The organism is Caballeronia grimmiae, assembly GCF_000698555.1.
Taxonomy (GTDB): domain Bacteria; phylum Pseudomonadota; class Gammaproteobacteria; order Burkholderiales; family Burkholderiaceae; genus Caballeronia; species Caballeronia grimmiae.
In genome coordinates, this window is record NZ_JFHE01000014.1 from 1 (window position 1) to 113320 (window position 113320).

Consider the following 113320-nt stretch of genomic DNA (forward strand, 5'->3'; position numbering starts at 1 on the left):
GGCATGGGCGTCGCGCTGGCGGTCGAGCGTCTGTAAGACGCGTCGGCGGCACGGAGATGAGCGAAGCGGGCGGCGCGGTCAGGCGTAGCCCGCATAACGAAAAGGGAGTCGGGAATGACGAAGCGCATAGCGTATGTAACGGGCGGCATGGGCGGCATCGGCACGAGCATTTGCCAGCGTCTGCATAAGGATGGCTTCACGGTCGTCGCGGGCTGCGGTCCGAATTCTCCGCGCCGCGTGAAATGGCTCGAAGATCAGAAGGCGCTCGGTTACGACTTCATCGCGTCGGAAGGCAATGTCGGCGATTGGGATTCGACCAAGGCCGCATTCGAAAAGGTCAAGGCCGAAGTCGGCGAGGTCGACGTGCTCGTGAACAACGCAGGCATTACGCGCGACGTCGTGTTTCGCAAGATGACGCACGAAGACTGGACGGCTGTCATCGACACGAACCTGACGAGTCTCTTCAACGTGACCAAGCAGGTGATCGACGGCATGGTGGAGCGCGGCTGGGGCCGCATCATCAATATCTCGTCGGTGAACGGGCAGAAAGGCCAGTTTGGCCAGACGAACTATTCGACTGCGAAGGCCGGCATTCACGGCTTCACGATGGCGCTGGCGCAGGAAGTGGCGACCAAGGGCGTGACGGTGAACACCGTGTCGCCGGGCTATATCGGCACGGACATGGTGAAGTCCATTCGTCCTGAAGTGCTGGAGAAGATCGTGGCGACCATTCCTGTTCGACGTCTGGGCACGCCGGACGAGATCGGCTCGATCGTGGCGTGGCTGGCTTCGGAGGAATCAGGCTTTTCCACCGGCGCGGACTTTTCGCTCAACGGTGGCTTGCACATGGGCTGACGGGCGGCGGCGGCCGGCCGGGCGCCCGGGGCGCCTGTCCGGCTGGCCGCGCTTGCCGGATATATCAACGACGCGGCGACCCAGCAGCAACGCTTTTTTGCGACAACGCAAGACATGCCTGCTGCCATCGCAGTAAAGTCTTGCGTTTAAAGGCGTTCAATGACCACCCCTACTACTACAAAGAAATCCGCCGAGCGGCTGATAAAAAAATATCCGAATCGCCGGCTGTACGACACGGAGACGAGCACCTACATCACCTTGTCGGATGTGAAGCAGCTCGTCCTCGATCAGGAAGACTTCAAGGTGCTCGATGCGAAGTCCAACGACGACCTGACGCGCAGCATCCTTCTGCAGATCATTCTCGAAGAGGAGAGCGGCGGGTTGCCGATGTTTTCATCGGTGATGCTCTCGCAGATCATCCGTTTTTACGGTCACGCGATGCAGGGCATGATGGGCACGTACCTGGAGAAGAATATTCAGGCGTTCATCGATATCCAGCAGAAGCTCTCCGAGCAGAGCAAGGGCATTTATGACGGCAATGCGCTGAATCCGGAAGTCTGGTCGCAGTTCATGAACATGCAGGCGCCGATGATGCAGGGGATGATGACCAACTACATCGAGCAGTCGAAGAATATGTTCGTGCAAATGCAGGAGCAGATGCAGAATCAGGCGAAGTCGATGTTCAATACGTTTCCGTTTCCTGGGCCGCAGGGGCCGGGGGAGAAGAAATAAGGTTTTTTTTCGCTCTCGCTTGGGTGTCTTCGTTTCGTGTCGGTTTATTAGTGCGCCCCTCCCGGGGCGGCGGTCACTTTCTTGGCTGTCGACCAGAGTTGGCGCTTCTGCGCCTTACTTCGGTCCCGTGCGAAGACAGTAACCGAAGCAGCTTTTTCTGGGCCCGAAGCACTGACTGGTATAGCCACTTCGTAGAGCGGCGGTGGCACTCAGCTGGTGAACAGCCTTGAATCACCTTCCGCGCCCGCTGAACACTTAAGTCCTCCGAGCCCCTTGGCTCGTTAACACCAGTGGTACATTCCAGTGTTGCGACGAGAGAAAACGGCGGCTCGCCGCGTCCCACCACGAGCGATGTTAGCTTTCCCGAGTCACCGTCCTCGCGCCCGTTAAGCCTGTTCGCGCACAGATGGTTTTGTCGAGCCAAAGGACGCCGAGCACATTACCGCCCGGCCGACGCGGATGGTGATCCGAGGCTGTACACAAGCTCAGTGCCAACGCTGCTCTACAGCGTGCCCGCTCGGATTCGTGCGTCGGGCCCGAAGCCGCTCTTTCCGCATGGACCCAAGTAAGACGCTGAAGCGCCAACTCAGTCGACAGCCACGTAATTCATCCTCGCCGGGCAGGCGGTTGCCGAACAAGACCGCCGACAGCCGTAAAAGCACCACGGAAGCACGACCAAGCCGCCGCGAAAGCCGCCAACCCATTGCGGTTAAAATAGCGAATTCGCCGCACCCCGAGCGGCATGCACGCCCGCAACCGTGCCTCTCCCCGAATATCCCGTGAATACACCAGTCAAGCCTACCGCCACCGCGCCAGCGCCCAAAATCGGCATGGTCAGCCTCGGCTGCCCCAAAGCCCTCGTCGATTCCGAGCAGATCATCACTCAACTCCGCGCCGAAGGTTACGAAATCTCCGGCACGTACGACGGCGCCGATCTCGTCGTCGTGAACACCTGCGGCTTCATCGACGAAGCCGTCCAGGAAAGCCTCGACGCCATTGGCGAAGCGCTCAGCGAGAACGGCAAGGTCATCGTCACCGGCTGCCTCGGCGCAAAGAAAAGCGCAAGCGGCACCGGGCTTATCGAGGAAGTGCATCCGAAAGTGCTCGCCGTCACCGGGCCCCACGCTACCAACGAAGTGATGAACGCAGTGCACACGCATCTGCCCAGGCCGCACGATCCGTTCGTCGATCTCGTGCCGCCCGCCGGCATCAAGCTCACGCCGCGTCACTACGCGTATCTGAAGATTTCCGAGGGCTGCAACCATCGCTGCTCGTTCTGCATCATCCCTTCGATGCGCGGCGATCTCGTCTCGCGGCCCATCGCCGAAGTCATGCTCGAAGCGGAAAATCTCTTCAAGTCCGGCGTCAAGGAGCTGCTCGTCATCTCGCAGGACACGAGCGCCTATGGCGTCGACGTCAAATACCGCACCGGCTTCTGGAACGGCAAGCCGCTCAAGACACGCATGACCGAACTGGTCGGCGCGCTCGGCGAACTGGCCGCGCAATACGGCGCATGGGTGCGGCTGCACTACGTCTATCCGTATCCGAGTGTCGACGAAGTCATCCCGATGATGGCCGAAGGCCCGTTCAAAGGTCACGTGCTGCCGTATCTCGACGTGCCGTTCCAGCACGCGCATCCCGAAGTGCTGAAGCGCATGAAGCGCCCGGCCAACGCCGAGAAGGTGCTCGAGCGCGTGAAGGCGTGGCGGGCCATCTGCCCCGATCTCACCATCCGCAGCACGTTCATCGCGGGCTTCCCCGGCGAGACCGAAGAGCAGTTCCAGACGCTGCTCGACTTCATCAAGGAAGCGGATCTGGACCGCGTCGGCTGCTTCGCGTATTCGCCGGTCGAAGGCGCAACCGCGAACGAACTCGACGGCGCGCTCCCCGACGAAGTGCGCGAACAACGCCGCGCGCGCTTCATGGAACTGGCCGAGGAGCTGTCGGCGAAGCGCATGAAAAAGAAGATCGGCAAGACGCTGAAGGTGCTCGTCGACGAAGTGAGCGGCGAAGGCGGCGTCGGCCGGACGGGAGCGGATGCGCCGGAAATCGACGGCGTCGTGTATATCGCGCCGCCGGCGAAGGCGTCCAAGCGCTACAAGGCCGGCGATTTCGTCTCCGTGAAAATCACCGGGGCCGACGGCCATGATCTCTGGGGCGAGGTCTAAACGATGACGCCGCAGATTCCGCAGCAACCAGCCATCCTCGCGCTCGGCGAGGCGATGATCGAGTTTAATCAGTCAAAGCGCAATGAGCCGAACTACCTGCAAGGCTTCGGCGGCGACGTCTCCAACTTCCTGATCGCGGCGGCGCGGCAAGGCGCGGCAACGGGCTTCGTCTCCGCCGTCGGCAACGATCACTTCGGGCAACTGCTGCTCGATCTGTGGCGCGCGGAAAACGTCGATACTTCCGCCGTGCGCATCGACCAGCACGCGCCCACCGGCGTTTATTTCGTATCGCATGGCGAGAGCGGGCATCGCTTCGACTATTTGCGCGCCGGATCGGCGGCGAGCCGCTATGCGCCGTCGGACTTGCCGCTCGACATGATCGCGGGCGCGAAGGTCGTGCATCTGTCGGGCATCAGTCTCGCGATCGGCGTTGCCGCGTGCGATGCCGCGTTCGCCGCCATCGATCACGCCCGCGCGAACGGCGTCGCGGTCAGCTTCGATACGAACCTGCGCCTGAAGCTGTGGCCGCTGGCACGCGCCCGCGCGGTGATGCTCGAAACGATCCGCGCGACCGATATCTGCCTGCCGAGCTATGACGACGTCACCGCGCTCACCGGCCTCGACGACAAGGACGCGATCGTCGACGCGCTGCTCGCGCTCGGTCCGAAAGTCGTCGCGTTGAAGCTCGGCAAGGAAGGCGCGTATATCGCGACGCCCGCGGAGCGGCGCGTGGTGCCGGGCCGCGTCGTCAATGCAGTCGATGCCACCGGCGCAGGCGATTGCTTCGGCGGCGCGTTCATCGCGCGCATCGTCGCGGGCGACGATCCTTTCACCGCCGCGCACTATGCGAACGTGGCGGCGGCATTGTCGACGCAAGGCTTCGGCGCAGTCGCGCCCATTCCCGGCCGGGCGGCTGTCGAACGCGCGCTCGCCGGATAATCCGAGAACACAGACCCAGGAGACGACAACATGAAGCGCGAAGTGGTGGTGGCAAGCGGCGTGCGTACGGCAATCGGCGACTTTGGCGGCGCGCTGAAGGACTTCACGCCGGGCGATCTCGGCGCGCGCGTCGTGCGGGAAGTGCTTTCGCGCGCGCGCGTATCGGGTGACGAAGGCGGCCATGTGGTGTTCGGCAACGTGATCCAGACGGAGCCGCGCGACATGTATCTGGCGCGCGTCGCCGCACTGCACGGCGGCGTCACGAAGGATGCGCCCGCGCTAACGGTGAACCGGCTGTGCGGCTCGGGCCTGCAGGCGATCATATCGGCGTCGCAGTCCATCCTGCTGGGCGATGCCGATATCGCCATCGGCGGCGGCGCGGAAAGCATGAGCCGCGCGCCGTATCTGATGCCGGCTGCGCGCTTCGGCCAGCGCATGGGCGATACGCGCATCGTCGACATGATGCTCGGCGCGCTCAACGATCCGTTCGACAAGATCCACATGGGCGTGACTGCGGAAAACGTCGCGAACAAGTACGGCATCACGCGCGAGGCGCAGGACGCGCTCGCGCTCGAATCGCACCGCCGCGCGGCGAAGGCCGTCGAGGCGGGCTATTTCAAGGAACAAATTCTGCCGATCACGCTGGCATCGAAGAAGGGCGATACCGTCTTCGACCAGGACGAACACGTTCGCATGAACGCCACGGCAGATGACTTCGCCAAGCTCCGGCCGGTCTTCGCCAAGGAGAACGGCACGGTGACGGCCGGCAACGCATCCGGCATCAACGACGCGGCGGCGGCCGTCGTGCTGATGGAGCGGGGCGTCGCGGAGAAGCGCGGTTTGCAGCCGCTCGCACGGCTCGTCGCGTATGCGCACGCGGGCGTCGATCCGAAGATCATGGGCATCGGACCCGTGCCGGCGACGCAGAAGGTGCTGGAACGCGCGGGCCTGAGCGTCGACGACCTCGACGTGATCGAAGCGAACGAAGCCTTTGCCGCACAAGCCTGCGCCGTCACGAAGGAACTGAAACTCGATCCCGCGAAGGTCAATCCGAACGGCTCGGGCATTTCGCTCGGCCATCCGATCGGCGCGACGGGCGCGCTCATCACCGTGAAGGCGCTGTACGAACTGCAACGCATCGGCGGCCGCTATGCGCTGGTGACCATGTGCATCGGCGGCGGGCAGGGCATCGCGGCGATCTTCGAGCGCATTTAACGTTGTATCGAAGGAAGCAAGCATGAAAGAAGCAACGAGGCGGCCGGGATTTCCGGTCCGGCCGATGACGATGGCCGCGGCATCGCTGACGTTTGCGCTCGCGCTCGCGGGCTGCAATTCGCCGATGCCGCCGGATACGTCGAGCGCCGCAAACGGCGTCGCGCCGAAGGGCGAGTCCCACGGCGCCGACGACGCCATCCGCACGCTCGCCTTGCCGCCACAGAAGCCGCTGTCGCCGAATCCGGAGTACGCGCGCTTTCCGCGTTATGTCGGCACGCTCGGCGGCAGGCAGATCGAGATGAAGCTCGGCGCGAAAACGGACGAGCCGTCCGGTGTGCACGGCGAATACCGTTTCGCGGGCAGCCCTTCGGTGATTCTCGTCGCCGGCGACCGTGACGGCGACACGCTCGAAATCGAAGAATCGAACGACGGCACGCACATCACCGGCAACTGGATCGGCAAGTTCGAGGCGGACGGCAGCGTGTCGGGCGAGCGCATGAATCCGGACGATTCCAACGCGCAGCCGTTCGACCTGCGGCCTGCCGTGGCCGGCGTGAAATTGCCGCCCGCGCCTGCTGGCGGCGGCGCGGCGCGTCAGGCCGCGCCTTCGCTGGAACCTGCGCCGCCGCTGCCGCCGGCTAACGCCGTCGGTGGCACGAGCAACGTGATCATCGGCGAATAGGTTTATTGCATGCAACCGGGCGCCGCCCGTCCTTTTTCATCTCATCGCTTTTTATTCATGACCGATTCAAGCAGCCAGAACCGCGACCTGCAAACCCGCATCGTGCAGCCGAACGATTGCATCACGCCCGGCTTCGAGTCGTTTGCGGTGCCGGTGGCGCGGGCGTCGACGGTCGTGTTTCCCGATCTCGCGACGATGCGCGCGCTCGTCTGGAGCGACGATTCCAAGTGGCGCTACGGCCTGCACGGCACGCCGACGACGATCGCGCTCGCCCAACGCCTCGCTGCGATCGAAGGCGGCGAGCACGCGCTCTTGCAGCCTTCTGGTCTGGCGGCGATATCGAACGTGTATTTCGCGCTGGTGAAGGCGGGCGATCACGTGCTGGTGCCGGACAACGCGTACTCGCCGAATCGCGAGCACGCGGACTGGCTCGCCGCCGACTTCGGGCTCGAAGTGACCTATTACGATCCGATGACCGGCGCGGGCATTGCCGATTCAATCAGGCCGAACACGAAGCTGATCTGGCTGGAAGCGCCGGGCTCGGTGACGATGGAAGTGCAGGACGTGCCCGCGATCGTTGTCGTGGCGCGGGCACACGGCATCGTGACGGCCATCGACAACACATATTCGGCCGGGCTCGCGTTCAAGCCGTTCGAGCATGGCGTCGATATTTCGGTGCAGGCGCTGACGAAATATCAGTCGGGCGGCAGCGACATCCTGATGGGCGCGACGATCACGCGCGACGTCGAGCTGCACAAGAAGCTGAAGCGCGCGCGCATGCGCATGGGTATCGGCGTTTCGGCGGACGATGCATCGCTGGTGCTGCGCAGCCTGCCGTCGATGAAACTGCGCTACGAAGCGCACGACCGCTCGGCGCTCGCGCTCGCACGCTGGCTGAAGACGCGTCCGGAAGTGGCGGCGGTGCTGCATCCGGCGCTGGAAGACTGCCCCGGCCACGCGTTCTACGAGCGCGATTTTGCAGGCGGCGCGGGCGGCCTGTTCTCGATCGTGTTCGACGGGCGCTATAGCGCGGCTCAGGTCGATGCTTTCGTCGAGGCGCTCGAATTGTTCGCGATTGGCTGGAGCTGGGGCGGCGCGCACAGTCTCGCGATGCCCTACAACGTCCGCTCGATGCGCACGGCGTCGCAGTGGCCGCACGAGGGCGTGCTGGTGCGGTTTTATATCGGTCTTGAAGACGAAGCCGACTTGCGCGCGGATCTCGAGGCGGCGCTCGTCAAGGCGCTGGGCTGATCGCTTCAGAACAGGCGCAGCAGGCCGTCTAGTCCGACGAAGTTGAAGGCGACGGTGGCGGCCTCGCGCACGACCGGCTTTGCGCGGAACGCCACCGACAATCCCGCTTCGGCCATCATCTTCAGGTCATTCGATCCGTCGCCCATTGCGATGGCGCGCTTCTGATCGATGCCGATCTTCTCGCACGTCTCGCGCAGCGTGCGCGCTTTGACATCGGCATTCACGATTTCGCCGATGACCTTGCCCGTCAGCTTGCCATCCACGATTTCGAGCGTGTTCGCCCGCGTGTAGTCGATGCCAAGCCGCGCTTGCAATCGCTCCGTGAAGAATGTGAATCCGCCTGAAACGAGCAGCGTCTTGAGACCGGCGGCGCGTGCGCCTTCGAGCATGCGTTCCGCGCCGGGCGAAAGGCGCAGGCGTTCTTCGTAGACACGCTCGAGTGCGCTTGCGTCCAGACCTTTGAGCAACGCCACGCGGCGCGTCAGGCTTTCGTTGAAGTCCTTGATCTCGCCGCGCATCGACGCTTCGGTGATCGCCGCGACTTCCGCTTTCAGACCGCAAAAGTCCGCAATTTCGTCGATGCATTCGATGGTGATGAGCGTCGAATCCATGTCCATCGCGACGAGTCCGAAATCGAAGAGTTGCGCTTGCGGCTCGATGTACGCGTAGTCGAGCGCATGTGTGCCGCAATAGGCGTCGATGTCGGGACGCTGGAGGGGATCGGCCTCGGACAAGCGCAGGAGTGTGTCGTCGATGCGCGCTGTTTCGGTCGAGCGGGCGAGAGCGGCGAGCGGCTTCAGGTGCGAATCGGATATTGGGGCAGGGCTCTGGATGACGAGGTTCATCGAAGACGGTGCGGAGGTTGCGCAGACGGCTATTGTACGGGGCGCGGCGGGGATTCTTGAAACGCTTGCCGGAGCGGCGGTTTGCGTTATGCGTGATGCATGCAATATGCAATTGCCGCTGCTCGACGTTGTGCCGGGGCAGTGACTTGTTGGTGGAGCGGCACCGCACGCGACGGTTTCTTCGCTGCTTCATTGACTGAGACGCGGACGCGCCGCGACTTGCATGCAGCACACAGCATTTGATTTGGAGGATCTTTTCTCGAAGCCGCTTCGTAGCGGCGTCTTAGGTGCGGCTTGCTGTTGCGGCGGCCGGGCAGCAATTGCATGCAGCACGCCAAACGCAACACACAGCACGCAGAATGCAAACGCACGATTTACAGCCCTACCTCTGCACCCGCCCCGGCTCCCTGTCCCAATAAGGCGGCTCCCCAAACCGTCCCGCCAGAAACTCGATGAACGCCAGCGTCTTCGGCGGCACGAACGCGCGGCTCGGATACACCGCCCAGATCGCGACGGTCTGCGCGAGCGGATAGTCATCGAGCACGGTCACGAGTTCGCCGCTCGCCAAAAGCGGCGCGACGCTCCATGTCGACTTCAGTCCGATGCCGATGCCCGCGGCGAGCGCATCGCGGATCACTTCGCCGTTGTCCGTCACGAGCCGGCCCGATACACGCACATCGATGACGCCAGTCGGCGTGACGAAGCTCCAGTCGCGCTGGTTCGCGAGGATCACGCATTCGTGCTGCGCGAGATCGGCTGGATGGCGCGGCGTGCCGTGTTGCGCCAGATAGGCCGGCGACGCGCACAGCACGCGCCGATTGCTCGCGAGCTTGCGCGCAACCAGCGTCGAATCCTTCAGCGCGCCGATACGCACCGCGAGATCGATGCCTTCATCGACCACATCGACGATCTGATCAGTCATGCGCAGATCGACGGTGACGGCGGGATACTGCCGCAAGAAATCGGGGATGAGCGGCGAAATATGCTGCCGGCCGAGCGACGAAGGCATCGTCACGCGCAGCCTTCCGTGCGGCTGCTCCAGCGCCCGGCCGACCGACGCCCGCGCCGCTTCGGCCGCATCGAGCAGGCTGCGCGCATGCGTCGCGAAGATTTCGCCTTCCTGCGTGACGCTCACGCGCCGCGTCGTCCGGTGCAGAAGCCGCGCGCCGAGCATTCGCTCCAGTCCCGCGATGCGCGCGCTCGCCACCGCAGGCGACAAGCCGAACTCCCGCGCCGCCGACGACAGGTTCGCGAGCGCCGCGGCTCGCACGAAGAGCGCAACGTCCAGCAGATCGAGCCGGTCGCGCGTGCCCTCGGACAGGAACTCGCCCATTTGATGGATTCCCCGAAAAATGTTTCAAGGATTATCGCGTTTTTTGCATGCCGCATGCAAGCTACCATGACTCCATCGTTCGAGTTCAACACAAGGAGCCATCATGAAAGCCATCGGCCTGACCCGTTATCTGCCGATTTCCAATCCGGAATCGCTCGTCGATATCGAGTTGGACAAACCCACACCTACAGGCCGCGACTTGCTCGTGAAGGTCGAAGCCATCGCAGTGAATCCGGTCGACACGAAAGTGCGCGCGCCGAAAGACAAGGTGGAGGAAACGCCGCGCGTGCTCGGTTGGGACGCGGCGGGCGTGGTCGAAGCGGTTGGCCCCGAAGTCACGCTCTTCAAGGCCGGCGACCCGGTCTACTACGCCGGCGACATCACGCGTCAGGGCGCGAATAGCGAGTTCCATCTGGTGGACGAGCGAATCGTCGGCGCGAAGCCGAAATCGCTGGATTTCACGCATGCCGCGGCGCTCCCGCTCACGACCATCACCGCGTGGGAAGCGCTGTTCGACCGGCTCAAGGTGTCCGCCGAAGGCAAGGACGCGGGCAAGACCGTGCTCATCATCGGCGGCGCTGGCGGGGTCGGGTCGATCGGCATTCAGCTCGCGAAGCAAGTCGCCAAGGTGCATGTGATCGCGACGGCGTCGCGGCCGGAATCCGCGAAATGGGCAAAGGAGCTGGGCGCGGATCGCATCATTAATCACTTCGAGGACATTCCGAAGCAACTGAAAGACGCGGGGATCGGCCAGGTCGATTACGTGCTGATCTTCAACGACACCGACAAGCATTTCCCGGCAGCCGCCGAAGTCGTGAAGCCGCAAGGCGGCATCTGCACGATCGTCGAAAACGCGGGACCGCTCGCCATCGATTTGCTGAAGGCGAAGAGCGCCGCGTTTCATTGGGAGTTCATGTTCACGCGTGCTATGTTCAAGACGCCTGACATGATCGAACAACACAAGCTGCTGTCCGAAGTGGCGCGGCTGATCGACGCAGGCACGATCCGCACGACGCTCGGCAAGAACATCGGCAAGATCGATGCGGCCAATTTGCGCGAAGCGCATCGTCTTCTGGAAGAAGGGCGGGCAATCGGCAAGCTGGTCTTGACGGGTTTCTGAAGCCGCGTTTGAAACGGTCCGGTGCTTCGTTTTGCCGCGCGGCTGCCTCGGGTTTTCCATGAGAAAGGCCGGACACGCGCGGCGCTAGACTGACTCCGCTATAAGCCGATTCGGCGTCGATCGCGCCGGATCATCATCAAGTGCTTGTCACGGAGGTGCCGGATGAATCGACGTTCGAACGAAGGCCGCCGCGCCATCGCAGCCATGCTCGCGATGACTGCGCTCGCGACGGCTCACGCGACGCCCGGCATCAAGGTCCTGTCCGAAGCGCCCAACGACGGCCCGATCAAGTACACGATCAAGATGGCGTCCAAGAACTTCGGCAACGAGCAGGAGACGCGCACGATCCGCTCCGGCCAGACGGACGACTTCACGTGGCAGGGCACCGCGCCAAACGGCGCACAACCGGTGCCGGATGCGTGTCTGCAGGTCTCATCGGTGCCGCGCAGCGCGGAAGGCCTGGCCGTGAAGCAGGTGCAGATCCGCTTTGCGCCGGTCATCGCGGATAACGGCGTCGCCAATGTGCAGCTCAGTTTCCGCGCTTACGCGCCGAAGGGGACGAGCAAGGTGACCGTGGGCGGCAAGACGCTGCAATGTCCCGGCGATAACCATCTCAGCCAGATCATCCGTTTTTCGATGCCCACGTCCACTGGCTCGAAGAAGACGGTCACGCTCGACGACGGTACACAGCTGACCGTCACCGCCAGCCGGAAGTGAGTCATCGGCATGCTAGGTGAATTTTGCATGCAGCCTTAACCTGCAACTAACGGTCTACCAGCGCCACCGCCCGATTCAACCGGCACAGCCACGCTTGGCACGCTTCCTGCGACTCATCACGATGCGCAATGCGCCGCATCTCCACGTTCGGCGCAATCATCGACCGTTCCGACAGCGAGGTGCCCGCGATGCCGCACATGATCTGGAAAGGCGCGATCAGCTTCGGGCTGGTCCACGTCCCCGTGCAACTTTATCCGGCCACACAGTCGGAGAAAGTTGGCTTCAATCTGCTCGACAAGCGCTCGATGGATCCCATCGGCTACAAGCAGATCAACAAGAACACCGGCAAGGACGTTACGCGCGACAACATCGTGCGCGGATTCGAATACGAGAAGGGCAAGTACGTCGTGATGACCGATGCGGAAATCCGCGCGGCCAATCCCGAGTCGACGCAGACGGTCGATATTCTCTCGTTCGTCGATGCCCCGGAAATCTCGTTCCTGTCGCTCGATACGCCGTACTACCTCGCGCCCGATCGCAAAGGCGAGAAGGTCTATGCGCTGCTGCGCGACGCATTGAAGGACACCGGCAAGGTCGGCATTGCAAGCGTCGTCCTGCATAACAAGCAGCATCTGGCAGCGCTGATCCCGGTCGGTCCCGCGCTCGCGCTCAACACCTTGCGCTGGGGCGACGAAGTTCGCGATTTCTCCCAGTTCACGTTTCCCGATGAGGACACGAAGAAAGCGGGCGTCACGCCGAAGGAACTGGATATGGCCAAGCGCCTCATCGACGACATGAGCGATTCCTGGGACCCGACGAAGTATCACGACACGTTCCGCGACGACATCATGAAACTCGTCGATCAGAAGGTGAAGGAAGGCAAGATCGCCGAAGTGATGAAGTTCGAGGAAGGTGGCGAAGAGAAGGCGAGCGCGGACATCCTCGATCTGTCGGAACTGCTCAAGCGCAGCCTCAAGAGCGGCGGCGCGGCGAAGGGCGGGAAAGCATCGCGAGCGAAAGACGATTCGGGCGATGACGCCAGCGAGGAACCGGCGCGGCCGGCTCGCAAGACGGTGCGTCGCAAGCGAGCCTGACAGCGATGATCCGCAATCCATGAAAGCACCGGTTAAGGAGCCTTCACGACGATGACGGCCAAGCTCGAAACCTATCAGCGCATGCGGCGCTTCAATGAGACGCCGGAGCCATCGGGACAGAAGACCGTCGCGCGCCGGGCATCGCGCACGAAAAAGCCCGTAAAAAAGGCACTTTCTTTCGTCATCCAGGAACACGACGCCCGTCGCCTGCACTACGACTTTCGGCTCGAACTCGACGGCACGCTGAAATCATGGGCGGTGCCGAAAGGACCGAGCCTCGATCCATCGGTGAAACGGCTAGCGGTGCATGTCGAAGATCATCCGATCGATTACGGCTCGTTCGAAGGCGATATTCCCGAGGGCAATTACGGCGCGGGCAGCGTCATCGTGTGGGATCGCGGGACGTGGGCGCCTCAGACGGGCGGCCCCGAGGACGCTGCGCGCGAGTACGAAAAGGGCAAGCTCAAGTTCATCCTCGACGGCGAGAAGCTGCAAGGCGGCTGGACGCTCGTGCGGAGTCACATGCGCGGCAGCGGCGACAAGGAGCAATGGTTTCTCATCAAGGAACGCGACGATGAAGCGCGTCCCGAAGCCGAATACGACGTACTCCTGAAGAAACCGGGAAGCGTGTTGTCCGATTCGCTCGGAGCGCGGCTGGAAAACGGCGAACTGCGCGATCGCACCGAGCGCAAGGCGCAGCCGGCATCGCGGCGAACGGTTCCGCGTGCAGCGAAGGCCGCGAGCGACAAGGCCGATGATCACGCGCATCCAGATATCGTCGCGACGCGCAATGCGGAATCGTTGCGCGCGCTCTCGCATGATCCGGCGATAGAAGGCGCGGCGAAAGCGAAGCTTCCCGCGCTGCTCAAGCCGCAACTCGCGACACTCGTCGATGCCGCGCCACCCAGCGACGAATGGACCTATGAAATCAAGTTCGATGGCTATCGCGTGCTTGCGCGCATCGAGCAATCGAACGGCAAGCGCGATATCCGCATCTACACGCGCAACGGCAACGACTGGACCGCCAAGTTTCCAAAGCAGGTGAAGGCGCTCGAAAAGCTGGATATCGAAAGCGGCTGGCTCGATGGCGAAGCCGTCGTGCTCGACGATCGCGGACTGCCGGATTTTCAGGCGCTGCAGAATGCGTTCGATGTCGGCCGTCCGCAAGGCATCGTCGTGTACTTCTTCGATCTGCCTTTCCTCAACGGCTATGACTTGCGCAACGTGCCGCTCGTGCAGCGCCGCGCCTTGTTGAAGGCGATCGTCGAACCCGTCGGCGATGCCGCGCTGCGCTATTCCGAGGACTTCGCCTTCAGCGCCGATGATCTGTTGAAGAGCGCCTGCGACATGTCGCTGGAAGGGATCATCGGCAAGCGCATCGACAGCACGTATGTATCGGGGCGCAGCAATTCGTGGATCAAGCTGAAGTGCCGGCGGCGGCAGGAGTTCGTCGTGTGCGGCTATTCGGAGCCTTCGGGAAGCCGCGGGCAGTTCGGTGCGCTGCTGCTCGGCGTGTATGACGGCAAAGGCAAGCTGCAATACGCGGGGCGCGTCGGCAGCGGCTTCGATCATGCGACGCTCGTCGCGGTGAAAAAGGAACTCGACAAGCGCGAGACCGATCGCATGCCTTTCGAGCGCGAGCCGCAGGAGCACAGCCGGACGCCCGTGCACTGGGTAAAGCCGGAACTCGTGGCTGAATGCAACTTCGCGGAATGGACCAAGGAGCACATCGTGCGACAAGCATCGTTCGTCAGTCTGCGTGACGACAAACCGGCGCGGCAGATCGTGAAGGAAGAGCCGGCATCGGCTAAAAAAGTCGAAGCGGAAGTCGAGGAAGACACGGCTAAAAAGCCTAAAGCTCGCAAGACGGCGGCGCGCACATCCGCCGCGAAGGAAGCGCCGGCAAAACCCGCGGCGAAGACGCGTTCCAAAGCGAATACGAGCGAAATCGAAGGCGTGAAGATCAGCCACCCGGATCGGGTGATCGACAAGTCCACTGGCCTCACGAAGCTCGATGTCGTCGAGTATTACGCGTCGATCGCCGAATGGATGTTGCCCCATCTTCACGACCGGGCCGTGTCGCTGGTGCGCGCGCCGGACGACATCAGCGGCGAGCTGTTCTTTCAGAAGCACAGCGCGAGGCTCGCGATTCCGCATATCACGCAGCATCCGGACGCCGACCCCGAGCATCCGCCACTGTTGACCGTCGAATCGGCGCAGGCGCTCGTCGGCACCGCGCAGATGGGCACCATCGAATTGCATACGTGGAACTCGCTGGTGTCGAACATCGAGAAGCCGGATCGCATGGTGTTCGATCTCGATCCGGGCGAGGGCGTCGGCTGGGACCGCATGCTCGAAGCCGCGAAACTCACGCGCGACTTGCTGCAAGAACTCGGGCTCACGTCGTTCTGCAAGACGAGCGGCGGCAAGGGGGTGCACGTGGTCGTGCCGCTCGCGAAACAGGCCGGCTGGGACGAAATGAAGGCGTTCTCACAGGCGGTCGCGCAGCATATGGCGAAGACGCTGCCGAAGCTGTTCTCGGCCAAGATGGGCATGCAGAACCGGCGCGACAAAATCTTTATCGACTATCTGCGCAACAATCGCGGCTCCAGCACGGTCTGCGCGTTTTCGTTGCGCGCCCGGCCAGGCATGGGCGTGTCGATGCCCATCAACTGGGACGAGCTGGACGAGACCACGAGCGGCGATCAATGGAACATCCGCAACGCGCGCGCACGCATGGACGCGCTCGCCGCCGATCCGTGGGAAGGCTATGCGAAGTCGCGTCAGCGGCTCACCGTGCAGATGAAGAAGCGGCTGGGTATCGGCGGGTGAGGCGTCGGTCAACCTGAACACATCAACGCAAACTCTGGACATCGACATGAAAACGACGAACGAATCGCCCAAGGACCAGCGCGACGAAGATGCCGCCAAGCCGCCGCTGCCGCATGAAACGGATCAAAACGCGCAGTCGCAGGAGGAAGCGGAGCCGCGCGATATCGGCAAGCAGGCGCATGAAGACATCGAGCGCGGACTCGTCGATACCGACCGGCGCGGCAATCTCGATGGCAGCGGCCAGCCGAAGCAATGAACCGGCTAGTGAATTTTTCGACACGAGGAGGGACCGGATGCGAGCGTTGGGCATGACATGGCGGCGGCCGGTTGCGTAGAATGATTCGCTATTCACGAAAAGCGCGCCACGCTGCACGCTTTTACCGATTCAAGCGACGCTCACACGCGTCAGACCGGTAAGCCCTTCCTATCAGTACGCCTTTCGCGGTATCGCCGGCGCCGCAGCCGACACGATCAAACAATGCAACATGACCTTCTGTCCCGCCTGAAGAATGAAACTGCCGCGTGCCACACACGGCTGGAGAACTCGCTCGATCTGATGCGCGACGATTTTCAGCGCGGCGAATACGTCGCTCTCTTGCAACGCTTCTATGGCTATGTCGCGCCGTGGGAGGATGCGATCGGCGCGCACATGCCTGCAGCGCTGCGCGCGTTCTTCGACGAGCGCCGCAAGACGCCGCTGCTCGCCGCCGATCTCGCCGCATTGACGGGCGAGCGCATCGCTCACGATGCGCTTCTTTTGGCCGATGCCAGCAACGATCTGCCGCGCATCGACGGTATCGGTGCAGCGTTCGGTTCGATGTACGTGATGGAAGGCTCGACGCTCGGCGGACGTTTCATCGCGCCGCACGTCGCGCGCTTGCTGCAACTGCAGCCGGGCATCGGCAACCGCTACTTCGACGGCTACGGCGCGCGCACCGGCAGCATGTGGAACGCTTTCCGCGAAACCGCCGTGTCCACGGTCCCCGAAGCGCAGTACGACGCGGCCGTGAGCGCGGCCATCGCCACGTTTGAAAGCCTGCAGTCCTGGCTGTGCGGAGAGCCGCTGGAAGCGCGGGCGTCATCCGGAGCCGCCGCATGAGCGATAACCCCGGCGCGCGACGCGCTCCGAACGAGGGCGAGGCGAAAAGCGCAGGCCCGCCCGACGCCGAAGCGCGCCGCCGCACGCTCGATTCGGGCATCGCCGGCGAGGATTGCGCCGCTGAACCGATCCATATTCCCGGCGGCATCCAGCCGCACGGCTATCTGCTCGTCATCGACGAACGCAGCGCCGATGCGGCCGGTCCGCGCATCGTGCAGGCGAGCGAAAACATCGCGGCGCTCACGGGCGACAGTGTCGATGCGCTGCTCGGCAAGCCGCTCGATGCGCTCGTCGATGCGCAGGGCGCACAGCGCGTCATGCAAGCGGCAGCGACGATGGAAGTGGAGGACTCGCCGCTTTACGTCGGCTCGATCCACATGCAGCGTAGCGACGCAACTCGTCTCGACGTCACGATCCATCGGCACGACGGCGCGCTGATCGTCGAGATGGAAGCGGCGACGCAGTCCGGCGATTCCGCCTTCCTACCGATGTATCCGCTGGTGCGAACCTTTGCGCGCGGCCTCCAGAATGCGCAGACGGTGCAGGAACTCGCCGAGCTTGCCGTGCGCGAAGTGCGGGCGATCAGTGGCTTCGGCCGCGTGATGCTCTACAGCTTCGACGCACAAGGGCGCAGTCACGTGCTCGCGGAAGACCGCGACGCGAATTACGCGTCGTTCCTGCATCAGTTTTTTCCGGCGTCCGACATTCCGCCGCAGGCTCGGGCCTTGTATCTGCGCAACCGCATCCGCCTCGTCTCGGACGTCGGCTACGTCCCCGCGCGCCTCGTGCCCGAGCGCAATCCCGTCACGGGCCGCGCCACCGATCTGACCTACGCGGCGCTGCGCAGCTTCTCGCCCGTGCATCTGGAATACATGCGCAACATGGGCACGCACGCGTCGATGTCGGTGTCGATCGTCGTGCGCGGCAAGTTGTGGGGGCTTATTTCCTGTCACCATCACGACCCGCGCGAGGTTCCCTTCAGCACGCGGCTCGCGATCGAGCATCTCGGCAACATGCTGTCGCTGCAGATCGAAGCGAAAGAAGAACGCGCCGAGGCCGAATATCTCGCCGAACTGCGTCGCACGATGGCGCGCATAATCGCCGCGATGGGCGAGCAGGAAAGTTTCGTCGCCGGGCTGCGCGGCGTGCCGAAAGACGTGCTGAGTTTCGCGCGTTCGGCGGGCGCGGCCATCGTCATGAACGATCAGATCACGCTGATGGGCGCGACGCCCGACGAAGACACCGTGCGCGCGCTCACCGACTGGCTCGCGGAAAACACGTCGGGCGTCTGGGCGACGGATTCGCTCGCGCGCGAATGGCCGCCGGCGAAGACGCATCAGGACAAGGCGTGCGGCGTCCTCGCGGTGCCCGTGTCGCAGATTTTCCGGAACTACTTGCTGTGGTTCCGGCCCGAACTGATGCAGACCATCAAGTGGGCCGGCGAGCCTGTCAAGCTGCGCGGTGCGGACGGCGCGAGCGCGCCGCGCACGGACTTCAGCCCGTGGCTCGAAACGGTACGCGGGCATTCCGCGTCGTGGCGTCAGGGCGAACTGGAAATCGCGAGCGAGTTGCGCGGCGCGCTCCTCAACATCGTGCTGAGGCGCGCGGAGGAACGCGCGGAACTGGCGACCGAACTAGCGCGCGCGAACAAGGAGCTGGAAGCGTTTTCGTATTCGGTGTCGCATGACTTGCGCGCGCCGCTGCGTCACATCGCCGGTTATGGAGACTTGCTGCGCGAGCAGGAAGGCGAGCGCATGTCCGAAAAGAGCCGGCGTTTCCTGAACAACATGCTGGAGTCGGCACGTTTCGCGGGCACGCTCGTCGACGACCTTCTGACCTTTTCGCAAATGGGCCGTGCGGCGCTGCGCCCCGCGCCGGTCGAACTCGGGCAACTCGTGCGTTCGATCGTGCAGGAATTCGAGGCGGACACGCCCGAGCGGCGCATCGAATGGATCATTCATGACCTGCCGCGCGTCATTGGCGACGCCGCGTTCCTGCAACTCGCGCTGCGCAACCTCATTTCGAACGCGGTGAAATATACGAGAACGCGAGAATCGGCGAAAATTGAGATATTCGCGGCCCGCAGCGGCGATGAGCACATCATCGGCGTGCGGGACAACGGCGTTGGCTTCGACATGAAATACGGGGCCAAGCTGTTCGGCGTGTTCCAGCGGCTGCATCGCGCGGAGGAATTCGAGGGAACGGGGATCGGACTCGCCAACGTGCGGCGCATCATCGAGCGGCACGAAGGGCGTACGTGGGCCGAGGGACGGCTGGGCGAGGGAGCGGTGTTCTACTTCTCCCTCCCGGTCGAGTTTCGCAGCCTGACTGGCCGCGAGGCCGCCCGTCCGTATTCCGCCGCGCCGCCGCAGCGTCAGTAACGAAGTCAACACCAGATCATGCTCAAACCCATACTGCTCGTTGAAGACAATCCGAATGACCTCGAGCTGACCCTCGTTGCGCTCGGCAAGAGCCAGCTCGCCAATGAAGTGATCGTCGCGCGCGACGGTCAGGAAGCCATCGACTACCTGACGAGCGCCGGCGACTGGAAGGACCGCACGCCCGGCAATCCGGCAGTGATTCTGCTCGACCTGAAGCTGCCGAAGATCGACGGTCTCGAAGTGCTCGACATGATTCGCACCAACGCGGCGTTGAAAAGCGTCCCGGTCGTGATGCTGACTTCGTCGCGTGAAGAACAGGACCTGATTCGCAGCTACGAACTCGGCGTGAATGCTTACGTGGTGAAACCCGTGGAATTCGGGGAATTCGTCGAGGCGATCAGCGATCTCGGCGTGTTCTGGGCCGTGCTCAACGAGCCGCCGCCGGGTTCCACACGCTTTCGCCGCCCGCTGGCAGGACAATGAACGCTGTGCTCATGCCCGCCATCCCGACGCCATCCGTGCCATTCGTGCCATCCGTGCGCCCGCTCAATCGCGAGGCCGCCTAGATCATGCAGCCCCTGCAACTGCTTCTCGTCGAAGACAACGCGCTCGATGCGGAGCTGACCATTGCCCAGCTCGAACGCGCCGATTACGTCGTCGAGGCGTCGATCGTCTACGACTCCGCGAGTTTCATCGCCGAACTCGAGGCCCGGCGCTTCGACGTAATCCTCGCCGATTTCGTGATGCCGACGTTCTCGGGCATCGAGGCGCTTTCCATTGCGAGCGAGCGCGCGCCGGATACGCCGTTCATCTTCGTGTCCGGTCTGCTCGGCGAAGAGCACGCGGTCGACATGCTGAAACGCGGCGCGACCGATTACGTGCTCAAGCAGCGCCTGCAGCGGCTGCCCGCCGTCGTGCGCCGCGCGATGCGCGAATCCGCGGAGCGTGCGCAGCGCATCGCGGTGGAACGGGCGCTACGCGAAACGGAAACGCATTTCCGTTTGCTGATCGACGCCCTCAAGGACTACGCCGTCATCACGCTCGACCCGGAAGGGCGTATCCGCACCTGGAACGCGGCGTCCGAGCGCATTCTCGGCTTTCCGCCGCAGGACGTGCTCGGACAATCAGCGAGCATTTTCTATAGTCACGACGACCGCGAAGCCGGCGTGTTCGACAACGAACTGGAAACGGCGCGGCGCGAAGGCAGCGCATCCGATGATCGCTGGCTGTGGCGCAAGGACGGCCATTCGTTCTTCGCGTCGGGCGTGACGACCGCGATCCGAACGGAGCAGAACGAACTCATCGGCTTCTCGAAGATCGTGCGCGACGCGACCGACGCCCACATGGCCGCCGACGCGCTGCGGCTCGCGAAGGATCAGGCCGAATCCGCGAATCGCGCGAAGGATCACTTCCTCGCGGTGTTGTCGCATGAATTGCGCACGCCGCTCACGCCGATTCTCGCCGCCGTGCGTCTGCTGGAGATGAAACACCCGCTGCCGCGCGAGGCGCATCCGACACTCGACCTGATCCGCCGCAACGTCGAACTGGAAGCGCGGCTGATCGACGATCTGCTCGATCTCACGAGCATCGCGCGGGGCAAGCTCAGTCTGAATTTCGCGAGCGTCGCCCTGGATACGCTGCTGACGAGCGCGCTCGACATGTCCGAAGCCGATCTGCGCGCAAAGAATCTCACGCTCGAAACGAAGTTCGATGCGACGCGCTTCGTCGTCTCGGGCGATGCCGCGCGGCTGCAGCAGATCGCGTGGAATCTGATGAAGAACGCGGTGAAGTTCACGCCTGCGGGCGGGCGCATCGAGGTGCGGGCGTGGAATCCGGACGATGCGACCATCGCGGTGTCGGTGACGGACAGCGGTATCGGCATCAGCGCAGAAGCGTTGCCGCGCATTTTTTCGGCATTCGAACAAGCCGACGATTCGATCACCCGCTCGTTCGGCGGCCTCGGCCTCGGACTCGCCATCGCGAGTACGCTCGCGCAGAAGCACGGCGGCACGTTGTCCGCCTACAGCGATGGCCGCGATCAGGGCGCGCGCTTCACGCTGACACTGCCGCTCGCCCGCGTGCAGCCGCCGCACGAGGCCGCGCCGCTGCCGCAGGCGGCGCAGCAGGAGCCGGGCAGCGCGCTCAGGGTGCTGCTCGTGGAGGACAACGAGCAGACGTCGTCGGCGATGGCCGAGGTGCTCGACATGCTGGGCCACGACGTCACCGTCGCGACGACCGTCGCCGATGCGCTGGCGTGCGCGAAACGCGGTACCTTCGATCTGCTCGTCAGCGATATCGGCTTGCCGGATGGCAGCGGCCTCGACATCGCGCGGGCGTGGACGACGCTCCAGCCGGGGCGGCCGTCGGTGGCGATCACCGGCTACGGCATGGACGAGGACATTCGTCGCTGCCGCGAAGCAGGTTTTCGCGATCATCTGACGAAGCCTGTGAACTTTGCGCGGCTCGAGGCACTGATTCAATCGCTCGCGGATGAACTCACGCGATAGACCTATGTGAAAAATTGCGCTCCGTGCACGGAACGATGTCGATTGGCGGCATGCTTGCTCGTCGTAGTTTGACCGTTTCTTCAACCCGTCACGGAGCCAATATGCCGCAATCCCCCGTCAAAGCCATTCCCGAAGACATGCACTCGCTGACCCCGCACATCGTGTGCGCGGGTGCGGCCGAGGCCATCGAGTTCTACAAGCGCGCGTTCGACGCGATCGAACTGGGACGCCTGCCCGGTCCCGACGGCAAGCTGATGCACGCGATGATCCGAATCGGCGATTCGGTGCTGATGCTCGTCGACGAAAATCCCGCCTTCGGCCTGCTCGGCGCGACGGCGCTCAAAGGCTCGCCGGTCATCATCCATCTGTATGTCGAGGACGCCGACGCCACCGTAAAACAGGCGGAAGCCGCCGGGGCGCGCGTCATCATGCCCGTCGCCGAAATGTTCTGGGGCGATCGTTACGGGCGTCTCGAAGATCCGTTCGGGCATCAATGGTCGGTCGCGACGCATGTCCGCGATGTCAGTCCCGCCGAGATGCAGAAGGCCACGTGCGGGCATCGTGAATGACGCGCGCAGCTTGTCGATGAACATCACGAAGGAGGAGCGCATGAACAAGATATCGCCCTGTCTCTGGTTCGACGGCACTGCGCAGGAGGCCGTGGACTTCTATGTCAGCGTGTTCAGGAACGCGCGCATCACGAACACCTTGCTGCACAACGAAGCGAGTCCGGGGCCGGTCGGCTCCCTGCTTGCCGTGGAGTTCGAACTCGACGGCGAGGCCTTCCTCGCGCTCAACGGCGGGCCGGAGTTCCAGTTCACGCCCGCCATTTCGATGTTCGTCCAGTGCGACGATCAGGCGGAGATCGACCACTACTGGGACAAACTGCTCGACGGCGGTCAGGCGATGGCGTGCGGCTGGCTGACGGACCGCTTCGGCGTGACGTGGCAGATCGCGCCTCGCCGGCTGATCGGCATGCTTCGGGATGCGGACCCGGCAAAGGCCAATCGCACGATGGCGAAGATGCGGGAGATGATCAAGCTCGATATCGCGGCGCTGGAGCGGGCGTATCGCGGAGAGTGATCAGTTGCGCCGGTTCTTGCGCTGCCGCTCGATCAGCTTGCTCGCCATGAACCGGTGATCCGGCGAAAACAGCCGCCGGTAAGTCAGCACGACGGCCGCGACCACGCCGAGTCCCGATGCCGCCGCGATCAGAAACATGATGACGATCTGATACCGCACCGCCTGCAACGGCGATTGCCCCGCGAGCACTTGGCCGGTCATCATCCCCGGCAGGCTCACGAGGCCGACGACGGCCATCTGGTTGAGCGTCGGAATCATGCCCGCGCGCACCGCCTGGCGCGCGGGCCCTTGCGCCGCTTCCCATCGCGTCGCGCCGAGCGCAAGCGACATCTCGACGGCTGCGCGTCCCGCCGTCAGTTCCTCTGTCATGCGTTCGATGCCGAGCGATACACCCGTCAGCGTATTGCCGAGGATCATGCCGAGTATCGGAATCGCATATTGCGGCTCGTACCACGGATGGATGCGAATCACCGCGAACAGCCCAAACGCGCCGATCAGCCATGAACTGCCCCATATCGAGACGAGGCTGTCCACGCGCTGGCCCGCATACGTGCGCCGCCCGCGATTCGACGCCGCGAGGCCCGCGATCACCGTCATGAGGGCCATCAGCGGCAGCACGACGGTCCAGCGGCTATACGCGAACACCCAGCCGAGCACGTAGCCGATCAGAAGCAACTGCACGACAGTGCGGATCGCTGCAATAAGAAGCCGCCGCTCCAGTCCGAGCTTGAGCGCCACGGAGAGCGCGCCGTTCACGACGATCAATGCCGCCGCGAGGCCGATATCGAAAAGACTCAGGTTCTGGTAGCCCGTCATTGCGCGCGCTCCGGGTCGGTCAGCACGCCCGCGGTCATCGTGAGATGACGCGTCGCCACGCGGCGGGCCTGCTCCATATCGTGCGATACCCAGACGCACGCCCGTGCGCCGCCATCGAACCAGTTGCGCACGAGCGCCTCGATTGCGCGCGCCGAAGCCGGATCGAGCGAGGCGGTCGGTTCATCGAGCAAGAGCACGTCGGGTGCGAGTTGCAGCACGCGCACGAACGCGGCGATCTGCGCCTCGCCGCCCGATAACTCGCTCGCGGGCTTGTCGAGAAAATCCGCGTCGCGCCCGGCTGCATGCGCGAGCCGCGCGGCGGCGTCGCGATCGAAGCGAACATCGCGGTAGGCCTTCAGCGTGAACGGGTAATGCAGGTTGTCCTCGACGCTGCCATCGAGCATCGCGGGCCGCTGCGCGATATACGCGACATGCCGCCGATACGCCGGAATGCCCGTCCGCGCGACGCGTTCGCCTCGCCATGTGATGAAGCCCTCGTCGCATGGATCGAGCAGCGCGAGCGAGCGCAGGAAGACGCTCTTGCCGGAACCCGATGGCCCCGTGACCGACACGCGCTGTCCCGCGTCGAGCGTGAAGTCGGTGGGATGCAACAGCGACGTGCCGCGCGCCGCGTCACGGCGCACGATCCCGTTCGCCGCGACGAGCGCCACAGAGGAATTCGGCATTCGTTCGATGGGGGAATTTTTAGTGTGGCGTCATCTTACGCGCGATGGCTGCGCATCAAGCGGGCATGGCTTGTGCTCGCGCAACGTCAATCAGCAAAAAAGGATGGAGCCGATATGGCGCAAGCCCCAACCGCCGGGAGAAATGGCAAGAAGGTCGGCAAGATCGTCGCATGGATCTTCGCCATCCTCGCGATTCTGATCGCGATCCTCGTAGTCATTTTTCTGACGTTCGACTGGAACCGTCTGCGTCCCTGGGTCGATGACAAGGTCACGCAGGCCATCGGCCGGCAGTTCCATATCACCGGCGATCTGAAGGTCGGCTGGCGGCGGCCGCCGAACGAAACGGGCTGGAAACGCTGGGTGCCGTGGCCGCGCTTCTCGGCCGAGAAGATCACCATCGCCAATCCCGATTGGGCGCGCCAGCAGCATTTCGCGACGCTCGATGAAATCGACTTCCAGGTGGCCGTGCTGCCCTTGCTCGCGCACGATATCGTCATTCCTGCGATCAACCTGGTGAACCCGTCCGTCGATATCGAGCGGCTCAAGGACAATCGCAACAACTGGACGTTCAAGTTCAAGCAGTCGACGGAGCCGTCGACGTGGAACCTGAAGCTCGGCGACATCTCGCTTTCCAAAGGCATGATCGCCGTGCGCGACGAGGTGACGAAGGCGGATATGAACATCGTCGTCGATACGCTCGGGCAAGCCGTGCCGATCGGCGAAGTGATGAAGCAACAGGAAGCGGCATCGGCGAAGTCGTCGGCGGAGATGGTCGGCAAGGGCGGGGCCGCGAAGCTCGAGAAGCAGGCCGATGCGGCGGCGGCGTCCGAAGCGTCGGCGGCATCGGCTGCGTCGGCGGCCGCGGCGGCGAATGCCTCGGCGCCTAATCCGGCGAGCACGTCGGCGCAGCAAAGCATCACGACGAAGAACGCGGAGAAGCCGCCGGTTCCGCCGTACGCGTTCGGCTGGACCGCGAAGGGCACGTACAACGGCGGCAAGGTGTCGGGCGAGGGCAAGCTCGGTGGCGTGCTCGCCGTGCAGGACGCGAAGCGCCCGTTCCCCGTGCAGGCCGACGTGCGTCTCGGCGATACGCATATTGCATTCGTCGGAACCGTCACCGATCCGGCGCATCTCGCCGCGCTCGATCTGCGCCTGTGGGTGCAGGCCGTCAGCATGGCGCATCTGTATCCGTTCACGGGCGTCCCGCTGCCCGAAACGCCGCCGTTCGCGACGGAGGGCCGCCTGACCGGGCAGTTCCGCGAAGAGGGCAATGTCTTCCATTACGAGAACTTCACCGGACGCGTGGGCGGTAGCGATATCAACGGCTCGCTCGTCTATGCCGCAAGGAAGCCGCGCCCGCTGCTGCAAGGCGAACTGGTTTCGCATCTGCTGCAGTTTTCCGATCTCGCACCGATCATCGGCGCGGATTCGAACGCGAGCAAGGCGAAGCGCGGCGAGACGGAGAAGCAGCCGTCCGCGAAAGCGTTGCCGACCGAGGAGTTCAAGACCGACCGCTGGAAGGCCATCGACGCCGATGTGAAGTTCACCGGCCAGCGCCTCATCAAGGACCCGAAGCTGCCGATCACCGATCTCTACACCCACGTCATCATGAAGAACGGCGTGCTCTCGCTGGAACCGCTGAAATTCGGCGTCGCGGGCGGGACGTTTGCATCCAACATTCATCTGGACGGCAGCACTGCGCCGCTGAAGGGCAAGTTCTCGGCCGAAGCGCGGCATCTGAAGCTGAAGCAGCTTTTCCCGACGAACAAGACGATGCAGTCCGCGCTCGGCGAGATCAACGGCGATGCGGCGCTTTCCGCGACCGGCAATTCGCCCGCGACGCTCGCGGCGACATCGAATGGCGAAGTGAAGGCGCTCGTCACGCAGGGCACGGTGAGCCGGCTGTACATGGAAGCGGCGGGCCTGAACGTGGCAAACGTCGTCTATGAGAAACTCTTCGGCAAGCGCGACGTGAACATCAATTGCGCGGCGGCGGACTTCGTCGTGACGGATGGCGTGCTGGATTCGCGCGTGTTCGCACTCGATACCGACGATGCGGTCATCAATGTCGATGGCCACATCAATCTGAAGAGCGAGGACATGGATTTGAACATCCATCCTCATACGAAGGGTTTCCGCGTGTTCTCGCTGCGCTCGCCGCTCTACGTCAAGGGCACGTTCAAGGATCCGAAGGTCGGCGTGAACGTCGGGGCGCTGGCGGTGCGGGGCGGTGCGGCGGTCGGGCTCGGTCTCATCAATCCGTTTGCCGCGCTGATTCCGCTTATCGCGCCGAGCAACAATAAGCCGCTGCCTTGCAACCAGATGCTGGCCGACATCCGCAAGGCGCCGACCGCGCCGCCGGCGGGCCAGAAGCAGAAGGCAAAGGCAGCGCCGGCGTATATGTCATCGGATGCGGCCGCGAGCGGCGCCGCCGCGCAGGGAGCGGGGAAGGCAACGAAGAAGCCCGCGGCGCCGGTGGGGGCGAGTGCGGGGCAGTATCGGGGGAGTTGAGGGCGTAAAGTGTTGAGAGGGGGCTTAGGCGGCCCCGCTTTCCCTACGGACTAGCTGTGCCAGAAATGTCCGGTACGTCTCCATGTATTCCTTGCGTCCCGTCTTGCGCGCGGCGACTTTGAGGGCATCGAGGATGATCACTGCGCACTTGTAATCGTCGCCGGCGCCGCGACGCAAGGACGGCAGCGAGATAGGGTTAATGCTCTCCACGCGCCACTGCGGCTGCGTCGAAAGAATCAGCGATGCGAGCCGTTCCATGACGAAGATCTTTTCATCAACGTAACCGCCGCGATAACGATGGCTTTGGTTCAGCGATTTACCTAGCGGCGTTTCCTTTTGCTCGGCTTCCACAAACAGTTTCTCAGCCATTTCGAGCCAGCATCGCCAGAACGCTGGTTTGGCGAGAAAGTAATTGCAGAAGATGGTGTTGGTCGAGTCCATGACGAGCTCGCCAAGTTGCACCTCGGGCATCAGGTGTTTCACGGCATCGACGAATACCGTCCAGCTCTCGGCATTGTCGAAAGTACCCTGGACGAATACGTTCAGAGCCAACGCGCCGACGTCGAAGAAAGGGGATAAAACAATGACGTCCGTCGAGTCCGGTACGCCTTGCACGAAGGCATGGACGCGGGTTGAGTCGAGACCCGACTTCGGGCCGAACTGCGGAGAGAGAAATCCGTAGAACTCATTCTCGTTCAGCGGGGTGTCCAGCAAGAAGCGTCTGATAGGCCAGTATTCGTACCAGTCCGACCTGCCATGCGTGTTATCGAGCGGGATAAAACCGGGATCGAGCGCGTTCTGGGTTTCGGAAGAATAAAAGATCTGGTAGATGCTGGCCTTGGGCATTGCGGGTCGTGCTAAGAGGACGGGAACTGTTGCGTGAGTCGACTAAACGCATCACGCGACTCGAATCGAGTATAGGGCAGGTCCCGCCGCTAGTTCCTCGTCCATCTCCTAAAACCGGTGCGACTAGAGTTAGCCGCTCACACCGAGATCCCGGGTCCGCCATTGCTGCCGAGCAACTGCTCGACTGCATCGGCGTCCTTATAGTCCTGTTCCGGCAGACCGTCGAATACGGTAATGACATCGTTGCTGACGCCTGCTTCGCGCGCCGCATCGACGAGCGCATCCTTGTTGGCGGGGTAAGTCACCCGGCGCAATACCTGCGCGATTTCGTTGTCGATCGGTTCATCGTTCAAACCGTGCTCCTGGGATGGCTGATCCGTCATCGTGGCGTCCTGTTGGTGTTATTAAAGTACGGAAGCTGCACGCGAGGCACTCAGGTCTGCACCTGGATCGTCTGGCTCGCCATACCGCGTGTCGGTGCGCGCGACTTCGGCAGAGGCACATGACGCCAGCGGGCGTGGTCGAGACTTTGCGCCGAGATGTCGGGCGCGGGCGGTGCGACCGGCGCGGCATTGAGGCGCAACGCGGCGCGCGTCGCCGATGCGACGGCCACCGCTCCGTCCGACGAACTCGTATGCAGCGGCGCGGCGTAGCACGACGCCGAAACGAGAGCCATCGACAACAACGTTGAGGTCTTCATCGGGCAACCCCTCCTCACGTAAGCAGCGAGTAGCACGAAGCAAAGCCTATGCCGATGCCACGCTCGCTTGCCGTTCGCGCGTGCAGGCTCAGCAAGCCGTGGCGCACGGGCGCGACGAGCGGGCGTCGCGCGACCATACTTCGAGTAACGTGTGAACTCGCGCACAACCACAATCGCGCGATGCGACCTGCCGTACGCACCGGTAACGAGGCACGAAATTGCACGGCTGCGCAGTTTCAGCGCGTCGTCGGGTTCAGACGGAAGTATGCGTCGAGAAGCGAAGTCTTGTACACGACGCCGAGCAAAAGCGGATCACTCTGCCGTTCGACGACCGGCAGCCGCTCGCCCTGAAACGCCAGGAAGTGCTGCAACGCCTCGCCAAGCGACATGTCAGGCGTCAGCACATCGAAATGAGGCTGGAGATAATCGGCGGCGGTTTTGTTCGCAGTATCGTGCTCGTCGAGCAGATCGGACGTGATGTCCTTCAGCGCGACGACGCCGCGAAAGTGCCCGGCTTCGTCGATCACGTACAGATACTTCACCGGATATTCGAGGAACACGCGCGTCATGTCCTTCACGTTCGCGGTGAGCGGCACGACGGTATCGGGCGGCTTGACGAGCTCGCGCATCTGGGTCGCCGCGAGGCGCAGGCGCTCTTTCTCATCGCGTGTGCGGCGCAGCGTGACTTCGTACATCGACGTCTGTTCAGACGTGCGCGCAATGAAATACGCGACCACGCAAGAGAGCATCAGCGGCAGCACGACCTGATACGAGAGCGTCATCTCGAAGATCATCAGGATCGCCATGAGCGGCGCGTGCGTTGCGGCGGCGAGAAACGCGCCCATGCCGACCATCGCATAGGCGAAGGGCGCGGAGGTCGCATGCGGCCAGATCGCATGAACCGCGATGCCGTACAGGCAGCCCAGCACCGCGCCGACGAAGAGCGTCGGCGTGAAGATGCCGCCGACCGCGCCCGAGCCCGTCGTCGCGGCCGTCGCGATGATCTTGAACACCAGCACGGTTAAGAGCGCCGTCCACGTCCACGGCTGATGCAACAGCGAGTTCACCACTTCATAGCCGTTGCCCCAGACTTCGGGCCACCAGATCGAGATGATGCCGACGATCAGACCGCCCAGCGCGAGACGCAGCGGTAAAGGCAGCGGCAGCAGCGAGAAGCGCTTCTTCGACGCCGCCAGCAGCCGCAAGAAGTGCGGCGCGAGCGTGCCGCACAACACGCCCAGCACGACGAACAGCAGCACTTCGACACCGGCGATCGTCGGAAACACCGGCATCTCGTAGGGCGGGCGATACCCGGCGAACTCGCGCATCGTGATATTCGCGACGACCGACGATACGACGACCGGCCCGAAGCTCTCCATCGCCATCGAACCGAGGACGATCTCCGTGACGAAGAACGCTCCCGCGATCGGCGCGTTATAGGCGGAGGTGATGCCCGCCGCCGCGCCGCACGCAACGAGCAGGCGCAACCGCGGCGGATCGAAATGAACCCATCGCCCGATCAGCGACGACGCCAGCGCGGCAAGCTGCACCATCGATCCTTCGCGGCCAATCGAGCCGCCGCTCGTGATCGTGAACAGGGACGAGAGACTGCGCCAGATGCTTTGCCTCACGGGCACCGCGCCATCGCCGATGGTGACCGCTTCCATGTAGTCGGTGTTGGCGTTCTTCTTTGCGTGACGTCGCGCGGCGATCAGACAGGAGCCCGCGACGAGCCCGCCCGCAGCGGGAAGCGCGACCCGCACGGGCCACGGCAGGATGTTCGCGAGCGCGACCAGTCCTTCCGAGTCATTGCCGAGCAGCCGTTGCGTGAGCGCGATGCCTTCGCGAAAGACGGTCGTCGCAAGCGCGCCGGCCACCCCGACCACGACGGCCCAGATGAGCATCGTGTGCGAATCGGACAGGCGAAAAAGCTGTTGGGCGCGCGTGCGCAGCTTGAGCAGGAACGAAAGCACGTTTGCTGTTTTCGTGAAAAGCTTAGAAGGAAATGGAATATGGAGCGCCCGCAAGGATAGCATTGCGGGGCAGGTGTTGAGCCTGGGCGCGCGCACAAAAAAGCCCGGCTCGTGATGCGAGCCGGGCTTCATCGCGCAGGCCGACGCCGCGCTCTCAGCGCGCTACCACTTCGGCGCGAACGGCGGATTGGCGTTGCGCTTCCCTTCGTCGAGCGCGTCGATTTTGGCGATGTCGTCCGCTTCGAGCTTGAGCTTTTGCGCGTCCCAGTTGATCTGCTGATGCTCCGCATTCGTCGAAGCCGACAGCACCACGATGTCCCGCGACAGCAGCCACGCAAACGTCACTTGCGCGGGCGTTGCGCCGTGTTTGGCGGCGATTGCTTTGATTGTCGGATCGTTATGCGCGCGGCCTTCGCCGAGCGGCATGTAGGCCGTGACCTTGACGCCGAGCCGCTGCGTGGCTTCGACGAGCGCGCGGTTCGCGAGGAACGGGCTTACTTCGATCTGATTCGTCACGATCTCGCCGCCGCCCGGCGCATTCAGCGCCTCTTCGAGCAGCGGCGCCGTAAAGTTCGACACGCCGTAGTGGCGAATCAGGCCGAGTTGCTGCGCTTCCTGCATCGCGGCGAGCGTCTCGGCAATCGGCACCGCGCTGTTCGGCGATGGCCAGTGTACGAGCGCAAGATCGATCGTCCCGATGTCGAGCAGCGCGTGACTCTCCTTCAGACTCGCGACCAGCTTGTCGCGCGCGAGTCGTTCCCACCAGACCTTGGTCGTTACCCAGACGTCTTCCCGAGGAATGCCTGAATCGCGGACGCCCTGACCGACGGCGGCTTCGTTGTTATAGAACTGGGCGGTATCGATGTGACGATAGCCAATCTGCAAGGCGCTCTTGACTGCGTTCACCGTTTTGTCGGCATCGACGCGAAACGTGCCGAGACCGAAGGATGGAATCGTTGCGACCATTCTGGCTCCTTGTGAAGAGTGAGTTGCATCGACCGGGCGCGTGAATCACTTCGCGTCCTGATCGAGTTCGGGATAGTGGCGGAAAATGCCGGATTCGTTGAACGGGATGCGTCGCTCCGAATCCACGTACGCACCGATGTTGGGCCGCGCGAGCACCGCGTCGTGCAGCGCAGCGACGCGCGGATAGTGCTTCGCGAATGTCTTCATTGCGCGCGGGAATGCGTAATGCAAACCTTCGACGAGCTGGAACATCGAAAGATCGACGTAAGTGATCGTGTCGCCGATCATCTGCGTATCGCCGTGCGGGTTCTGCTTGAGCACGCGTTCGAAGTATCCGAAGAACTTCGGCACGCGCTTGTCGAGGAAATTCTGCGCGCGAATCCTGGCTGCGTCTTTCTGGTCCTCAAAATACAAGTCTGTGGCTAGCGGATGATGGGTGTCATGCACTTCCGCGACGAAATCGGTGATCGTCAGTTGCAGTCCATGCGCGACGTAACGCGAGCCTTCATCCTTCGGCGCAAGATTCAGCTTCGGGCCGAGATACAACAGAATGTTCGCCACATGCGGCACGATGAGTTCACCGTCTTTCAGAAACGGCGGTGCGAAGGGAATGTGCGGCTCGGTCTTGCTGTTCATCAGCTTCATCATGGCGTCCGTGCCATAACCGTCCTTCTTCGCTTCGCGCGCCACGTCGATGTACTCGGCGCCCGCATCCTCCAGCGCGAGCCGCACGAATTCACCGCGGCCCTGCAGACCGTCCCAGTAGTAGAGTTCGTAAGCCATGCGTGAGCTCCTCGTCAGTCGTGCCGCAAGTCGCGGCGTTGTCTGTCATCGTCCATTGAAGCACGGCTGCGAGCAACGGCTATTCCTGTGCTGGTGAGCGGCCAGCGATCGAAAAGCCCCGGTGTAGAATGGTTTTTTGCATTCGGCATGCACGAAGTACCGGACTCATAGCGGCAACGAAAGACATCGACATCGAAGCGGAGAAGGGATGGACAAGCAAGGCTTCACCACGGGTATCGTTCACGGCGACAGAAACACGGGTGTCGAACACGGCGGCCTGCGCCAGCCGATTCACACATCGGTCCAGTATGGATTCGAGCGCGTGGAAGATCTGATCGGCGTATTCCAGGGCACGAAGAAAGGCGGGTTCAATTACGCGCGGCAAGGCACGCCGACTACCGCTGCTTTGGAACGCAAAATCACGAACCTCGAGGAAGGCGTCGGCTCGATCTGTTTCAGCACGGGCATGGCGGCGATCACGGCGGTGTTCCTCACGCTTTTGCGCGCGGGCGATCATCTCGTCGCGAGCCGCTACGTCTTCGGCAACACGAACAGCCTGTTCAATACGCTGCGCACGCTCGGCGTGGAAGTGACGACCGTCGATGCGGGCGTGCGCGACAACGTGGCCGATGCCATCAAGCCGAACACGCGCATGGTGTTCGTCGAAACGATCGCTAATCCGGGCACGCAGATTCCCGACCTTCTGGGCATCGGCGAACTGTGCGGGGAACGCGGGCTTGCGTATGTCGTCGACAACACGATCACGTCGCCTGCCCTATTTCGACCGAAGCACGTCGGCGCGAGCCTCGTCATCAATTCGCTGACGAAGACCATTGCGGGTCATGGCGCGGCGCTCGGCGGGGCCGTCACCGATACCGGTCTGTTCGACTGGAGTCGATATCCGAACATCGCGGAGGATTACCGCCGTTCCGCATCGAAGGAACAAGGCCTTCTGCAGATTCGCAAGAAAGGTCTGCGCGATATGGGCGCGGCTTTGTCATCGGAACAGGCGCATCAAATTGCGTTGGGCGCGGAGACGCTTGCGTTGCGCGTCGCGAAGTGCAGCGACAATGCGCTCGCGCTCGCGAATTATCTCGAGCGACACGACGCGATTGGCAACGTGTTTTATCCGGGGCTCGAAAGTCATCCGCAGCACGGCATCGCGAAGGCGCTGTTCAAGAGCGGCTCGTGGCTGCTGTCATTCGAGTTGCGTAATGCGGATCGAATGGTCGATGTCATCAACGCTTTGCAACTACCCGTCAAAGCAACCGGCCTCGGCGACACGCGCACGCTCATCATTCCCGTTGCGCCGACGATCTTCTTCGAGGCCGGCGAGCAAACACGCAAGGCGATGGGCATATCGGACGGGATGATCCGGCTGTCGGCGGGCATCGAAGAAATCGACGATCTGATCAGCGATTTCGAGCAAGCCTTGAAGCTCGCGTAAGTGGTTTTCTGAATGCAATCAAAATGGCCGCCTTCGCATGAAGGCGGCCATTGCATTTTGAATGCGGCCGATCAGCTGAACAGGCGCTCGACGCCGAGGGTGATCGCCAGTCCGCCGCCGATCAGCCATGCATACAGGATCGCGCCGGTGGCAAGCGCACGCGGGCCCGCTTGGCGGATCTGCGAGATGCGCGTTTCCATGCCGAGCGCGGTCATTGCCATGGTGAGCGCGAAAGTGTCGAGCGTGTTGAGCGTGCTTGTCGCGGCATCGGGCAGCACATGCAGCGAGTTCACGACGACGAGCGCCAGAAAACCGAGCGCGAACCAGGGCACCGCGAGCTTGCCTTTGCCCGCTTGCGGCGTACCGTCCGACGCGTGATTGGCGCTGCGTGAGCGGCTGACCCAGAAACCCACGACGAGCAGCACGGGCACGAGCAGCATCACGCGCGTCATTTTCACGATAGTTGCGATGTGCGTCGCTTCCGGGCTGACGTTGCTCGCTGCGCCCACGACCTGCGCCACTTCGTGGATCGTGCCGCCGAAGAACAGGCCCGCGCCGAGCGTATCGAGATGAAGCCAGCCGGCGTGCATCGCGAGCGGATAGAGGAACATCGAAAGCGTGCCGAACAAAACGACGCTGCCGACGGCCATCGCGCTCTTGTGCGGCTTTGACTGCAGCGTGGATTCGAACGCGAGGACGGCCGCTGCGCCGCAAATCGCGCTGCCGGCAGCGGTGAGGAGGGCGGTATCGCGATCGAGCTTCATCAGCTTCATGCCGGCCCATGTGCCGATGACGAGCGTGCTGACCACGACAAGCACCGACACGGTGATGCCAGCGAGCCCGACCTGTGCGATTTCTTGCAGACTCACGCGCAGCCCGAAGAACGCGACCGCGATCCGCAGGAGCTTGCGCGCCGAGAAGTTCACGCCGGCCGCCCAGCTTTGCGGCATGCCATCCTTGAGTGCGTTGCCGTAGATCGCCCCCGCGATGATGCCGACGATCAGCGGGCTGATTCCAAGCCCGGCAATGGCGGGCAGTGCCGCGAGCCGCGTGACCGCCGCCGCGAACAGTGCGACGAACAAGATACCGTTCAGTTGTCCGCGTGCGGTGAAATGCGAAGTACCGGGAGCGTGCGATTGGAGCGTGGACATGGAGTCCTTCCTGCGAGCGTTAGTGCGATGTCGTTATCCTATTCTTGATATATGCATATGAAAAATCGTGATTTAGAATGCGATATATCGGCTGAGATGATATTTTGACGAAATGACCCCAGAACAACTGATAACCTTTGCCACGGTGGCCGACCACGGCAACATCAGCCGGGCCGCCGTCGCGTTGCATTTGTCGCAGCCTGCCGTGTCGGGGCAGCTCCGGCTGTTGCAGGAAGAGTTTGGCGAACCGCTGTATCAGCGCGATGGACGCGGCGTTCGCCTCACGCCCGCGGGCGAACAATTGCTCGTGCATGCCGCACGGCTGCGCGAAACTTTCCGGGACGCACATGGCCTGCGCGACGCGATGCGCGGTTTCGAGCGCGGCACGCTGCGCGTCGGCGCGAGTACGACGCCCGCCAGCTACCTGTTGCCCTATCTGATCGCCGCTTTCCACAAGCGATATCCGGATGTCGCGGTGACGACCATCGACGGCAATACCACCGAGATTCTCGCGGCGCTCGGTTCGCTCGACATCGCCGTCATCGAAGGGCCAGCAGGGCTCGAACTGCCTGCCACCGCGAGCCTCACGCCGTGGCGCGAGGACGAGATCGTCGCGATCGTGCCAAGTGGCCATCCACTCGCCGACGGTCGCGATGCCGCCACGCTCGCGGACCTTGGTGAGCATCCGCTGGTGTTGCGCGAACGCGGCTCGGGCGTGCGGCAGATCGTCGAGCGTGCTTTTGCGGATTGCGGCGCCCCGATGCGCGTGGCGCTCGAGATTGCGGGCGTCGAAGGCGTCAAGGAAGCAGTGCGGGCGGGGATGGGCATCGGATTTGTATCGGCGATGTCGATCCGTCACGAGTCCACGCTGCTGCGTTGCATCCATGTATTGCCGACGCCGCTCACGCGCCGCTTTTCCATCGTGATGCCGCATGCAGCGGCGCCGTCGCGCGTCGCATTGCGGTTCCTTGAACTTTGCGAACGGGCTGATTGCTTCGGCTAGGGAATTCCACTATGGCGCGACTTGGCGCGCTCGGCGCACTATCTGTTCTCAGCAAGACGCCCAGGCGTCTTTTTTCAAGTCAGTGATTGGAACCGGTTCCAAGCGAGCGAGAGCGTGGTGGAAAACTCGAACAGCATTGAAGTCGTCATCGTCGCGAGCGCATTCGGCGCCGATGCAGTGCGTCGCGACGGACACGCCGCTTGCGCGGAGAAGGCGGCGCTCGCGGGAGCGGACGGTTTCGAAGTGCGGCGCGAGCTGATTGCCGACGATGCCGGCACGCAACTCGATGCGCTGGCTCGTCTCGGCGAGCGTATTCGAGGCGCGGGCTTGTGGTCCGTGCACTCGACGCCCGCGACGCTGTTTCGTGGCGATGGTTCGTTGGATGCCGATGCGCTGACTCTCGCTGTCGATGAAGCCCACGCGCTAGGCGCGCGCATCGTGAAGCTGCAGTTGGGTGGCAAAGAGGGCAGCGTCGCTATCGATGCCGCGACGATCGATTGCATTACGCATGCAATCGCTGGCTCGCGGGCGCGGGTTGTCGTCGAAAACGGGCAGTCGGTAGAAGGCGGCCTGCCTGGCGCGTTCGAGACGCTGTTCGCCGCGCTCCCCGCCGAGAGCGCTCTTGGAATGACGTTCGACACGGGCAACTGGCACTGGACGGGCGCCGATCCGCTCGATGCGGCGCAACGGCTCGCGCCGCATGTCGCGTACGTGCATTGCAAGACGACGGAGGGCGAGGGCGCACGTCGCTTCGCCGTGGCGCCGGCCCATGACGACGCCCGCTTCGCCGCGATTCTCGAACGCTTGCCGTCGACCGTGCCCCGTGCGATCGAATATCCGCTCCAGGGCGATGCCGACGCCGCCGTCCAGGTTGCACGCATCGCGGCATTTTGAATTCAGCGCGCTGCATGCCGCATTAAGCATGCAAACGCGTAGCACCCAGCACAGAACACAAGGACCCGACATGCAAGTACAACACGAAGCCATCGATGTGGTCACCTACGGCGAAGCGATGGCGATGTTCGTCGCGGCCGCCACGGGCGATCTCGCGACGGTCGGCCAGTTCACCAAGCGCGTGGCCGGTGCAGACCTGAACGTGGCGATCGGCCTGTCGCGGCTTGGTTTCAAGGTGGGCTGGATGAGCCGTGTCGGCAACGATTCGTTCGGCCGCTATGTACTCGACGTGCTCGCCGCCGAGGGTATCGACGCGCGCCGCGTGACGGTCGACGGGCGCTATCCGACCGGCTTCCAGCTCAAGGGCAAGTGTGACGACGGCAGCGATCCGGCCGTCGAATATTTCCGCAAGGGTTCTGCCGCGAGCCATCTGTCTCTCGACGACTATGCCGCCGACTACGTGCTCGGCGCGCGTCACTTGCATCTGACCGGCGTGGCTCCGGCGATATCGGCGACTTCGCGCGAACTCGCTTTCCACATGGCGCGCGAGATGCGTGCTGCAGGCAAGTCGATCTCCTTCGATCCGAACTTGCGCCCGACGCTATGGCCTTCGCGTGAAGCGATGGCCGATGCTTTGAACGCGCTGGCTGAAATGGCCGATTGGGTGCTCCCGGGCGTGAACGAGGGCTTGACGCTTACCGGCTACGCGAAGCCCGAAGACATCGCGGCGTTCTACCTGGATCGTGGCGCAAAGGGCGTAATCGTGAAACTGGGCGCGCACGGTGCGTATTTTCGCACTGCGGACGACGAGGGCATCGTGCCGGCGGCGCCGGTCGCGAATGTCGTCGATACGGTCGGCGCGGGTGATGGCTTCGCGGTCGGCGTCGTCAGCGCGCTGCTCGAAGGACGCGACATGCGTGATGCAATCGTTCGTGGCAACCGCATCGGTGCACTGGCGATTCAGGTTATCGGCGACAGCGAAGGCCTGCCGACGCGCGCCACGCTCGATGCACTTGAAACGCAGGATTCCAACGACAAGACGGCCCGAGCCGCAGTCATCGCCTGATCAGTGAACCGCGAGTAACGCGTCGGCAAGACCGACGCGGACTACCAGAGAGACTCAACCGACTTACGTTCGGAGACAACCATGCATTCCTCCTCGACACCCAAGCTAGCGGTCCACCGCTGGTGGGCGATCATGCCGATCGTCTTCATTACCTACAGCCTCGCTTATCTGGACCGCGCGAATTATGGTTTCGCGGCAGCCGCGGGCATCAATCAGGATCTCGGCATTAGCAAGGGCTTGTCGTCGCTGATCGGCGCACTGTTCTTTCTGGGCTACTTCTTCTTCCAGATTCCGGGCGCGATCTATGCCGAGCGGCGCAGTGTGAAGAAGCTCGTGTTCTGGAGCCTCGTGCTGTGGGGCGGTTGTGCGGCGGCGACGGGCATGGTCAGCAACATTCCATCGCTGATGGCGATTCGTTTCGTGCTGGGCGTGGTCGAGGCGGCGGTGATGCCCGCGATGCTCGTCTTCATCGCGAACTGGTTCACCAAGTCCGAGCGCTCGCGTGCCAACACCTTCCTGATCCTGGGCAACCCAGTGACGGTACTGTGGATGTCGGTGGTATCGGGCTATCTCGTGAACTCGTTCGGATGGCGTCACATGTTCATTGCGGAAGGCTTGCCGGCTGTCGCATGGGCGGTGATCTGGTGGTTCATCGTGAAGGACAAGCCTGCGCAGGTGAGCTGGCTGTCGGAGCAGGAAAAGCGTGACCTCGATGCGACGCTGCGCGCCGAGCAGGCTGCTATCAAGCCGGTGAAGAATTATGGTGAGGCGTTCAAGTCGCCGGCGGTCATCAAGCTGTGTGCGCAGTATTTCTGCTGGAGCATCGGTGTTTATGGCTTCGTGCTGTGGTTGCCGTCGATTTTGAAGAACGGTTCGACGCTTGGCATGGTCGAGACGGGCTGGCTGTCTGCAGTGCCGTATCTCGCTGCGACCATTGCGATGTTGCTGGCTTCGTGGGCTTCCGACAAGTTGCAGGCGCGCAAGGCTTTCGTATGGCCGTTTTTGCTCGTCGGTGCGATTGCGTTTGCGGGTTCGTATTTGCTCGGTTCGACTAACTTTTGGGGTTCGTACGCGTTGCTCGTGATTGCCGGGGCGGCGATGTATGCGCCTTATGGGCCGTTCTTTGCGATCGTGCCGGAGCTTCTGCCGAAGAACGTCGCGGGTGGGGCGATGGCGCTAATCAACAGCATGGGTGCGCTTGGGTCGTTCGTTGGGTCCTATGTGGTGGGGTATCTCAATGGGGCGACCGGGTCGCCGGCCGCTTCGTACGTCTTCATGAGCGCTGCGCTGCTCGGGGCTGTGTGGCTTACGTTGGCTGTCAAGCCTCAAGGTGGTGTTCGCGGGGCGGCTGTGGTTCGGTCTTGATGTGTTCCTTAGTGCGTCGTTTGGACTAGGTTGAACTTGAATTCTTGTCGGTTTATTTGCTCGCCCCAAAGAGGGGCAGCCAAATAGACCGACATGAAAACAAGCAACGCGAGAAACGAAAAAACAGGCATATCATCGACAGGCAACCAAAAGCCAGAAGCAAACAACCAACCAAAAACTCCTCGCCCGAATCAAGGGCACCCCAACCCCTATGAATCGCAAAAAAATCGTAGCCTACAAACCCTTACCGTCCGACGTAGAAGCCTACCTGCGAGACCACGTAGACGTGATCAACGTCGACCCGAAGGACAAAGCCGCGTTCATAGCGGCGTTAAACGACGCCGACGGCGCCATCGGCGCAAGCGTGAAGATATCGCCCGACATGATCGAAGGCGCCACGCGTCTGAAAGCGTTCTCGACCGTCTCGGTAGGCTACGATCAATTCGATGTCGACGACCTCACGCGCCGCGGCATCATCCTCACGCACACGCCCGATGTGCTCACCGAATCCACCGCCGATACCGTCTTCGCCCTCATCCTAGCAAGCGCACGACGCGTCGTCGAACTGGCCGAATGGGTCAAGGAAGGCAACTGGAAAGCAAGCATCGGTGAAGCATGCTTCGGCGTCGACGTGCAGGGAAAGACGCTCGGCATCGTCGGACTCGGCCGTATCGGCGGAGCAGTGGCAAGACGCGCGGCGCTCGGCTTTCGCATGAACGTGCTCTATACGAATCGCCACGCTAACGAGGAAGCAGAGAAGCAGTACGGCGCAAGACGCGTCCCGCTCGACGAACTGCTCGCCCAATCCGATTTCGTCTGCCTGCAAGTGCCGCTTACGCCCGAAACACGCGGCATCATCGGCGCTGAAGAGTTGAAGAAGATGAAGCCAAGCGCGATCCTCATCAATGCGTCGCGCGGGCCGACCGTCGATGAAGCCGCGCTCATCGAAGCGCTGAGGAACGGCGTGATCCGTGCCGCGGGACTCGATGTCTTCGAGCACGAACCGCTGCCCGCCGATTCGCCGCTGCTCGCCATGAAGAACGTCGTCGCGCTGCCGCATATTGGTTCGGCCACCTACGAAACGCGTCACGCAATGAATCGCAACGCTGCCGAAAACCTGCTCGGTGCGCTCGACGGAACGCTCACGCAAAACATCGTCAACCGCGAAGTCCGCATGCGCTGACAGCGATGGGATGGCCCTGGTGCATGCGCTAACATGCTTAGGGCGTGCGCACGCCATCCGCAGGGGATGGCTTCGCCGCCCCAACAGCAGGAGACAGGACGCAATGACGAACAAGTCCAACGACCCCGATCACCCAGGCACCGAGGCGCATCGTCCGCGATCCTTCGCCGGCCGGCCCGCCACGATCACCGATGTCGCCCGCGAAGCCGGCACCGGCAAAACAAGCATCTCGCGCTATCTCAACGGCGAAACCGGCGTGCTCTCACGCGATCTGCTTGGACGCATCGAAGCAGCCATCGCGAAGCTCGACTATCGTCCCAATCAAATGGCGCGCGGCCTCAAACGCGGCCGCAATCGCCTGATCGGCATGCTGCTCGCCGACCTGACCAATCCTTACTCCGTCGAAGTGCTGCAAGGCGTCGAGGCCGCATGCCATGCGCTCGGCTACATGCCGCTCATTTGCCATGCCGCGAATGAAGTCGACATGGAGCGGCGCTACCTGCAATTGCTGACGACGTATCGCGTCGAAGGGGTCATCGTCAATGCGCTCGGCGTGAAGGAAGAGCTGCTGCAAGGCTTCACGCATGGCGGCATCCCGGTCGTGCTCGTGGATCGCACGGTCGAAGGCATCGTGACCGACATGGTCGGCCTCGACAACCCCGCCGCCGTCGCACTCGCAACGCGTCATCTCGTCGACGAAGGCTTCGACGAACTGCTGTTCATCGTGCAGCCGGTGACGCACGTCAGCTCGCGGCGCTTGCGCGAAGCCGCGTTTCGTGAGACCGTCGCGTCGCTTCGCGCAAGCGGCTCCACGCTCGTCATCGATCTGGCCAGCGCGGCGTCTGCGCTCGCCGAACTCGATGAGCGTATCGACGCTGCGCGTGCGGCCGGCAAACGCGTTGCACTTTTTGCAGCGAACGGGCCGGTGGCGCTGCGCGTCGCCGTGCATCTGAAGGAGCGGTTCGGCACGAACTGGCAGGCGAGCGTCGCGCTGCTTGCCATCGACGATTCCGAATGGGCGCAACTCGCCGGGATGACGGCGGTGCGGCAGCCGACGTATGAAATCGGCCGGCGTGCAGTCGAATTCCTGCACGAGCGGCTCGGCGGAGCGGCGATGCCGGCGCGCGAGTGCCTGTTACCGGGCGAACTCATCGTGCGCGGATCGACGCACTGCGCGGTGCCTGAACAAGCGCAACTCCCGTCTCAAGGTTTATGAAGGACATCGAATGATCAGTCTCTCGACGCTCGCGAGTCTCGTGCTCGTGACGCTCGTCGTCGCCGCCATGCCGATCGTGTTGTATCGGCGGATGCGTGCGCATTTCGGCCTCGTGCCGCGCGAGGCGATACTCGGCATCGCCGTGTTCGCGCTGTTCGCGATGGTCATCGAGCGCGCGCTGCACGGCTTCATGCTCGGCAACGCGGTCACGTCGAAGTGGCTCGCCAATCCCGTCGCCTTTGTCATGTATGGCGCGCTGGCCGCCGGCGTCTGTGAGGAAGTAGGGCGTTTTCTCGGCATGAAATGGCTCATCCGGCGCGAGCCGGCGGCGTTGCAAAGGCGCGGGCCGGGGCTCGGCTATGGCATCGGGCATGGCGGGGCGGAAGCGTGGATTGTCGGCGTGCTCGTGCAGGCGCAATGGATCGTCTATGCGGTGCTCGCGAACAACGGCACGCTCGACTCGCACTTCGAGAGCGCGCCGCTCGATGCCATCGCCCGCATTCATGTGATTCTGATGAGCCTGTCGCCCGTATCGGCGGGGATCTTTCTGGTCGAGCGTGTGACCGCGTTCGTCTTTCAGCTCGGCTTTTCGGCGCTGATGTGGCAAATGCTGCGCGAGCGATCACGTCATGCACTTGCCGTGCTGATCGCGGCGCATGCGCTCGTCGGCTTGCCGGCTGCGCTGTTTCAGGCGCGCCTGATTCCGCTGATCGCCGCCGATGCGGTCTATCTCGTGCTGGGCGCGATCGTTGCAGCGGCTCTGGTGCGGTACTATCGCCGCGCCGCCGAGGACATTCCAATCGACGCGCGCCAACCCTGAACGACCGACATCATGGACGACTATCAATACGACTGTCCGAGCGCGGACATCGACATGCTCGCGCACGTCATCAGTGATCTATTCCCCGAGCAGACGCAGTTTGCCGAGCGTATCGACGATACGGGCCGCACTTCGCTGATGATTCATTATGTGGCGATGCGCTTTGGCTCGACGGCCCGCCGCATCACCATCGACGTGCGCTTCGATCCCGCCGCGCTCGCCCGTTATCGCGCGATGCCGCCACGCACGCACGCGCGCAGCTATGCGGTACTGCGCGCTTATGTGGAAGCGACGCTCGGCTCTTTGGAGGAGACGTACGCGAACGGCGAAACGGTGCCGCGCGAAGTGGAGATCGAGATGGGCGAGGATTTCGCGTGATCGAAGAAGCTGAAACGCCGAGACGTTGTAACCCTTACGCGTCGTGATAAACCTTCGCGAAGCGCGCCGCCTTGACGACGCCATAGTCGCCCGGCGCGTACTGCATGATCCAGTCGCCGGCATCGCCCGTGAGCATATCGCCGTGCGCTGAACGCGCAATGGTGAAGGGCGCGTCCATCTGTTTTGCGAGCACGATGCTCGGCCGGTTCCGGTACGTGCCCGGCTCACCATGCGCGATGCCGCCTTCGGGAAGATACTTCGCGTCAAACCGCTCGCGCGACACGACCCAGCGCTCGCCCGATGCGCCGGTCACGATCGCATCGCCGGGCGCGTAACGGTTCGGTCCTTCGAGACTCATCAGTTCGCCCGCGGCGGCCGCGAATTCGACGGACACTGCTTCGTCCTTGACGACACGGCGTGCTGCGGGATCGGATGCGAGGTCGGGTTGCGAGAGCTTGAGCATGAAAAGATGATAGGCGATTGAGGGAGCGCGATCCTAACGGCAATCGCTGCAAACTGCAAAAAACCCGCATCGCGGACGATGCGGGCCTGACTTCGCTTGACGTCGCTTGACGTCGATGGGCGCGCTTACGGCTTCGTCGCCGACGCCGCATCTGCGCCCGATGCGTGCGGCGTCCGTTGTGCGTGTTCGCGTCGCGCGCGATCGCGGCCTTCCTGACGGAAACTCGTGTCGGCCAGCTTCCTCTGCTCGGGCGAGAGGCTCGTGTACAGCGGCTCGAACGCATCGACGAGACGCTTCGTGCCGTCCGCGTTCGCTTGCGTGATCTGCTGGTACTGCTTCATGTTGTCGAGCGCGGACATGCTGTCGCGCTGCGCGATGCGCTGACGATACAGATCGGACATCGCGCGCGCGTTGTCGCGCATGGCGTCCGCGAAGGGCGCCCATTGGGCTTCCTGTGCCGACGTGATCTTGAGGTCCGCATGCAGTTTCGCAATGCGCTCTTCGACGCGCGCTTCACGCTTCGATCCGGCCGGCGCGGATGCGGCCTTTTGCACGGCAGGTGCCGACGCAGGCGCGGGTGCTGAAGGAGCGGACGCCTGAGCAAACGCTGCAGTAACGACGCATGACGTCACGATGGCGACGAGTGTTTTTTTCATTCGGGAAGTCCTTCGATCGATGGAAAGAGAGGCGAGCCACGTCGTGCTGATGAGTGCGCTGAAAGGCTGTCGACAGCGCGGACGGGCTGTGACGCCGTCGCCCGATATTAGTATCACGATTGGTTGACGAAACGCCTGCATTGCCACAACTGCTTACATTCGATACGTCTCTGGAAAAATCGAAGGTTGCGGCAGCGTTTTGCGTGCCGCATGCTGCATGCCGCACTCAAAATGCAAAAAAGCGATAATCGACGCACAACGACAACGCAATAACAAAGGGACGACATGAGACCGCCGCGCCTCGATCAACTGGACGACATCGACCGCAATCTCGTTGCGATGCTGCAGATGAACGCGCGTGAAAGCGTCGCGAATCTCGCGCGGCAACTCGGCATCGCGCGCACGACGGTGATCGCGCGCATTGCACGTCTCGAGAAAAACAACGTGATCGCGGGCTACGGGGTGCGGCTCGGGCAGGACGTGCTCGATGCCAGCATCCAGGCTTATGTAGGCATCAAGATCGCGCCGAAGTACGGCCGCGATGTGCAGAAGCGTTTCGCGCGTATGCCTGAAATTCAACTGCTATGCGCAGTGAGCGGCGAGTTCGATTACGTCGCATGGCTGCGCGCGGATTCGCCGGATCGCCTGAACGATTTGCTCGATGAGATCGGCGCGCTCGAGGGCGTCGAACGGACGACGACTTCGATCATCCTGGCGCGAAAAATCGACCGCGCCGGGTAGTTGGTCGACAAAATGCAAGATGCACTCGTCAAAACGACGAGGAACATCGTCGATCCGCATCGTTTTGCGCCTAGGATCAATATTCGCGTCCTCCTAGACTGGTGGCATCCGCATCCACGAGAGGAGACAAAAAAATGAGAGTGGCTCTCATAGGCGCCGGCCTGATTGGCCAGAGCATCGCCCGCTTGCTGCGTGAAACCGGCGACTTCGACATCGTTGCATTCGATCGCGATGAACACGCGCTCGCCCAACTCGACGCGCTCGGCGTCGCGACGCGGCGCGTCGATTCCGCCGATACGCCCGCGCTGCGTCACGCGCTCACCGGCTTCGACGCGCTCGTCAACGCGCTGCCGTATTACCTTGCGATCAGCGTCGCGTCGGCGGCGAAAGCGGCGGGCGTGCATTACTTCGATCTCACCGAAGACGTGCGCGCGACGCATGCCATCCGCGCCATCGCCGACGATGCGCATACCGCATTCATGCCGCAATGCGGGCTTGCGCCGGGTTTCATCGGCATCGTCGCGCACGATCTGGCCAAGCGGCTCGACAACCTGCGTGACGTGAAGATGCGCGTCGGCGCGTTGCCCGAATTTCCGACTAACGCGCTGAAATACAACCTGACGTGGAGCATCGACGGCCTCATCAACGAGTATTGCCAGCCCTGTGAAGCCGTACGCGAAGGCCGCACGCAATGGGTGCAACCGCTCGAAGGCGTCGAACATTTCTCGCTCGATGGCATCGAGTACGAGGCGTTCAACACTTCGGGCGGGCTCGGCACGTTATGCGAAACGCTCGCAGGCAAGGTTGAGACGCTCGATTACAAATCGGTGCGCTATCCGGGTCACCGCGACCTGATGAAATTTCTGCTCGACGATCTGCGCATGTCCACCGACCGCGACGGTTTGAAGGCCATATTGAAACGGGCGGTGCCATCGACCACACAGGACGTCGTGCTGATCTTCGTTACGGTGACCGGCATGCGAGGCGGTCCCGGCGGCCAACTCGTGCAGGACGTGTTCACGCGCAAAATTTTTGCGAAGGAAGTCTGCGGCGCGCCGATGAGTGCGATTCAGATCACGACGGCCGGCGCGGTGTGCGCCGAACTCGATCTGTTCCGCGAAGGCGTGCTGCCGCAGAGCGGCTTCGTGCGCCAGGAACAGGTGCCGCTCGAAGCCTTCCTGAACAATCGGTTCGGCAAGCTCTATGAAGGCGCGAACGCGCTGGCGACCGCGCGGCAACTCGCAGCCGCGTGATCAAGCCACGAGGCGCGCGAGCAGGCGCGCCTCGTCTTCCGCCGACGCCGACGTGCTGTCGAACATCAGCAGATCAGCGGCGAGGGCGTCGTCAGGGAAGAACAAACGCTGGCGATACGCCTGCCAGTTTGCGAGCTTGTACGCATCGTTGGGATCGCCGCGCGCCATGATGCGCTCGTGCGCCACGTCTTCGCTGACGTGAACCCAGACCACGCGAATCGTTACATCGTCACCAACGCCCAGCCACGCGCGATCGAACAGCCGCCGCTCGCGCACCTCGCGGGAAAGCGGCGCGATTACAACCGCGCTGACACCGAGCGCGAGGTTTTCGGCGGCCGTATGGACGAGGCCGCGATACTCCGGGTCACGCAAATGCTCGATGAAGAGCGGGCTGTCGCGGTCATGCGGATCGCCGGTCAGCGCGCCGATCGCTGCGGCGCTGTACTCGCCGTACAAGGTGTCTTTGTCGAGCAGGCAGAACGGCTTGCCGGTCGCGCGGATCAGCGGGGCGAACAGGCGCTTGGCGAGCGTGGTCTTGCCGGTTCCCGCGTGACCGCAAAAGAAAAGCAGATGTTTCATGGGTTGGGAGTCAGCCCTCTTTCTGTAGGCGCTGATAACGGTTCATCAGCGGCGTCGACGTCATGCCATGCACGATGACCGACGCCGTGATCGCCGCGATGATGAACGGCACGAGCGGCGCGGCAACGGCTTTCGGCGCCTGCTCGATCGCGTAAAGCAAATAGTAGAACGAGCCGACACCGCGTATGCCGAACCACCCCATCAGCAGGCGCTGCGGACGCGACGCACACGCGCCGATGAGCGACGCTTCCACCGCAAGCGGCCGAACTACGAGAAAGAGCCCGGCAATGAGGATCGCCGCATGCCAGGTGAACAACTCGCGCCACATCGCGCCGAGGACGGAGCCGACCATCAGCATGATCGTCACTTCCGCGATGCGTTCCAGTTCGATGGTGAAGCCGTGCACGCGCTCGGCCACGAATGCGTGCGCACGCTCGGGATCGGCGGCGGTGGCGCTGACATCGTCGGCGTCGATCGTACCGACCGCCTCGCGGGCAGACTTGTCGCCGCTTTTTTTCTGTTCGACGCGCCGCATCGCGAGGCCCGCCGCGAACACCGCCAGAAACGCATACGCATGCAGCAACTCGGCCACGCCATACGAAAGCGCGATAAGTCCCAGCGCATAGAAGCCTTCGGAGCCGAGCGCCTCGCCATGCTGCGTGCGCAAATATGCGACGAGCCGCACGGTCAGTCCGCCGAGCAGCCAGCCGCTCGCCAGCGCGGCGAAGGTGCCCCACGCAGCCTGGAGCACGAAGTTCCAGTGCAGCGCATCGTCCGGTGAGGCTTCGTAGCGGCATACGGCGATACCGAGCAGCGCGAAGGGCATCGCGATGCCGTCGTTGACGCCGCCTTCGGCCGTTAGAGAGAACCGCAGCAGATCGGTGTCGCCGGGCTTTTCGATCTGCACGTCATGGGCGAGTACAGGATCGGTAGGGGCGAGCATCGCCGCGAGGAGCAACGACGATCCCCAACTCATGCCGAATGCGTACACACACAGGAACGTCAGCGGAACGATGGTCAGTACCATCGCGACGAAGCCGAGCCGCACAGGCAGTAGCCAGCGGCGATCGGTGGGCGGCACGCGCAACCGCAGTCCGACGGCGAACAGCGATACCAGCATCCCCACTTCGGTGACGAGGCGCAACACGGTCGCGTCGCCGTCGAGCTGGATGTGCAGCAGATCGAAGCCAGCGGGGCCGAGCACGAAGCCGATCGCGAGGTAGCACATGGCGGTGCTGATCGGCAGGCGCTTGAATGTCGAGCCGGCGAGCCCCATGAAGATGAGCACGCCGCCGACGACGAGAAACCAGATCGTCTCTGTCATTGAACGCCTTGGAGGCAGCGGGGTGAATGAACGCTAAATGAACCGGGCAGCACGCACCGTGCCCGTTGGCGGCGTTCGGCGTAAGATGGCCGGGCGTTTCGCACCCCATCATGAACGCATCGTTCCGAAGAATCACGTCGATGCACGCCACCGGAGGCTTACGCATGTCACAGCATTTCGATGCAGTCGTCATCGGTACGGGACAGGGCGGTTCACCGCTGGCCGTGCAGCTCGCGCGAAGCGGCAAACGCACGGCGGTGATCGAGCGGCACTTATTCGGCGGGACCTGTGTGAACGTCGGTTGCACGCCGACCAAGACCTATGTGGCGAGCGCGCGGGCGGCGCATGTCGCGCGCACCGCGTCCCGATATGGCGTCGATATCGGCGGCGAGATCACGATCGACATGGCGCGCGTCAAGGCGCGCAAGGACGAGGTCACCGGTGCGTCGCGCGACGGCATCGAGAAATGGCTGCGCGGCACGCCGAACATGACCGTCTTCAAGGGGCATGGCCGGTTTACGGGGCCGCACGCGCTCGAGATCACAAGCGATGACGGCGCGACGCAGGACATCGACGCCGACATGATCTTCATCAATACGGGCACGCGAGCGACCGTTCCGCACATCGACGGCCTGGACAGTGTTCCGTATCTCACGAACTCGACGATTCTCGAACTGACGAAAGTGCCCGAGCATCTCGTGATCGTCGGGGCGAGTTACATCGCGCTCGAATTCGGGCAGATGTTCAGGCGCTTCGGCAGCCGCGTCACGCTGCTCGTGCGCGGCGATCGCATACTGACGCGCGAGGATGCCGACATCGCCCGGGCGATGCAGGACGTGCTCGTGCGCGAAGGCGTCGAGTTTCGCTTCGGCGCGCAAGCCGATCGAGTGGAGCGTTCGGGCGAAGGGCTGCGCATTTCGCTTGGCGATGAACCGATCGTTGCGTCGCATCTGCTTTTCGCGACCGGACGCACGCCGAATACCGATAACCTCGGTCTCGATAGAGCGGGCATCCCGGTGAACAGGCACGGACTGATCGACGTGGACGGCCAGTTGCGCACGAACGTCGAAGGCGTCTGGGCGATCGGCGACGTCAACGGGCGCGGCGCGTTCACGCATACATCGTGGAACGATTACGAGATCGTCGCGGCCAATGTGATCGACGGAGAATCGCGCAGCGTCGATACGCGCATCATGACCTACGCGGTGTTCGTCGATCCGCCGTTCGCCCGCGTCGGCATGAGCGAAGAAGAGGTGCGCAAGGACGGCCGGGACGCGCTGATCGCGACGATGCCGATGACGCGCGTCGGCCGTGCTCGCGAACGCGGCGAAACCGATGGTTTCATGAAGGCGCTCGTCGATGCGAACACGAAGCGTATTCTCGGTGCCGCGATCTACGGCATCGAAGGCGACGAGGTGATCCACACGTTCGTCGACATCATGAACGCCGATGCGCCGTACACCACGCTGCAACGCGCGATGCACGTGCATCCGACGGTGAGTGAACTGGTGCCGACCTTGCTGGGCGACCTGAAGCCGCTGCGGTGAACCGGACCAGCGCGGTTCAGGCCTCCACGGGCGGCTTTTCCACTTCCGGCGCGGCATGCTCAGTGCGTGTCTCGGGCATCGCCAGCCAGACCAGCGCCACCGCCAGCGCCCCCGCTCCCGCGAGACCGAAGAAACTCATCGCCGTCCCGAAGCGATCGGCGGCAAAGCCCGCCGCCGCCGTAGACAGCGTCGCCCCGACGCCCGCCGCGAGGCCGAAGAAGCCGATCGTAAGGTTGTAATGCCCGCGCCCGCCGGCGACGTCGGCAGCGATGAGCGGCAGCATCACACCGAACACGGCCGCGCTGATGCCGTCGAGCATCTGCACCGGCACCAGCAGGTACGGGCTGCTCACGCCGGCGAACAACAGCGCGCGTACCGGCAGTGCGCAGAAACCGAGGATCAGGATCGGACGCCGCCCCCATTTCTGCGCCTGCCGCCCGACCCACGGCGACAATACCGCGACGATGAACTGCGGCACGATGATGCACGCCGCGATCACGAGTTGAACGTTGTCGCCCATGTGCGCCGTGACCTCGCCGGCGGCGAGATTGAGCATCGCCGCGTTCGACAGATGGAACAGCACCACGCACGCCGCAAAAATCAGCAGACGCCTGTCCTTGAGCAACTCGCGCAGCGATTCGCGCTCTTCGCCTTCGGGCGTGAGCTTCGGACTGCCGGGCGACGTGCGCAGCACGACGGGCGGCGGCTCGTAGTGAATCATGCGCAACGCGACGATGGCCGGCAGCGCGAGCGCAGCCGTCAAAAAGAACACCGAGCGCAGCGACAGATATTCGCCGAACGCGCCCATCAGCGCCGCGGTCAGCGCACTGCCGATCGACGCCCAGCGCGCATTGCGGCCCAGCCGGTCGCCGAGATCGGCGCGCGAGACGAGGGCGAGCGAGATGGCGGCCATCGCCGGTACGAGCATGCAGCTCGCGAAGCCGTGCAGCACTTCGGCGGCGAACACCGGGACGAAGGTCGGGCTCGCGGCGAGCAGCAGCGCACTCAGGATGATCGCGATGATCGCCGAGAGCGCCGCGAACTTCTTGTTGCGCATGGCATCGACGAGCGCGCCCGCGGGAAGCTGGCTCGCCATCGCGGTGATCGTGCCGACGGACAGCATCAGGCCGATCTCGCCCTGCGTCCACTTGTGGGCGGCGAGATACGACGCAATGAAAGGGCCGAAGCCAGTCTGCACGTTGGCGACGAAGAAGTTCAGCCAGTCGAGCGCACGCAGACTTCGTGCAATTACCATGTCGTGATTCTGTTATCCATGTCGTGATCCGTTTATCGGGCGGGCCGCGCGCCCGACGAAGAAGCCTGTGCCGCCACCGAGCCCGAGGCGGTCGTGCCGGAAGGCGTCGAGCCCGCCGGGGCCGAAGCCGCAGCCGTCGCCGATGAAGCCGCTATCGGTGCGACCGGCGACACGATCTTGATCGGCTGCTCGGGTCCGTAGGTCGGCGACGCCTTGAGCTGCGCGTCGTTGAAGTCCATTTGCAGCGCGAGTTGCTTGTTGCGCGAGACGACGTGCAGATCGCCCCAGTTCACCGCAACGTGACGTTTATCCGCTGCAAGTGAACTCGACAGGTCCACGACGAGCGCCTGCGGCTGAGCCTGCGAGTCGACCAGCACGTCGACCACGCGTCCGATGCGCGCGCCGCTTTTCTGCGTCACCGTCGAATCGACGAGCTGCATGAAACCCGGCGGCGTCTCGCTGACGGGCTGCGGCTTCGGCGCCGGGTCCGCAGGCTTGCCCTTCGCGGGCGGCGGCGGAGGCAGAAAGGTGATCGGCGCGGTCTTCGCGTTCGGCGTGAAGCGGAAGGCGGTCCACGGGAAGTTCACCTTGCGATCGCCGACGCCCAGAAAACCCGACAGGTTCACCATCAGCAGCTTCGGCTTCGCCGAGGTATCCACGTACAAGTCCACCGCGCGGCCCACGACCTTTCCGTCCGGGCGCTGTACTTCGGCGTCGAGAAGGCCGTGCAACTGGTCGTGCTGCATGATGCGCGTCGAAATGATCTGCGGCGGAGGCGGCGGCGGTTCCGGCGGCTCGGCGGGCGTCGCGATGACCGGCTCCTGCGGCTTCGGCTTCACGATCCGGCGCTTGGGCTTCGGCGGAGGCGGAGGCTTCACGGCCGACGCGGGCTCCGGCACGGCGACAGCGGACGCGGGCTCCTCGACATCGGCGATTTCGGTTTCGTTCGGAGCCGGGATGTACGAGTGCTCGACGATGGGCGCGGGCGTCTGCTGCGGAAAGATGCCGCACGCCGACAGCGCGCACGCGGCGAGCACGACGAAGCCGGTCGAGAGCCGTGACAAGCCGGCGATCAGGCGCGATGCGGCGCGCCACGCACGCTGTATCCAAAAGGGCGCAGCGAACGCCGCATGGCCGGTCGAGATACCGCCTGTCATCACAAGAGCTCCATCTATCCGTGCCACCTTCCTGGTTTGCATTTTGTCGACCAACGCGGCGAGCGCGCGGCCCCGTATCCTTCGCGGATCAGTTGCCGGGCGATGCCGGACGATTCGCGAGCTGCGCCGCCGTATCGCCCGCGCCCATTTTCTGCGCGAAGTCTCGGGCGGACAGGCCGCCCTGATCGCGCGCATCGGGGTTCGCACCGCGCGCAATCAGCAGGTCGACGATCTCGGCGCGATTGAACATTGCCGCGATCATCAAGGCGGTGCGTCCGTCGGGCGATGCGCCTTCGACGTCCGCGCCGTGCGCGAGCAATGTTTCGATCACGTCCTTGAAGCCCTTGAACGCCGCGCCCGCGATCGGCGTCTGGCCGTTGTCGTTGCGCAGGTTCGGATCGGCCTCGTGTTCCAGCAGCACGCGCACGGCGTCGGCATGGCCGTGGTAGCTCGCGAGCATCACGAGGCTGTCGCCCTTGTCGTTGAGCAGGTTGGGCGGCAATCCTTTGTGGAGCAGCGCGTCGAGCATCGGGGCGTCGCCCCGGCGCGCAGCGTTGAAGACTTCGGCTGCGAACGCGATGGTCTCTTCGTCGGGGCCTTCGCGTGGTGCTTGATGCGAATCGGCGTTAGGGTCTTGCTGCATGTTTCGCTCCGATTTGGATATGCGGCGGTGCGCGGCCGGCTGGTCGTCATGCCTTCGACGATGCTGCCGCAGTTCAATCAGCGCTCGCGGAATCATCGGCAGCATACACAGGTTTGAACGCGCGCCGCACTTGCGGCGCGACAGCACGTTCTGCGCCACGGTTCATCGCGGCTTTGCATCGCTTGACGACGCGCCATGCGCGCCCTTAGGCTCGGTGACACTCTCCGCCTTCGAAACCGCTTCCCATGACGCAAGTCCCTACGACTCCGGGCGACGGCCTACGCCGCCGCGCGCCCGCCGCCGAACGCAATCGCGATGCGATTCTAGCCGTCCTTGCACGCGTGCTGCCGGCGCGCGGCGTCGTGCTGGAGATTGCGAGCGGCACAGGACAACATGCGGTTCACTGCGCGGCCGCGTTGCCGGGCATCGTCTGGCAGCCGAGCGATCCCGACGCCGCCGCCCGCGACGCCATCGCAGCGTGGCGCGCGCATGCCGGTCTCGCGAACCTAAACGCGCCGCTTGCCATCGACGTGACGAGCGCCGACTGGGGCATCGGCTCGGTCGCGGCGATCGTATGCATCAACATGATCCACATCGCGCCGTGGGACGCGGCCGAGGCGCTCGTGCGCGGCGCGTCCGAACGGCTGAGTGCGGGCGGCGTACTGTACCTGTACGGACCGTATCGACGCAACGGCGCGCATACCGCGCCGAGCAACGAAGCGTTCGACGCCCAACTGCGCGCAACCAATCCATACTGGGGCGTTCGCGACATGGAAGCGGTCGAGTCGCTGGCGAGCCAAGCCGGTTTCGCGCTCGGGGAAATAGTGGCGATGCCGGCGAACAACTTCGGTCTCGTCTTCATCAAACAAGCGCAGGCGCAAACGTAGCGGCCGGTCGCACCGAAAGGGGCGGCGCCGTGTAGACTGCGAAGGATCGTTCCATTGCGCCGGCACGTGAACCGGCGCGTAATCCGATCTCCTTTCAACGGAGCGTTCTACATGCACGCAGCGTTGCCGCAAGGCGAGCAGGAAGCCGGTTCCATCGATACATCCGCAAGCCCGCCGCGCGATCTGCGCCGCATCGACATTCATCCCGATCACTGGTATCCGCTCGCGTGGTCGCGCGAAGTGAAGCGCGGGCACGCGCACGCGGTGCGCTTTGCGGGCGATCCCATCGTGCTCGTTCGCACGGAGTCGGGCAAGGTGTTCGCGCTCGAGGACCGTTGCGCGCATCGCCAGGTGCCGCTGTCGGCGGGCGTCGTCGATGGCGAATCGATCCGCTGCTGTTATCACGGCTGGACGTACGACTGCACTGGCCGCTGTACCGACATTCCGTACCTCGGCCGTGAGCGCCTGCCGAATGGCGTGCGCGCGTATCCGTGCCGCGAAGAGGCGGGCCTCGTGTTCGTCTTCACGGGCGATCCGCAACTCGCCGATACCGCCCGGTTTCCGTCCCTTTCATCCGCAGCCGACAAAGCGTACAAGACCCGGCGCTTCGGGCAGGAAGTGAACTGCCATTACACGTTCATGCACGAGAACCTGATGGACATGAACCATCAGTTCCTGCACCGGCGGCAGATGGGCAGCATGCGGGCGAGGTCGGTCGGACGCCGGCGGGGCGAGGACTGGATCGAGGTCGATTACACCTTCGCGCGCGAGGCGGGCAAGCAGCCGATCGGCGAGGCGCTCGTCTTCGGCCAGAAGCGCGGCGAGAAAGCCGATCCGGCGCAGAAGGACGTGATGACGATCCGCACTGAGTATCCGTATCAGACGCTCAAGATCCGCACGAAGGACGAGACGATGGTGATGGACCTGTGGATCGCCTACGTCCCGCTCGATGCGAAACAGCGTACCAATCGTACCTTCGGCCTGTTGTCGATTCGCCGGCCGAAGATACCCGTTCTGCTCGATGCCGCGTGGCCGCTGCTCGTGTGGTTTACCGAGCGTATCTTCAAGGAGGATCGGTGGATCGTCGAACGTGAACAGGAAGCGCATGATCGGCAGGGCGCGGACCACAATCACGAGGTCTTTCCGGTCATCAACGAACTGCGCGCCTTGCTGATGGACCACGGTGTACCGCATCGTGCCGCAGGCGTGCATGAGGTCGACGGCCGGCGGGTGCATCGCATTGTGCCGGTGGAGGAGTTGCCTGCATCCTGACCGGCCGTTATGCCGCGCGACACTGCGGCGCGGCATGCACGGATTGCGGCGGTTGCGCCGCGGCGCTATACATGAAGCTCGCACTAGCCACGGAGGCAGACCATCATGAACAGCGACCCGACCGAGCCGCGCGACACACGCTCGACCGAGCCCGATCTACAGGAGCCGCATCCGGACGTCGAGCATTTCGATGCGGCGATCACCCACGTCGACGAATCCGTCGCGGCCGGGAAGATGGCCGCCGGCGCGGCGAAGGGCATTCTCTACAGCCTGATCGAGACGCTCGGCACGCTCGTCGGCGATCCCGATCTGCCATCGCATGCGCGTTCCGGCTATGAGGGACTGTTGGAAACCGCGCGCGAGCTACGCGCCAAAATCGAGTAGTCATTCCCTTTCGAGCGACGCGCGTTAATCACGCGTCGCTCGCGTCGTATCGCCGCTGCTTTCCGACTGCTTACGAAGAAAATCCGCTTCGCTTATCGCAAGCGGCGCTAACGGCTTCTGAATTCCACGTTCTCTTGTGCTTGCGTGGATGCCGTGACCTCCACCGGATGCACCTCCGGAACGGTTGGCCGACTCTCTGCAGAGCCTTCTGCGACGGCGCTCCCGCATGCGCCGAAACTCTCCCGATGCCTCGTTGCTGTCAGGCTTTTGTCATGTTCGTGACCGAATGCCGAATATTTGCCTACTCGCAAATACTGGTTAACCATGCGGTGAAAAAAAACGACACCAGCGCGCGCGATTCTTTCGGATTCCATCGGTAAGCCATACACTTGCCAGCGATAAAAGTTACGGTCGATGTAACCGGAGAGCGTTGCCCGGTCCCGGTTTCGATGTCGGCCATGCACAGTTCGCCCATACCGCACGATGCAAGAGGAGAAGAAATGAAAGGCTTCAAAAAGACCCAGGCCGCGCTCATCGCCGCGACCGCATTCGCAGCCGCTGCACCGGCTTTCGCGCAAAGCAGCGTGACGCTGTACGGTATCGTCGACGACTCGATCGTTTATCAGAGCAGCCAGACGAATCTGTCGAAGACGGCGGCTGGCCGTTCCAACGTCAAGCTCGCGTCGGGCATCTGGGCGGGCAGCCGCTTCGGCCTGAAGGGCGCAGAAGACCTCGGCGGCGGCACCAAGGCAATCTTCCAGTTGGAGTCCGGCTTCAACATCAACAGCGGCGCGCAGCAGTACGCAAACGCGATGTTCGGCCGCCAGGCATGGGTCGGTTTGACGAACGCTGGATTCGGTACGCTGACGCTCGGTCGCCAGTACACCTCGTACTACACGCTGATGGCGCCGTACAGCCCGACCAACTGGCTGACGGGTTACTTCGGCGCGCACCCGGGCGATCTGGACGAACTGGACACGATCTACCGCGCGAACAACTCGATCGTCTATACGTCGCCGAAGCTGTACGGTTTCACGGTCAGCGGTTCGTACTCGCTCGCAGGCGTGCCTGACAGCGTGTATCAAGGCTCGACGTGGTCGGCTGCGATCCAGTATCAGCAGGGCCCGATCGGCGGTACGGTCGCGTTCACGCGCATCAACAACTCGACGGTTGGCGGCGGCGTCTACGGTGACGCTTCGACGACCAACACCGCAGGTCAGTCGGGCGTGTCGGCCGTGACCAACGGTTACCAGGGTGCGCAAGCGCAGAACCGCTTCGCGGTTGGCCTCGGCTACACGTTCAACAGCGCGTGGGACATCACCGCGACGTACACGAACGTTCAGTACATTCCGGGCATCAACTCGAAGTTCACCGATGAAGCCGTCTTCAATACGGCCGGCACGGTGCTGCACTGGAAGGCATCGTCGGCATGGGACTTCGCGGCCGGCTATAGCTACACCTGGGCAAGCAAGGCGAACGGCATCTCGGATGCAGCGTCTTACCACCAGTTCAATCTGTCCCAGTACTACTCGCTGTCGAAGCGTACTGGTCTGTATGCATTGCAAGCGTTCCAGCGCGCCAACGGCCGCACGCTTGCAACGCCGACGTTCACGCCTGCCGGTGCGGTCAACCGCCAGACCGACGCAAACGCGACGATCGGCGACGGCTTCAACAGCACGCCGTCCGCATCGCGCAGCATGTTCGCAGCAGGCGTGGGCATCATCCACCGCTTCTAAGCCTTACTCGCTTCACGAAAAAACCGGACGCCTCGGCGTCCGGTTTTTTTTGCCCCGACGCCTCGCGCGTCAGATGAACATGCCGCCCGACACCTCCAGGCGCTGCGCGGTCATCCATCGATTGCCCTCGGACAGCATCGCCGCAATCGCACCGCCGATGTCGTCCGGCACGCCCGCGCGCCCGAGCGCCGTGTTCTGCGCGACGAACTCGTTTACGTCCTGATCGTCGCGCACGCTTCCGCCGCCAAAATCCGTTTCGATCGCCCCCGGCGCAATGGTGTTCACCGTGATGCCGTGCGGACCGAGTTCCTTCGCGAGATAACGGGTGAGCACTTCGATGCCGCCTTTCATCGCGGCGTACGCAGCGAAGCCCGGCAGCGCGAAACGCGTCAGTCCGCTCGACACGTTCACGATGCTTCCTTCCTCGTGCAGGTACGGCAGCAACGTCTGCGTCAGGAAGAACGGTCCCTTGAGATGAATGTCGACGAGCCTGTCGAACTGCTCAGGCGTCGTATCGACGAAGGACGCATGGACGCCGATTCCCGCGTTATTCACCAGAAAATCGAAGTTGGTGCGCTCGAACGTCTGGTCTAGCGCCTTGCACACTTCATCGCCGAAATCGCTGAAAGTTTCGGATCGGCTGACGTCGAGCTTCAGCATCGCGCACTTGCAGCCCAGTTCCTCGATCTCGCCGGCTACTGCCTCGGCTGACGCGGCGTCGCTGTTCCATGTGCCGATGATGCCGACACCCTGTTGCGCGAGCTTCAGCGCGGTGCTGCGTCCGAGTCCGCGGCCGGCGCCTGTGATGACTGCGACCTTTGAGCTCATGTATCCGTCCACTGGCTGCTCCTTTGCGTTGCGTTGCGTTGAACACTGCACGAACTGTAGAACGGCCAGGCGCTCAAGGGAACTCCGCGCGATGCTGCACTGCATCGTGCGCGGGCGCGTGCCTTGCTGGTTGGCTTCGATCAACGCATCGAAGGAGAATTCGCCATGACTTCAGAAGACAACTCGAAACAGGGCAGTTCAGCGCAAGGCAGCGACGCCCCCGGCTTCGCGCGTCCTTTCCGGCTTTTCGCGGTAGAGCAGCGTGTACTGGCGCAGAACGTCGACGGCAAGGTGATCGACATCGGCGCAATGGATTCGAGTAACGGCCAGTTCTGCGCGCGTCTCGATGTCGACGAAATCGCCGTCGAGCCGAAGCGCAGCCCGGAGCTTGCACTCAAGGCGCTGGTCGACAAGCTGACGTTCGATTACCTCGATGGTCTGTTCACGAGCGAGGGCGAAGCGGAAGTGAGCGGGCGTCTTCAGGACTTCCCGAACGTCGAATTCGAGCTGGACGAAACCCTGCCGCGCGATATGGTGGATCGCACGCCGCCTCACATTTTCTGATGTGAGGACACCTGCCTTACTGACCGAGCGGTAAACCGCGCAGTTGCTCGCGCAAGGCGGGATACGCATCGAGGAAGCCGGGCGCATCGAGCCGATCGAACAGGCTCGGATCGATTGTTTCGTTCAGCGCCGCGCCCGCTGCGCGCGGCTCTTTCTGGCAGACATCGCGAAGCAGCGGGTTCTTGCTGGTGAATTCGGTATAGGAATCGATCGGCTCCGACGCATACGCGGCATCGGGGATGGTTATCGGTTTATCGAACGTGAGGCCGTGCGATTCCGCTTTTTGCCGCAGCCATTCGGCAGGAATCAGCGGCAGAAGGTCGGCCGGATCGCGGGGCGGGCTGACGTAGCCGCCGCCCACATTTGCATGCGCGCCCGCAAACCAGCGCTGTTCGAGGGGCAGTGTGCCGCGAGCTTGCGCGCCCGGCGTCCACAAGGTCGGCTTGTAAAGAGAGCGGTATTCGTTGGCGGCGACCGCGTGATAAGCGGCTTTTGTGCGGTTCGAGAGCGTGGTGTCGTGAAACCGGTAATAGCTGGAAAAGCCGGGTACCGAGAGACCGCCGATCGGAATGCCGAGTTCGCCGACGGTGTCCCACACGCCGATGAACGCGACATCGACTTCACGCGAGAATTGCTGCCGATACGCCTGTACCGATGCGTCGTCCGGACTGACGCCCTGATCGCGGTAGATGCCGTAAGCCTGACGAATGGAATCGTTGCTCCAGTCGTTTGCCAGTCCGCATTTGCGGATCAGACCGGCAAGACTGCGCGCCGAATACGCGCCGCGAGAGAACCCGAAGATATAAATCGATGCGCCCGGCCTGTACCGCTCGCACAACCATGCATAGCCGTGTTTGATGTTGTCGGAGAGGCCGTCGCCGAAGGCGCCGCCGAGAAACTTGTTCGCGAGCGAGAAGAGTCCATTGCCCTGCGTGCCGACGCCGGGCACATAAAGCGTTTCCTGTTCATCGGACTCGGGCGCAAGCTTGTAGAGAAGATACGCGTTGGTGCGGTCGTTCGGCTCGTTCCAGGTGCCATCGAAGAAAAGGGCGAGTTTCGTCATGTTGGTCTCCGGGGCGTGGCCTTGTGTCCTAACAGATAGGAAATCGGCGCCCGGCATGCAAGCGCTTCATGTGCGCCCGTTCACGAACGGCGTGACCGCGCTGGATTTTGTCGGAAACGACAGAGCACGAGCCGTGTAGAGATGCGATGCTGAAGATTTACCGAGCAGTTTCTTCGTGGAGCGAATCATGCAAAAGCACTTCGCCCGAATTCTTCTCGTCGCCGCTGCATCGACCGCAGTCGTTGCCCATGCACGCGACGACGGACCGCGTTTCGCTCAGGACCGGCTCGATGCGCTTGTTGCGCAGCATGCGGAAGCGAAGCGGCATATCGCGCCCATAAAGCAGGACGCGCCGCCCGCCAGCGCTGCGGCGGAGCGCACGGACGGCGCTTCGTGACATCAGTTTGAGTGCTGCTGCGCGCAAGCCGGATTGAAAACCCGCTTCGTCGATGCCGGGTTGTTCGCGAGCTTTCCGACCGGCCGACGTGGCCGGGCCACGAGTTCGCCGCCGCAGTTGGGGCATTTCCCATTCAGCACGCGGGTCGCACAGTCCACGCAAAAAGTGCATTCGAATGAGCAGATTCGAGCCTCGGCGGAATCTGGCGGCAGGTCTTTGTCGCAACACTCACAACCAGGTCTCAACTCCAGCATGACGGTTTCCTGTTGATGGTCTCAGCGCGAGACGGTCGATGCAGCATAACAAGCTGAGCGTTTCCTGTTCGACTGTTTTGCATTCGGTATGCAAATTGCTGCGGTGCCGCGACGTTCCGCCGACTCCGTGCCGACGATCCTCCTCGCACAATCCACCCCGAGCCCATGATCAGGACCTTAGCCAGCACGATCCCCACGAAAGCCTTGTCCATTGCCGTTCTGTCCGCCTCCTTTCTTGCGGCAGGCTGTTCCAGCCTTGGCCCGTCACGCCTCAAGGCCGATCAGGTCGACTACGCCCGCGCGCTCGGCGATGCGCAGAAGCGCGAAATCCTCGCTGCGATCGTCGGTCTGCGTTTTGCCGATGCGCCGTCGTTTCTGACCGTGAGCAGCATCATCGCGGCCTACAACTTCGATGCAAGCGGCGGTGCAATTTTGAATGCAGGATCGGGCGCGCAACCGAACTATGCACAGGCGACGGGCAGCGTGTCGTATTCGAATCACCCGACGTTCACCTTCACCCCGACGACCGGCGACGCCTACGCCAGCGCCTACATCCGGCCGCTGTCGCCGACGCTCGTGCTGCCGCTCGCGGAGAGTGGCATGCCGATCGACTTGCTGCTGCGTATCACCGCGCAATCGATCGCGGGCCTCCAGAACGGCAACGCGCTCGGCGGGCCGAACGCATCGGGCGCGCCGGAGTTCTTCCTGTTGATTCAGGCGTTGAGGCGTTTGCAACTGGCGGGCGAGTTGAACGTGGAATCGCGCAACGAGGACCACGTGGGGCGCGTGTACATCACGCTTGCCGCGACGCGCAGCGGCTCGAACAAGGCCACCGTCGACGACCTCGCACTTGTCCGCAAGCTGCTTCATCTGTCGCCGAAGATGAAGACGTATGAGATCGTGTACGGCCAGTCGTCGGACAAGGATCGCATTCCGATGGTGACGCGCTCGGTATTCGGCATCCTGACCGATCTCGGCGCGCAGATTCCTGTACCCGACGCGCAAGTCGGAACCGGCGCGACAAAGCCGACGATCGGCCTGATCGGTGGCGAAACGCGGCCGACCATCGTCGTGAAAGTCGGCGAGAAAGCGCCACAGGATGCGTACGTAAGCGTGCTCTACGACAAATCGCAGTACTGGATCGATCGGGGCGACTTCGACTCGAAGTACGCGTTCACTGTCGTGCAGAACCTGATGGCGCTCGCGGAAGTCACCGATACGTCGAAGGCGCCGGTGGTGACAATTCCGGCGAACTGAAATTGCGTTTTGCATGCGGCATGCAGCACGCCGCATGCAAAACGCCTCCCTGACAGCCGGCTGACCGTTTCATGTCACGGGCGACAAGTTGTGCTCAGCAAGAGCAAAAGGCAATACCGCGCCAAACCACGCTGCGCGGCTTGACTGACGCCATTCGACGCGAAGCAACGCATTGATCTAAAGAAAACCTTCCGCATAAACCCTCGCAACCGTTTGCGCGATTTGTTTTGTAAGCTTCATCTGTGTCATCGTATCGAGACCATCGAGCAGGGCGAAACAACACAGCGCGCAGATAACAAACCCAACGGGGCAGGCGGAATTTCGATGTGGATCGTAAGACTCGCGCTCAGGCGTCCGTACACGTTTATCATCCTGTCGCTGCTGTTGCTGATCATCGGCCCGCTCGTCATTCTGCGCACGCCTACCGATATCTTTCCGAACATCGACATACCGGTCGTCAGCGTCATCTGGAGTTACAACGGCCTGCCGCCGGATCAGATGGAACGCCGCATCACGCTGAACTACGAACGCGGTCTGTCAGTTGCGGTCAACGACATCGAACACATCGAATCGGAATCGTTGCCGGGCATCGCGGTCATTCGCATCTATTTCCAGCCGAACGCGAACGTCGATGAAGCTATCGCCGAGATCACCGCGCTCTCGCAGACGCAGTTGCGCTCACTTCCGCCCGGCATTACGCCCCCGAACATTCTGCGCTTCAATGCATCGACGGTGCCGATACTGCGCCTCGCTTTGTCGTCGGCCGAACTCACGGAACAGCAACTTTATGACTTCGGCAATAGCTTCCTGAAGACGCAGCTCGCGACGGTGCAGGGCGCATCCGTGCCGTTGCCATATGGCGGCAAGCAGCGGCAGATCATGGTCGATATCGATTCACAAAAGCTGCAGGCCAAGAACCTCGCGCCGACCGATGTCGTCAATGCAATCAGCGCGCAGAACCTCATCCTGCCGACCGGCACGACGAAGATCGGCTCGATGGAATACTCAGTCGGCCTGAACGCAAGCCCGAGCACGCTGGAAGGACTCAACGATATCCCGATCCGCACCGGTCCCGGCGGCACGATCTACATCAAGGACGTCGCGCATGTCCGCGACGGCTTCCAGCCGCAGACCAACATCGTGCGCGTCGACGGCACGCGCGCATCGCTTCTGACGATCAACAAGAGCGGCAACGCATCGACGCTCGATATCGTTGCGCGCGTGAAGAATCTTCTGCCCACCTTGCGCGGCATGGTGCCTGAATCGCTGAAGATCGAGCCGGTCGCGGACCAGTCGTTGTTCGTGCGCGCATCGGTGTCCGGCGTGCTGCGCGAAGCGGTCATCGCAGCGGGACTGACCGCGCTGATGGTGCTGCTCTTTCTCGGTAGCTGGCGCGCGACGCTCATCATCGCGATCTCCATTCCGCTATCGATGCTGACGTCGATCGTCGCGCTCTCCGCAATCGGCCAGACCATCAACATCATGACGCTGGGCGGTCTTGCGCTGGCCGTCGGCATTCTCGTCGACGATGCGACGGTCGCGATCGAGAACATCAGTCAGAATCTGGAACAGGGCAAGGAACTCGAACAAGCCATTCTCGATGGCGCACAGCAGATTGCCGTGCCGACCCTCGTCTCGACGCTCTCCATCTGCATCGTATTCATTCCGATGTTCCTGCTCACCGGCGTCGCGCATTATCTGTTCGTGCCGATGGCCGAGGCCGTCGTGTTCGCGATGCTCGCGTCGTACTTCTTCTCGCGCACGCTCATTCCGACGCTCGCAAAGTATTTGCTGCGCCATCACGAACACATGGGCGGCGATGTCGAATCGATGAAGGGTTCGCGCAATCTCTTTGTGCGGATTCATCTGGGTTTCGAGCGGCGTTTCGAAGCGGTGCGCGGCCGATATCGCGCTTTTCTCGAAGCGCGGCTCGCGCATCCGGGCGGCTTTGCATCGCTCTTTCTTGCGTGCTGTCTGCTCTCGCTTGCGCTCGCGCCGTTCCTGGGACGCGACTTCTTTCCATCGGTCGATTCGGGCGTCATCGCGATGCACATGCGAACCAAGACAGGCACGCGCATCGAAGAGACGGCCGTGCTGACCGATCGCGTCGACAATCGCATACGCGAACTGATCCCTCGCAACGAGATTCGCTCGATCATCGACAACATGGGCTTGCCGGTATCGGGCATCAATCTCTCGTATAACAACACGGGCACCGTGAGCACCGCCGATGCGGACGTGCTCATCAGCCTCAACGAAGATCATGCGCCGACCGATGACTATATCCGCATGCTGAGAAAGCGCTTGCCGCAAGAGTTTCCCGGCGTGACGTTCTCATTCTTGCCCGCCGATATCACGAGCCAGATCCTCAACTTCGGCTTGCCCGCGCCGATCGATATCGCGATCACCGGGCGCGACGTGCGCGGCAACCGCGACTTCGCGAATCATTTGCTCGAGAAGATACGTCGCGTCCCCGGTCTCGTCGATGCACGCATTCAGCAGCCCTCCGATCTTCCATCGATCAATGTCGAAGTCGATCGCACGAAAGCGTTGCAAGCGGGATTCACACAGCGCGACGTTGCGAACAATCTGCTCATCACGCTGTCGGGAAGCCAGCAAACGACGCCGACGTTCTGGCTCAATCCGGTCAATGGCGTGAGCTACAACGTGATCACGACCGCGCCGCAATACGACATGAATTCACTGCAATCGGTGGCCAATATTCCGGTGACGTCGGCGAGCGGCAAGACGAATATTCTCGGTGCGCTGGCCTCGCTTTCGCGCAGCTCGCGCGATGCAGTCGTCTATCACTACAACGCGCAGACCACCATCAATCTCTATGCGACCACGGAACGCCGCGATCTCGGTGCCGTATCCGACGACGTGCAACGCATCATCGATGAATCGCGCGGACAATTGCCGAAGGGCTCGTCCATCGATATACGCGGTCAGGTCGAAACGATGAACACGTCGTTCTCCGGTCTCAGGCTCGGGCTGATTCTCGCTGTCGTGCTCGTGTATCTGCTGATTGTCGTGAACTTCCAGTCGTGGCTAGATCCGTTCATCATCATCACCGCGTTGCCGGGCGCGCTCGCGGGCATCGTGTGGATGCTGTTCCTCACGCATACGACGCTGTCGATTCCCGCGCTCACCGGCGCCATCATGTGTATCGGCATTGCGACCGCCAACAGCATTCTCGTCGTGAGCTTCGCGCGTTCCGCGCTCGACGAGCATGGCGATGCCCTGCGTTCCGCGCTCGAAGCGGGCTATACGCGGTTCCGTCCCGTGCTGATGACCGCACTCGCGATGATGATCGGCATGGTGCCGATGGCGATCGGTCTCGGCGAAGGCGGCGAGCAGAATGCGCCGCTCGGGCGCGCGGTGATCGGCGGGCTGTTGGTCGGCACCGTGGCGACGCTGTTCTTCGTGCCCGTCGTGTTTTCGATGGTCTACAAGCGCATCGAGGCACGCAAGGAACGCGACGCAGGCATGCAGAAAGCACATTCCTGAACAGACGGAGCATGAATGGAAGAGCAGTTGACGCAACGTTCGGCGACCGGCAGGCGAGGACGCCTGTGGCTCGCGATCGCGCTGTTGATCGTGGCCGGCATCGTCGCACAGGGCATCTGGTCGCGCCATGCCGAGCACGCGGAACTTCAACGCGATGCCGCCGAGCACGGCATGCTGACAGTCGAAGTCATCAAGCCCACGCAGATGAAGCCGACGCAGGACCTGTTGCTCGCCGGCGATATCCGCGCGTTTTCCGATGCGCCGATCTTCGCGCGCACCAGCGGTTATCTGAAGCGCTGGACCGTGGACATCGGCAGCAAGGTGAAGAAAGGTCAGTTGCTCGCGGAGATCGATGCACCCGAGACCAACGATCAGTTGCGTCAGGCGCGCGCCGATGCGCAGACCGCTCGGGCGAACTATCTGCTCGCTAAAAGCACGGCGGAACGCTGGGCGCAGATGGCGAAGAACAATTCGGTATCGCGTCAGGAAACCGATGAGAAGAACGGCGACATGCTCGCAAAAGAGGCGTCGCTGAATGCGGCGCAGGCGAACGTGTCGCGGCTCGAACAGCTCGTCTCGTTTCAGAAGATCTATGCGCCGTTCGATGGCGTCGTCACCGCGCGCAACACGGATGTCGGCCAGTTGATCGATGCGGGCAGCGGCGCGGCGGGCCGCGAGCTGTTCCATGTTCAGGACGCCGCGACGCTGCGTGTATTCGTCGATGTGCCTCAGACGTATGCGCGCATGGTGACGGTCGGCATGCCGGCGGAATTGCTGCTGAACGAGGATCGCAATCGCAAGTTCGAAGGCGTGACGGTGCGCACGGCCGGTGCGGTCGATCCGGTTGCACGCACCATGCGCGTCGAGGTCGACGTGAAGAATCCGACCGGCGAACTGCTCGCGGGCGCTTATGCGCAAGTGCGTTTTCATTTGACGAGCGCGACGGCGTCTTACACCTTGCCCGGCAATGCGCTGTTGTTCAGGCCGGATGGCGTGCATGCGGCGAGCGTCGATGCGAACAATCGCGTGAAGCTGCTGCCCATTACACTTGGCACCGACTACGGCACGCGCGTGTCGATCGTATCGGGATTGAAGGGCGATGAGCGCGTAATCGTGAATCCTCCGGACTCCATCGTCGATGGTGCAACGGTGCGCATCGGGCAGGCGCATGTGAAGAAGAGCGGTCAGGCATCATGAAGCGCATGCATGCGGGCTTCACGCTGTCGCTGTTGTCCATGACGATGGCCGCCTGCACGGTCGGTCCCGATTATGTGCGGCCCGATGTGACGACGCCGGCTTCGTTCAAGTCATCCATACCGGCGGATGTACCTGTATCGACGCAAGACTGGAAGCCTGCGCAACCTGCGGACGCGATGCCGCGCGCACCGTGGTGGGAAGTCTATGGCGATCCGCAACTGAACGCGCTGGAAGAGCGCGTGGCCGCTTCGAATCAAACGGTGGCCGCCGCAGCCGCGCGTTATCGCGGCGCGCGTGCAGCGGTGCGTCAGGCGCGCTCGGCGTTCTTTCCGACCATCACGGCCAACGCGTCGTTCAACCAGTCGCGGGTATCGTCGAATGTGTCGTATCGATCGAGCGCGGGCGTGACCGTGCCGGACTATCTCGTCGAGGCGCAAATCTCATGGGAGCCGGACCTGTGGGGCCGCATTTCACGCGCGGTCGAAGGCGGGCAAGCGGAAGCGCAGGCGAGCGCGGCGGACCTGCAGAACGCGATCCTTTCGATGCAGGCGGAACTCGCCACCAACTACTTCGATCTGCGCGGCACGGTCGAAGACGAGCGCCTGCTCAAGGAGACGCTGCAAGCCTACGAAAAGGCGCTTGCATTGACGCGCGATCGCTTCGCGGGTGGTGTGGCGGCGGAATCCGATGTGGCGCAGGCGGAGGAGCAGTTGCGCGCAACGCAGGCGCAATTGATCGAGCTTGAAACCACGCACGCGAGTCTCGTCAATGCGATCGCGATTCTCATCGGCGAGCCGCCTTCGACCTTTGCACTCGATGTCGCGCCGCTCGATGCGGATCATGTGCCGCATCCCAGCGCGGCGCTTGCCGCGTTGCCGCTGTCGGTGCCGTCGGCGTTGCTGGAGCGCCGCCCCGATGTGGCAGCGGCCGAACGGCGCATCGCTCAGGCGAATGCGCGCGTCGGCGTCGCAACGGCTGCATTCTTTCCAAACCTGTTGCTGGCCGCGACCGGCGGTCTCGAAGCGACGCGCTTCAGTTCATGGCTGATGGCGCCGAGCCGCTTCTGGTCGCTCGGGCCGCAACTCGCGTTCACGGCGCTCGACTTTGGCGGCCGCGCGGCAGCCCGCGATGCGGCGCGTGCTGCATATGACGAGAGCGTCGCGGATTATCGGCAGACGGTGCTGACCGCGTTCGGCCAGGTCGAAGACAACCTGAATGCGCTGGACGTGCTGCGTCGCGAAGGCGAAGCGCAATCGCAAGCCGTCGATGCCGCGAAGCGCGCGCTCGACAAGATCGGCAATCGCTATGAAAACGGAGCGATCACGTATCTCAACGTTGTCGTGACGCAGGCCACCGTGCTGTCGGATCAGCGCGCGGCGGTACGTATCCAGCAGCGCAGAATGGCTGCGAGCGTTGCGCTGGTGAAGGCGTTGGGCGGGGGATGGAGCGCGGACAGCCTGCCTCGCGCCGATGAAGTATCGGCGCGAGAGTAAAGCATTGCGGTGCGGTCAGGCGCGTTTGCGTGGCCGGCAAATCATGAAGTATTGCGAACTAATCCACCACGGCGCATGCGGGACGGGGCTCACGTGTACGGCTTCGATGGCGAAGCGTTCGCCGACGATCGCGCGCAGCTCGCGAAAATCGAAGCCTTTATGCGTGGTGCGCGGATTCTCGGGTCGTTGCACGCGAATGCCGACCATCGACTTCAGCACTTCGGCGGGCGAGTACTCGGACTTCAGCGAGCGGCTGCGAATCATCCAGTTCGATACTTTCGGCGCGATCGCGAGACCGTACATGATCGGCACGGAGATCAGCAGCGCGCCATGCGGCTTGAGAATGCGCATTGCGTCGTCGAGCAGGGCGTCGAGTTCGCTTTCGTACAGATGCTCGCAGACTTCGAACGAGGTCAGCACGTCGACACTGTGCGGTGCCACGCCATCGAGCGATTCCGCGTAACGGACTTCAGGAAACGTCGGCGCCATGAACTTGTCGTGACCGATGAGCGTGATATCGGGCCGCGCTTCGCCGAGCTTATGCAGAAAGAGCCCCGGACCCGCGCCGAAATCGACGACCGTGCCGCGCATCGGGCAGAGGCCGGTGACGAGATCGGTCGCCATCGTCATTCGCGTGCGGTGCGCAAAACGCGCGAGCGGATTGCCGGAATTGACGGTCTGTTCTGCGTATGAAATCTCGCGCATTCGAAGTCCCCTGTTTTTTATTGACTCGTGATCGAATGATCTTTTTTCTGGCCGTTTTCGACGATATTGCAGCGACGCACAGTGCCGCGCAATCGCCGTCGGTAGGCGTTGCCCGCCTAACTTCTGCCGGTGTCCGCCATCACGGTGTTCGTCTCAAGGGGATATCGACGTTATAGCAAGAGCCACACGCCGCACGCGATGAGGGCCACACTCCATAGCCAATCGACGTTGATCCAGCCGCTTCGCAGGAAGGCGAGGCCTGTGCGTTCGTGCACTGACATCGCAAAGAGAGAGATGCCGGCGATGACGGCGAGCATCGCGACCGTATGCACCGACAGGGCAACCGCGCCTGCTTCGAACGCCCCAGCAGATGATTTATTCGTCGCACTGCCGCAGAATGGCAATAGCGCCGGAACGAGCATGAAGCCCGCGCCGTGTGCGCTCGACATCACGAACGACCACAGCGCGAGGCCGGCCAGCCCGGTGCGCATGCCGACCGCCGGACGGCCGCGGTGCCCGCGCCACGCACGCCATGCGCCCCAGCCGATCAGCAGCACGCCGGAGCCGCGCGCAAGCGTCTCGTGACTGACGAACGATCCCAGCGTGAGCACGCCCGCCAGGACGAGCGCAACGGATAGCGCATGCCCCAATGCGATCGGCACGAGCGATAGCAGCACCACGCGCTTGCTATGCGCATAGAGTCCGAGGGCGAGCGCGAAGAGCCATCCCATGGCGGGATTGACGCCATGAAACGCACCAAGGCCCGCGGCGGTAATCCAGAGCGCGGGCGTGCCGGTATTCATGTGTCCACGCTCGTCGAAGGCATCACGGATAGCAATATGAATCCGACGAGCAATCGCCGCCTTGCAGCCGTATCTGATGCGGGCGATGCCCCTTCGGCCAGTCGATGAAGAAGCGTTCGTCGATGCTCAGGCCTCCGTCCGCGCCAGCGTCGAGCTTCACCATCCAGCCATTGATGCCTTCGGGATAAAACTGCGAATCCACCGCACTGTATAGCGAATTCGTGAAGTACACGCGGCGTCCGTCGCGGCTGACTTCGACCATCTGCGGGCCTCCATTCAAGTGGCCGTTGCTTGCGCCTGCGTGCGTCGCGCGGGCGACTACGCCGCCGATGCGAACCTTGCCCGCGAGCTTCGGTGCAAAAGGATCGGAGACGTCGTATTGCAGCATGTCTCCGGTGCCCCAGCACGATACGTAGAGGAAGCGATCATCCATCGACAGGTCGATGTCTGACACCAGCGGCGGCACTGCGCCAAAGCCCTGCAATAGCGGCGGCAGCACCGAGGCGTCGGCGGGTTCGGCGGGAATGTCGATCACTTTCTTCACGGCCCACTTGTCCTTGTCGCGATACCACGTCCAGATGGACGACGACAGATCCTTCAGGCTGATCACGCAATTGACGAAGCCATAAGCCTTCGTCGGATCATGTGCGGGACGCAGCTCGAACACGAGTTGATACTCATCGCCGAAGTCGATCTCCTGCACATGCTTGCGCTTCGTCAGGTCCCAGAAATGCAGCTTGCGCCCGTACTTCGCGCCGAGCAGCAGTTCGGGCACGAGTCCTTCTTCGAAGGTATCGGGCGTGCCCCATTCGCTCGTGACCATCGTGTCGTAACCGAGATGCCACCAGGCGTCGTATGCAAGCTGCTGCGGCCCGCGATCGACTTCCCAGCGGCCAAGCGGATCGAAGCTCTGTTGATCGAGCATCAGCACGCCGCCAGGCGCCTTGCCTTCCGCATTGCCGAGCGCGCTGACATAGATGCCGCCGGGGCCGCAATGAACGGTGTGCGGCCGCGTATAACCGGTCTTTTCCGCGAGTTCGGCAGCCTCGATCGTCTTCACGATGACCGGCTTTTTCGGATCGGGCTTCGTATCGACGATATGAATGCGCGACGAACGCAGCCCCGGCACGACGAGATAGCGCCGCTCCATATGCGGATGCGGCGCGTTCGGACACAGACACGACGAGCACGCGTTCCAGCCGAAGTGATGCAGCTCGTCGCCAACATCGGGCATCGCCAGTTCGCCCACGATTTGCGCATAGTTCGGCGAGTCGGGATCGACATCGACGACGGCCAGCTTGTCTGGCGTCTTGCGCTCGGGGTCGAAGGTCGCGACATAGGCGAGCGTTTCGCGCGGCGCCTTCGCGGCGAGTCGCGGGGAAGGGTAGAAGCTCGGATCAGGTTTCCATGTCGCCATGTCGATTCTCCCAATGAGCGGTCCTTCTGCACTATAGGACACCCATCGGTCGAATGCGTCGGGCTGCTTATAAGGGATTACGCAATACAAATCGATTTACGGCGGAGTGCGCTTTGACGGCGCGAGAGCATCTACAATGAAAGCGTCGTCCTCTTGCCCTGAAGGAGGTTCCGATGACCGAGCCGATGATTACCCTGATGGTCGGAGTCGTCGTGGTGCTATGCGCCATCGTGATTCTGGTCATGCATCGCAGGCACCCGCATATTCATCCACCGAAAGCGCGCTGGCTCGATACTCATCCGCCGCGTGACTGGCTGCATCACAGGCACTGAATGCGGTGGACCAAGCGGATATGACGCCGGTTTTTACCGGCGTTTTTTTCGTTCTAGCGTCTTGGCCCTTTCATCGCTTCGGCTTCCATCGCAGCGTGCCATTCCTCGCTGTTCTCGATTGGATCGATCCCTTCGTCGACGGACGCGGATGCGCGTTCGGCGAATGCGCGCGTTTCTCCGTCGGCCTCTTCATCCGATGCTTCGTCGCTGTCGGGTGGATCAAGCATGTCGCGCAGCATGGCGGTCAGTTCGGGCGTATCCCACGGTTCGCCGCGCTGCTTCTTTTTCTTGATGTAATGCCTGACTTCGGCATCCTGCTCGGGTGTGAGCGGCAGGCCGCGAAACGTGCGCTTGGCGTCGGTGTCGGTCATCGGATGCTCCCTCGCTTGCAGCAACAAGCGTCCATAGTGTAGCGCCGTTCGATGCGTGCAACGCGATTCTTCAGAGCGGAGGCAGCCTGCGCTCGATGGGCGTCGTCTTCACGATGGCCGTGCTCGTCGCGGCGCGGTCGGTGACCTTCGCAAGGATATCGTCGAGATGTTCGATGGAACGCAGATACAGGCGGCAGACGAAGCAGTCATCGCCCGTGACCTTCACGCATTCGACGAACTGGGGAATGCGCCGGATCGCTTCCTCGACCAGATGCAACTGCCCCGGCAACGGCTGAACGCGCACGATGGCTTGCAGCGTATAACCGAGCGCGGCCGGATCGATCTGCACCGTGAAACCGCGAATGACGCCTTGCGATTCGAGACGGCGGATGCGCTCGGCCGTGCTCGGCGCGGACAGTCCGATGCGCTTCGCGAGTTCGCTTACCGCGATGCGTCCGTCGCTTGCAAGCTCGCTGATCAGTTCGCGATCGATGGCGTCGATGGTCGTCTGCGATGCGTTAAGGTGCTTCGGCATGAGGCCTTCGATAGCAAGATGAAGAACGAAATGTGCCTTATTTTAGGCATGGTTTTACGTGGCGCGCATCGATAGACTTCAGCTTATCGAAACTGCATCCGAATCACCGCCATGAACAGTCACGCGATCAGCAACACCCGCAACGCCGCCGGGCATCGGCGCGGCGCCATCGAAATGACGCTCGCGATGCTGATGTCGGGCACGATCGGCTGGCTCGTCGTGTCCTCGGGGCAGTCGGCATGGAACGTCGTGTTCTTCCGCTGCGTCTTCGGCGGGGCGACGCTCGTCGCGATATGCGCGATGCTCGGTTTCCTCCGCAAGCGCTATTTTTCGTGGCGCATGCTCGGATGGGTCGCGCTTGGGAGCGTCGCGATCGTCGGCAACTGGCTGCTGCTGTTCGCCGCATATTCGCGTGCGTCGATCTCGATGGCCACGACCGTCTACAACACGCAGCCGTTCATGCTCGTCGCGCTCGGGGCGCTCGTGCTGCGCGAGCGAATTTCCGCTTCGACGCTCGCATGGCTCGGCATCGCGTTCGTGGGACTCGTGATGGTCGTGCGCGTCGAACCGGCGGTGCTCGCGATGCCCGGACGCTATCTCGAAGGCATCGCCTATGCGCTCGGCGCGGCCTTTCTGTATGCGATATCGTCGATCATCACCAAGCGGCTCAAAGACACGCCGCCGCATCTCATTGCGATGTTGCATGTGCTGCTCGGCATCGCGATGCTCAGCCCGTTCGCCCAGTTCGATGCCGCGCCTGCAAGCATCGGCGGATGGGCCGACCTGATCGTGCTCGGCGTCGTGAATACGGGGCTCATGTACGTGCTTCTTTACGGCGCGATCCAGAAACTGCCCGTCGCCATGACGGGCGCGCTGTCGTTCATCTATCCGGTGGTGGCGATCGTCGTCGACTGGCTTGCGTTCGGCCAGCATCTCGCCTGGCTGCAAGTCGCGGGCGCCGCGCTGATCCTGCTCGCGGCGGCGGGCGTCAATCTGCAATGGCGGATCGTGCCGGCACGCCGCCATGCGAATGAATGATGCATGCAGAATGCGATGCGCGTCGTATAGAATGGCCCGCTTTTCCGAACAACATCGAAAGCGCCGCCATGTGGTTCAAGAATCTTCAGCTTCACCGTCTTCCCGCTCACTGGACCGTCACGCCGGGTCAAATGGAGCAATGGCTCGCGCCGCTTGGCTTCAGCGCGGCATCGAGCGTCGAGAACGAGCGGCGCGGCTGGGTCTCGCCGCGCAACGACGATTCGCTCGTCTACACGATCAACCGCCAGATGCTGATCACGTATCGCGCGGAGAAGAAACTGCTGCCCGCGTCCGTCGTCACGCAGTTCACGAAGGAACGCGCGCTCGAACTCGAAGAACAGCAGGGCTTCAAACCCGGCCGCAAGCAGATGCGCGAACTGAAGGAGCAGGTGACCGACGAGCTGTTGCCGCGTGCATTCAGTATCCGCCGCGATACGCGCGTCTGGATCGATCCGGTGCATGGATGGCTCGCGATCGACGCGGCATCCGCGACGGTTGCCGATGACATCATCGGGTTGCTGGTGAAGTCGGTCACGGATCTGCCGCTCGCCAGCGTTCGTCCCGCGCGCTCGCCGGTATCCGCGATGACCGAGTGGCTGCTGAGCGGCGACGGTCCCGCAGGCTTCACGCTCGATCGCGACACCGAGCTGCGCTCGACCGGCGAAGGCAATGCCACGGTGCGCTACGTTGGCCATGCGCTGGAGGCCGAGGACATGCGCCGCCACATCGAAGCGGGGAAGCAGTGCATGCGTCTTGCGATGACCTGGGACGACCGCGTGTCCTTCGTGCTGACGCCGTCGCTGACGCTCAAGCGCGTGACGCCGCTCGACGTCATCAAGGAAGCCGCCGATCCCACCGCGGCCAACGACGACGAGCGTTTCGAATCCGACTTCCTGCTGATGACGGGCGAACTCGCTCGCCTGTTCACGGCGCTGACCGAAGCACTCGGCGGCGAAGAAGACCTGCGCGCGGCGGCATAATCCGCCTTCAAGGCCGGGTCACGCCGCCGGCGAAGCGAACGCGTAGCCGTTCTTGCCGTTGCGCTTGACGGCGTACATCGTGTCGTCGGCGGCGGCGACGAGCCGCCAGTAATCGGTCACGCGATCCGGATAACTGGCGATCCCGATGCTCGCGCGCACGAGCGACAAGTCCATGCGGCCATCGGTTTCCGCCACGCACGTGATGATGCGCTGCGCGATCGCCGCGAGTTCCAGATCGCTCGAAAATTCCCGCACGAGCACGGCGAACTCGTCGCCGCCGATGCGCGCGACCACATCGCTGTTGCGCACCGTCTGACGAAAACGCCGCGATACCGCAATCAAAAACTCATCGCCGATGCGGTGGCCGTGCGTATCGTTGACGCGCTTGAAACCGTCGAGATCGATATACAGCACGGCGATGCGTTTTGCATTCGTGCCGTCGCCGAGATGCTCCGCCGTTTCTTCGAGCGCGGCAAAAAGCTTGCGGCGGTTGGGAAGGCCGGTCATCGCATCGTGCAGGGACGCGTGCTCGAATTCGCTCGAAAGTCCAACCAGTTGCCGATTGCGTTTTGCATACATTCCAAGCGCGGTAATCAGCACGCCGAACACGATCGACGACAGCGCGATCAGCGTATGCGACACGCTGACGATCCGTTCGCGCACATCGGCGCTCGCACGTTCGCGTTCGGCGCGCCAGTACAGATAGGCGGAATCGAGCGCGGCGCTCGCCGCTTTCAGATCGGCTGCGGGCAGGAGCACGCTCGAAGGCAGCGCGGGAGCGGGCGCCGGACTCGATATGATGAGGGCATGCAGGCTCGCGAGCCGCGCGGCGAATTCAATGCGCGCGTCGCGATAGGCCGCGCGATGGGCGGTATCGCTGGTCGATGCATCGCGTAGCGCCAACGCGGATGCTCGCGCGGTATCGGCCCGCTCGACCGCTTCGAGCACGAGTCCGATGTATTCCTGCTGGAGTTGCGCGGAGAAAATCGCGCGGACCTGAAACGCGAGAAAGAGCAACCCGATCAGCAGGCAAAGCAGCGCGACGCCGGCCAGGGGCGCGGGACCGGGTACACGCAACCGCTGGATATGCGCGCGCGCGCCGTCAGTCCAGCGAAGTGCGCGCGTCGAAATCGCGTCGTCGTCACGGACGGGAATATTCCTCTCGCTGACCGGATGTGGCATTGCGTCGATAGCTCACTCGATGAAAGAAGGCGCCCACGCGGGCAAAGAGTCCCGGCTCGGCCTTCGCTGGCGGCGCATGACGCTTGACGTTCTGGTTCGCTTGCGCCGTGCGCGCCGGTTTCTCCGCTGCACGGTTCGCGCGATTGCCGGATTGACTCGATGGCGTCGCGCGGCGCTCGGTGGTGTCGTCCTCGGCGATGGCGGCCGGCGCTGCCGCGACGGCGCTCAAACCGGGCCGGTCCAGCGCAGGCGGACTGCCCGCGAGCTTGATGTTTTCGGGATGCGTCACCGTCGAGGGCGCTTCCACCACGCCCGACGACTGCGTGGCCGCCAAGACCGGTTGATCGACGCCGAGCGTCTGCCGCGCACTGGTCATCGCTTCTGCATACACGCGCTGGTCCTGATTGAACCACACGCTGTATGCGACGGTGCCGAGCACGCCGACGCCGAGCGCAGTTGCCGACGCCATCCACAGCGCGAGCCGGCCGAAGCGGCGCGGCGGGCGCACGGGATCGGGCTCCGCCTCGATATCTTCTTCGTCGTCGAAGTCGGCGAAGGACCCGGACGGCGCATCGGGCACGGACGGATCGTTAGCGGGACTCGGGCCGCCCGCGAACGGCTCTTCAGGTAGCTCAGCGTGTCGGGGCATGGCAGCGCTCCAGAATCATGTTCGTCGACGGCGGCAGGCGCACGGCGCATCGAGTGCGCTGGCAGCCTGACGCGCAAGCCGTGTGAAGCGCCGGACGCAAAGATCACGAATGCGAGCAGTGCGCGGCGCGTGCCATTCGATCATAAAAAAACGAATGCAATACGCAGTTTTCAACGAGGAGGAAGGTTCTCTCTTCGCACCACGTAACTAGCGCCGCATGCGGAAAAAACTTCCCAATGCGGCACGTTAGATAAGGCAAAAGTACTTGCATGTTGCAAGGCGCGGCGAATAGCGGCGTCGCCCGCCCGTGCAAGAGCTGAATAGTACCGTAGCATTGAGCAGGCCAGCACGGGACGTTCGACATTCCTCAGATCAGCGGTGCCGCGTTTGGTGTCATCGCGCACAGACGGCGCATGACTTCATGGTACTGCGCATGGTGTTCAATGCTGCGCATCCTCGGTCGTGAACGGCTTCGTGACATCGCGTTCGGGCAAGCCGAAACGCTCGAACTCCGATATCACCTGTGCCCCGAAAAGCAGAAGCGTCGCGAGCGCTTCGAGGCTGAACAGCACGACGATGGACGTCGTCAGCGAACCATAGACGACGCTCACTTGTGACAGCGTCGCGAAGTACCACACGAGGACATGCCGCGTGATCTCCCAGAGCACGGCGGCCGTCACGCTGCCGAGCAGCGCGAGCCGAAACGATGGCCGTCCGACCGGCATCACGAGATAGATCGACGTCAGGACGAAAATCTCGCCGGCCACGCCGAGCAGATACAGCAGCACGCGCGAAGCACCCTTCAGCGACACTTCGATGCCGAGCAGCATGACGCTGTTGTCGCCCATCGCCTGCAAGCCGTTCGACACGAGCGTCACGATCAGCATGCCGACGCCGAGAAACAGGATGTAGCAATAAGGCAGCAGCGCGGAGAGCAGGAAATGCCGTCGACGGATCGCGACGCGATGGACGAAAATCACCGACATCGCGTTTTCGAGCACGGTAAAGGCGAGCGAGCTGAAGAAGATCATCGTGACGAGCAGCAGCCAGCCGATGACCGCGCGATGCGTCAGGAAATTGGCGAGTTCCCGCACGATCGCCCGCGCCTGTCCCGGCACGAGCCATTCGAGCAGATGCGCGAGCGTTTCGAGCAACTCGCGCTGGCCGACGAACTTCGACAGCACGATGACAATGAGGATCAGCAGCGGCACGATCGACAGCAGCGCGTAATACGCAACCGCGCCCGCGAGCAGCATGCCCTGATTGGCGCGAAACGCCTTGATCGTGCGCTTGAGAAAGCCGAACGGATGGCGCGCGACGTTGTGAAGCTGAGGCCCCAGTACAGGGCCGAGAATCTTCGACATGGGACCTCCGCGACGCGCGCATGTGCGGCGATGGGCGCGATGTCCTGCCCGCCTGATCTAAAAGAGGATGTGAGGGTCGGGGAGCAAGTTGCACGCCCGGCAGCGGAGTTCAGCCGGCTTTAGCGTTGTTGTTGCTGGGCAGCGGCTTGCTGCGCGGCCTCTTCGAAGGCGATGTCGAGCAGCGCATCGACATCGCGTGCGGGCACATCCGCCGCTTCGATGCGGCGCAGGCGGCAGAAGAGCGCGAGCGCTTCGGCGGCAGCCGCGAAGGCATCGCCCAAAGCCACGGGACTTTCCTGCTGTGCGATTCCCGGATCGCGGGACGGGAGGCGTTTTTTTCTCATGGCCCACATATCGGCATGGATGCGGCTTTACTTGAGCGGGCGAGCGTGCATCGTTCACCTTTTCGGCATCATGCATTAATCTTGCATCAACGGCCGGCGCAACGAGTCCGCGCATGCATGAGCGAGCCGTCGCGGCGCGGTGCCTCTCGATAGCGCCGGCCATTCGCATGTTCATCGCGGCTGCTTTAGTCTGCCGAACGTGAGCGTTCAACCACGGGTTGAAGCACGCCTCGGCCAGGGAGACGGTCATGCCTGCTTCTCACGTCGCCGATTCGTCCACGCCCGGCCCCGGCGCCGATGTCGAAATCGTCAACGCCGACGAACGCCTCTACAACCACGATCTCGCGCCGGTTCCGCACGCGCGCCGCACATGGACGGGCTATAGCATCTTCGCGATGTGGATGTCGGATGTTCACAGTGTCGGCGGGTATACCTTCGCGGCCAGCCTCTTTCTGCTCGGACTTTCAGGCTGGCAAGTGCTGCTCGCGATGACCATTGGCATCCTGATCGTCTATGTGCTGATGAACTGGGTCGGCAAGCCGAGCCTGGTGCACGGCATTCCGTTCCCGGTGATGGCACGCGTGTCGATGGGCGTCATGGGCGCGAATCTCGCCGCGCTGATTCGCGGCGTCGTCGGCATCGTGTGGTATGGCGTGCAGACGTACTTCGCATCGAAGGCGGTCGCGACGCTCTTGCTGCTCTTCGTGCCATCGGCGGTGGCGCTGCGCGATTCGAGCTTTCTCAGGCTCGACATGCTCGGCTGGGTCAGCTTCCTCTTCATGTGGCTGCTGCAACTCATAATCTTTCAGCGCGGCATGGAGATCATCCGCAAGTTCATCGACTTCTGCGGGCCGGCGGTGTATGTGGTGATGTTCGTTCTGATGGGCTGGATTCTGTATCGCGCGGGCCTCAGCAGTCTCGACCTCACGCTCTCCGGCAAGGTGCTGCCCGGCGACGAGCAGTTGCACGCGATGGTCAACGCGACCTTGCTCGTCGTAAGCTATTTCGCGGCGCTGCTGCTCAACTTCGGCGATTTCTCCCGCTTTGCAAAGAGCGAGCGGCAAATGAAGATCGGCAATTTTCTGGGGCTGCCGTTCAACTTCCTTGCATTCGCGATCATCACGGTGATCGTCACGGCGGGCAGCGAGAAGGTCTTCGGCACGATGATCATGGACCCGGTCGAGATCGTTTCGCGTATCGACAACAAGCTCGCGGTGGCGATCGGCAGCATCACGTTCATCATCGCGACAATGGGCATCAACATCGTCGCGAACTTCGTTTCGCCGGCCTATGACATTGCAAATCTCTTTCCGAAGCACGTCGACTTCAAGAAGGGCGGGCTGATCGCATCGATACTCGCGGTCCTCGTGTGCCCGTGGATCTTCGTCGACAGCCCGAAGGCCATTACTATCTTCGTGTCGGTTTTCGGCGCCGTGCTCGCACCGATGTACGGCGTGATGATGGCCGATTATTACCTCGTCAAGCGCCAGCAGGTGAACGCCGCCGAGCTGTACACGATGCAGCCTGGCGGTCGCTTCTACTACGACGGCGGATGGAACAAGGTCGGGCTGACTGCGTTGCTCGTGTCGGGCGTCATCTCGGTGGGATGGGAACTCTCGACGCAACTGTTGAAGATTCTCCCCGCCAACAATCTCGGCTGGCTGATCGGCGCGGTGGCCGGCGCGGTGCTGTACGTCGTGTTGATGCGCATCGCGCGGCGCAAATAGCTTCGCGTGTGCGACGCGCGGCGTCGCAAGTTGAGACGATCGCGCATCTGAACGAAGGGGGCTCGACGGTTTTCGCGGCGGATTCTCCGCGTGCAGGGGGAATCCGCGGACCGTAGGGCGGCAAGTCCTTCTCAGTGAAGCCGCTGCTCACCGTTCGATGCAGCACGCATGGGCGCTTCACGCTAACTCGCTCTCCAGTGTCTCAGTCACGACATTCTGCAAGAACACCACCCACGTCTTGATTCGATGAAAGCGCCAGCCGGAATCCGCGAACCGCGTGGCGGCCAGTCCTTCGCAGTGAACACGCCGCTCAATGATCGCATTCAGCATGCATGGGCGCTTCACGCCGACTCGCTCTCCAGCAAGAACGCCACCCACGTCTTGATTCAATGAAAGCGCCAGCCGGAATCCGCGAACCGCAGGGCGGCGAGTCCGTCTCAGCAAACCCTCAACGCCCAATGCTCGCATTCACGAAGACTGCGCTTCACGCCAGCTCGCTCTCCAGCGTCCCAACGACGAAATCCCGCAAAAATGCGACCCACGTCTTGATCTTCGCATCGAGATACTGGCGCGACGCGTACATCGCATAGATCGTCATGGTCTGGAGTTCCCATTCCGGCAGCACGCGCACGAGCGCGCCGCTTTTCAGCAACGGCTGCACCGACAGCGCCGGCAACGGCGCAATGCCGAGCCCGTCCGTGACCGCGACGGCGAGCGCGTCGGCGGCGTTCACGCGCAGGCGTCCCGGCGGCAAGTCCACTTCGACGCTGCCTTGCGGGCCTTCGAAGATCCAGCGGTCCACCGGAAAGAACGCCGTGACGAGTTGCAGGCACGCGTGATCGGACAGTTCTTCGATGGAGCGCGGAACGCCCGCACGCTCGAGATAGCGCGGCGACGCGCAGAGCACGCTCGGCATCGTGCAGATGCGGTGGGAGATGAGCGCGGAATCCGGCAGTGTCGATGTCGTGATCTGCAAGAACACGTCGTAGCCTTCGTCGAGCATGTCGGGGACGTTCTGCGACAGCGTCAGCTCCACGCGCACTTGCGGATGCGCGTCCAGATAGCGCGTGAGCGCGGGCACGACATAGTGCTGTCCGAAGGTGATCGGCGCATGCATGCGCAGCACGCCGCTCGGCGAGACTTGCGCGTTGCTGGCTTCAGCTTCGGAGACATCGACGAGCGCGATTACTTCCTTGCAGCGGGCGAGATACCGGTTGCCGGCATCGGTGAGCGCGACACGGCGCGTCGTGCGGTTCAACAGGCGCGTGCGCAGATGCGCCTCCAGATCCGTGACTGCACGCGACGCCTGCGCCGTGGTGATGTCCAGTTGTTGCGCCGCCGCAGTGAAGCTCGCTGCTTCCGCGACGCGCGTGAAAATCCGCATGCTTCGCAACAGGTCCATTCGCGCATCCCGTTTTGACGAAGCCCGCACTATCACACGAGCACGCGCGCCGGCGCAACGGCGGGCGCCGGCGTTGCATTCTCAACCGACCGTTCGTTTCAGCGTTCACATCTGTTACAGGTGTTGTAACGCAAGCGCGCGGCGCCGCGAATACCATGGATTCATGGCCGCACTCTCATTGCGGCCTTGGGCAGGGGAAGAAAAAAATGAAGATCAAGAGTTTCGTAGGGCTGGGGATCGTTGCCTTCGCGGGTCTCGCTTGCGAAGCGGCGACGGCGGGCGTGAGCATTGGCGTCAATCTCGGGTTGCCGGTCGCGCCCGTTTACGCTCCGCCGCCTGTGTACGTGCAGCAACCCGTCTATGTCCAGCCGCAGCCGGCTTATGTCGAGCAACAACCAGCTTACGTCGAGCAGCAGCCGGTGTACGTCGAACGGCAGCCGGGACCGCCGCCCGTCGCGTACCAGCCTGCGCCGCCTGTCGTGTATCAGCCCGCGCCCGTGGTCGTGGCGCCCGCGCCGGCGATCGTCATCGGCTGGCATGGCGACCGGTACTGGGACGGCGCGCACTACTGGGAGCGTCGCGACTGGTACGCGCATCACGGCGGCTATGGTTATCGTCACTGGTAAGCCGGAACTGGCGGGGAGGCTGTTGTCATGAAAACATCAACTACAACAAAGCCGGGCGGGCGAAGTCTGGCGCGCGCGCTCATCCTGCCCGTCGCGCTCGGGCTCGCGGCAGGGCTGGGCGGGTGCGTCTATGCGCCGCCCTATGGCTATGCGCCCGCGCCGGCATACGGCTACGCGCCGGCTTATGGATACGCGTACGGGCCGGCTTACTACGCGCCGTCGGTGTCGGTGGGAGTCGGATTCGGCGGAGGTTATGGGCACTGGCACGGGCGGTGATAACTGCCGTGTCTGTCTCACGGCTCAACGGCGTCCGACGCAAGCCGCGTTCGGCTAATTTGCTGGGCTTACTGGAACACCCGTTGCTCGGCCTTCGCAAACTCTCGCGGAGAATCCGATATGGCCGGGCAATCCGAAACCCTTCATGCAGCCGACGCCCGCTGCGAGCACTTCATGCTCGCCGCCAATGGCTGGGTGCCGAACAATGCGCGCCTGCCGGTGCTGCTGTGGCACGGCGCGATGGACCCCGGCGGCCGCGACTGTGGCAGCCGCTTCGAGACGCTCTTCGCGCAGAACGGCTGGCCGCCGCAATGGCGCGACAGCGTCTTCGACTATCACCATTTCCACTCGACGGCGCATGAGGTGCTCGGAGTCGCATCGGGCGAGGCGGCGCTGATCATCGGCGGTCCGGGAGGGCGCGTGATCTCCGTGCGTGCCGGCGATGCGCTCCTGCTGCCTGCCGGCACCGGTCATTGCCTGCTGGAAAGCGGCGGCCGGTTTCAGGTGATCGGCGCTTATCCGCCGAACCAGCAATGGGACATCAGGCGCGACGCCCTTAGCGCCGACGAACTGCGCGCGATGCAAGCCTTGCCGTTCCCGGCCACCGATCCCGTCGGCGGAGAGGACGGCGCCCTCACGCGGCTGTGGCGTTGAGCGCCACGGTCCGCAGTCCCGTCACTGCTTGACGCATTCCGGACGGCGGGTGCGCCACGACGGCACGCGTTTGACTACGCCCGTCGCCAGCGCCGTGCCCGCGAGCACGATGCCGCACGCCGCCGCCATGCCGATCGACACGCGTTCCGACAAGAACAGCGCGCCCCACAGGATGCCGAAGATCGGGATCACGAACGTCACGGTGATCGCGCGCGCCGGCCCGGCCACCGCGATCAGGTGAAAGAACAGCATGTACGCGACACCCGTACATGCGACACCCAGTGCGATCACCGCGCCCCACGCGTGCATCGACACCGGTCCCGCGGGCCAGGAGACAAGCGCGAACGGCAGGAGCACGAGCGTCGCGGCCGTCATCGTGCCGGCGGCGACGGTCAGCGAATCGACGCCCATCAGATGGCGCTTCGTATAGCTTGCCGCGATGCCGTAGCAAAGCGTCGCGGCGAGGCCGGCCAGCGCAGCGAGCGCGGTGTTCATCGGCGTGACTGCGGAGGCCGTCGCGCCCGGATGAGCCAAGGTCTGGTCCCATACCAGCGCGAGCACGCCGGCGAAACCGATCGCGAGTCCCGCGACGCGCAGGCGGCTCAGGCGATCGCCGAGCCACACGAACGCCACGAGCGCGCCCCAGAGCGGCGTCGTCGCGTTGATGACGGAGGTCACGCCCGCCGACAGCGTCAGCTCGGCATACGCGAAGAGACAGAACGGCGCGGCGGAGTTGAACACGCCGACGACGATGAGCGGCCACGCGCGCTGCCGCATCGTCGCGATGGCTTCGCGCGGCGAGCCGCGCAGCGCCAGCACGATCAGCAAAAACAGCGCGCCGATGCCGACGCGCAGCGCCATCAGCGGCGCGACGCCGAGATCGGTCACGCCCACACGGATGAACAGGAAGGAGCCGCCCCACAGCGCGGCGAGTAAGAGCAGTTGAGCGAGATTGACGGGATTCATGGCGGGCTTCGCAAAGGAGTCGGGAGCGAAGCCATCGTATCGGCGGGCGCGCGACGGAGGCTTCAGCGCGGCGTGAAACGAAAGATGCATCGCCTGACAGGAGAGTCATCGTAGGCGTGCGGATCGCGGGCGGCAAACGAGCAATTCTCACCGGTATGTGAAAGAAATTGCGATGCGTCGCGCGGCCGTCCGGCGAACCGGCCTAGGCCGAACGGACGACTGGCGGGCGTGGCGATCCGGTGCGACTCTTGCGTCATCGATACGCGCATTGATTGGCCAATGCATCTGGTACGCACAAGGAGAGGACGTCATGGCTAACGTAAACGGCAACGCATCGGGGAGCACGGCAGGCATCACATCGGATAACGCGGCGGGCAACGGCGCGGGAACGCCCGGCGGGCAACCGCCCGCGCCGCCGCTGTCGCGCATCGCGGTGACGAGCGCGATGGAAGCGGCGCTGGGACCGGGCATGGAGCAGGGCGGCGATGACAATGTGACGCCGCTCGCGGCCGGCGCGGCGCACAAACCGCCCCGGCACGTGCCGACGCGTTCCCCGGAGCATGTGCATGGCAGCCCGCTGGAAGGCGGCGACAGTCCCGCGGTGCTTGCGCAGCCGGCTTCGGCATCGTCGGAGGGGCAGGGCAGCCGCTTTCATCCCGATCCCGCTTCGGCGAGCGGACGCGCGAAACGGGTGATCGCGGGCGCGCAGGATGTAGCGGTCGCGCGATATCGCCGCGTCACGGAGGGCACCGATGACTTCGTGCACGACAATCCGTGGAAAGCGATCACGATGGGCGCAATAGGCGGTCTGATCGTCGGCTTGCTGATTTCGCGCTGAACGCTCCAGGCCGGGCGGCGGGCCTCGTCCTTGCTTGATGAATCACGGTGCGGCGCTCATCGCCGCGCCGAACACACATGGACGGAGAACTGAACAAAGCGGGAGCGGGCCGCCGCGAAGTCTGGACGCCTCGCATGGCGGTCGTCAGCGCACCGCGACGCGTGCTGATCGCGCATTCGGAGCCGAATGTCGGGGACTCTTTTGCGCTGCTGCTCGCGATGCGCGGCTTCGAAGCCGTGCAGATCGGCGAGCCGGAACGCGCCGTTCAGTTGTCGTCGACGTGGCATCCGCAGGCGGTGTTCGTCGATACGCGGTTCGGCAACGCGGCGGGCGGACAAGCGAGGCCGGCAATGCCGGACCACTGGTTCGTGCGCGAGTTGCGCGGACACGCCGATACGCCCGACACGCCGCAACAACTGGTGATCGCTTTCGCAGCCGATGAAATGCGCGATACGCTGCAGACAGCCGGTTACGACGGCGTGTGCCGCAAGCCGTGTCCGTTCTGGTGGCTGGTGGATGTGCTGACGCGTTTTTATGCGCGATGACGGAGCGCGGTGTGTTTATTGACTGCAAGCGCGCGGCGATAACTCGACGTATCGATTACGTGGTCCGCAAGATGCGAATGCGCCAACTCCACTCCATTCAATGAAAAGAGCAGCACGAAGGCTGCCCTTTATCGAGAAGAAAGAAGAACGTCGCTCTTTCCGTGCGTTGTTCGAACGCATAGCGAAAGTCGCGCTCCGAGTTTGGCTGAATCGCGCCTCGCGAGGGACGCGCTCATCAGCCAACGCAACTAAGCAACGCTTCAGCGGCGATTGAAGTCGTTCGTTTCCAGTTCGACCGACTGTCCGCCATTGCGCTCGAGCGTTCGCCGGGCTGCTTCCTCGATCTCGACACGTCCGCCTTCGAAGGCACTCAGCATCGCGTGCGACGAAGTGCCGGCATTACCGAAGTGATCGTTGAGCGCATCGAGAGAGACGCTGCACCAGACTTCGCGTCCATCGACCGTCGCTTCGAATGCGACCCGCGCTGCCGCCACGACGTGACGCCGCCCGCTGAACTCTATCGCCATCCTTCACCTCCTGTTTTCGTCAGAGAAACGCTGCACGGTCTGCAACGCTCATGCCCGCCGCGACCGCACTTGCGCTAACAGCATGAACAGCCGCCGACGTGCCGCATGCCGTAGCCGCCCACGCTTTCCTTCGATTCTCCGCCGCTGCTTCCTACCGATGGCGCGCCGATTGTCACACGCGGTGCGGTCTCGCCGCAGCCGGGACAGGAAACGGGGTCGTCACGCTCGGCGATGCGGCGTACTGCTTCGAACGCGCCGCATCGCGCGCACTCGTAGTCATAAACGGGCATGGTGCTCTATCGGGAAAGGGAACAAGAACAGTGTAGCAACTCATGGCTTGCAGCAAGCCATGTTCCGAATCGTGTCATGCGTGAAACAGCGTGGCATCGGTATTGCTGAAGAAGCGGCAAACAACCGCCCAAGGAGGCTTCAATGAAAAGCAATGCAGTTCTGCTCACCGCGCTGGCATCGGCGCTTCTATCCGCCGCGCCGGCAGTCGCACTTGCGCAGACGCAGGCGGCCAGCACCACGCAAGCCAATGAACTGGGATCGCCAGATAAGGAATTCGTGCAGGCAGCGTCGATGTCGAGTTCCACCGAAATCGATGCAAGCAAGCTCGCATCGAAACAGTCGCAGGACAAGGACGTGAAGAATTTCGCGCATCACATGATGGTCGATCACACCAAGCTCACGCTGCAACTGAAGATGGCTGCGCCGCACGGCGTCACCGTGCCGAAGGACAACTCCGATACCGCCGTGCTCGATTCGCTGAAGGGCCTGAAGGGCAAGGAGTTCGACACCGCCTATATTCAGAAGGTCGGCGTCGAGGGCCACAAGCAGGCCGTCGAGGCTTTCCAGAAGGAAGCGCAGGAAGGGCAGAACGCGGATCTGAAGAAGGCGGCTCAGAAGGCGCTGCCGACCATCCAGCAGCATTTGAAGATGGCGCAGGATCTCGCGGCCAAGAAGGGCGTGCAGTAAGCAGTTCCTGACAGGCGCGGCGCAAGCCGCGCCGTCTCAGCGTTCGCAGATCAACGCGCGCCCTGGCGCAGCAAGCGCTCCCGCGCTTCGGGAATCGACTCGAAGACACCTTCGCCTTCGTCGAAAACCGATACCTCTCCCTGCCCGATGTCGTAGACCCAGCCCTGCACCTGCAGTTGTTTGAGCGCGAGCCGCCCGGCCACAGCCGGATGCGTGCGCAAATGCGTGAGTTGCAGCCGGATGTTTTCTTCGACCATCGCCTGCACGACGCGTTCTTCCTCCAGCTTTCTCGCCGTCACGACGCTGCGCGCGGCTTCCGCGTTGCGCAGCCACGCGTGGACCGTGGGCATTTCATCGGCGATCGTCGCGCCCGACGCGAGGCCTTTCATCGCGCCGCAATCCGAATGGCCGCAGATCACGATCTGCCGCACGTTCAGCGCCAGCACCGCGAATTCGACCACCGCTGACACGCCGCCGAGCATCTCGCCATACGCCGGCACGATATTGCCGATGTTGCGGCACACGAACAGCTCGCCGGGACGCGTCTGCGTAATCATTTCCGGCGACACCCGCGAGTCCGCGCAGGTGATGAACAGCGTATGCGGCGCCTGCTGGTGCGCGAGGCTTTTGAAAAGCGCTTCGCTGTCAGGAAAAACGAAGCGGCTGAAGTCTTCGGCGCCTTGCAAGAGGTACAGCAGGTCGGGCTGATCGGAGCCTTCGCGTTGTTCGCTCATCGTCGGTTTATCGGACATTGGGGGCCCTTTAAGTGCGGATTGGCGAGCGGCTGCCCGCCGCCAACCGAGAGCTTGCGGGGTTTTGAGATGATGCGCAAGTCGTTGGCGAAGGACTTCGCACCGTGGCGAACCTTACTGGTTGCGCGCGCACCGGGCGAACGGTTCGATACACCGCGTCGAACCTACGTCCGGAGCATGAACACTTCGGGTTTTACGAACTAATGCGCTCGATTTCGTGCATTTCATGGCGTCGATGCTTCCGCTAGATTGTTTTCATCGAAAGCAAACCGAAAGGAATCGACATGAAATGCCCTGTCTGCCCCGCGACAGACCTGCTGATGACCGCTCGCGAAGGCATCGAAATCGACTATTGCCCGAAGTGCCGCGGCGTGTGGCTCGATCGCGGCGAACTCGATCATCTCATTCAGCGCGACGAGCAGTTGTCGTTGCAGAAAACGCAGCAGCCGCATCAATACGCCCGCGATGGCGACTGGGACCGTCGCGATCACGATCATCGCTACAGCGATTCGAAAGGACGGCACGGTTATCCGCGCCGCAAGAAATCCTTTCTCGGCGAAATGTTCGACTTCGACTGAAGCTGGCAGCAGGTGCAGCGTAACTTCTTAGGCAAACGGAGAAAGGCATGGCAACGGTGAAGCAAGTCCTGAAAGCGAAGTCCGATACGGCCGTCCATACGATCAGCGCCGAGGCGAACGTCTACGAAGCGATTGCATTGATGTCGCATGCCGGCGTCGGTGCGCTCGTCGTGACGGCGGGCGGGGATCAGAACGGCGCGGTGCGCGGCATCGTGACCGAGCGCGACTACGCACGCAAGGTGATCCTGCAGGACAAGGCATCGCGCACCACGACGGTCGGCGAGATCATGTCCGCGCCGGTGATGTCAGTCGGTCTCGCCACGCGCACGGACGATTGCATGGCGCTGATGACGCGGCATCGCATCCGTCATCTGCCGGTGATCGATGGGGCGCGGCTCGTCGGCATGGTGTCGATCGGCGACATGATCCGCTATGTGATCGACGAGCAGCAGTTCGCGATCGACCAACTCGAAACCTACGTGCGCGGCCCGCACCACGATGCGCCGACCTGCGCACTCACGCGCCGCAGTCCGCTGCCGCAAACACTCGCGACGCGGCTTATGTGAGTTCTACACACTCGTCAAGTCGCGTCTATCTCGGCGGGATACGCCGCCTCTTTAGGAACGGCTCTCTCGTTGCGGCGCAGGCGATTGACCTGCGCCAGCCCCAGCGACAGACCCGGGTCCAGATAATGAATGACGAGGCTGCGGCGCTCGCCCTCGAGCACATCGAGATTGCAGTGCTGCATCAGAAAGCCGTTGAACACGTAGATGCTGCCCGCCGTGCCCCGGATGCGCGTGCACAGCCCCTTGCCCAGATGGCGTTGTGTGCGCGCCGCGCGAAGCGGGAAGGGTAGCGCGCGCTCGCCCCACTGCATGCTCTTGCGCAAGACGTTGTCGCGGCGTCGCGGAATGCCGCGCGCTTTCGGATAGACGATCAGATCGCCGCTGCGGTCGTCATCGCTTGCGGTCTGCAGCACGATCACGAGCGTCAGCACTTGCGAATCGAAATGGCGGCAATGGCTGCCTGACGTCGATGCGCTGCTTCCCACGCGAAGCCCGAACCACGGTCCTACCTTTCCGTCGACATGCATCGTCGAGGCGAGCCAGTTCGACGCGGCCCGCACCGCCTCGCTTTCCAGTTCCCTGAACGCGGCGTCGTCCCGCAGCGTGTGCACGATGTCTTTCGCGCAGCCGAAGAACTGCTCGTGATCCGGTGTCGCTTCGTAAGCCGCATCGAGCTTGCTTTTGATCGCGGCGAGCGTCGGCGGCGCCACCATCGATTCGAAGATCGCGATACCCCCTCGCGATGCCTGCGTCAGTGCGGCACGGTCTTGTGCATTCATATAGCGCTCTCGGGATGACGTGGATGGACGGCGATTCGCTTGGGCGTCGCATGTCCTGCGGCGCATTTGATACGCAATCCTATGCTTGACCATCATGCCGCTATGTACGACGACGAACGCATGTTCGCGACGTGACGTATCGGCGGCAACGCGGCCGCCGGCGAGCCGATACTGCGTCTATGTGCGCTGCCGCTCTTAGCAACGATTGCGAGCGCACCCTTATGCGCGAAAGCCGACATAGCAAACGTGAACGCGCCTCGCCGCCCGGGCGGAGCGTGCGTCTTCGCACTGAGCCGCGTATACCCCACAGGTAAATTTCCGGCAACGGGGATGAGCCTGGCCAGGTTCGTCGGCAGTCACCCGCGCGTGCACACAACAAGAGGCGGTCGCCGGTTGCTTTGGACACGACGACACCCAACGACATGCGACGGTAGAACAATGAACAGGGTATTGGACAGGGCATCGCTCGAAGACAAGCTGTGGGTGGCGAGTTTCATCGCAGCCGTCGGCAGCGACGTGCTCTCGGGCGTCATTCGCTACTACACCTCGATGGCAGGCGTGCCTCAGGCCGCGTATCTTCCCAAGCTGCTGATGCTTGCCTGGGTGATGTACACGCTGATCAGGCGTCCAAGAGCGAGCCACGCGCTCATCGCGTTGTACATGCTCGCGGAATCGTGCGTGTCGCTATCGCATGGCGTTGCGCCCGAAGCCGTCGGCTTCTGGCTGTGGACGGTCATGCCGATGCTCTTCGCGCTCACCGCGACACCGCAAGCACTCGCGTATCTGAACGGCCGGGTTGCGACAACGGGGCTCGCGGTGCTGGCGGCGCTTTGCGGCATCGGCATCCTCGCCAACACCTTCATGACGATGCCGTGGGTCGGCGTCAGCGTCTCCGTCGGCGGGCATAACGTACGTGCCGCTGTGGCGTCGTATGTCGGCATCGCATCGCGGCTTTCGGGCTTCGGGCGCGACAGCGCATCCACGGGCCTGATGGCGGGTCTCCTCACAGCGTGGCTGCTGATGCGCACGGACAAGCGCTGGTTGCAGTGCGTGCTGCTCGTGTGTGCGGGCGCGGCGATTCACGCCACGACCAACAAGACGGCGCCGGTCTCGCTGGCCATTGTCGTCGTTGCGCATTGCTTCTTCTCGACGATGACGATCAAGCGCGCCTGCCTGTGGGCCGCAGGAATCGCGATCGCGTTTCCGTTCGTGTCGTACATCGCCACGCTGATGTTCAATCTTTCAGGCACCGGTTTCACCACGCTCGCTTCGTTCCAGGACCGCATGTTCAACACATGGCCGGTCATCATGGAAGGATTGCTGAAGAACAACCGCATCTGGCTCGGCCTCGGGCCGGGCGGCTTCGGCTCGGCAACGACGTATTACGAGAGCGCGTTCGGCTTCAATGTCGCCTACGCGGACAACTCGCTGCTGTATGCGATGGCGAACTTCGGGATCGTCGGCGCGCTCCTGCTCGTGGCGTTTTTCGTGCGGCTGATGATGCGCGCTCCGACCGATGACCGGCCGACGTGGGCGATGCTGCTTTATCTGCTCTTCTCGTGTGCGACGACCGATACGTTCGAATCGATCGGCTGCCTGCTGTTCTTCGGCGTCACGTTGAGCTATCTGCGCGAGAACGCGGCGTTCATGCAACCGGTCATCTGGCGCATGCCGGCCCGCTTTACGCCGGCCAACTGGCGGGCGCGCGCAACGGTGATCGATGCGCCGCACGACGGCCTCCGGGGGCTCTGACATCATGCAGAAGAGCGGCAATATTCGGCGACGGCTCGCGGTGGCCGCCGTACTGGCGATGTGCGCGTCCATGCTGCCCGCATCGGCGACGCCGAGTCTCACCATCGATGGCTCGTCGTCGTCGCTCGAACGCGCGTACGTCGCGTTGCCGTCGTTTGCATCGGCGAGGGCGAACACGGGCGTGGCAATCCACCAGATCGGCGATACGAAACTGCTCGACGCCGTGAAGGACGTCGGCTTCTCGTTCGTGCGCACCGACCTCTTCTGGGAAGCGGTGCAAGCGCCCGATGGCTGGCACTTCGCCGGCTTCGATGGTCTCGTGAACAATCTGCGCGCACGCGGCCTCGGCGCGCTGCTGATTCTCGGCTACAAGCATTACGCCTTTAGCCCGAATCAGCCGCCGACATCCGCGCCGCAGCTTGCCGCGTTCCGCACGTATGTCTATCAGGCCGCCTTCCGCTATCGCGATGCACCCGTGCGCTTCGAAGTGTGGAACGAGCAGGACCACAAGGATTACTGGCTCGCGGAACCATCGCCTGCGGCTTATCGCGCGCTGCTTCAGAACGCGGTGCAAGCGGCGCGGACCGCCAATCCGAACGTCGTGATCGCAACGGGCGGAGTCCAGCAGGTCGATCGCGGCTTCATTCGCGCAGTCGGCGATATCAGCGCGACGCAGACGGGCCCCGATGCAGTGAGTGTGCATCCATACCGGCAGCAGGAGCCGGAGACGGTGCTCGACGACTATCGCGAGTTGCGCCACGACCTGTCGGGCTACGTTAAACGTCCGCAAGTGTGGGCAACCGAATGGTCATACCCGAGCTTCGGATATCACTATGTAGCTGATATCGGAAATGGTCATTCAAGTGAGGCGCGTGCGAGGCAGGCTAACTATGCGGTGCGGCTGCTGATGATGAACTGGATCGCGCAGGTCGGGCTGACGTCGTATTACGACATGCGCAACGACGGCACCAACCCGAAGGAAATGGAACATAACTTCGGACTACTGGATGCCGGAAACAGAAAGCTGCCCGCGTATCACGCAGTAAAGCATCTGTTCGCGTTCACGGGCAACGCAAAAAACGCGCGCTACTTCATCGACGAGAAGGAGCAGACCGTCGTGCTCAAGTTCGACGATGCGCGCGCCACGAAATACGTTGTCTGGTGCTACGGCGCGGGCAACGTCATGAATCTCGATGTATCGCGTCTGCCGGCCAGCGCGGTCATCGCCGATCTGTACGGCACGCGGCGCGACAGGCGCAACGTGCTGGCAGTGACCGAAGCGGAAGGACCGGTGTTCATCACGGTCGGTTCATAGCATCAAGCGGCGTGTACGAGGGAACGCGCCGTCGTCGGTTGCGACTGACGTCTCTGGTTTTCATCTAATTTGTTAGGGATATAACATGCTTTCATATAACATGCGCCCCGCCATGACGCCAGTTCCGCAACGCGGCGACGGTCTGGCCGATCTGTGGCGCAGCGTCGTGCGTCACAAGACCTTGCTCGGCGCTGTGACCGGCACGTGTTGCGCCGCGGGCGTGCTTTACGTTCTGCTCGCTACGCCGCAATACCGCGCCGAGGCGCTGTTGCGCGTGCAAAGCAAGGCGGGCACGTCGATCAGCGCACTGTCGGACGTATCCGGTTCCATGGCCGCCGATGCTTCCGCCAGTGATGAAAGCGATGTACTGACTTCACGCTCGGTCGTGAGCGCCGCGATTGCACAGACGAGCGCCGATACCGTCGTCGAGACGCAAAGTCATTTTCCGCTGATCGGTAGTTATCTGGCTTCGCGTCACGCAAGCGACAGCGAGCTCGCGCCCGCGCCGTTCGGACTGGACCAATATGCATGGGGCGGCGAGCGCCTGAAACCCGGCGTTTTCACGGTGCCCGAATCCGCGTTGAAGATGAAGTTCCACGTGATCGCGGGGCAAGGCGGACGCTGGACGCTCTTCGACAAGGACGACAAGGCGCTCGCGCAAGGGCGTGTCGGCGAGACTGTGTCCTTTCAGGTCGATACGCCGGAAGGGCGTGCTCCCGGCGAACTGCGCATCGACACGTTGCGTGCGCGTCCCGGCGTGAGCTTCGAGTTGCGCAAGTACTCGCAACAGACGACGTTCGACAACGTGCTCGCGCGGCTGCGCACGTCGATTCCGCCGCGTGAATCGACGCTGCGCGATCCGTCGTTGATCCGTCTCAGCTATCAGGCCGAATCGCCGCTGGTGGCGCAGGCCATGGTCAACGCGATCATCAAGACGTATCAGGAGCGCGATGCCGAACGCCGCGCTGCGCAGGCGCAGACGAGCCTAGACTTCCTGAAGAAGCGCCTGCCCGCGCTGAAGCACGATCTGGAAGCCGCGGAGAGCCGTCTGAACGCGTTTCGCACGCAGACCGGCACGGTCGATATGGCGCAGCAGAACACCGCGCTCATCACGCGCATGAGCCGCCTCGAAGAGCAGCAGACGACCTTGCAACTGGCGCTCGACGCCGCGCAGCATCGCTATCGGCCCGAGAACGAGAACTATCAGAGCGCGCTCACGCAGCTCAATCAGGTGAAGCATGAGATTGCCGAGACGTCGAAGATCGCAGCGAACCTGCCCACCGTGCAGCGGCAATACGTCGAGCTTGCACGTGATGTGGCCGTCACGACTCAGCTCTACACGAGCGTGCTGACCAATGCGCAACAGCTCGAAGTCGCGGCAGCCAGCACGCCGCCGGGCATGGCCGTAGTCGATTGGGCGGTCGCACCCGAGAAGCAATCGTGGCCGCGTGCGTGGATCGTGCTGCTCGGCTCCATCTTCGGCGGCTTGTTCCTCAGCACCGTGTCGATCTATCTCATCGCGATGAATCGCAAGGAGCTTCGTAGTCCGGAAGAAATCGATCACTTCTCGCAACTGCCGCGTCTTGCCGTGATCGCTCGTTCGACCGCGCAACTGAAGCAGGACGTCCGCGCGCTGACGCACAACGCCGCGCCCGCCAAGCTGCTCGCGATGGCGAGTCCGACCGATCCGAGCATCGAAGCGCTTCGTTCGCTGCGCAGCAGTGTGCGTGCGATGCTGAGCGGCGCGCCGGTTCCGATGAACCAGTTCGGCCTGGGCGGCATGAATCCGTTCAATTCGGCCAACGCGATGTCGTTCGCCGGAACCACGAGCGTGATGAATCCCGGCTACGTCGTCGATGCGAATCAACCGGGCGGCAAGGTCATCCTGTTTACCGGTCCGACACAAGGTGTGGGCAAGAGCTTCGTGTCGTCGAACTTCGCGTATCTGCTGGCCGAGACGCGTGCGTCCGTGCTGCTGATCGACGCCGACATGCGTCAAGGGCGGCTGCGTCACCTCGTCGATGGCCGCACCGGGCCGGGGCTGGCCGAAGTGCTGGAAGGGACCGCGCGCCCGGACGAAGCAATCGTCCCGCTCGGCAACGGTGGTCTCTCGATCATGGATGCGGGCGCGTTCTATCCGGAGAACCCGGCGGAACTGCTCGGCCGGCCGGCGTTCCAGGAAACGCTCGCCATGCTGCGCGACATCTACGATTACGTCGTGATCGACTCGCCGCCGGTCCTGCCGGTTAGCGACGCGCTTTCCATCGCGACGCAGAACTGCGACTTGGTGCTGCTGGTGTCGCGGGCCGATCGGACGGGTGCGCGGCAACTGGAGGAAACCTTGCGGCGCCTGGAGAACGTGGGCGCGAAGGTCGGCGGTCACGTGTTCAACGGGTTCGCGCCGGGACGCTACGGCGCACGCGAAGAGTACGGCTTCAAGACGGTCGCGCGTTAAGCGGGACGGGCGGTCCGGCGGATCATCACGCCGGACTGCCGAGCTGCCGGACGGTCAGGCGTCGGCGTGCAGGAGTTGCTGCAACGTGCCGACGACTTCGTCCCAGCCGCCGAGTTCGCTTGCCCGCACGAGGCGCATGCTCGGATACCAGGGCGTGGACGTCGGCTCGCGCTCGTACCGCCACTCGGCGACCTGATTCAGGAACATGTAGCAGCGCTTGCCGAGGGCGCCGGCGTAATGACTCAGCCCGCCATCGTTGCCGATGAAGATATCCAGCTGGTCGATGATTGCCGCCGAGTGAGCCAGCGTCAGATCCAGGTTGAGCGTGGTGAAACGGTCGAGATCGGCCGAGCGCGGGTCGTTCAGCCAGCGGCGGCGTTCGAAGCCCCGTTGCATGATGACCCAGTACACATCGCGGGAGTCTTCGAACAGCGGATCGAGGTCGGGCAGGCACAGGCTGCGGTTCGCGAAGTTGTTCGCCGATTCGCAAGAAGACCAGAACAGGCCGACGCAGCGCCGTCCGCGCGCACGCGTCCGAATTTCATCGATGATGCCGTCGACACTCGACGGATGGGCCGGCTCGATGTACCGGTGCGACGGCGCGTAACCCAGCACCGGGAAGAACGACGTGAAAAGACTGAACGGGTCGGTCCACATTGCGGCGTCGCCGGACGGCTTTTCGAAACCGGCGGCGTACATTGTGCGGGCCAGTTCGGCTCGCTCCGGCTCGGGCATCGCGAGGCGAAGCAGGTTGTTGTCGTAAAATACCTGTACACCCATCGCTTCCAGCGCACAAAGGTAGCGCGACCAATTGACCATATCGCCATAGCCGGACGCGACCAGACGAACTTCGAGGCGCGCGGGCAGGGCGCGTTCGCCGGTCCAGTAGCCCGCCAGATCGAGATGAGGGAAGAGGATTCGGCGTGAATCATGGGACGACCAGTAACGATGCATTGCCGCGACGCCCTGCGCGATGCCATCGCGCCGCATCGTGCTGCGCGCCTGATGGTGGCCGAGGACGAAAGCCGAATGCTCGTCGAGACCGTCGGGAGTGATGCCGATAACGCCGTCGTCGTCACCGAGATAATGCCAGCCGTAGACGCGCCACAGACAGGCGGCAACCGGCGAGGTGTTCGCCTTCTGCGCGAACTGTTCAATGGCCGCGAGCGCCACTTCCTTAAGTCCTAGGTGAACACAGATGTCACACAGACAGTGAACGTGGAAAGCGAAATTCTCGGATTTGCGTGTCAGCCCGACGCAAATGTCGAGCGCCTTGTTGAATCGGCCAGCGCGAAGGTGGGTGACGGCTCGCCAGTGCCAGTAGTCGGGCGTGTGGCCGTCCGAAGCACGCCGTTCGTCGAGGAATCGGAAACACTCGGCGATATTGCCCGCGTAGAGTTGCTGATGGAGGTCGTGGTATTGCTCGATCATGCTGGAGTCCGTGAAGTAGGTTCAGTTGCGCTCGATCGTGTGATCCCGCTTGCTTACCTCTTTGTAGTAGGACCAGCGTGGCGCATCAACACGCGACTATGGCACGCAGAGCGGCAGTGTTTCAGATTCGGAATGATCGCCCAAGAAATTTGACGATTGGACGATCTCTACCTGCGACCAATCAGAAATTCCGCGGTTATTCCAGATAAGCCGCGGGCAAGGTTGCAAGCCAGGCGTTCGTCAAAGTCGCGCGCAAGCGGTACGGATTCTGGACGAATGGCGGACGCCATGATTGAACAAGTTCGTTCTGAGAATCAGGGCTTCATAGCAGTTGACGCGCGCCACGGAACATTGCATCGATCTTCGGGGATACGCCGCCGTAATTGCCGGACAACAGCTGCTCGCAAAGACGGAAGATGTCGATCATTTCGTCCGATTTGCTGCAGATCCCGATCCGGTTCATGCAGAAAATCTCGTCCAGAATAATCACGTCTCTTAATGTCGTGCAAAACAAAATAGGAACGCAGGGAAAGCGGCGTCTTAATTCGATAAGACAATCCAGATTACCTATATCCACGTCTCGCTGTACGCACACGGGATCGAGTATGAGAAGGTCGACGCTGTTGGCCTGCAGGCGGTCAATCAGATCGAAACGTAAAATCACCGAATCAACCGTGCTCTCCAATGGACCTTCGCTGAGCAGCGATCGCAAGGCGTGAACAATGACCGGTGCGGTTTCAGCGACGAGAATCTGACGACGAGCAAACTCCTGTTTCATTTCCATGCCCTGTAAGGTGTTGAAGAGTGAATCGGTTTCAGAAACCGAGAATAACTGAGTAAGAGGTCACGTACTATTAAAATTTTTCGACTGTCCATTCTAAACTCCATAGTAAGAGTCATTCTTATGAAAATCCGAGTTAAATTAAATGCCTTTGAGGTGAATTAACGGATTTGCGGCAGTTAGTTTTTAGAGGTCCGTGATCAATGCCTGTAATCGTCGAAACGGCTCAAATGAACAGGTCACGCATGAAACCTTCAAAAAGTGTTGCGTTGACTGAACAGACAGAGTTCGTCTTGCTGGCGTTGCTGCGAGCCTCGTCTTTGCAGCAGGGAAGATTGTGACCAAGGAGGTGAGGCCGCAATACGATGTATCTGAATTGACCTGCGCGGCGTGCTGCCGACCTCCGCCGAGAACGTGGAGCCATGCGCCGTTTGGGAGGGTGCGCGTTCGAGAGTTTTGTTCGAATTCACAGGTTGTACACGTAGATGGTTGTCGTTCACCGCTTCTCCTATACAGCCTGTAAAGCGGAGTCCGACGATTACTATTGCATGTCAGTTTGTTTCGCCGCGATATGTGGATTAATGCCAAATTTTGCGAAACATCCTTTCCCTGCTATTCAACGGGAACGTCCGTATTCATTGATTCCGTACCATCGAGTTAATGAGGCGCGACTGCCCCCCGTTCGATATTCGCAACCAAATTCAAGTTGAGCTAACCCCGCCCTTGGTGATTCGACTTATCTCATTCGGTCGACTGCCTATAATCTCGTTCCCGAACCACCATAGAAGTGCGTACAGTGAAGCGCAAGTTCCGCGCTTACATACGCTGTACAGTTGAGAGGCTTGTATGAATGATGTACGAGAGCGCATCCTCGGAACCGCCGCGCGTTTGTTTTCTCAGCATAGCTGCCACCAGATCGGCGTCGACCTGATTGCGAGGGAATCGAACGTGTCGAAGGTGACGATGTACCGGTACTTCCAGTCGAAGGAAGCGTTGTTGCTGGAAGTGTTGAAGGAACGGATGCAGGCAATAGAAGAGGCGCTCACATGCGCCATCGCCTGCAACCCGTCGGGCAGGGAGCGGCTTAGGGCGATCTTCCGATGGTACGAAAGCTGGTTCAATCAGCCCGATTTTCAGGGATGCGTCTTTGTCGCGGCGCTTTACGAGTATCACGCCCATCCGCAGGTAGTCAGCATGGCGGAGGCGCAAAGGGAGCGGCTTCGGGAACTGATCCGGCGCACTTTGCTCGACATGATTCATCCGTCCGTTCTGGACCAGTTGAGCCGCCAGATGGTGTTTTTGCTGTACGGCGCGATCTTTTTTGCGCAGACGGGCAGGAAAGGCGCGGCGGCGCAGGATGCGTGGGAATGCGCGAGTCAGCTTATCGACTTCGCTATACAAGGAAGAGCTTGATGGAAGGTATCAAGAACGCGCGAGCGGTCGCATGACGCAAGGATGGTCGCTCACGCCTCAAAAAGCCCGGGCAGTGCCGTACGGACAGCTTCTATGAAAATAGGAACAAGGCGCGGTCCGAGGCAGCGCGGGGCTTTCTAGCGATCCGCGTTGTCGCCGTCAGGCGGCACGCCCGCGGGGCTCGGGGGATCACGTAACTCGGCGTCTTGTCCTGGGGCGTGCGGCGGATCTTTAGGCTGCGCCGGGCCCAGATCGGTCAGGCCGTCCGAGTCGATCGGGTTTTCGGGCGGATTGGTGTTTTCAGGAGATGCGGTCGAAATAGTGGCTCCATTTCCGTGACGTTCCAGTTTTCGTTGCGCAGCAAGCGGCGGTCCGCTCGCGTGGGCATTTTTCGTGCTGAAACGGTATCGCGCGCTAGAACGCGCTTCCACGAACAACTGAACTGGAGTTGACCATGACAATTCCGCAGAACGAACCCGGCACCGATGTCGTCGATAACGACAAGGCGAAACAGCCAGCCACGCAGGCCGACGAGACCAACAAGGACTTGCCGCTAACCGAAGCCGATGACGGCAACACACGGACGCCGACGAATCCGTCTTGACCGCCGGTGGGACGGCCGCCGCGCGGCCGATGCTTTGCCAGTTCATCGTAGCTGTCGGTAACGGCTGATGTGGACGCGCCAAACCGGCAGCCACGCACGAAGAGCGGCTGCGGCAGGCGGGAGGCATCTGCCAATGACAAGCACGATATCTGATGTAAGCACGTAACAAAAATATCGCTAATTTGTCTTATGTCAAATCGTCCAGACGCCAATACACATTACCCCAACTCCCGCCCACGCCCCAACAAAAACTCCCGCTCCCGCGCATTCCTCGCCAACGCCGCCGCCGCAAGAAACTCCTCCCGCGCCTCGTCCTTCCGTCCGACGCGCGCCAGCAGATCGGCCCGCACACCGGGCAACAAGTGATACCCCCGTAACGCCTCCGAATCCCGCAGCCGATCGACGATATCCAGCCCAGCCTGCGCCCCGACCGCCATACTGACCGCGACAGCCCGATTCAGCTCCACAACCGGCGTCGGCGCGACCACCATTAACGCGTCATAAAGCGCGATGATCATCGCCCAATCGGTCTCAGCGGCAGTCGCCGTCCGCGCGTGGCACGCAGCGAGCGCCGCCTGCAGCGCATAGAGGCCGCGCGCACCGCCCAGCGCATCGGCTCGCGCAAGAGCCGCGAACCCGCGCTGAATCAGCAGCGGGTCCCATCGGCTGCGGTCCTGATCCGGCAGCAGCACCGGACGCCCGTCGCGGTCCACGCGCGCCTTGATCCGCGACGCCTGAATCTCCATCAACGCGACGAGCCCGTGCACTTCGCTTTCTTCCGGCATCAGTTCCGCAAGAACGCGCGCGAGCCGCAGCGCGTCCTCGCATAGCGCGGGACGCATCCAGTCGGCGCCGGCCGTCGCCGAATAGCCTTCGTTGAAAATCAGGTAGATCACTTCGAGCACCGACGCCAGCCGCGCCGCGCGTTCAGCGGCCTTCGGCGCCTCGAATGCGACGCGCGCCGCCGACAACGTCCGCTTCGCACGCACGATCCGCTGCGCGATCGTCGGTTCCGGCACGAGAAAGCCCCGCGCGATTTCGTCCGTCGTCAGCCCGCCGAGCAGCCGCAACGTCAGCGCGACGCGCGCATCCAGCGACAGCACCGGATGGCACGCCGTGAACACGAGACGAAGCAGATCGTCGCCAATATCGTCTTCGCGGGCGGCGTCGAGGGCATCGACGAAATCGGGGGTCACGTGCATCTCCTGCGCGTCCAGATCGCGGCCCAGTTCCTCGTGCTTGCGCGCGTGCAGCGCATGCTGCCGCAGACGGTCGAGCGCCCTGTTCTTCGCTGTCGTCATCAGCCACGCTCCCGGCTTGTCCGGCACGCCCGCACGGCCCCAGTGCTCGAGCGCCGCGACGAACGCGTCCTGCGCCAGTTCCTCGGCGAGCGCGACGTCGCGCACCACGCGCGCCACGCTCGCAATCACCTTCGCGGCCTCCATGCGCCACACCGCGTCGATGACCCGACGCGTCGCCGCATCGCGCTCGGTCAACGCGTCGTTCACGCCGCTTCCGGCGCCATGTGCACCAGTTCCCAGATGTGTCCGTCGAGATCCTCGAAAGCGTGTCCGTACATGAAGCCGTGGTCCTGCGGCGGACGCGGCGTGCGCCCGCCCGCGGCGACGGCCTTCGCGATCACGTCATCCACTTCCGCCCTGCTCTCGCACGACAGGCAGATGAGCGTCTCCACGTGCGTGTGCGCGTCGATCAGCGTCTTTTCGGTGAAGGTCTGGAAGAACGGTTCGGTCAGCAGCATCGCGTACAGGTTCTCGCCGATGACGAGGCACGCGGCATTCTCGTTCGTGAACGCCGGGTTGAAGCTGAGACCGAGCGCCTTGAAGAACGTCATCGATCGCTTGAGATCGCGTACCGGAAGATTCACGAAGATTTGCTTGTGCATGTTGCGTGTCCTGGTTTTCCTTTTCTTCGATGACGACGATCGACGCCCACGCCGATCGACAAAAAATCACAGATAACACCGCCCGATCTTGCGCACTTCGACCGTGCACCACGCCGCAGCCGGGCATTCGGCGGCGATCGCGATGGCTTCGGCGTGCGTCTCGCAATCGAGCAGGAAGAAGCCGCCGATCATTTCCTTCGCCTCGGCGAAGGGTCCGTCGATGATTCTGGCGCGGCGATCGCCGCCCGATGCATGCGATACCCGCGACGCATCCTTCAGCGATGTCAGCGATTCGCACGCGCGCAACACGCCGCGCGCCTTGAGTTCATCGGCGAATTCAACCATCTGCCGATACGCCTCCCGGCCTTCTTCCGGCGTTCGCTGCGTGCGCTGTTCGACCGGTTCAACGATGAGCAACAGAAAAGCCACGGCGGTCTCCTTAGAGCGGATTCGTGCCGCCAACTTAAACCGTCGCGAGGCACGCCGCAATCGGGAAAGATTCGTACGACAATAATGCTCAATTGTCGTACGTTACATCGAGTTACGCGCCGTTACGTGCAGTTCGCATCAATCGCAGGTAGTATCTGCGGCCAATCGTCTGATCGCTGACGCTTCTCAGGCAAAAACGACCGGTGTGCCCTCACGGTTCCGTCCAACTCCCTCGCTGCTTATGAACAACAAGAACGCATTCCTGCTGTCTCCTCTCGTCCTTGCGCTCGCTGCTTGCGGCGGCGGAGCCGACGACGCTTCGATGCCCGCGTCCGTCGCCAACGCGGCAAGCAAGCCCGCTCTCACGTGCGCGTCGCCGGCGACGTCATCGGCGTCGGGCGGCTCGGGACAGATTACCGTCGATACCCCGAGCACCGACGGCTCGCGCATGTATCCCGCTGGCGCGAAATTCCCGGTGGCGATCACGACGCGCGCCGGTTCCGCCGATACGCTCAAGTGGACCATCGCCGATGCGCTCGGCAAGACGGTCGCGAGCGGCAGCTTCGCCGTGCCGGGCGCCGCCACGAAAACCACCCTCACCTGCTCATCGACGCTCGCGGGCTATTTCGCCGTGTCGGCAACGCTCGCGAATCGCGGCGGACAGGTGCAGACGGCGGGCACGCGGCCAAACGGCATCGCGACTTTTGGCGTGATGCCGAATCTCGCCAGCGTCATCCCCCCGGTGACGTATGCGAAGCAGGAGCAGCATCGCTTCGGCATGCAGGGATTCAACGGCAACGCGACGATGCTTGGCGCGCTCGGCATCTCGTCGACCATCGACGACCGCCAGATGTCCGTGATGGAGCCGAACGGCCGCAACACCTTCAACCCGGCGGCGAACAATCTCGATCCGTTCTACACGTCCGGCAACGTGATGCGCCTCGTGCGGCTCGACGGCATGCCGGGCTGGGCGAGCGCGCACGGCCAGAGTCCGGACTACGGCTACGTTCCGAACGACCTGTCGTACTTCGCGAACTACATGGCGCGCGTCGGGCAGGAAACGGAAGCGATCCGCGCGCGCTACTACCCGACGATGTCCGCGAACTATTACCAGGTCACGTGGGAGCCGTACATCCTGTGGAAGGACACGGACGCCAACTTCGTCGCGCTGTACAAGGCGGCGTATCAGGGCCTGCATTCGAGAGATCCGCATGCGGTCGTGATGGGCCCGGCCGAGCCGTTCCCGTCGCTGACGACGGAGCGCCTCAAGCGCCTCGCGCCGCTCGGGCTGGCGCAGTATCTCGACGGCATCGCCACGCACGGTTATTACGATGCGGGCACGTCGCCGTCGCATCCGCCGGAGCGGCGTCACACTGACGCCAACCCCGCCGATGCCGCCAATTCGCTGCTCAACGAGATGCGCAATCTGCGCGCGGAAATGGCGAAGGACTACAAGCCGAACATGAAGCTGTTCGTGACCGAGACGGGCATCAGCTATGACATCGGCTCGAATTACGGTCCCAACTATCCGACGCCGAACGTGCTGTTCGCGCAGGGCGCGGTCGTCGCGCGCACGCACATCATCCTGCTCGGCGAAGGCGCGGATCAGACCTACGTGTTCTTCGGCCCGGACTTCCCCGGCGAACCGGGTTACGGCACGTTCTTCGATCTCGATCATCCGCAAGCCGAATTCGGCACCACGAACATCAGCCCGAAGCCGGCCGCCATGGCCGTCGCCGCGATGACGCGCGTGCTCGACGGCACGGTGACGCTCGGCCCGGTGAACAACCTGCCGTCGGGCGTGTATGCATATGCGTTCCAGCAGCGCGGTAACGGCAAGATCATCACCGCGCTCTGGACGCACAACAACGCGGTATGGCCGGCATCGAACGGAACCTTCAGCGCGACGTACAGCGCCGCCTACAAGCTCAACGTCGATGCAGCCGGCACGAGCGGCACCGTGCAACTGATCGACGCGATGGGCAACGTATCGAGCGCGCCGTACACAAACGGCGTCGTCACGCTGACGCTCACCGAATCGCCGCAGTACGTCGTATCGGTGAACGCGGATATCGCGAAGAGGAACTCGACGAAGCCGCAGGGCTATACCGGCGCGTAACTGTCAGGATCGATGCAAACGTCATCTCGATATTGACAGCGCCGCGTGTTCGCCTCGATACTGCACGACATGCACGCAACTCTTCTCCTCGCCATCGCCGCGATTAAAAACCCAGTGAACGCCAAGTACGGCGGGTCATCGGGAGAGCGTGTGCGCTAGCGAGAAACAAGCAAAAGCTGGCAAGTCGATTCCGAAGGCCCCGCCGAAAGACGGGGCCTTTTGCTTTATGCGTGCATCGCGCCCCGTCTTTGGCTCACATCATGGAGAGCAAGATGGAAGAGCTGTCGAAACTGCTGGACAGGCGCGGGACGCGCGTCGTGGTGTATGTCGATGTCGCCGCGCGTCATACCGTGTCCTGGCGTCTTCCGTGCGATGCGGAATTGCGCATCGGGAGCGCGTCTGTGTGGCTCACACGCCATTCAGATCCCTACGACTACTGGATGCAGCCGGGCGACGTGCTGCGTCTCGTGCGCGGCGAACGCATCTGGCTGTCGTCGGACTGCGATCACGCGATCGAAGTCTCGCTGACGTCGTATCGTGCGAACTTGAAGCGCCCGGCGTGGGCGCGCATCGTCGAGCGCTTCATGCCGCGCGCCGTCGACGCCATATGAAGCTCGCTGCCTAAGGCGCGACGCACCGAAAGCTCGTCGCGAGATTGACGCTGCCCTTGCCGATATAGCGCGGATAGCCGGGATAGCGGCAGATGGGTCGCGTGCGGCCGTTGGTGGCGGGCGCGATGTCGCTGCCGACGAGCGTTTCCGGTGCGACGCCGTTCGTCACCCAGTCGTCGAGCGCGCCGAGTTCGTCCCATGCGGGAATGAATACGCCGTTGCCGTGCTGAAAGCCCGGCACCATGTAGAGCCGCATGAACGAATCGACGGTGTCCTGACCGTAGCGCTCGACGAGCCCGCGATAGAACGCAAGCGTCTGGTTCGGGCTGATCACTTCGTCGGCGAGGCCGTGCATCGCGACGAGCTTGCCGCCGTGCGCGATGAACGCGGAGAAATCCGGGTTCATCGCACCGACGGTGTACGAAAGCGTCACGAGCCGCTGCCGCCAGTTTCCGGGGTTGTCGATATCGAACGACAAGACGCTGAAGCCCGGATCGCGCGTGACGAAGTGGCGGATATACGCATCGCCCTGAGCGAAGAGATAGCCGTTGGCCGCGAACGTCGGCGGCGCGACGAGCGTCGGCGAGTCGCCGAGGCCGAGCGCGCCCGAAAAATCGACGCCCTGGAACACGTTGTAACCCGGATACTGATCGACGCCGTAGGCGAGCGCGTACGGCATCGTCAGTCCGTCGCGCAGCAATTGCAGCGTGTCGAGTTGCGCATCGGACAGGCAACTGTCGCGCAGGGACGGACGCTGCCCGTTCGCGCAACGCAGTGACGCGATGATCTGCGGTTCCAGCTTCCGGCACGCCTCCACGTTACCGACGATGCCATCCGCGAGACCATCCAGCCGGTCGCATTCGTGCACGACGGTTTCGAACACGCGCCGCTGCTGCGCAATCCCGACGAAACCGCCCGGTTTCGCATACGATGCCTGCCCGAGCTTCACGCCGAGCAGCCGCACGCCCGAGAAGTTGATCGCGGGCGCGTTGGCGATCACGCCGTCGTAGTCGTTCGGGAAACGTTCGATCACGGTGAACCCTTCGCGTCCGCCCGTCGATCCGCCCGCGAAATACGTCTTGTCCGGCGTGCGCCCGTAGCCCATCTGGATCAGCGCGAGCGCCACGTCGCGCGTTTTCTTGAGATGCGCAAAGCCGAAATTGACGATCGCCTCGTCGTTGACCGCGAAGTCCGCGCGCCCCGAATTGCCGACGTGGCCCGAGTCGGAACCGAACGTCGCGTAGCCACGTGCGAGCGGCGTCGAGTCCGGGGCGAAGGGCATCGGCTGGGTGCCGGAAACGAGCACTCCGTTGTAGCCGCCGCCGCCCATCTGCAGCGCGCGGCCGTTCCAGCGGCTCGGCAGATTGACTTCGAAGCGGATGTCGGGCGTGGTGTCCTGCAGCGCCCGGATGACGCCGTTGATGCGGCAATACTCGCCGTTGCGGTTGCCCGGCGCGGCGGCCTTGACGACCGATGCCGTGGTGATCAGCGCGCCGCGCGTCGGCAAGCCGATGATCGACGCGGGCACGGTCTTGCCGGCGAGGTCGTCGCAATGCTTCGTGACATACGCGGCGGCGTGCGCGCTCGCGAGCGGCATCGTCGCGGCGATCGCGAGCAACAGTGCGCGGCACGCCCGTGACAACCGGCGCGAGGCATCGGAGGAAAAGAAACGGCGGTTGGGAAGCACGGGTTGGCGAGGATACTTCGATGGCCGCTCAATATATAAGAAGCGATCGGCGATAGCCATTCGGAGCCGCCGTCCGGCGTTGCAGCGGCACAACCGCCGCGAAGCACGGCGTGTGCCTCACTCGCCGTCCCACTCCCCGCGCAAATCGCTGTCCTGCAGGAGTTGCAGAAGCGTTTCGGCGGGCCGGCTCAGATGCTTCGCCCCGAACGCGATGAACTCCACTTCGGGCAATTCCGGCAACTCCGCCCGGTTCACCGGCGGCGCCAGCCCCCGGCCCGCCAGAAAATGCGAGCGCACCGTGAGCCCGAGCCCGCCGCGCGCCGCGGCGATGCAGCCAGCGTGGCTGCTGCTCGTGCAGACCATCTGCCAGCGCGCGCCGGCCATCGCGAGCTCATCGAGGACGACGGCGCGCGTGACGCTCGGCTCCGCGACGAGAATCAGCGGCAGCGGCAGGCTGGTATCGACGACCGTGCCCGGCTTCGCCAGCCATTCGAGACGCCCGCTGAAAAGCCGCGTGCCGCGCGCATCGCCGAGTCTGCGCTTGCCGACCGCGAGGTCGAGTTCGCCGGAATCGACCAGTTGATAAAGCCGCCCCGTCATGCCGATAGTGATCTCCAGTTCCACGTCCGGATGCGTATCGCGGAACGCCGCGAGCACGCTGGGCAGCGGCCCGAGCGCGAGATCGTCCGATGAACCCAGCCGTACGCGCCCGCGCAGCCGCTGCGAGCTGAACTGCGATTCGGCGTGCATCATCGCGTCGAGGATTACGCGGGCGTGGACGAGCATCGCTTCGCCGTCGGCGGTGAGCGCGAGCGAGTGCGTGTCGCGCACGAACAGCCGGCGGCCGACGCTTTCTTCGAGGCGTCGAATGTGCTCCGACACGCTCGATTGCCGCAGGCCGAGTTGCCGGCCGGCATCGGTGAAGCTGTGCGACGCGGCCACCGTCGCGAAGGTGTTCAGCCAGAGCGGATTCAGCATGCGGTATTGTGATCGGTTTTTCCGATCACAGTCAATGCGGTTAGCGGGCTTCCCGATGATATCGCTCGTCATTAAAATTTCACGATGCCGTTGCTACCGATATCAGCGGCGCGCTTACGACTTCACCCCATGACCAGACAGTCTTCGCACACGGCGCTACTTTGGATCGTCGCCGTGGGTTTTTTCATGCAGGCGCTCGATACGACCATCGTCAACACGGCGCTGCCTTCGATCGCACGCGACCTCCACGCCGCGCCGCTCGCGATGCAGGCGATCGTCGTCGCCTATACGCTCACGATGGCGCTGCTGACGCCCGCATCGGGCTGGCTCGCGGACCGCTTCGGCACACGGCGCGTCTACTTCGTGTCGATCAGCCTGTTCGTCATCGGATCGCTGACCTGCGCGATGGCCCGTTCGCTCGATCAACTGGTGCTCGCCCGCGTGCTGCAAGGCATCGGCGGTTCCATGCTGCTGCCGATCGGCCGCCTCGCGATCCTGCGCGCTGTCAGCGGCGAAGCCTATGTCTCCGCGCTCGCGATGATTTCCGTCGCCGGCCAGGTCGGCCCCATTCTCGGCCCGACGCTCGGCGGCTGGTTTGTGGAATCGTTCACATGGCACTGGATCTTTCTGATCAACGTGCCGATCGGCGCGGTCGGGCTTTATGCGGTGCATCGCTTCTTGCCCGCCGACACGCTGCACGATGCGCCGCCTTTCGATTTCATCGGCTGCGGATTGCTGTCGCTGTGCATGGTGTCGTTTTCGCTCGCGCTCGATTGCCCGGTCGAGACGCATCGCGGTGCGGTATCGGCTGCGCTGTTCGCTATCGCCGTGGCGTCCGCGTTCGCGTATATCCCGTACGCGCGGCATCGGGCCAATCCGCTCTTTCAACTCAGGCTCTTTCGCGAGCCGAACTTTAGCGTAGGGCTCGTCGGCAACCTGCTGTGCCGCATCGGATCGAGCGCGGTGCCGTTTCTTTTGCCGCTCATGATGCAGCTCGAACTCGGCTATAGCCCGCTGCACTCCGGTTTGATGATGCTGCCCATCGCGATCGCCGGCACGCTTTCGAAGCGCTGGATCGCGCGGCTCGTCAAGCGCTACGGCTACGATCAGTTTCTGCTGGTGAACACGGCGCTCGTCGGCGTGTCGATCGTCGCGTTCGCGGCGTTCTCGGCGTCGGTGCCGCTCGCCGTCGAGATTGCGGTGCTCGTCCTCTTCGGCGCATGCAACTCGATGCAGTTTGCCGCGATGAACAGCGTCACGCTCAAAGGCTTGTCGCGCGCGGACGCGGGCAGCGGCAACAGCCTCTTCTCGATGGTGCAGATGCTCGCGATCGGCCTCGGCGTGTCGATCGGCGGATCGCTCGTGCAGGTGTTCGAAGGACATTTCGGCTCGGCGTCGATTGGCTTTCGGCTGAGCTTCGTCTGCATGGGCGTGGTCACGCTGCTGTCAGGCGTGGTGTTCCGGCGGCTCGATCCGGCGCCGCCCGCGCGAGCGCAGGCATCGGCGGCGCGTTAGCTCGTGACGCCGGCTCGCGCTTTGGGCCGGCGCACGGCATCGGCGCTATCCTGCCTCTTCCCGCAAGCCCTTCCCTCTTTCGGAGCGTAACCGTGCAATACCGCAAATTCGGCAGCACCGGTCTCACCGTCTCGCGTCTCACCCTCGGCACGATGACCTTTGGCCTGCAAACGGACGAAGACGTGTCGCGCGACATCATGGACCGCGCGAGCGATGCAGGCGTCAATTTCATCGATACCGCCGATGTCTATCCGCTCGGCGGCACGGAAGACATCGTCGGACGCACGGAGGAGATCGTCGGGCGCTGGCTGGCAGGCAAGCGCGACCGCTTCATTCTCGCGACGAAGGCGGTCGGCGTGATGGGGCCGCTCGCGTGGAACAAGGGCGCGTCGCGCAAGCATCTGCTCGACGCGATCGACGCATCGCTCAAGCGGCTGAATACCGATTACGTCGATCTGTATCAGCTACACATGGACGACCGCGACACGCCGCTCGACGAGACACTCGAAGCACTGGATGTAATCGTGCGGCAGGGCAAGGCGCGCTATATCGGCGTGTCGAATTTTCTGGCCTATCGGCTCGCGCGGGCGCTGGGCCGTGCCGACGTGCTGCGCACGGCGCGCTTCGTCTCCGTGCAGCCGCGCTATAACCTGCTGTTTCGGCAGATCGAGCGCGAATTGCTGCCGCTGGCAAACGAGGAAGGGCTTGCAGTGATTCCGTACAACCCGCTCGCGGGCGGATTGCTGACGGGCAAGCATCGTCACGACGCCGCGCCTTCCGATGGCCGCTTTACCGCGACGGTCGGCAAGGCGGGCGAAATGTATCAGGAGCGCTATTGGCACGAGCGCGAGTTCCGGACGATCGAGAAGCTGAAGGAACTCGTCGCGCCGACCGGACGTTCGCTTGCGAGCACGTCGCTGGCGTGGGTGCTCGAAAATCCTGCGGTGACGTCGGCGATCATCGGTGCAAGCCGGCCCGAGCAGCTCGACGATACCCTCGCGGCCGTCGATCAGCCGCTCGATGCGGACCTCAAGGCGAAGCTGGACGATCTGACCGTCGAATACCGCTGGGGCGACGCGCAGCGGTAAGCGACATCACGCTCGCGACTGCCGCGCCCGATAGATGCCTTCGAGCGAATACAGCGCGAGCGCGGCCCAGATTGCGCCATAGCCGATCAACTGGTCGTGGCCGAACGCCTCGCGATACAGCACCACGCCGATCAGCAGTTGCAACGACGGCGTGATGTACTGGATGAGCCCGAGCATCGACAGCGGAATGCGGCGCGCACCGGCCGCAAACAGCAGCAGCGGCACGGCGGTGACAGGGCCGGCCGCGGCGAGCAGCAGCTTCACACCGGTTGATGCATGCGCGAATCCGCTGCCGCCGTGCGAGCTCAACACGAAGAGATACAGCAGCGCAATCGGGCACAGCAGCATGGTTTCGAGCGTGAGCCCTTCCAGCGCGCCGAGCGTCGCCGTCTTGCGCAGCAGCCCGTAGCCGCCGAAGGTGAGCGCGAGCGCGAAGCTGATCCACGGCGGCGCGCCGTTGGCCCACGTGAGCCACGCGACGCCGAGCGCGGCAACGATCACCGCGATCCACTGCCCCGGCCTCAGCCGTTCGTGCAGGAACGCCATGCCGAACAGCACGTTGACGAGCGGATTGATGAAGTAGCCAAGACTCGCCTCGACGATGCGCCCGTCGTTCACCGCCCAGATATAAATGCCCCAGTTGGCCGATAGCAGCACCGCGCTCGCCGCGAAGCGCGCGAGCAGCCGCCGGTCGCGCAACACGGGGCCGAGCCATTGCCACTGACGCCGCACGGTGAGCACGATGAGCAAAAACGCCATGGACCACGCCATGCGGTGCGCGAGCATTTCCACCGCGCCGATCTCGTGCAGCGCCTTGAAATAGATCGGAAAGAGGCCCCAAATGGCAAAGGCCGTGAAAGCATAGACGACGCCTGGATTCATTGTTCGATGCGTGAGGCAGTAAGGCTGCGGACCGATCGGAAGCCGTCTGCAAGGAATGGAAGCAGAATTCTAGTCGACGCGGCGGCGTTTCCTGTCTTTTGCGCGAGCCCGGGCGAGATTCGTGCTCGAAGTCACGTGCTAGCATGGCCCCGCACAATCACCTGTCGCTTCGCTAATGAACAACAATCAGCCGTCCGTCCATACCCGGTTCTTTCACATCCTGCTGTTCGTCGTCTCGGTTGCGCTCGGCTGGGTGCTGCTGCCGTTTTTTGGCGCCATCTTCTGGGGCGCGATTCTCGCCCTGCTCTTTCAGCCGATGCAGCGCTGGCTCACCGTCCGTTTCGGCAAACGCCGCAACCTCGCCGCGCTGACGACGCTCGCCGCCGCGATTCTCATCGTGATTATTCCGGTGGCGGTTGTCGCGGTGACGCTCGTGCAGGAAGTCGCGCTCGTCTATACGCGCATCAAGAGCGGCGACCTCAACTTCGGCCTGTATTACCAGCATGTGCTTCATGCGTTGCCCATGTCCGCGCAGCAAATGCTCGGGCGATACGGCCTCGACGACATCCCCGGCCTCCAGCGCAAGCTGATGGAAGGCGCGTCGCAGATCAGCCAGTTCGCGGCGGCGCAGGCGCTGCTGATCGGCCAGAACACGTTTCAGTTCGTCGTGAGCTTCGGCGTGATGCTGTACCTCGTGTTCTTCCTGCTGCGCGATGGCGGCGAGATCGGCCGGCGCATTCGCCGCGCAATTCCGCTCGATCCCGCGCCGAAGCAGCATTTGATCGCGAAGTTCACCACCGTCGTGCGCGCGACGGTCAAGGGCAACATCGCGGTCGCGGCCGTGCAGGGCTTTCTCGGCGGAATGATCTTCTGGATTCTCGGCATCAACGGCTCGCTCCTGTGGGGCGTGCTGATGGCGTTCCTGTCGCTCTTGCCCGCCGTGGGCGCGGCGCTCGTGTGGGTGCCCGCCGCCCTCTACTTCTTCATGACGGGCGAGATATGGCGCGGCATCGTGCTGGTGGTGTTCTGCGTCGTGGTGATCGGGCTCGTCGATAACGTGTTGCGGCCGATTCTCGTCGGCAAGGACACGAAGATGCCGGACTGGGTCGTGCTCATCTCGACGCTCGGCGGCATGGCGCTTTTCGGCATCAACGGCTTCGTGATCGGGCCGCTGGTTGCCGCGCTCTTCATGGCGAGCTGGGATATCTTCTCGCAGGACGAGGAAGGCAAGAGTGTATGAAAAAACGGCTCCGCGAAGGAGCCGTTTTCATTTTGGGAAACCGCCGCGTTAGCGTGAATGCGGCGAGTTGTAACGGCACTCGAAGCGCTTTCTCACCGTCCCGTTCTCATCGACGCTTTCCAGATACACATCGAACTGCCACAAGCGCGCCATGTGCTTGAGCACTTCGTCGCTGTCGTTCGACAGATGGCGGTTATCGGTCATGAAGTGACGCAGCGTGAGGCTGCGATCGCCGCGCGTGTTCACCGAATACACCTGGATGTTCGGCTCGCGATGATGAATGTCGTACTGCCGCGACAACGCCTGCCGCACGTAGCGATAGCCGCTCCCGTCGTGAATCGCTGATACTTCGAGCGCATCGCGCATGTCGTCGTCGAGGATCGAGAAGAGGCGCATCTCGCGTATCAGATGCGGCGACAAGTACTGCGCGATGAAGCTCTCGTCCTTGAAATTGCGCATCGCGTAGTGCAGCGATTCGAGCCAGTCGCTGCCCGCAAGCTCAGGGAACCACTCGCGGTCTTCGTCCGTGGGGCTCTCGCAGATGCGGCGGATGTCGCTCATCATCGAGAAGCCAAGCGCGTACGGATTGATGCCGCTGTAATACGGCTTCGTGACCGGCGGCTGATACACCACGTTGCTGTGCGAATGCAGGAACTCCATCATGAAGCCGTCTTCGAGACGGCCTTCGTTGTAGAGCGTGTTCAACAGCGTGTAGTGCCAGAAGGTCGCCCAGCCTTCGTTCATCACCTGCGTCTGGCGCTGCGGATAGAAGTACTGCCCGACCTTGCGCACGATGCGGATCACTTCGCGCTCCCACGGCTCCAGGAGCGGCGCGTTCTTTTCCGCGAAGTACAGCAGATTTTCTTGCGGCTCCGGCGGATAGCGGCTTTCTGTTTCCTCGGCGGACGGCGCCTTCTTGTTCGGCAGCGTGCGCCACAGTTCGTTGACCTGCGATTGCAAATACGCCTCGCGCTCGCGGCGCATCGCTGCTTCCTTTGCGAGCGACAACTTCTGCGGACGCTTGTAACGGTCGACGCCATAATTCATCAGCGCGTGACACGAGTCCAGCAGTTCCTCGACGCGATCCAGCCCGTAACGCTCCTCGCACTCCGCGATGTAATTCTTCGCATAAACGAGGTAATCGATGATCGCGTGGGCATCCGTCCACAGCCGGAACAGATAGTTGCCCTTGAAAAACGAGTTATGCCCGTAGGCGGCATGCGCGATGACGAGCGCCTGCATCGTCATCGTGTTCTCTTCCATCAGATACGCGATGCAGGGATTCGAATTGATGACGATCTCATACGCGAGACCCATCTGCCCGCGCCGATAGCTTTTCTCAGTGGAGAGAAAGTGCTTGCCGAACGACCAGTGCCGATAGTTCACCGGCATGCCGACGGAGGCATACGCGTCCATCATCTGCTCGGCGCTGATGATCTCGAGCTGAATGGGATACACGTCCAGCCCGTAGCGATTCGCGACGCGCGAAATCTCGGCGTCGTATTCTTCGATCAGCTCGACGCTCCAGTCCGACGGACACGGCAGCGGCCGCTTGTCTGCAACGTTCATCCTGCCTTCCTCGTGCGTCTTTTCGGACGCATTGCGTTGCCCCGCTTCCGGTCCGAGCTTCGAAGGAGCACGATCGTCCGTGCCGTCCAGATGATAACCACGCGCTTCGTTGTTCGAATGCCTGCTCGTCATGCGGCCGCCTGTTGTTTTTCGAAAAGCTCGCGAAAGACCGGATAGATATCCGAGGCCGAGTCGACTTTCTTCATCGCCAGTTCAGGGGCGCCCGCTGCCAGTTGAGCATACTCCAACCAGAGATTCTGCTCCTCTGGCGCTACCTGGATATAGGCAAAATACCGGACCTTCGGGAGGATGTCGTCCGCCAGCAGCTTGCGGCATTTGGGGGAATCGTCGGTCCAGTTGTCGCCGTCGGAAGCCTGTGCGCCGTAAATGTTCCATTCAGTCGGCGAATAGCGCTCGTCCATGATCTTCTTCATCAACTCCAGCGCGCTCGATACCACCGTGCCGCCGCTTTCCGTCGAATGAAAGAAGGTGTCCTCGTCCACTTCCTCCGCACGCGTGTGGTGACGGATGAAGACGACTTCGATCTTCTCGTAGTTCCGTTGCAGGAACAGATACAGCAGGATGAAAAAGCGCTTCGAGAGGTCCTTGCGCTGCTCGTCCATCGAACCGGACACGTCCATCAGGCAGAACATCACGGCCTTGCTCGATGGCGTCGGCTGCTTCACGCGGTTGATATAGCGCAGATCGAAGGGATCGATGAACGGAATGCGTGTGATCCGCCCCTGCATGACGACAATTTCCGCTTCGAGACGCGCGATCTCTTCGGCGTCGCCGGCTTCGGCTTTGAGCTGTTCGAGCTGGCGTTCCATCTCGCGCAGTTGCGTCGCGAGCGGCCAGCCGAGCGCGATGCGCCGCCCGAGCGCGGAGCGCAGCGATCGCACTACGTCGATATTGTTCGGCGTGCCTTCCGCCGCCCAGCCCGCGCGCACGTTCTTCCACGTGGGCACGGCGAGCAGTTGCGTCTTGACGAGGCGCGGCAGTTCGAGATCGTCGAAGAAGTACTGCATGAACTCTTCGCGCGACAGCTCGAACACGAAGTCGTCCTGCCCTTCGCCCTCGTTGCTGGCACTCTTGCCGCCGCCGCCCGAGCCGCCCGGCGGACGCGGAATCTTGTCGCCGCGTATGTAATCGGCGTTGCCCGGATGGACATACTCGCGCTTGCCGCCCGGCCCATGCCGGAACGACGGCTCCGCGATGTCCTTCTTCGGAATCGTGATGCTTTGCGTGCTTTGAATGTCCTTGATGCTGCGATCGCGCACCGCGTCGGACACCGCACGGCGAATGTAGTTCTTGACGCGTCGCAGGAAGCGTTCGCGGTTCGCGATGCTCTTGTTCTTGCCGGCTAACCTGCGGTCGATGATTTGGTGCAGCACATCCAGTCTCCCGCGTAATTGGCGAGGTGCGAGGCGCTGCTCGAGTTCTTGGCGTACCGCGCGGCTCGCCAGCGTCTCTCACTCGCAACGTGCCCGCCTTGCC

The 113320-nt window shown here is 63.0% G+C and carries 110 protein-coding genes; 63 read left to right on the forward strand and 47 right to left on the reverse strand.

Translation table 11 applies throughout. From position 1 onward, the window contains the following. Positions 1-114 precede the first annotated feature (114 nt). The 7 genes from BG57_RS16005 (at position 115) to BG57_RS16035 (ending at position 7842) form a co-directional block, all read left to right on the forward strand. Entirely contained in the window at positions 115-855 is a 741-nt protein-coding gene (locus BG57_RS16005; RefSeq protein ID WP_035966125.1) for a 3-ketoacyl-ACP reductase, read from the forward strand. Between the two features lie 159 nt (positions 856-1014). Then, positions 1015-1587 carry a polyhydroxyalkanoate synthesis repressor PhaR gene (phaR, locus tag BG57_RS16010; protein WP_035966126.1) on the forward strand — a complete coding sequence of 191 codons (573 nt, stop codon included), beginning with the start codon at positions 1015-1017 and terminating at the stop codon, positions 1585-1587. Between the two features lie 830 nt (positions 1588-2417). After that, positions 2418-3755, forward strand: coding sequence for a 30S ribosomal protein S12 methylthiotransferase RimO (gene rimO, locus BG57_RS16015; RefSeq protein WP_035966127.1), 1338 nt, complete (start codon positions 2418-2420; stop codon positions 3753-3755). A 3-nt stretch (positions 3756-3758) separates the two neighbouring features. Further along, positions 3759-4694, forward strand: a complete 936-nt coding sequence (locus tag BG57_RS16020) for a sugar kinase (RefSeq protein WP_035966128.1) — start codon at positions 3759-3761, stop codon at positions 4692-4694. A 30-nt stretch (positions 4695-4724) separates the two neighbouring features. Further along, on the forward strand, positions 4725-5909 hold the full coding sequence (gene bktB / locus BG57_RS16025) for a beta-ketothiolase BktB (protein WP_035966129.1): 1185 nt from the start codon (positions 4725-4727) through the stop codon (positions 5907-5909). Positions 5910-5931: 22 nt separating this feature from the next. Beyond that, entirely contained in the window at positions 5932-6591 is a 660-nt protein-coding gene (locus tag BG57_RS16030; RefSeq protein ID WP_229753805.1) for a hypothetical protein, read from the forward strand. Between the two features lie 57 nt (positions 6592-6648). After that, positions 6649-7842 carry a cystathionine beta-lyase gene (locus BG57_RS16035; protein ID WP_035966130.1) on the forward strand — a complete coding sequence of 398 codons (1194 nt, stop codon included), beginning with the start codon at positions 6649-6651 and terminating at the stop codon, positions 7840-7842. 5 nt (positions 7843-7847) lie between these two features. Here the strand turns inward: BG57_RS16035 and serB are convergent, their stop codons facing one another. Together serB and BG57_RS16045 are read right to left on the reverse strand one after the other, a co-directional pair. Then, positions 7848-8687, reverse strand: a complete 840-nt coding sequence (serB, locus tag BG57_RS16040) for a phosphoserine phosphatase SerB (RefSeq protein ID WP_035966131.1) — start codon at positions 8685-8687, stop codon at positions 7848-7850. A gap of 382 nt (positions 8688-9069) precedes the next feature. Then, the gene (locus tag BG57_RS16045) at positions 9070-10020 is read right to left on the reverse strand and encodes a LysR family transcriptional regulator (RefSeq protein WP_035966132.1); all 951 of its coding nucleotides are present in this window, start codon (positions 10018-10020) and stop codon (positions 9070-9072) included. A 103-nt stretch (positions 10021-10123) separates the two neighbouring features. On the opposite strand from BG57_RS16045, the gene BG57_RS16050 reads away from it, so the two are divergent. From BG57_RS16050 to BG57_RS16100, 11 genes are all read left to right on the forward strand, one after another. After that, positions 10124-11140, forward strand: coding sequence for a zinc-binding alcohol dehydrogenase family protein (locus BG57_RS16050; protein ID WP_035966133.1), 1017 nt, complete (start codon positions 10124-10126; stop codon positions 11138-11140). A gap of 162 nt (positions 11141-11302) precedes the next feature. Beyond that, positions 11303-11857, forward strand: coding sequence for a DUF6013 family protein (locus tag BG57_RS16055; RefSeq protein ID WP_035966135.1), 555 nt, complete (start codon positions 11303-11305; stop codon positions 11855-11857). A gap of 188 nt (positions 11858-12045) precedes the next feature. Beyond that, positions 12046-12951: a non-homologous end joining protein Ku gene (ku, locus tag BG57_RS16060; protein ID WP_035966273.1), complete on the forward strand. Its 906-nt coding sequence runs from the start codon at positions 12046-12048 to the stop codon at positions 12949-12951. A gap of 51 nt (positions 12952-13002) precedes the next feature. Beyond that, the gene (gene ligD / locus BG57_RS16065; RefSeq protein WP_035966136.1) at positions 13003-15783 is read left to right on the forward strand and encodes a DNA ligase D; all 2781 of its coding nucleotides are present in this window, start codon (positions 13003-13005) and stop codon (positions 15781-15783) included. A 46-nt stretch (positions 15784-15829) separates the two neighbouring features. Continuing rightward, on the forward strand, positions 15830-16039 hold the full coding sequence (locus BG57_RS16070) for a hypothetical protein (RefSeq protein WP_035966137.1): 210 nt from the start codon (positions 15830-15832) through the stop codon (positions 16037-16039). A 222-nt stretch (positions 16040-16261) separates the two neighbouring features. Next, positions 16262-16882: a biliverdin-producing heme oxygenase gene (locus tag BG57_RS16075; RefSeq protein WP_035966138.1), complete on the forward strand. Its 621-nt coding sequence runs from the start codon at positions 16262-16264 to the stop codon at positions 16880-16882. After that, positions 16879-19263, forward strand: a complete 2385-nt coding sequence (locus BG57_RS16080; RefSeq protein WP_052005847.1) for an ATP-binding protein — start codon at positions 16879-16881, stop codon at positions 19261-19263. The genes BG57_RS16075 and BG57_RS16080 overlap by 4 nt, the downstream gene beginning before the upstream one ends. Positions 19264-19281: 18 nt before the next feature. Further along, a complete protein-coding gene (locus tag BG57_RS16085) occupies positions 19282-19746 on the forward strand; it encodes a response regulator (RefSeq protein ID WP_035966139.1) in 465 nt (154 codons plus the stop codon). An 86-nt stretch (positions 19747-19832) separates the two neighbouring features. Next, on the forward strand, positions 19833-21770 hold the full coding sequence (locus BG57_RS16090; RefSeq protein WP_035966140.1) for a hybrid sensor histidine kinase/response regulator: 1938 nt from the start codon (positions 19833-19835) through the stop codon (positions 21768-21770). A 101-nt stretch (positions 21771-21871) separates the two neighbouring features. Beyond that, on the forward strand, positions 21872-22339 hold the full coding sequence (locus BG57_RS16095; protein ID WP_035966142.1) for a VOC family protein: 468 nt from the start codon (positions 21872-21874) through the stop codon (positions 22337-22339). Positions 22340-22379: 40 nt separating this feature from the next. Next, on the forward strand, positions 22380-22853 hold the full coding sequence (locus BG57_RS16100) for a VOC family protein (RefSeq protein ID WP_035966275.1): 474 nt from the start codon (positions 22380-22382) through the stop codon (positions 22851-22853). Here the strand turns inward: BG57_RS16100 and BG57_RS16105 are convergent, their stop codons facing one another. Beyond that, on the reverse strand, positions 22854-23669 hold the full coding sequence (locus BG57_RS16105; RefSeq protein ID WP_035966143.1) for an ABC transporter permease: 816 nt from the start codon (positions 23667-23669) through the stop codon (positions 22854-22856). Next, entirely contained in the window at positions 23666-24355 is a 690-nt protein-coding gene (locus BG57_RS16110) for an ABC transporter ATP-binding protein (protein WP_035966145.1), read from the reverse strand. Before BG57_RS16110 ends, BG57_RS16105 begins: the two co-directional genes overlap by 4 nt. A gap of 114 nt (positions 24356-24469) precedes the next feature. Here BG57_RS16110 and BG57_RS16115 point away from each other — a divergent pair, with 114 nt between their 5' ends. Further along, the gene (locus BG57_RS16115) at positions 24470-26866 is read left to right on the forward strand and encodes an AsmA family protein (RefSeq protein ID WP_035966276.1); all 2397 of its coding nucleotides are present in this window, start codon (positions 24470-24472) and stop codon (positions 26864-26866) included. Positions 26867-26890: 24 nt separating this feature from the next. Here the strand turns inward: BG57_RS16115 and BG57_RS16120 are convergent, their stop codons facing one another. The 6 genes from BG57_RS16120 to BG57_RS16145 form a co-directional block, all read right to left on the reverse strand. Then, entirely contained in the window at positions 26891-27712 is an 822-nt protein-coding gene (locus tag BG57_RS16120) for a hypothetical protein (protein WP_052005848.1), read from the reverse strand. A 137-nt stretch (positions 27713-27849) separates the two neighbouring features. After that, complete coding sequence (locus tag BG57_RS16125) at positions 27850-28095, reverse strand: DUF2795 domain-containing protein (protein WP_035966147.1); 246 nt, start codon at positions 28093-28095, stop codon at positions 27850-27852. Between the two features lie 50 nt (positions 28096-28145). Then, positions 28146-28412, reverse strand: coding sequence for a hypothetical protein (locus tag BG57_RS16130; RefSeq protein WP_035966149.1), 267 nt, complete (start codon positions 28410-28412; stop codon positions 28146-28148). A 236-nt stretch (positions 28413-28648) separates the two neighbouring features. After that, complete coding sequence (locus BG57_RS16135; RefSeq protein WP_035966151.1) at positions 28649-30385, reverse strand: ClcB-like voltage-gated chloride channel protein; 1737 nt, start codon at positions 30383-30385, stop codon at positions 28649-28651. A 162-nt stretch (positions 30386-30547) separates the two neighbouring features. Beyond that, positions 30548-31351: an aldo/keto reductase gene (locus BG57_RS16140; RefSeq protein WP_035966153.1), complete on the reverse strand. Its 804-nt coding sequence runs from the start codon at positions 31349-31351 to the stop codon at positions 30548-30550. A 45-nt stretch (positions 31352-31396) separates the two neighbouring features. Continuing rightward, on the reverse strand, positions 31397-32134 hold the full coding sequence (locus tag BG57_RS16145; protein WP_035966155.1) for a glutathione S-transferase: 738 nt from the start codon (positions 32132-32134) through the stop codon (positions 31397-31399). 208 nt (positions 32135-32342) lie between these two features. Here BG57_RS16145 and BG57_RS16150 point away from each other — a divergent pair, with 208 nt between their 5' ends. Then, positions 32343-33581, forward strand: coding sequence for a cystathionine gamma-synthase family protein (locus tag BG57_RS16150; protein ID WP_035966157.1), 1239 nt, complete (start codon positions 32343-32345; stop codon positions 33579-33581). A 71-nt stretch (positions 33582-33652) separates the two neighbouring features. On the opposite strand, the gene BG57_RS16155 is transcribed toward BG57_RS16150, so the two are convergent. Beyond that, positions 33653-34732, reverse strand: a complete 1080-nt coding sequence (locus tag BG57_RS16155; protein ID WP_035966158.1) for a YeiH family protein — start codon at positions 34730-34732, stop codon at positions 33653-33655. A 112-nt stretch (positions 34733-34844) separates the two neighbouring features. On the opposite strand from BG57_RS16155, the gene BG57_RS16160 reads away from it, so the two are divergent. The 8 genes from BG57_RS16160 (at position 34845) to BG57_RS16195 (ending at position 42657) form a co-directional block, all read left to right on the forward strand. Continuing rightward, positions 34845-35735: a LysR family transcriptional regulator gene (locus tag BG57_RS16160; RefSeq protein ID WP_035966159.1), complete on the forward strand. Its 891-nt coding sequence runs from the start codon at positions 34845-34847 to the stop codon at positions 35733-35735. 117 nt (positions 35736-35852) lie between these two features. Next, complete coding sequence (locus BG57_RS16165; protein ID WP_035966160.1) at positions 35853-36629, forward strand: sugar phosphate isomerase/epimerase family protein; 777 nt, start codon at positions 35853-35855, stop codon at positions 36627-36629. 70 nt (positions 36630-36699) lie between these two features. Continuing rightward, entirely contained in the window at positions 36700-37695 is a 996-nt protein-coding gene (locus tag BG57_RS16170; RefSeq protein WP_035966161.1) for a sugar kinase, read from the forward strand. A gap of 81 nt (positions 37696-37776) precedes the next feature. Further along, positions 37777-39060, forward strand: a complete 1284-nt coding sequence (locus tag BG57_RS16175; RefSeq protein WP_035966168.1) for an MFS transporter — start codon at positions 37777-37779, stop codon at positions 39058-39060. A 211-nt stretch (positions 39061-39271) separates the two neighbouring features. Then, a complete protein-coding gene (locus BG57_RS16180; RefSeq protein ID WP_035966169.1) occupies positions 39272-40243 on the forward strand; it encodes a 2-hydroxyacid dehydrogenase in 972 nt (323 codons plus the stop codon). Between the two features lie 103 nt (positions 40244-40346). Beyond that, positions 40347-41459: a LacI family DNA-binding transcriptional regulator gene (locus tag BG57_RS16185; RefSeq protein WP_035966170.1), complete on the forward strand. Its 1113-nt coding sequence runs from the start codon at positions 40347-40349 to the stop codon at positions 41457-41459. Positions 41460-41469: 10 nt separating this feature from the next. Further along, complete coding sequence (locus BG57_RS16190; RefSeq protein WP_035966172.1) at positions 41470-42279, forward strand: YhfC family glutamic-type intramembrane protease; 810 nt, start codon at positions 41470-41472, stop codon at positions 42277-42279. 12 nt (positions 42280-42291) lie between these two features. Further along, positions 42292-42657, forward strand: coding sequence for a DUF3022 domain-containing protein (locus BG57_RS16195; protein ID WP_035966173.1), 366 nt, complete (start codon positions 42292-42294; stop codon positions 42655-42657). A gap of 34 nt (positions 42658-42691) precedes the next feature. Here BG57_RS16195 and BG57_RS16200 read toward each other — a convergent pair whose 3' ends face one another. Both BG57_RS16200 and BG57_RS16205 read right to left on the reverse strand, forming a co-directional pair. Further along, complete coding sequence (locus tag BG57_RS16200) at positions 42692-43120, reverse strand: PGDYG domain-containing protein (RefSeq protein ID WP_035966174.1); 429 nt, start codon at positions 43118-43120, stop codon at positions 42692-42694. A gap of 125 nt (positions 43121-43245) precedes the next feature. Next, on the reverse strand, positions 43246-43776 hold the full coding sequence (locus BG57_RS16205) for a Spy/CpxP family protein refolding chaperone (protein ID WP_035966176.1): 531 nt from the start codon (positions 43774-43776) through the stop codon (positions 43246-43248). A gap of 285 nt (positions 43777-44061) precedes the next feature. Between BG57_RS16205 and BG57_RS16210 the strand changes: the two genes are divergently transcribed. Together BG57_RS16210 and BG57_RS16215 are read left to right on the forward strand one after the other, a co-directional pair. Beyond that, positions 44062-44517, forward strand: a complete 456-nt coding sequence (locus BG57_RS16210) for an Lrp/AsnC family transcriptional regulator (protein ID WP_035966177.1) — start codon at positions 44062-44064, stop codon at positions 44515-44517. 134 nt (positions 44518-44651) lie between these two features. Next, a complete protein-coding gene (locus tag BG57_RS16215; RefSeq protein WP_035966182.1) occupies positions 44652-45770 on the forward strand; it encodes a saccharopine dehydrogenase family protein in 1119 nt (372 codons plus the stop codon). Here BG57_RS16215 and BG57_RS16220 read toward each other — a convergent pair whose 3' ends face one another. Together BG57_RS16220 and BG57_RS16225 are read right to left on the reverse strand one after the other, a co-directional pair. Next, the gene (locus tag BG57_RS16220) at positions 45771-46349 is read right to left on the reverse strand and encodes a P-loop nucleotide/nucleoside kinase family protein (protein ID WP_035966183.1); all 579 of its coding nucleotides are present in this window, start codon (positions 46347-46349) and stop codon (positions 45771-45773) included. 10 nt (positions 46350-46359) lie between these two features. Beyond that, entirely contained in the window at positions 46360-47673 is a 1314-nt protein-coding gene (locus BG57_RS16225; protein ID WP_035966184.1) for a cation:proton antiporter, read from the reverse strand. Positions 47674-47837: 164 nt separating this feature from the next. On the opposite strand from BG57_RS16225, the gene BG57_RS16230 reads away from it, so the two are divergent. After that, positions 47838-49220, forward strand: a complete 1383-nt coding sequence (locus BG57_RS16230) for an FAD-containing oxidoreductase (protein WP_035966185.1) — start codon at positions 47838-47840, stop codon at positions 49218-49220. 16 nt (positions 49221-49236) lie between these two features. On the opposite strand, the gene BG57_RS16235 is transcribed toward BG57_RS16230, so the two are convergent. The 3 genes from BG57_RS16235 to BG57_RS16245 form a co-directional block, all read right to left on the reverse strand. Then, positions 49237-50475 carry an MFS transporter gene (locus BG57_RS16235; RefSeq protein ID WP_035966186.1) on the reverse strand — a complete coding sequence of 413 codons (1239 nt, stop codon included), beginning with the start codon at positions 50473-50475 and terminating at the stop codon, positions 49237-49239. A 32-nt stretch (positions 50476-50507) separates the two neighbouring features. Beyond that, a complete protein-coding gene (locus BG57_RS16240; protein ID WP_052005849.1) occupies positions 50508-51632 on the reverse strand; it encodes a PRC-barrel domain-containing protein in 1125 nt (374 codons plus the stop codon). Positions 51633-51720: 88 nt separating this feature from the next. Continuing rightward, positions 51721-52275 (reverse strand): ankyrin repeat domain-containing protein, encoded by a 555-nt coding sequence (locus BG57_RS16245; RefSeq protein ID WP_035966281.1) that lies wholly within the window; start codon positions 52273-52275, stop codon positions 51721-51723. A 245-nt stretch (positions 52276-52520) separates the two neighbouring features. On the opposite strand from BG57_RS16245, the gene BG57_RS16250 reads away from it, so the two are divergent. From BG57_RS16250 to BG57_RS16265, 4 genes are all read left to right on the forward strand, one after another. Beyond that, entirely contained in the window at positions 52521-53162 is a 642-nt protein-coding gene (locus BG57_RS16250) for a DUF938 domain-containing protein (RefSeq protein WP_035966187.1), read from the forward strand. A gap of 111 nt (positions 53163-53273) precedes the next feature. Next, positions 53274-54434 (forward strand): aromatic ring-hydroxylating oxygenase subunit alpha, encoded by a 1161-nt coding sequence (locus tag BG57_RS16255; protein ID WP_035966188.1) that lies wholly within the window; start codon positions 53274-53276, stop codon positions 54432-54434. A gap of 105 nt (positions 54435-54539) precedes the next feature. After that, entirely contained in the window at positions 54540-54818 is a 279-nt protein-coding gene (locus BG57_RS16260; RefSeq protein WP_035966189.1) for a hypothetical protein, read from the forward strand. Between the two features lie 500 nt (positions 54819-55318). Continuing rightward, positions 55319-56554: a porin gene (locus BG57_RS16265; protein ID WP_035966190.1), complete on the forward strand. Its 1236-nt coding sequence runs from the start codon at positions 55319-55321 to the stop codon at positions 56552-56554. 69 nt (positions 56555-56623) lie between these two features. Here the strand turns inward: BG57_RS16265 and BG57_RS16270 are convergent, their stop codons facing one another. After that, a complete protein-coding gene (locus tag BG57_RS16270; RefSeq protein ID WP_035966282.1) occupies positions 56624-57382 on the reverse strand; it encodes an SDR family NAD(P)-dependent oxidoreductase in 759 nt (252 codons plus the stop codon). Between the two features lie 165 nt (positions 57383-57547). Between BG57_RS16270 and BG57_RS16275 the strand changes: the two genes are divergently transcribed. Further along, positions 57548-57946, forward strand: coding sequence for a hypothetical protein (locus BG57_RS16275; protein ID WP_052005850.1), 399 nt, complete (start codon positions 57548-57550; stop codon positions 57944-57946). Between the two features lie 16 nt (positions 57947-57962). On the opposite strand, the gene BG57_RS16280 is transcribed toward BG57_RS16275, so the two are convergent. Then, complete coding sequence (locus BG57_RS16280) at positions 57963-59009, reverse strand: DUF2235 domain-containing protein (RefSeq protein ID WP_035966191.1); 1047 nt, start codon at positions 59007-59009, stop codon at positions 57963-57965. Between the two features lie 187 nt (positions 59010-59196). On the opposite strand from BG57_RS16280, the gene BG57_RS31645 reads away from it, so the two are divergent. Beyond that, positions 59197-59406 (forward strand): hypothetical protein, encoded by a 210-nt coding sequence (locus BG57_RS31645; protein ID WP_167569261.1) that lies wholly within the window; start codon positions 59197-59199, stop codon positions 59404-59406. Between the two features lie 2 nt (positions 59407-59408). Here the strand turns inward: BG57_RS31645 and BG57_RS31650 are convergent, their stop codons facing one another. After that, the gene (locus BG57_RS31650; protein ID WP_075583154.1) at positions 59409-59660 is read right to left on the reverse strand and encodes a DUF1272 domain-containing protein; all 252 of its coding nucleotides are present in this window, start codon (positions 59658-59660) and stop codon (positions 59409-59411) included. A 165-nt stretch (positions 59661-59825) separates the two neighbouring features. Here BG57_RS31650 and BG57_RS16290 point away from each other — a divergent pair, with 165 nt between their 5' ends. From BG57_RS16290 to BG57_RS16305, 4 genes are all read left to right on the forward strand, one after another. Next, positions 59826-60917 carry a hypothetical protein gene (locus BG57_RS16290; protein ID WP_035966193.1) on the forward strand — a complete coding sequence of 364 codons (1092 nt, stop codon included), beginning with the start codon at positions 59826-59828 and terminating at the stop codon, positions 60915-60917. Between the two features lie 324 nt (positions 60918-61241). Next, positions 61242-64427, forward strand: coding sequence for an efflux RND transporter permease subunit (locus BG57_RS16295; RefSeq protein ID WP_035966194.1), 3186 nt, complete (start codon positions 61242-61244; stop codon positions 64425-64427). Between the two features lie 15 nt (positions 64428-64442). Further along, complete coding sequence (locus BG57_RS16300) at positions 64443-65624, forward strand: efflux RND transporter periplasmic adaptor subunit (protein WP_035966195.1); 1182 nt, start codon at positions 64443-64445, stop codon at positions 65622-65624. Then, entirely contained in the window at positions 65621-67117 is a 1497-nt protein-coding gene (locus BG57_RS16305) for an efflux transporter outer membrane subunit (RefSeq protein WP_035966197.1), read from the forward strand. Before BG57_RS16300 ends, BG57_RS16305 begins: the two co-directional genes overlap by 4 nt. A gap of 15 nt (positions 67118-67132) precedes the next feature. On the opposite strand, the gene BG57_RS16310 is transcribed toward BG57_RS16305, so the two are convergent. The 3 genes from BG57_RS16310 to BG57_RS16320 all read right to left on the reverse strand — a co-directional run bounded on the left by BG57_RS16310 (position 67133) and on the right by BG57_RS16320 (position 70042). Further along, on the reverse strand, positions 67133-67822 hold the full coding sequence (locus BG57_RS16310) for a class I SAM-dependent methyltransferase (RefSeq protein ID WP_081850920.1): 690 nt from the start codon (positions 67820-67822) through the stop codon (positions 67133-67135). A 170-nt stretch (positions 67823-67992) separates the two neighbouring features. After that, on the reverse strand, positions 67993-68625 hold the full coding sequence (locus tag BG57_RS16315) for a hypothetical protein (RefSeq protein ID WP_035966199.1): 633 nt from the start codon (positions 68623-68625) through the stop codon (positions 67993-67995). A gap of 22 nt (positions 68626-68647) precedes the next feature. Then, a complete protein-coding gene (locus tag BG57_RS16320) occupies positions 68648-70042 on the reverse strand; it encodes a selenium-binding family protein (RefSeq protein WP_035966200.1) in 1395 nt (464 codons plus the stop codon). A gap of 173 nt (positions 70043-70215) precedes the next feature. Between BG57_RS16320 and BG57_RS33050 the strand changes: the two genes are divergently transcribed. Further along, positions 70216-70374: a hypothetical protein gene (locus tag BG57_RS33050; protein ID WP_160174736.1), complete on the forward strand. Its 159-nt coding sequence runs from the start codon at positions 70216-70218 to the stop codon at positions 70372-70374. Positions 70375-70427: 53 nt separating this feature from the next. Here BG57_RS33050 and BG57_RS16325 read toward each other — a convergent pair whose 3' ends face one another. Next, positions 70428-70745: a hypothetical protein gene (locus tag BG57_RS16325; protein ID WP_035966285.1), complete on the reverse strand. Its 318-nt coding sequence runs from the start codon at positions 70743-70745 to the stop codon at positions 70428-70430. Between the two features lie 70 nt (positions 70746-70815). After that, entirely contained in the window at positions 70816-71280 is a 465-nt protein-coding gene (locus tag BG57_RS16330) for an Lrp/AsnC family transcriptional regulator (RefSeq protein WP_035966201.1), read from the reverse strand. A gap of 111 nt (positions 71281-71391) precedes the next feature. Here BG57_RS16330 and BG57_RS16335 point away from each other — a divergent pair, with 111 nt between their 5' ends. Together BG57_RS16335 and BG57_RS16340 are read left to right on the forward strand one after the other, a co-directional pair. Continuing rightward, positions 71392-72318 (forward strand): DMT family transporter, encoded by a 927-nt coding sequence (locus BG57_RS16335; protein ID WP_035966202.1) that lies wholly within the window; start codon positions 71392-71394, stop codon positions 72316-72318. Between the two features lie 68 nt (positions 72319-72386). After that, positions 72387-73298, forward strand: coding sequence for a recombination-associated protein RdgC (locus BG57_RS16340; protein ID WP_035966286.1), 912 nt, complete (start codon positions 72387-72389; stop codon positions 73296-73298). 18 nt (positions 73299-73316) lie between these two features. Here BG57_RS16340 and BG57_RS16345 read toward each other — a convergent pair whose 3' ends face one another. From BG57_RS16345 to BG57_RS32605, 4 genes are all read right to left on the reverse strand, one after another. Then, positions 73317-74375 (reverse strand): GGDEF domain-containing protein, encoded by a 1059-nt coding sequence (locus BG57_RS16345; RefSeq protein WP_035966287.1) that lies wholly within the window; start codon positions 74373-74375, stop codon positions 73317-73319. 64 nt (positions 74376-74439) lie between these two features. Beyond that, positions 74440-75129 carry a hypothetical protein gene (locus tag BG57_RS16350; RefSeq protein WP_035966203.1) on the reverse strand — a complete coding sequence of 230 codons (690 nt, stop codon included), beginning with the start codon at positions 75127-75129 and terminating at the stop codon, positions 74440-74442. Positions 75130-75569: 440 nt separating this feature from the next. Next, positions 75570-76493 carry a YihY/virulence factor BrkB family protein gene (locus BG57_RS16355; protein ID WP_035966205.1) on the reverse strand — a complete coding sequence of 308 codons (924 nt, stop codon included), beginning with the start codon at positions 76491-76493 and terminating at the stop codon, positions 75570-75572. Positions 76494-76612: 119 nt separating this feature from the next. Continuing rightward, entirely contained in the window at positions 76613-76837 is a 225-nt protein-coding gene (locus tag BG57_RS32605; protein WP_152562617.1) for a hypothetical protein, read from the reverse strand. Positions 76838-77085: 248 nt separating this feature from the next. On the opposite strand from BG57_RS32605, the gene BG57_RS16360 reads away from it, so the two are divergent. Then, complete coding sequence (locus tag BG57_RS16360; protein ID WP_035966206.1) at positions 77086-78564, forward strand: NCS1 family nucleobase:cation symporter-1; 1479 nt, start codon at positions 77086-77088, stop codon at positions 78562-78564. A 177-nt stretch (positions 78565-78741) separates the two neighbouring features. Here the strand turns inward: BG57_RS16360 and BG57_RS32610 are convergent, their stop codons facing one another. Continuing rightward, on the reverse strand, positions 78742-78954 hold the full coding sequence (locus BG57_RS32610; protein WP_152562618.1) for a hypothetical protein: 213 nt from the start codon (positions 78952-78954) through the stop codon (positions 78742-78744). 94 nt (positions 78955-79048) lie between these two features. Next, positions 79049-79966 (reverse strand): LysR family transcriptional regulator, encoded by a 918-nt coding sequence (locus BG57_RS16365; RefSeq protein WP_035966208.1) that lies wholly within the window; start codon positions 79964-79966, stop codon positions 79049-79051. A gap of 206 nt (positions 79967-80172) precedes the next feature. On the opposite strand from BG57_RS16365, the gene BG57_RS16370 reads away from it, so the two are divergent. The 3 genes from BG57_RS16370 to BG57_RS16380 all read left to right on the forward strand — a co-directional run bounded on the left by BG57_RS16370 (position 80173) and on the right by BG57_RS16380 (position 81522). Next, complete coding sequence (locus tag BG57_RS16370) at positions 80173-80592, forward strand: hypothetical protein (RefSeq protein ID WP_035966210.1); 420 nt, start codon at positions 80173-80175, stop codon at positions 80590-80592. Between the two features lie 27 nt (positions 80593-80619). Beyond that, positions 80620-80868, forward strand: coding sequence for a hypothetical protein (locus BG57_RS16375; RefSeq protein WP_176568794.1), 249 nt, complete (start codon positions 80620-80622; stop codon positions 80866-80868). 120 nt (positions 80869-80988) lie between these two features. After that, the gene (locus BG57_RS16380; RefSeq protein ID WP_035966211.1) at positions 80989-81522 is read left to right on the forward strand and encodes a cupin domain-containing protein; all 534 of its coding nucleotides are present in this window, start codon (positions 80989-80991) and stop codon (positions 81520-81522) included. Between the two features lie 21 nt (positions 81523-81543). Here the strand turns inward: BG57_RS16380 and BG57_RS16385 are convergent, their stop codons facing one another. After that, positions 81544-82488, reverse strand: coding sequence for a DMT family transporter (locus tag BG57_RS16385; RefSeq protein WP_052005857.1), 945 nt, complete (start codon positions 82486-82488; stop codon positions 81544-81546). Positions 82489-82798: 310 nt separating this feature from the next. On the opposite strand from BG57_RS16385, the gene BG57_RS16390 reads away from it, so the two are divergent. Together BG57_RS16390 and BG57_RS16395 are read left to right on the forward strand one after the other, a co-directional pair. Then, a complete protein-coding gene (locus BG57_RS16390) occupies positions 82799-83326 on the forward strand; it encodes an ElaB/YgaM/YqjD family protein (protein ID WP_229753806.1) in 528 nt (175 codons plus the stop codon). Between the two features lie 77 nt (positions 83327-83403). Then, a complete protein-coding gene (locus tag BG57_RS16395; protein ID WP_035966214.1) occupies positions 83404-83871 on the forward strand; it encodes a PleD family two-component system response regulator in 468 nt (155 codons plus the stop codon). Between the two features lie 260 nt (positions 83872-84131). On the opposite strand, the gene BG57_RS16400 is transcribed toward BG57_RS16395, so the two are convergent. Then, a complete protein-coding gene (locus BG57_RS16400) occupies positions 84132-84398 on the reverse strand; it encodes a DUF1488 family protein (protein WP_035966215.1) in 267 nt (88 codons plus the stop codon). Positions 84399-84472: 74 nt separating this feature from the next. Beyond that, positions 84473-84688 (reverse strand): FmdB family zinc ribbon protein, encoded by a 216-nt coding sequence (locus BG57_RS16405; protein WP_035966216.1) that lies wholly within the window; start codon positions 84686-84688, stop codon positions 84473-84475. A 142-nt stretch (positions 84689-84830) separates the two neighbouring features. Here BG57_RS16405 and BG57_RS16410 point away from each other — a divergent pair, with 142 nt between their 5' ends. After that, complete coding sequence (locus BG57_RS16410) at positions 84831-85376, forward strand: DUF4142 domain-containing protein (RefSeq protein WP_035966217.1); 546 nt, start codon at positions 84831-84833, stop codon at positions 85374-85376. Between the two features lie 50 nt (positions 85377-85426). Here BG57_RS16410 and BG57_RS16415 read toward each other — a convergent pair whose 3' ends face one another. Further along, complete coding sequence (locus BG57_RS16415; RefSeq protein ID WP_052005851.1) at positions 85427-86128, reverse strand: carbonic anhydrase; 702 nt, start codon at positions 86126-86128, stop codon at positions 85427-85429. 284 nt (positions 86129-86412) lie between these two features. Here BG57_RS16415 and BG57_RS16420 point away from each other — a divergent pair, with 284 nt between their 5' ends. Further along, positions 86413-86706: a TFIIB-type zinc ribbon-containing protein gene (locus tag BG57_RS16420; RefSeq protein WP_035966218.1), complete on the forward strand. Its 294-nt coding sequence runs from the start codon at positions 86413-86415 to the stop codon at positions 86704-86706. A gap of 47 nt (positions 86707-86753) precedes the next feature. Continuing rightward, a complete protein-coding gene (locus BG57_RS16425) occupies positions 86754-87272 on the forward strand; it encodes a CBS domain-containing protein (protein WP_035966219.1) in 519 nt (172 codons plus the stop codon). Between the two features lie 14 nt (positions 87273-87286). On the opposite strand, the gene BG57_RS31215 is transcribed toward BG57_RS16425, so the two are convergent. Beyond that, positions 87287-88051 carry a hypothetical protein gene (locus BG57_RS31215; RefSeq protein ID WP_052005852.1) on the reverse strand — a complete coding sequence of 255 codons (765 nt, stop codon included), beginning with the start codon at positions 88049-88051 and terminating at the stop codon, positions 87287-87289. Between the two features lie 438 nt (positions 88052-88489). On the opposite strand from BG57_RS31215, the gene BG57_RS16435 reads away from it, so the two are divergent. The 3 genes from BG57_RS16435 (at position 88490) to BG57_RS16445 (ending at position 93573) form a co-directional block, all read left to right on the forward strand. Further along, a complete protein-coding gene (locus BG57_RS16435) occupies positions 88490-89803 on the forward strand; it encodes a hypothetical protein (RefSeq protein ID WP_174447229.1) in 1314 nt (437 codons plus the stop codon). A 1-nt stretch (position 89804) separates the two neighbouring features. Then, on the forward strand, positions 89805-91118 hold the full coding sequence (locus BG57_RS16440) for a cellulase family glycosylhydrolase (protein WP_035966300.1): 1314 nt from the start codon (positions 89805-89807) through the stop codon (positions 91116-91118). Between the two features lie 112 nt (positions 91119-91230). Next, on the forward strand, positions 91231-93573 hold the full coding sequence (locus BG57_RS16445; protein ID WP_052005853.1) for a GNVR domain-containing protein: 2343 nt from the start codon (positions 91231-91233) through the stop codon (positions 93571-93573). Positions 93574-93627: 54 nt separating this feature from the next. Here the strand turns inward: BG57_RS16445 and BG57_RS16450 are convergent, their stop codons facing one another. Together BG57_RS16450 and BG57_RS16455 are read right to left on the reverse strand one after the other, a co-directional pair. Continuing rightward, the gene (locus BG57_RS16450; protein WP_035966220.1) at positions 93628-95004 is read right to left on the reverse strand and encodes a hypothetical protein; all 1377 of its coding nucleotides are present in this window, start codon (positions 95002-95004) and stop codon (positions 93628-93630) included. A 322-nt stretch (positions 95005-95326) separates the two neighbouring features. Continuing rightward, entirely contained in the window at positions 95327-95782 is a 456-nt protein-coding gene (locus tag BG57_RS16455; protein ID WP_152562621.1) for a response regulator, read from the reverse strand. Between the two features lie 849 nt (positions 95783-96631). Here BG57_RS16455 and BG57_RS16460 point away from each other — a divergent pair. Together BG57_RS16460 and BG57_RS33055 are read left to right on the forward strand one after the other, a co-directional pair. Beyond that, positions 96632-97198, forward strand: a complete 567-nt coding sequence (locus tag BG57_RS16460; protein WP_035966223.1) for a TetR/AcrR family transcriptional regulator — start codon at positions 96632-96634, stop codon at positions 97196-97198. A 454-nt stretch (positions 97199-97652) separates the two neighbouring features. Continuing rightward, the gene (locus tag BG57_RS33055; RefSeq protein ID WP_160174737.1) at positions 97653-97802 is read left to right on the forward strand and encodes a hypothetical protein; all 150 of its coding nucleotides are present in this window, start codon (positions 97653-97655) and stop codon (positions 97800-97802) included. A 218-nt stretch (positions 97803-98020) separates the two neighbouring features. Here BG57_RS33055 and BG57_RS16465 read toward each other — a convergent pair whose 3' ends face one another. From BG57_RS16465 to BG57_RS16475, 3 genes are all read right to left on the reverse strand, one after another. After that, positions 98021-99247: an RNA polymerase sigma factor gene (locus tag BG57_RS16465; protein WP_052005859.1), complete on the reverse strand. Its 1227-nt coding sequence runs from the start codon at positions 99245-99247 to the stop codon at positions 98021-98023. A 59-nt stretch (positions 99248-99306) separates the two neighbouring features. Then, a complete protein-coding gene (locus tag BG57_RS16470) occupies positions 99307-99705 on the reverse strand; it encodes a VOC family protein (protein WP_035966224.1) in 399 nt (132 codons plus the stop codon). Between the two features lie 66 nt (positions 99706-99771). Beyond that, positions 99772-100134, reverse strand: a complete 363-nt coding sequence (locus tag BG57_RS16475) for a YciI family protein (protein WP_035966225.1) — start codon at positions 100132-100134, stop codon at positions 99772-99774. A gap of 241 nt (positions 100135-100375) precedes the next feature. On the opposite strand from BG57_RS16475, the gene BG57_RS16480 reads away from it, so the two are divergent. Both BG57_RS16480 and BG57_RS16485 read left to right on the forward strand, forming a co-directional pair. Beyond that, positions 100376-102253: a hypothetical protein gene (locus BG57_RS16480; RefSeq protein ID WP_035966226.1), complete on the forward strand. Its 1878-nt coding sequence runs from the start codon at positions 100376-100378 to the stop codon at positions 102251-102253. A 260-nt stretch (positions 102254-102513) separates the two neighbouring features. Further along, positions 102514-102864, forward strand: a complete 351-nt coding sequence (locus BG57_RS16485; RefSeq protein ID WP_035966227.1) for a DUF2917 domain-containing protein — start codon at positions 102514-102516, stop codon at positions 102862-102864. A gap of 10 nt (positions 102865-102874) precedes the next feature. Here BG57_RS16485 and BG57_RS16490 read toward each other — a convergent pair whose 3' ends face one another. Together BG57_RS16490 and BG57_RS16495 are read right to left on the reverse strand one after the other, a co-directional pair. Then, positions 102875-104461, reverse strand: coding sequence for a tannase/feruloyl esterase family alpha/beta hydrolase (locus BG57_RS16490; RefSeq protein WP_081850921.1), 1587 nt, complete (start codon positions 104459-104461; stop codon positions 102875-102877). A gap of 207 nt (positions 104462-104668) precedes the next feature. After that, complete coding sequence (locus tag BG57_RS16495) at positions 104669-105529, reverse strand: LysR family transcriptional regulator (RefSeq protein ID WP_035966228.1); 861 nt, start codon at positions 105527-105529, stop codon at positions 104669-104671. An 84-nt stretch (positions 105530-105613) separates the two neighbouring features. Between BG57_RS16495 and BG57_RS16500 the strand changes: the two genes are divergently transcribed. Further along, entirely contained in the window at positions 105614-107044 is a 1431-nt protein-coding gene (locus tag BG57_RS16500) for a DHA2 family efflux MFS transporter permease subunit (RefSeq protein ID WP_075583155.1), read from the forward strand. 92 nt (positions 107045-107136) lie between these two features. After that, on the forward strand, positions 107137-108132 hold the full coding sequence (locus BG57_RS16505) for an aldo/keto reductase (RefSeq protein ID WP_035966231.1): 996 nt from the start codon (positions 107137-107139) through the stop codon (positions 108130-108132). A 6-nt stretch (positions 108133-108138) separates the two neighbouring features. Here the strand turns inward: BG57_RS16505 and rarD are convergent, their stop codons facing one another. After that, positions 108139-109014, reverse strand: coding sequence for an EamA family transporter RarD (rarD, locus tag BG57_RS16510; protein WP_035966232.1), 876 nt, complete (start codon positions 109012-109014; stop codon positions 108139-108141). Between the two features lie 175 nt (positions 109015-109189). Here rarD and BG57_RS16515 point away from each other — a divergent pair, with 175 nt between their 5' ends. Next, positions 109190-110254 carry an AI-2E family transporter gene (locus BG57_RS16515; RefSeq protein WP_035966237.1) on the forward strand — a complete coding sequence of 355 codons (1065 nt, stop codon included), beginning with the start codon at positions 109190-109192 and terminating at the stop codon, positions 110252-110254. A gap of 48 nt (positions 110255-110302) precedes the next feature. Here the strand turns inward: BG57_RS16515 and BG57_RS16520 are convergent, their stop codons facing one another. Both BG57_RS16520 and BG57_RS16525 read right to left on the reverse strand, forming a co-directional pair. Then, entirely contained in the window at positions 110303-111955 is a 1653-nt protein-coding gene (locus BG57_RS16520) for a SpoVR family protein (protein WP_035966239.1), read from the reverse strand. After that, positions 111952-113217, reverse strand: a complete 1266-nt coding sequence (locus tag BG57_RS16525; protein WP_035966241.1) for a YeaH/YhbH family protein — start codon at positions 113215-113217, stop codon at positions 111952-111954. The genes BG57_RS16520 and BG57_RS16525 overlap by 4 nt, the downstream gene beginning before the upstream one ends. Positions 113218-113320 lie beyond the last annotated feature (103 nt).

What these genes read in the sequence shown, in the direction of transcription:
- BG57_RS16225 (WP_035966184.1), bottom strand. Translation starts at nt 47,673, where the DNA reads ATGACAGAGACGATCTGGTTTCTCGTCGTCGGCGGCGTGCTCATCTTC.
- BG57_RS16490 (WP_081850921.1), bottom strand. Translation starts at nt 104,461, where the DNA reads ATGCCGCTCGCGAGCGCGCACGCCGCCGCGTATGTCACGAAGCATTGC.
- BG57_RS16250 (WP_035966187.1), top strand. Translation starts at nt 52,521, where the DNA reads ATGACGCAAGTCCCTACGACTCCGGGCGACGGCCTACGCCGCCGCGCG.
- BG57_RS16335 (WP_035966202.1), top strand. Translation starts at nt 71,392, where the DNA reads ATGAACAGTCACGCGATCAGCAACACCCGCAACGCCGCCGGGCATCGG.
- BG57_RS16495 (WP_035966228.1), bottom strand. Translation starts at nt 105,529, where the DNA reads ATGCTGAATCCGCTCTGGCTGAACACCTTCGCGACGGTGGCCGCGTCG.
- BG57_RS16480 (WP_035966226.1), top strand. Translation starts at nt 100,376, where the DNA reads ATGAACAACAAGAACGCATTCCTGCTGTCTCCTCTCGTCCTTGCGCTC.
- BG57_RS16315 (WP_035966199.1), bottom strand. Translation starts at nt 68,625, where the DNA reads ATGAATACCGGCACGCCCGCGCTCTGGATTACCGCCGCGGGCCTTGGT.
- ligD (WP_035966136.1), top strand. Translation starts at nt 13,003, where the DNA reads ATGACGGCCAAGCTCGAAACCTATCAGCGCATGCGGCGCTTCAATGAG.
- BG57_RS16330 (WP_035966201.1), bottom strand. Translation starts at nt 71,280, where the DNA reads ATGCCGAAGCACCTTAACGCATCGCAGACGACCATCGACGCCATCGAT.
- BG57_RS31215 (WP_052005852.1), bottom strand. Translation starts at nt 88,051, where the DNA reads ATGAATGCACAAGACCGTGCCGCACTGACGCAGGCATCGCGAGGGGGT.
- bktB (WP_035966129.1), top strand. Translation starts at nt 4,725, where the DNA reads ATGAAGCGCGAAGTGGTGGTGGCAAGCGGCGTGCGTACGGCAATCGGC.
- rarD (WP_035966232.1), bottom strand. Translation starts at nt 109,014, where the DNA reads ATGAATCCAGGCGTCGTCTATGCTTTCACGGCCTTTGCCATTTGGGGC.
- BG57_RS16110 (WP_035966145.1), bottom strand. Translation starts at nt 24,355, where the DNA reads ATGCCGAATTCCTCTGTGGCGCTCGTCGCGGCGAACGGGATCGTGCGC.
- BG57_RS16365 (WP_035966208.1), bottom strand. Translation starts at nt 79,966, where the DNA reads ATGGACCTGTTGCGAAGCATGCGGATTTTCACGCGCGTCGCGGAAGCA.
- BG57_RS16090 (WP_035966140.1), top strand. Translation starts at nt 19,833, where the DNA reads ATGCAGCCCCTGCAACTGCTTCTCGTCGAAGACAACGCGCTCGATGCG.
- rimO (WP_035966127.1), top strand. Translation starts at nt 2,418, where the DNA reads ATGGTCAGCCTCGGCTGCCCCAAAGCCCTCGTCGATTCCGAGCAGATC.
- BG57_RS16150 (WP_035966157.1), top strand. Translation starts at nt 32,343, where the DNA reads ATGGACAAGCAAGGCTTCACCACGGGTATCGTTCACGGCGACAGAAAC.
- BG57_RS16115 (WP_035966276.1), top strand. Translation starts at nt 24,470, where the DNA reads ATGGCGCAAGCCCCAACCGCCGGGAGAAATGGCAAGAAGGTCGGCAAG.
- BG57_RS16265 (WP_035966190.1), top strand. Translation starts at nt 55,319, where the DNA reads ATGAAAGGCTTCAAAAAGACCCAGGCCGCGCTCATCGCCGCGACCGCA.
- BG57_RS16230 (WP_035966185.1), top strand. Translation starts at nt 47,838, where the DNA reads ATGTCACAGCATTTCGATGCAGTCGTCATCGGTACGGGACAGGGCGGT.
- BG57_RS16325 (WP_035966285.1), bottom strand. Translation starts at nt 70,745, where the DNA reads ATGACCGACACCGACGCCAAGCGCACGTTTCGCGGCCTGCCGCTCACA.
- BG57_RS16310 (WP_081850920.1), bottom strand. Translation starts at nt 67,822, where the DNA reads ATGCGCGAGATTTCATACGCAGAACAGACCGTCAATTCCGGCAATCCG.
- BG57_RS16450 (WP_035966220.1), bottom strand. Translation starts at nt 95,004, where the DNA reads ATGATCGAGCAATACCACGACCTCCATCAGCAACTCTACGCGGGCAAT.
- BG57_RS16180 (WP_035966169.1), top strand. Translation starts at nt 39,272, where the DNA reads ATGAATCGCAAAAAAATCGTAGCCTACAAACCCTTACCGTCCGACGTA.
- BG57_RS16500 (WP_075583155.1), top strand. Translation starts at nt 105,614, where the DNA reads ATGCCGTTGCTACCGATATCAGCGGCGCGCTTACGACTTCACCCCATG.
- BG57_RS16240 (WP_052005849.1), bottom strand. Translation starts at nt 51,632, where the DNA reads ATGACAGGCGGTATCTCGACCGGCCATGCGGCGTTCGCTGCGCCCTTT.
- BG57_RS16195 (WP_035966173.1), top strand. Translation starts at nt 42,292, where the DNA reads ATGGACGACTATCAATACGACTGTCCGAGCGCGGACATCGACATGCTC.
- serB (WP_035966131.1), bottom strand. Translation starts at nt 8,687, where the DNA reads ATGAACCTCGTCATCCAGAGCCCTGCCCCAATATCCGATTCGCACCTG.
- BG57_RS16390 (WP_229753806.1), top strand. Translation starts at nt 82,799, where the DNA reads ATGGCTAACGTAAACGGCAACGCATCGGGGAGCACGGCAGGCATCACA.
- BG57_RS16290 (WP_035966193.1), top strand. Translation starts at nt 59,826, where the DNA reads ATGATCAGGACCTTAGCCAGCACGATCCCCACGAAAGCCTTGTCCATT.
- BG57_RS16155 (WP_035966158.1), bottom strand. Translation starts at nt 34,732, where the DNA reads ATGTCCACGCTCCAATCGCACGCTCCCGGTACTTCGCATTTCACCGCA.
- BG57_RS16170 (WP_035966161.1), top strand. Translation starts at nt 36,700, where the DNA reads ATGCAAGTACAACACGAAGCCATCGATGTGGTCACCTACGGCGAAGCG.
- BG57_RS16220 (WP_035966183.1), bottom strand. Translation starts at nt 46,349, where the DNA reads ATGAAACATCTGCTTTTCTTTTGCGGTCACGCGGGAACCGGCAAGACC.
- BG57_RS16350 (WP_035966203.1), bottom strand. Translation starts at nt 75,129, where the DNA reads ATGCCCCGACACGCTGAGCTACCTGAAGAGCCGTTCGCGGGCGGCCCG.
- BG57_RS16370 (WP_035966210.1), top strand. Translation starts at nt 80,173, where the DNA reads ATGAAGATCAAGAGTTTCGTAGGGCTGGGGATCGTTGCCTTCGCGGGT.
- BG57_RS16050 (WP_035966133.1), top strand. Translation starts at nt 10,124, where the DNA reads ATGAAAGCCATCGGCCTGACCCGTTATCTGCCGATTTCCAATCCGGAA.
- BG57_RS16190 (WP_035966172.1), top strand. Translation starts at nt 41,470, where the DNA reads ATGATCAGTCTCTCGACGCTCGCGAGTCTCGTGCTCGTGACGCTCGTC.
- BG57_RS16435 (WP_174447229.1), top strand. Translation starts at nt 88,490, where the DNA reads ATGAACAGGGTATTGGACAGGGCATCGCTCGAAGACAAGCTGTGGGTG.
- BG57_RS16355 (WP_035966205.1), bottom strand. Translation starts at nt 76,493, where the DNA reads ATGTCGAAGATTCTCGGCCCTGTACTGGGGCCTCAGCTTCACAACGTC.
- BG57_RS16360 (WP_035966206.1), top strand. Translation starts at nt 77,086, where the DNA reads ATGCCTGCTTCTCACGTCGCCGATTCGTCCACGCCCGGCCCCGGCGCC.
- BG57_RS16410 (WP_035966217.1), top strand. Translation starts at nt 84,831, where the DNA reads ATGAAAAGCAATGCAGTTCTGCTCACCGCGCTGGCATCGGCGCTTCTA.
- BG57_RS16445 (WP_052005853.1), top strand. Translation starts at nt 91,231, where the DNA reads ATGACGCCAGTTCCGCAACGCGGCGACGGTCTGGCCGATCTGTGGCGC.
- BG57_RS31645 (WP_167569261.1), top strand. Translation starts at nt 59,197, where the DNA reads ATGCAAAAGCACTTCGCCCGAATTCTTCTCGTCGCCGCTGCATCGACC.
- BG57_RS16485 (WP_035966227.1), top strand. Translation starts at nt 102,514, where the DNA reads ATGGAGAGCAAGATGGAAGAGCTGTCGAAACTGCTGGACAGGCGCGGG.
- BG57_RS16415 (WP_052005851.1), bottom strand. Translation starts at nt 86,128, where the DNA reads ATGTCCGATAAACCGACGATGAGCGAACAACGCGAAGGCTCCGATCAG.
- BG57_RS16255 (WP_035966188.1), top strand. Translation starts at nt 53,274, where the DNA reads ATGCACGCAGCGTTGCCGCAAGGCGAGCAGGAAGCCGGTTCCATCGAT.
- BG57_RS16420 (WP_035966218.1), top strand. Translation starts at nt 86,413, where the DNA reads ATGAAATGCCCTGTCTGCCCCGCGACAGACCTGCTGATGACCGCTCGC.
- BG57_RS16210 (WP_035966177.1), top strand. Translation starts at nt 44,062, where the DNA reads ATGAGACCGCCGCGCCTCGATCAACTGGACGACATCGACCGCAATCTC.
- BG57_RS16055 (WP_035966135.1), top strand. Translation starts at nt 11,303, where the DNA reads ATGAATCGACGTTCGAACGAAGGCCGCCGCGCCATCGCAGCCATGCTC.
- BG57_RS16300 (WP_035966195.1), top strand. Translation starts at nt 64,443, where the DNA reads ATGGAAGAGCAGTTGACGCAACGTTCGGCGACCGGCAGGCGAGGACGC.
- BG57_RS16235 (WP_035966186.1), bottom strand. Translation starts at nt 50,475, where the DNA reads ATGGTAATTGCACGAAGTCTGCGTGCGCTCGACTGGCTGAACTTCTTC.
- BG57_RS16145 (WP_035966155.1), bottom strand. Translation starts at nt 32,134, where the DNA reads ATGGCTTACGAACTCTACTACTGGGACGGTCTGCAGGGCCGCGGTGAA.
- BG57_RS16200 (WP_035966174.1), bottom strand. Translation starts at nt 43,120, where the DNA reads ATGCTCAAGCTCTCGCAACCCGACCTCGCATCCGATCCCGCAGCACGC.
- BG57_RS16205 (WP_035966176.1), bottom strand. Translation starts at nt 43,776, where the DNA reads ATGAAAAAAACACTCGTCGCCATCGTGACGTCATGCGTCGTTACTGCA.
- BG57_RS16295 (WP_035966194.1), top strand. Translation starts at nt 61,242, where the DNA reads ATGTGGATCGTAAGACTCGCGCTCAGGCGTCCGTACACGTTTATCATC.
- BG57_RS16245 (WP_035966281.1), bottom strand. Translation starts at nt 52,275, where the DNA reads ATGCAGCAAGACCCTAACGCCGATTCGCATCAAGCACCACGCGAAGGC.
- BG57_RS16395 (WP_035966214.1), top strand. Translation starts at nt 83,404, where the DNA reads ATGGACGGAGAACTGAACAAAGCGGGAGCGGGCCGCCGCGAAGTCTGG.
- BG57_RS16520 (WP_035966239.1), bottom strand. Translation starts at nt 111,955, where the DNA reads ATGACGAGCAGGCATTCGAACAACGAAGCGCGTGGTTATCATCTGGAC.
- BG57_RS16280 (WP_035966191.1), bottom strand. Translation starts at nt 59,009, where the DNA reads ATGACGAAACTCGCCCTTTTCTTCGATGGCACCTGGAACGAGCCGAAC.
- BG57_RS16085 (WP_035966139.1), top strand. Translation starts at nt 19,282, where the DNA reads ATGCTCAAACCCATACTGCTCGTTGAAGACAATCCGAATGACCTCGAG.
- BG57_RS16175 (WP_035966168.1), top strand. Translation starts at nt 37,777, where the DNA reads ATGCATTCCTCCTCGACACCCAAGCTAGCGGTCCACCGCTGGTGGGCG.
- BG57_RS16400 (WP_035966215.1), bottom strand. Translation starts at nt 84,398, where the DNA reads ATGGCGATAGAGTTCAGCGGGCGGCGTCACGTCGTGGCGGCAGCGCGG.
- BG57_RS16275 (WP_052005850.1), top strand. Translation starts at nt 57,548, where the DNA reads ATGACTTCAGAAGACAACTCGAAACAGGGCAGTTCAGCGCAAGGCAGC.
- BG57_RS16020 (WP_035966128.1), top strand. Translation starts at nt 3,759, where the DNA reads ATGACGCCGCAGATTCCGCAGCAACCAGCCATCCTCGCGCTCGGCGAG.
- BG57_RS16320 (WP_035966200.1), bottom strand. Translation starts at nt 70,042, where the DNA reads ATGGCGACATGGAAACCTGATCCGAGCTTCTACCCTTCCCCGCGACTC.
- BG57_RS16425 (WP_035966219.1), top strand. Translation starts at nt 86,754, where the DNA reads ATGGCAACGGTGAAGCAAGTCCTGAAAGCGAAGTCCGATACGGCCGTC.
- BG57_RS16340 (WP_035966286.1), top strand. Translation starts at nt 72,387, where the DNA reads ATGTGGTTCAAGAATCTTCAGCTTCACCGTCTTCCCGCTCACTGGACC.
- BG57_RS16105 (WP_035966143.1), bottom strand. Translation starts at nt 23,669, where the DNA reads ATGACGGGCTACCAGAACCTGAGTCTTTTCGATATCGGCCTCGCGGCG.
- ku (WP_035966273.1), top strand. Translation starts at nt 12,046, where the DNA reads ATGCCGCACATGATCTGGAAAGGCGCGATCAGCTTCGGGCTGGTCCAC.
- BG57_RS16125 (WP_035966147.1), bottom strand. Translation starts at nt 28,095, where the DNA reads ATGACGGATCAGCCATCCCAGGAGCACGGTTTGAACGATGAACCGATC.
- BG57_RS16075 (WP_035966138.1), top strand. Translation starts at nt 16,262, where the DNA reads ATGCAACATGACCTTCTGTCCCGCCTGAAGAATGAAACTGCCGCGTGC.
- BG57_RS16270 (WP_035966282.1), bottom strand. Translation starts at nt 57,382, where the DNA reads ATGAGCTCAAAGGTCGCAGTCATCACAGGCGCCGGCCGCGGACTCGGA.
- BG57_RS16100 (WP_035966275.1), top strand. Translation starts at nt 22,380, where the DNA reads ATGAACAAGATATCGCCCTGTCTCTGGTTCGACGGCACTGCGCAGGAG.
- BG57_RS16185 (WP_035966170.1), top strand. Translation starts at nt 40,347, where the DNA reads ATGACGAACAAGTCCAACGACCCCGATCACCCAGGCACCGAGGCGCAT.
- BG57_RS16045 (WP_035966132.1), bottom strand. Translation starts at nt 10,020, where the DNA reads ATGGGCGAGTTCCTGTCCGAGGGCACGCGCGACCGGCTCGATCTGCTG.
- BG57_RS16030 (WP_229753805.1), top strand. Translation starts at nt 5,932, where the DNA reads ATGAAAGAAGCAACGAGGCGGCCGGGATTTCCGGTCCGGCCGATGACG.
- BG57_RS16380 (WP_035966211.1), top strand. Translation starts at nt 80,989, where the DNA reads ATGGCCGGGCAATCCGAAACCCTTCATGCAGCCGACGCCCGCTGCGAG.
- BG57_RS16515 (WP_035966237.1), top strand. Translation starts at nt 109,190, where the DNA reads ATGAACAACAATCAGCCGTCCGTCCATACCCGGTTCTTTCACATCCTG.
- BG57_RS16405 (WP_035966216.1), bottom strand. Translation starts at nt 84,688, where the DNA reads ATGCCCGTTTATGACTACGAGTGCGCGCGATGCGGCGCGTTCGAAGCA.
- BG57_RS16140 (WP_035966153.1), bottom strand. Translation starts at nt 31,351, where the DNA reads ATGGTCGCAACGATTCCATCCTTCGGTCTCGGCACGTTTCGCGTCGAT.
- BG57_RS16095 (WP_035966142.1), top strand. Translation starts at nt 21,872, where the DNA reads ATGCCGCAATCCCCCGTCAAAGCCATTCCCGAAGACATGCACTCGCTG.
- BG57_RS16080 (WP_052005847.1), top strand. Translation starts at nt 16,879, where the DNA reads ATGAGCGATAACCCCGGCGCGCGACGCGCTCCGAACGAGGGCGAGGCG.
- BG57_RS16375 (WP_176568794.1), top strand. Translation starts at nt 80,620, where the DNA reads ATGAAAACATCAACTACAACAAAGCCGGGCGGGCGAAGTCTGGCGCGC.
- BG57_RS16130 (WP_035966149.1), bottom strand. Translation starts at nt 28,412, where the DNA reads ATGAAGACCTCAACGTTGTTGTCGATGGCTCTCGTTTCGGCGTCGTGC.
- BG57_RS32605 (WP_152562617.1), bottom strand. Translation starts at nt 76,837, where the DNA reads ATGAGAAAAAAACGCCTCCCGTCCCGCGATCCGGGAATCGCACAGCAG.
- BG57_RS16260 (WP_035966189.1), top strand. Translation starts at nt 54,540, where the DNA reads ATGAACAGCGACCCGACCGAGCCGCGCGACACACGCTCGACCGAGCCC.
- BG57_RS16160 (WP_035966159.1), top strand. Translation starts at nt 34,845, where the DNA reads ATGACCCCAGAACAACTGATAACCTTTGCCACGGTGGCCGACCACGGC.
- BG57_RS16470 (WP_035966224.1), bottom strand. Translation starts at nt 99,705, where the DNA reads ATGCACAAGCAAATCTTCGTGAATCTTCCGGTACGCGATCTCAAGCGA.
- BG57_RS31650 (WP_075583154.1), bottom strand. Translation starts at nt 59,660, where the DNA reads ATGCTGGAGTTGAGACCTGGTTGTGAGTGTTGCGACAAAGACCTGCCG.
- BG57_RS16215 (WP_035966182.1), top strand. Translation starts at nt 44,652, where the DNA reads ATGAGAGTGGCTCTCATAGGCGCCGGCCTGATTGGCCAGAGCATCGCC.
- phaR (WP_035966126.1), top strand. Translation starts at nt 1,015, where the DNA reads ATGACCACCCCTACTACTACAAAGAAATCCGCCGAGCGGCTGATAAAA.
- BG57_RS33055 (WP_160174737.1), top strand. Translation starts at nt 97,653, where the DNA reads ATGACAATTCCGCAGAACGAACCCGGCACCGATGTCGTCGATAACGAC.
- BG57_RS16385 (WP_052005857.1), bottom strand. Translation starts at nt 82,488, where the DNA reads ATGAATCCCGTCAATCTCGCTCAACTGCTCTTACTCGCCGCGCTGTGG.
- BG57_RS16455 (WP_152562621.1), bottom strand. Translation starts at nt 95,782, where the DNA reads ATGAAACAGGAGTTTGCTCGTCGTCAGATTCTCGTCGCTGAAACCGCA.
- BG57_RS16460 (WP_035966223.1), top strand. Translation starts at nt 96,632, where the DNA reads ATGAATGATGTACGAGAGCGCATCCTCGGAACCGCCGCGCGTTTGTTT.
- BG57_RS16120 (WP_052005848.1), bottom strand. Translation starts at nt 27,712, where the DNA reads ATGCCCAAGGCCAGCATCTACCAGATCTTTTATTCTTCCGAAACCCAG.
- BG57_RS16035 (WP_035966130.1), top strand. Translation starts at nt 6,649, where the DNA reads ATGACCGATTCAAGCAGCCAGAACCGCGACCTGCAAACCCGCATCGTG.
- BG57_RS16070 (WP_035966137.1), top strand. Translation starts at nt 15,830, where the DNA reads ATGAAAACGACGAACGAATCGCCCAAGGACCAGCGCGACGAAGATGCC.
- BG57_RS16005 (WP_035966125.1), top strand. Translation starts at nt 115, where the DNA reads ATGACGAAGCGCATAGCGTATGTAACGGGCGGCATGGGCGGCATCGGC.
- BG57_RS16305 (WP_035966197.1), top strand. Translation starts at nt 65,621, where the DNA reads ATGAAGCGCATGCATGCGGGCTTCACGCTGTCGCTGTTGTCCATGACG.
- BG57_RS33050 (WP_160174736.1), top strand. Translation starts at nt 70,216, where the DNA reads ATGACCGAGCCGATGATTACCCTGATGGTCGGAGTCGTCGTGGTGCTA.
- BG57_RS16465 (WP_052005859.1), bottom strand. Translation starts at nt 99,247, where the DNA reads ATGGAGGCCGCGAAGGTGATTGCGAGCGTGGCGCGCGTGGTGCGCGAC.